The organism is Alkalicoccus luteus (assembly GCF_012034335.1).
GTDB classification, from domain to species: Bacteria; Bacillota; Bacilli; order Bacillales; family Salisediminibacteriaceae; genus Alkalicoccus; species Alkalicoccus luteus_A.
Map to the genome: position 1 here is coordinate 1 of NZ_JAATHJ010000003.1, position 115,343 is coordinate 115,343.

Consider the following 115,343-nt stretch of genomic DNA (forward strand, 5'->3'; position numbering starts at 1 on the left):
TCTTCTTCGTAATCATCTGCGTTCGATATGTCAGCAGCATCGCCGAGAAACCGGTGTCCGTAAGTAATACGTCCCGTCGGAATACCTGTAATTTCAAACGGAATTACATCCGTGCCAAATACAGCCGTCAGCCATTTAACCGGTCTCACATAGCGAAGCTGATAGGAACCCCACTTCATGTTTTTCGGGAAAGTTAAATCAAGCAGAACGCCGCGAAGCTCCGGCAGAAGCTCCATCGTACGCTTTCCTGTCGTTTTCTTTAACGCAAATACGTAGCGTTCACCTTTTACTTCCTGCAAATAAAGATCGTCTGTGTCGACCCCCTGCCCTTTTGCAAAGCCAAGTGCAGCCTTTGTCCATTCTCCATCATTTCGAGCAATTTTTTCGGAAGGTCCTCTTGCTTCTGTTTCCATATCCGGCTGCTGATCCGGAACCTGCTCTACCTTGACCGCAAGCCTTCTCGGTGTGGCAAAGCTTTTGACCGCCGTGTATTCGAGACGCTTTTCTTTCAGCCAGTCCTCCACTTTGCTCTGAAGCTCCTGTCTGGCTTTCGTAACAAACCTGGCCGGCATCTCTTCCAGGCCTATTTCAAGCAGCAGTGTCGATTTACTCATGGCTCAGTTCCTCCTTCAGCATTGGAAATCCTAATGACTCTCTCGCAGCATAATATGTTTTAGCGCACTCCCTTGCCAGATTCCGCACGCGGGTAATATAGCCTCCACGCTCTGTCACAGAGATGGCCCCTTGTGCATCAAGAAGGTTAAAGACGTGCGAGCATTTCAGAACGTAATCGTAGGCTGGTATCACTAGCTCTTCACGCAAGCAGGAAGCAGCCTCTTTTTCATAGGTGTTGAACAAGTCAAACAACATGCTCCGATCTGCCGTTTCAAATGCGTATTTAGATTGCTCATATTCGTTTTGCCTGAATACATCCCCATACGTAAACCCGTTTACCCACTCCAGATCATATACATTTTCTTTATCCTGAATATACGATGCCAGCCGCTCAAGGCCATACGTTATTTCAACTGAAACCGGACTTGCGTCCAGACCGCCTACCTGTTGGAAATAGGTGAATTGCGTAATTTCCATTCCGTCCAGCCACACTTCCCAGCCAAGTCCCCAGGCCGCCAGCGTCGGTGCTTCCCAGTTATCCTCTACGAAACGAATGTCATGTTTCAGTGGATCGATGCCGAGCTGACGGAGACTTTCCAGATACAGCTCCTGAATGTTGTCAGGTGAAGGCTTCATAATGACCTGAAACTGGTGATGCTGATAAAGCCGGTTCGGATTTTGACCGTACCGTCCATCAGCCGGTCTTCTTGAAGGCTCTACGTAGGCCACGTTCCACGGTTCAGGACCAATGCTTTTTAAAAAAGTCATTGGATTCATCGTACCTGCGCCTTTTTCGACGTCGTAAGGCTGAAGAAGCAGGCAATTTTGTTCTCCCCAGAATTTTTGCAGCGTCAGAATCATTTCTTGTACATTCATCACGCATTTCCTCCTTGTTATTCACTAGTCAGATCTCGTATCGGTGCAGGAACGAAAAAACTCCCGTCCCTATATCCGCACCAGTTACGGATATAGGGACGAGAGTTGTTGTCTCCCGCGGTTCCACCCTACTTGCGCCGGTTAAGCGCCTCTTTCATCAACAGCCTGCTCCGAAATGCCTTCACTGAGGAGTGTGTCCTCCGGCTTCCACTATCCCGGAATCGCTGTTTGACGTATCTCTCAGCTACTACTTTTCCTCTTTGCAGTATCGTTTCTAAAGCTTACGAAAGATCATCGTTTCTGTCAACATAAAGATCATCCATTTTTTCCAGCTGTTCCAGGAAGCGCTTTGATTTAATATAGACGCCAACATATTCCTCATAATAGGCATCAAGAAGAACTTTCAGCTGCTTTTTCGTTTCCGGTTTTACAGAAGTTTTACCAATCCTCGCTGGGCTGATCTGCTGAAACAGGCGCATGAGCCTCACTGCACCAGGGCCTGCCGGCAGCGAATAGCGGCGTAGATGGAGGCAGTCACTGCACAATACACCAGCGTGTTCAAGAGAAAACTGCAGCTGCTCTTCAACTGTACCGCAGTTCACACAGGCGTGAAGAGTCGGGGCAGCACCGGTAACATAGAGCATTTTTGTTTCAAACAGCCGAATGAGTACTTCCGGGTCCTCTGCTCCATTTATATGCTGTAAAATATGATAAAGCAGATCATACAAACCAGGATAAGCCTGATTATCTTCTGTCAGCTTGTCGAGAAGCTCTACGGCGTAGGAAGCATAAGCTGTTTTAATTAAATCGCTTCTGATGTGCCGGTGGGAGTCAATGATGTCAGCAGAAGATAAGCTCCCCATGCCTCTGCCTTTCGAATAGACAAATACAGCCTGGATAAACGGCTGTGCCGCAGAAGCAAAGCGGCTTTTCGTTTTTTTGGCCCCTCTGGCCATCAGCGCTGCTTTACCCGATTCTTCCGTAAATACCGTCAATATTTTATTCGTTTCTCCGTAGTCAGTAGTCCGGAGTACGATGCCTTCCAGTTTATGAAGCACTCAACCTGCCTCCTTCAGCGGTCAGTATTCGTCCTGATCGTAGCCGAATCCCCGCAGCTGTTTAGGCTTGTTGCGCCAGTCCTCTTCCACTTTGACCCAGATTTCGAGAAAAATCTTTGATCCGAGCATTGTTTCAATATCCTGCCGGGCCAGTTTGCCGATTTCTTTCAGCATCTTCCCCTGTTTGCCGATAATAATGCCTTTTTGTGAGCTTCGTTCCACGACTACAACTGCACCGACATAAATCGTTTCACTCGTCTCGCGCTTTTTAATTTGTTCAATTTCCACTGCTACAGAATGAGGAATTTCTTCATGCGTCAGATGAAGTACTTTTTCCCGGATCATTTCCGACATTAAAAATCGCTCCGGATGATCAGTCACCTGATCCTCGGGGTAAAACTGAGGCCCTGCTTCAAGACGTTCGAATACCTGAGTGACAAGTGCTTCCACGTTATTCCCGTCTTTCGCAGATACCGGTATAACTTCGGTAAAAGCATGCTTTTTCATGTAGGAATCAATGAGCGGCAGAAGCTTGTCCGGATGAACAAGATCAATTTTATTTATAATTAGGTATACAGGCGTTTCCACACCGGAAAGGCGGTCCATAATAAATTCGTCACCTTTACCCATACCGGCTTCTGCATCGACGAGAAATAGAATAATATCTACTTCACGGAGCGTCGTCACCGCCGTTTTGGACATGAAGTCACCCAGACGGTGTTTCGGTTTGTGGATTCCCGGAGTATCAATGAAAACGATTTGCCCCCGCTCTTCCGTATAGACACCCTGAATACGATTTCGCGTCGTTTGAGGCTTATCACTCATAATGGCAACCTTCTGGCCAAGAAGCTGATTTAACAGGGTTGATTTCCCTACGTTCGGCCTGCCGATCAAAGCTGCAAACCCAGATTTATAGTCATTATTTTCCATGCAAATCACCCTTCGAGAAAGCCCCGGGCAGAAGATCTGCAACCGTTGTTTCCTGTACATCCCCGTTCACATTCGTCAAAAAGACTTCTGTCTGCGGCTGAAGTAATTCTGCCATCACCTGTCTGCAGGCACCACACGGCGAGACAGGACCTTCTGTATTCGCTGCGACGGCGATAGCGCTGAACTCACGCTCTCCTTCCGAAACTGCTTTAAAAATGGCTGTGCGTTCTCCGCAGTTACACATGCTGTAAGCAGCATTCTCAATGTTGCATCCTGTGTAAACAGTGCCTTCTGTCGTCTGAAGTGCTGCGCCGACAGGAAAGTTGGAATACGGAACATACGCTCGTTCCATAGCTTTAACTGCTTGTTTCATTAATGATTCTTTACTCATAATATCCACCTCACTGCAAAACAAGTTCTGCTATTTTTGGTATAAATATAAGGCATCCGATTAAGGCAGCTGTACACGAAAATACGAGTACAGCGCCAGCTGCCGTATCTTTAATAATCTTTGCCCGTTCATCATAAGTCTGAACAATTAAATCCGTAATGTGCTCTATCGATGTATTAAGCAGCTCCAGACAGAGAACGGCGCCAATGGCTGCAGCTAAAACAGCCTGCTCTAACAATGGCACATCCAGCAGCTGTGCCGCTGTAAATACGATCGCTGCTGCAAGGCTGTGAATCCGGAAATTTTGTTCATGCCTCCACGTATAGCCAATCCCGGCTGCAGCATACCGGAAGCTTTGCTTCAGCCGTTTGATTGAAATGAACGAATTATTATTTTTGGATACCATGCTGATGAAGAATATCCTTCTGCTTTTCGATCATTTGCTGTTCTGCCTGCTCCGTATCATGCACATAGCCGTTTAAGTGAAGGAAGCCGTGCACGGCAAGAAAACAAATTTCTCTTTCCAGGCTGTGTCCGTACTCTTCTGCCTGGCGCACAGCAGTATCGACTGAAATAATGATGTCACCGAGCATCAGCGGCATCTCTTCCGGGAAAAATGCCGCTTCCTCTTCCATTGGAAAAGACAGAACGTCTGTAGCTGTATCCTTATTTCGAAACTCACGGTTCAATTTGCGAATTTGCGCATCCCCGGTAAAGGTTACCGACAATTCAGCCTCTTCCGGAACACTTTCACTGCTGCATGCTGTTTCCAGGACGTTTTCAAGCGTCTGTAAAAGCGCATCATCCAGCCTGTTTGTCTCATCATAAATATCAATTGTCCAGCTCATGCTTAATCCCCTCCTGCCTTTTTGAGTTCAGTCTCATCAGGATAATCGATTCGCGAATGGAACGTGCCTTTTAAGGTTTCACATATTGAGGCGTGCACGGTATGCAGTTCTTTCAGTGTTAAGTCACAGTCATCAAACTGACCGTCATTCAGCCGGTCTTTTATAATGGCTGACACCAGATTTTCCATTTTCTCATAAGTTGGTGCCTGCATGGAACGAACAGCAGCTTCCACGCTGTCTGCAATTCCGACAACAGCACTTTCTTTTGATGCAGCTTTTGGCCCCGGATATCGGAAAGCAAATTCAGAAACTGTACTGTCTTTTTCTTTAGCCTTTACATAAAAATATTTCAGAAGCGTCGTCCCGTGGTGCTGTTCGGCAATATCCACAATCTCTTTCGGAAGCCGCTCTTCACGAAGCATAGCCGCACCGTCATAAGGGTGCGCAATGATGATATCAGCGCTTTTATCAGGAGGAAGCTTGTCGTGCGGATTGGCGATTTTCATTTGATTTTCGATAAAAAACTGCGGACGCTTCGTTTTACCGACATCGTGATAATAAGCCCCTACTCTTGCCAGCAGTCCGTCTGCTCCAATGGATTCACAGGCGCTTTCAGCTAGGTTCGCCACAACGACACTGTGGTGATATGTCCCCGGTGTTTCAAGCAGTATCTTCCGAAGCAGCGGATTATTAGGGTTCGACAATTCAATCAGCTTTGCAGGAGTCAGCACACCAAAGCCAGTTTCAAAGAAAGGGAGCAGTCCTGCTGCCAGAACGACCGAAGCATAGCCTCCGAGCGCTGCCGCACCCGCATAAAGCGCATATTCACTCCAGAGAAAAGGCTGGTTCTTAATGAGGAGAATACCGATCACCACACCGGCATTTACAAGCGCAATCCACGATCCTGTTTTTAACAGTTTCTTCGTTCGCGATGTTTTATCCAGAAAAAAGACACCTGCCAGCGAACTAAAAAAGACAAACAGCCCGATTCCAAATTCAAATGTTTGCGTTGTATTCTGATTAAACATAATCGAAGCAGCCACGGCAAGAAAGAAACTCATAAAAACAGCTACCCGAGCCTGAATGAGAACCGCTGTAAGAATGGTACCTAATGCGGCCGGCACAAGATACGGCAAACCGGTCATTTCCAGCGGCTGAAGCAGGCTGACGCTTTTCATTACGGCAAGCGTCACCACTGTTAACAAAAGAAATAACAGTAAAAGCGTATTATTTTCCCGCAGCGGCGTCTTCGCCTCCCTTAAATAAATAGCAAGCATCCAGATCAGGAAAAAAATAATCAGACCAAGGCCGGCCAAAGGCGGCAGATCGGACGTTTCCTCTGTAAGACCTGCAAGCGACATCTGCTCGTATATTTCTGCAGTGATGACCTGTCCTTCTTCTGCAAGAAGCTGTCCTTCACGAATTAAGGAAGGCTCCACAAGATCCTCTGCTGAGCTTCTTGCTTCGAATGTTGCCTCTTCATCTATCATGTAGTTAGCTGTAATGCCGCTTCTGGACAGTTCAGTGAGTGCGTCTGCGAGATCAGACCGAAGTGCCGCAGCCCGGACCTTTTGCTCTGCCTGGTCCCGTGCTTCATTTACTTCATCAAGCGCCACCTCATCCGTCATGACGTCAAATACGGCGCTCGTCGTTGTTTCCTCTGCTGTCTGCAGGTCTTCCGCATCAGATTCCAGCAGTGTTATAAGTGCATCATCGCTCATTTGTTCTTCAATCTCAGGTGAAAGCCGTTCTCTAAGTTCAGAAGCCTGCTCTTCAAGCGTCCAGGGTTCCTGATCTTCGGGGACAGCTTCTTCATCGCCGGGATTATTCAGTTCTCCGGCCTGGCCGCGAACTTCGAGCTGAACCAGGCGGACGGATTGAAATACGTCCTGAACTCTCTCCATTTGATTATCTGCATATCTTGGCTTTAAAGAATAAACCGGTTCAACGCTGTCTGAAGCTTCCTGCTGCAGCCTTTCTGTCTCTTCTTTATTCTCAACCGTCACCGGTGAGCGGACATCCTGTCCGGATACACTTCCAGGCTCCAGATCGAGATCTTCGGTCAGCACATTCGGCACGAGCATGACGTATAAAATCAATCCAAGCAGCACAAACAGAGCAAAACGGATGTATCGATGCCGTTTTAATTTATTCCATATTGGATGCTGCTCAATCGAAGATCGTCCCATCACGTCTTTCCTCCTGTTCTGTCAGCCTCAAGCACGGTCCTCATCATCATAAGCTTCAATCATCCGCTGAACTAGCGAATGCCGGACCACATCGGCCGGCTGAAGGTAAATGAAAGAAAGTCCTTTTACACGATTTAAAATTCGCAGTGATTCTTTAAGACCTGAAAGTTTCCCTTTTGGAAGGTCTATTTGGGTAAGGTCACCGGTGACAACCATTTTTGAGCCGAATCCAAGTCTTGTCAGAAACATTTTCATCTGCTCTTTCGTCGTGTTCTGAGCTTCATCCAAAATCACAAAAGCATCATCCAGAGTTCTGCCTCGCATGTAGGCAAGCGGCGCTATTTCAATCGTCCCGCGCTCAAGCAGACGGGCCGTGTGTTCTGTTCCAAAGAGATCGTGGAGAGCGTCATATAAAGGTCTTAAATACGGATCTACCTTTTCTTTTAAATCTCCGGGCAAGAAGCCGAGATTTTCCCCGGCTTCTACAGCCGGTCTCGTCAGGACAATTTTTTTCACCTGACCTTCTTTTAACGCATGGACCGCAAGAACGACAGCGAGGTACGTTTTTCCGGTCCCCGCCGGACCAATTCCGAATACGATATCATTCTTTCTGATAGCTGATACGTAATGACGCTGCCCAAGAGTCTTTGCAAGGATTGGCTTTCCTTTTGCCGTCACGGTAATTTGATCATTATAAAGATCCAGCATTTCTCCGAGAAGATCCTTCTCTGAAAGCTGTGCAGCGTACACGACATCCCGTTCCGTGATACGGATGCCTCTGCGAATAAGCTGAAGCAGTGTCAGCAGAATTTTTTCGATTTTATCTGCATTTGCCTCACTCGTATCGACTGAAATTTCCTGCCCGCGCGTAACGAGCTCTGCCCGAAAGGCGTCTTCCAGCCTTTCTAAATGCTTATCATTAGGTCCAAACAGCGCCTGGACTTCATTTGCGTCCTGCGCCGGAATTGCGATTGTTCGATTCATATATGTCATCAGTCTCCCTGCTGCATACTGTGTTTGGCACATGAGGCTGCGCCTGATTTCACTTTACCACTACTGTAACCTGCTGCCAATACAATATGCCGCTTTTGACCAGAGTGTCTTTGGATTCCGCTTGCAACGGAGCACAGCTAGGTAAAGTATCCACATACGCTGACTTTCCTTGTCCTCATACTTGCCTGCGAATAGAAAAAGGCTGCCCCGTCCAGAGCATACACGCCTGGCGGAACAGCCTTTATTGCATTAACGGATCGTGCGTCTGCTGCGATTGCGGCCGGCAGCGGCTTTTGGTTTGCCGAGAACTTCTGACCAGACAATCCCTTTAACAACGTCCTGCTTTGTCATATTGTTAAAATCAATCGTCACTTTCTGCTCGGAAGGAGCAGTTAAATCTTTTTTGACAATTGGGGACTTCTCAAGTTTGGAAATTGACTTCTCTGCCTGCCTCTGCTTTTTACGCAGCTTTTCGTAATGCTTTTCCATTTCTGTTTGAGCCGGTGACTCTGCTTTTTCGTTTTCCTGCTTCTGCGGCTGCTTCTCCTCCTGCTTTTCTTCCGTTTCAAACAGGATATCGCGCCAGTCAAACTCCTTTTCAGCAGCTTCACTTTCCGGCTGCTCCTGCCTTTGCTCCGGAGAGCGGCGCGGCGGATTTTCTTCCTGCTTCTGCCCTGATCGGGACTGAATGAAACTGAAAATAGCAGCGAGAATGAAGAACAGCAGGAGCGGAGATTCAAACAGCAGATTGATAAAACTGAGCATCATCATCGCTCCTCCCTGCGGCATCAGCGCTTAGGATGGGTTTCAGTAGACTCCTCATCCTCTGGTCCATCGCCTGTCGCTTTGCCGATGGAGTCGCGCATGTCGGTATCTGCTTTTACGTTGTTAAAGTTGAGGTAGTCCATCACGCCGAGGTTGCCCTGACGCAGTGCTTCGGACATCGCAAGCGGTACTTCCGCTTCCGCTTCCACAACTTTCGCACGCATTTCTTCTACGCGGGCTTTCATTTCCTGTTCCTGCGCGACAGCCATAGCTCGGCGCTCTTCCGCCTTCGCCTGGGCAATCTTTTTATCTGCTTCAGCCTGATCAGTCTGAAGTCCGGCACCAATGTTTTTGCCGATGTCAATGTCAGCAATATCAATTGAGAGAATTTCAAAAGCAGTTCCGGCATCCAGTCCCTTTTTCAAAACAGTCTGGGAAATCATGTCCGGATTCTCAAGCACTTCTGCATGGTTCTTAGCAGAACCGATCGTCGAAACGATGCCTTCACCAACACGGGCGATAACCGTATCTTCACCAGCACCACCGACGAGGCGGTCAATGTTGGCACGAACTGTAATACGTGCTTTAGCCTTTACTTCAATACCATCCATTGCAACACCAGCAATAAACGGAGTTTCGATCACTTTCGGGTTAACACTCATCTGAACTGCTTCGAGAACGTCCCGGCCTGCCAGGTCAATAGCTGCACAACGTTCAAATGTGAGCTCAATGTTAGCACGCTGGGCTGCAATCAGAGCGTTTACCACACGGTCTACGTTACCACCTGCAAGATAGTGTCCCTCAAGTTTGTTCGTGCTGATATCAAGCCCGGCTTTTACGGCTTTGATCAGCGGATTAACGACTCGGTGCGGAATAACCCGACGGAGTCTCATACCTACGAGCTGGAAAATACCAACTTTTACTCCTGCTGCCCAAGCGGAAATCCATAGAGCAACCGGTACGAACGTAAACAGGATTACAACACCGACGAGTATGACCCCGATGACGATATAAATTCCTATCTGGTCTGCCATGTACATCTTCCTCCTTCAATTAATCAGTCTCATCACTGGTCATGTCACGGACAACTACCCGGGACCCGGACACAGCAATGACCTTTATTTTCCTTCCTTGTTCAATATAGCCTCCCTCGGAAACCACGTCAAGGCGTTCCTCGCCAATCATGGCACTTCCGGAAGGCCGGAGTACTGTGAGAGACGTGCCGGTCTGTCCTTCCAGTTCATTTCTCGTTTCATTCGAAATATATCCAAGTTCCGTCGTAGTAGCATCCTGAAGCACTACTCGCTTCATTGGTCCTGCGCGGTCAATATACTTCATCAGAATGAGCATTCCCGCGATTGTGACAATAATGGCGATGACGAACGAAATAATAATATATAAAGTGGAAAATGAGCTGAGAATCAAACTAGTGAGAATCGCTCCGAGGCCCAGAATTCCAAAAATTCCAAAACTCGGAGAAAAAAACTCGAGGACAAGCAGACCGGCCCCTACAATGAACAGGATCATTGCTTCCCATCCTGCAAATCCGGCCACGGTGTGGCCAAAAAAGAACAGGAATAAAGCGGAAGCCCCCATTATACCAGGAATCCCAAATCCAGGTGAATAAAGCTCCAGAATTAATCCGAGCGAACCAACGGATAACAAAATCGGAATAACGATCGGATGAGTCACGATTCGGGCTATCTGTTCTGCTGCGCTGAGCTCGAACTCTTCTACCTGCGCATTTTCCATGTTCAGGTATTCTAACAGCGCTTCCCGGTTGTTGACCACTGCTTCCGCATAGCCGACTGATTCAGCTTCAGATGCAGTAAGCGTCAACAGTTCTCCTTCATCAAGACCCAGTTCTTCAATTTCAATTGACGGGTCCGCCATTGCCAGCGCATATACAGGGTCACGCTCGTTCAGTTCTGCAGCTGACCGCATATTAGCGAGCCATGCAGACTGAGCCTTATCATCTGCTGCACTTCCGGTTCCATCGATTACCTGGGCTGAGCCCATCTCCGTTCCCGGCTGCATGACGATTTCATCAGCGTTAAGGGAAATATACGCTCCGGCTGACATTGCCTCTCTTACGACAAAGGCTGTAGTTGGGATCTCTGTCTCCCTGATCGTTCTGGCGATCTCCCCGGCAGCATCCACACGGCCTCCCGGAGTGTTCAATTCAAACACTATGTGATCGACGCCCTGTTCTTCTGCAGATTCAACAGCACGTTTCATAAAAGCCTGCAGCCCCCGCTCAACAGTTTCTTCAACTGGAACAAAGTAAACCGTTTCTCCACTGCCTTGTTCCTGGGCTGATGATACAGGGAAGATAAGCATCAGCACGCCAGCTGTCAGAAGGATTGAGTATAGGAGCAATCTCCAGTTTTTCACAGCACCGGCCTCCTTCCATGAGGTTCTACATACAGTATAGCTTACGTACAGGCACCCCGGAAAGTTTCACGACCTGGCAATTTTAAACGGGATTCTTATACGGTTCATGGTCCTCTTTCTTCTTCCGCTTAGCAGCTGAGTGCCGCATACCTGATAAAAGCAGGGCATTACGTTTTATCACGTAAGCCCTGCTCTCGTTAAAAAAGATTGTTAAATTTGATTGTACATTTCCTCAAGACGTTTTTTCGTCGTTTCAGAACCATATTTGTATATTTTGTGAAACAGATTGTCTTCGTCATCACCAAGTTCAATTTTATCTTTTTCATCCCTGGTTTCATCAAACGGCGAGACAAAAATATGTTCCGGCATAACGTCACCATCCTGCACTTCAGCCAGCTTCGATTCCAGCTCGGCTTTTGACTCGCGGTCGAGCAGAACTTCATAGTGAATCAGCTGTGTGTCCGGCAGTATCGGCGAAAGTTCGACATCGGTGCCGCTTCTCCAGATTACAAAGTATTGTTCCTTTGGCATACTATCCCTCCTCAGTCTGATTTTCTATACCCGTCCTCTGCCTGTCTTATTCCTGAAATTTGTCAGTAACCTGACCCGGTGCCTGCTTCATGCTTCTCGCGGCACCATCTTTCAAAGCAGAATTTCATAGCTTTAAGCGTATTCTCTGCTCACGATTCAGAGAAAACATATCAAAAAAGCACAGTCTCCATTGGAGACTGTGCTGCACGGCAAAAGGGTTATTGAAGCTGTTCCTGGACTATCTTACGAACGAGTGTACCGTCTGCACGGCCTTTTACCTTCGGCATCACTGCACCCATGACAGTTCCCATATCAGCTTTAGAAGACGCACCGGTCTCCTTAACAGTCTGGGCAACCATGTCTCTGACTTCCTGCTCGGAAAGTTGTTCCGGCAGATAGTCCTGCAGCACCAAAATTTCACCGTTCATTTTTTCAACCAGATCACTTCTGTCTGCCTTATCGAATTCCTGGAGGGATTCCCGCCGTTGTTTCAGCTCACGATTTAATACCGTGAGAGCTTCTTCTTCAGAGAGCTCGCGCCCAAGGCCGATCGCTTCATTCTGCATGGCTCCGCGCACGGAGCGGATGACAGAAAGACGTGTCTTATCCTTATTGCGCATCGCCTGCTTCATATCCTGCTGAAGCTGTTCAACTACTGGAGCAGTCATGAGGCTGTCTCTCCTTAGAATTTGCGTTTTCTAGCTTCTTCTGATTTCTTTTTACGGCGAATACTTGGCTTCTCGTAGTGCTTACGCTTACGCACCTCTGCCAGTGTCCCTTCTTTAGACATCGTTTTCTTGAAACGACGAAGAGCAGCATCGAGATTTTCATTCTTGCGAACTCGTGTTTCTGCCATTCTATATCCCTCCCTCCGGTCAACCAATAAGACATGCACACGGGCATGTATGGTTCGATTATATAGGATTAAGGATTCACGGTCAATGCCCGATTTCTTCCGCTTCGAGCGAAAGAGGTCCGGAACTGTCGGCGACTTTGACAAATGTTCCTTCATTATAAGGGTATCCTGCTTTATCCAGCTTTACTTTAATTATGCTGCCGATGTAAGATTCGTCCAGCTCTACTTTCACGCGCAAATAGTTATCCGTATATCCGACAAGCAGGTTCGGCTGCTCTTTGTCCGCCTCTTCCGGGATCATTTCCAATACTTCTCCTTCAAACTTCGAAGCATATTCTTTAGCCTGTTGGTCGGACAAATCAATCAGCTTCCTCACCCTGCCGTGCTTCACGTCATCGTCAACCTGATCGGACATACGTGCTGCCGGCGTGCCAGTGCGCTTGGAATATGGAAAAACGTGAAGCTCAGAGAAGCCGATGTCCCTGACAGAATCAAAGGTTTCCTGAAACTCAGCTTCCGTTTCGCCCGGAAATCCAACGATAACATCTGACGTCACTGCGAGACCAGGCAGAGCTTCTGTTAAACGATCTACGCGTTCTTTGTAAAACGCCATTGTATACTTTCTTCGCATCCGTTTTAAAACCGTATCCGAGCCGGATTGCATGGGAACATGCAGATGACGTACGATTTTTTCCGAACGGTTAATCACTGCGATCACATCATCTGTAATCTGGCTTGCCTCAATAGAGGAAATACGAATTCGTTTCAGACCCTCCACTTTCTCGAGCTCTTCAAGCAGACGGGCAAGACTGTAATCTTTCATATCTTCTCCATAACCGCCGGTGTGAATTCCGGTCAGGACAATTTCTTTATACCCTGCTTCCACAAGCTGGTTAGCTTGTTTCATGACATCTTCCGGCTGTCTGGAGCGCAGAAGCCCTCTGGCCCAGGGAATGATGCAGAAGGTGCAGAAATTATTACAGCCTTCCTGAATTTTCAGGGAAGCCCTCGTTCTGTCTGTAAAAGCAGGCACATCCAGCTCTTCATACACACGTGTCTTCATAATGTTTCCTACACCGTTGATCGGCTCCCGTTCTTTACGAAATTGGTCGATGTAGGGAATCATTTTATGCCGGTCCTGAGTACCGACGACAATATCAACACCTGGAATCGCCATGATTTCAGCCGGGGATGTCTGAGCATAGCAGCCGGTTACGCATATGACAGCTTCCGGATTCCGCCGCACCGCCCTGCGGATTACCTGTCTGCTTTTTTTATCTCCAGTGTTCGTTACTGTACACGTGTTAATGACATACACATCTGCACGGTCCTGAAAATCAACTTTTTTATAGTCTTTTTGTTTAAACAGCTGCCAGATGGCTTCTGTCTCGTAGTGATTCACTTTGCACCCTAGGGTGTGGAAAGCTACCTTACTCATGTTGTTCACCTCGATAGTTCAGTATGATAAGAAAGTGCTGAGAGCATATAAAGCGGTGCAGTTTCGGTCCGGAGAATTCTGGGTCCGAGACCGCACATCACTGCTCCGCTCCTGCTGAGCCTTTCTGCTTCCCCGGCTGATAAGCCACCTTCAGGACCGACGATAATCAGCACGGACTTTCCCTCGCCAAGCTCATTCACTGCTTCAAAAAATGCACGCTTGTCGCCAATCTTAGCCTGCTCCTCATAGGCTGCAAGAACAAGGTCAAATTCCCCGAAACGCCGGATCAGGTTATCTGTGCCAATCGGATTAAATACGGCCGGCACGAGCCTTCTTCCCGACTGTTCGGCAGCTTCCTTGACGATCTTTTTCCATCTGGGCAGCTTTTTATCCTGTTTCTTAGGGTCCGTTTTCACGATGGAACGCTCAGCTTGAAAAGGAATAAAGGCAGCTGCTCCAAGCTCCGTTCCTTTTTGAAGGACGAGCTCCAGTTTGTCTGCCTTTACCAAAGCCTGAGCAACGGTTACTTGAACAGGCATCTCTCTGTCAGCAGTTTCTTTTTCACGAATCACTGCCCGAAGCGGCTCTCCTTCTTCTAAAGTCACTATATGACAGCTTCCGCTCACACATACGATGACTTCATCTCCACGTTGCATGCGCATAACAGTCCGGATATGTCTTTCGCTATCCTTATCAAACTCGACCGTGTCGCCCTGAATCTGCTGCTCTTCAAGAAAATACCTCTGCATTACTCCGCCTCCGTTTTTTCTGCAATGAAAGATACCCAGTCTTCCATTTCAGTTGTCTCCAGAATACGGAATCCAGCTTCATGTAAAGCTTGTCTGACCAGCTCTTTTTTTGCCTGGATAATGCCGGAAGTGATAAATAAGCCTCCTGGCTGCAAAGCATTCCATGCATCCTTCGACATCGTCGTAATAACTTCTGCAAGTATGTTGGCTGCGATAAGATCATATGTACCATTGCTTTCAGCAAGGAGATCCGCCTGCCTCACAGATACAGTGTGCGCTACATTATTGTGGGTTACGTTTTCGGCAGCAGCTTTCACAGCTACTTCGTCAAGATCTACAGCATCCACGGAGCCCGCTCCAAGTTTTGCTGCGGTCACAGCAAGCACCCCTGAGCCTGTACCGACATCCAGAACTCTTCTTCCCTGCTTCATATGCTTCTCCAGCGCCTGAATACATAAAACAGTGGTCGGGTGTGTTCCTGTTCCGAATGCCATGCCCGGATCAAGTTCTACTACAATCTCATTTTCCTGCACAGCCCGGTAATTTTCCCAGCTTGGAGCAATCGTAATTGATGCCCCCACCTTAACAGGCTTGTAGTACTTTTTCCAAGCCGTAGCCCACTCTTCTTCGTCCACTTCATTCAAGGTGACGATACCGCTTCCTGTTTCGATGCCGAAATCGGCCAGCCTGATCACAGACTGGCGGATTTCTTCCACGGCATCTCCAAGAAAGCTGTTTACAGGCAAGTACGCCTTCAGCAGCACTCCCTGTTCCGGATAATCGGACTCGGAGAGCTCAAAAAGCTCTCCGAATACCGGCTTCCTTTCTTTAAAGAAGTCTGCCTTATCCTCGATCACTACTCCGCCTGCCCCGGCTTCGTGCAGAATATGACTGACAGGCTCTACTGCTTCCTGTGTCGTATGGACGCTGATCTCTGCCCATTTCATAGCTCCATCTCCCTGTTTCAGCGGCTTGTCAGCCGAAATTTTTGAAAGCGCGCTTCACTTTAGCAAAAAAGTTCTCACTTTGTTCATCCGGAGCGATGGTACCACTCTCTTCAGCAAATTCACGCAGAAGCTCCCGCTGTCTGTCGCTCAGCTTTTTAGGTGTAATTATCTTTACCTGAATGTGCTGATCGCCCTGTCCGGCTCCTCGCACGTTAGGCGCACCTTTACCCCTCAGCCTGAAATGGGTGCCTGTTTGCGTTCCTGCCGGCACTTTCAGCTTCACTTTTCCTTCAAGTGTCGGAACTTCAATTTCATCCCCAAGAGCTGACTGAACGAATGTAATTGGCATTTCACAGAAAATATCATCACCGTCACGCTGAAAGAATTCATGTTCCTTCACATTAAAGACGACGTACAAGTCACCGGCCGGTCCGCCGTTAACTCCGGGTTCTCCCTGACCAGCGACGCGAATCTGCTGGCCGGTATCTACTCCTGCGGGAATTTTGATGTGGATTTTTTTCCGCTTCTTTACCTTTCCGGCGCCGCCGCAAGTACGGCATTTGTCTTTGATTTGCTGGCCGGTGCCGCTGCAGTTGTCACAGACACGACGGTTCACCACACGCCCGAACGGGGTGTTCTGCTCCACGTTCAGCTGACCTGCACCACCACATTTTGTACACGTCTCCGGGCTTGTTCCCGGTTTTGCTCCCGAACCATCGCACGTTGTGCATGGCTCTTCACGAGGAATTTCAATATCCGTTTCCTTACCGAAAACAGCCTCTCTGAATTCCAGCGTCATCGTATACTGCAAATCGGAACCTTGACGAGGGGCGTTCGGATCTCTTCTTCTTCCGCCTCCGCCAAAGAACATATCGAAAATATCGCTGAATCCTCCAAAATCTCCTCCACCAGCTCCGCCAAAGCCCTGATTAGGATCTGTATGGCCAAACTGATCATAGTGAGCCCGTTTATTCGAGTCACTGAGCGTATCATACGCCTCTTTCACTTCTTTAAATTTCTCTTCTGCATCTGCTTCTTTGTTTACATCGGGATGATACTGACGGGCCAGTTTTCTGTAGGCTTTTTTAATATCTGCCTCTTCCGCGTTTTTGTCCACCCCTAAAACATCATAGAAATCACGCTTGCTCATAGTCTACCACTCCTGATTTTTATCCATAACGAATATGTTATCATCTGGCTTCTGGTCCGTAAAGAAGGGACGGCGTGAAAAAAGTCAAAGTCAGGTTTCCCTGACTTTGACTTATCATCTGCTGTTACTGATCTTTCTTGTTGTCGTCGTCTACTTCTTCATATTCGGCGTCGACGACATCATCGCTTTCCTGGGATGCTTCCTGCTCGCCGCCCTGCTCCTGCTGCTGAGCAGCCTGTTCATAGAGCTTTGTCGTAAGCTGTGTCACAATTTCCTGCAGCTCATCTTTAGAGGTGCGGATTGCGTCGAGATCTTCCCCTTCAAGCGCCTGTTTCAGTTTATCTTTTGCTGCTTCTGCTTTTTCTTTCTCAGAAGCGTCCACGTTATCGCCAAGATCCGTCAATGTTTTTTCCGTCGAAAATACAAGCTGATCAGCTTCGTTGCGGAGATCTACTTCTTCACGGCGCTTTTTGTCCGCTTCCGCATTCTCCTCTGCATCTTTCACCATTTGTTCGACTTCTTCATCTGACAATCCAGAGCTTGACGTAATCGTAATAGACTGCTCTTTATTTGTACCGAGATCTTTTGCGTTTACGTTTACGATCCCGTTGGCGTCGATATCAAACTTCACTTCGATCTGCGGAACTCCGCGTGGTGCCGGCGGGATATCTGTCAGCTGGAAGCGGCCAAGCGTTTTGTTATCTGCGGCCATTTCCCGCTCACCCTGCAACACGTGAATATCTACAGAAGGCTGGTTGTCTGCAGCAGTTGAGAATGTCTGCGCTTTGGAAGTAGGAATCGTCGTATTGCGCTCGATCAGCTTCGTAAATACGCCACCCATCGTTTCGATACCAAGAGAGAGCGGAGTTACGTCAAGCAGTACAACGTCCTTTACATCTCCTGTCAGAACACCGGCTTGGATTGCAGCACCAAGTGCAACAACTTCATCCGGATTTACGCCTTTATGCGGATCTTTTCCGGTGATCTGTTTAATAGCTTCCTGTACAGCCGGGATACGGGTTGATCCGCCTACAAGAACAACTTTATCGATTTCATTTGCAGACAGGTCCGCATCTTTCAGCGCCTGGCGGGTTGGGCCCATTGTGCGCTCAACCAGCTGTGAAGAGAGTTCTTCAAATTTCGCACGCGTCAGCGTCAGTTCAAGGTGCTTTGGTCCGGACTGATCCGCTGTAATAAACGGCAGGCTGATCTGTGTCTGAGACACGCCGGAAAGATCTTTTTTTGCTTTCTCCGCAGCATCCTTCAGTCTTTGCAGAGCCATTTTATCCTGTCCGAGATCAATACCATTTTCTTTTTTAAACTCATTCACAAGATGATCGATGATAACCTGGTCAAAGTCATCTCCGCCGAGTTTGTTGTCTCCGGAAGTTGATTTTACTTCAAAGAAACCGTCGCCTAGTTCGAGAATGGAGACGTCAAACGTTCCGCCGCCCAGGTCATAGACGAGAATCGTCTGATCTTCTTCTTTTTCGAGACCGTATGCAAGTGCAGCCGCTGTCGGCTCGTTAACAATACGCTCTACTTCCAGTCCAGCGATTTTACCGGCATCTTTTGTTGCCTGACGCTGAGAATCGTTGAAGTAGGCAGGGACCGTAATAACTGCTTTGGTCACCTTTTCACCCAGGTATGCTTCTGCATCTGCTTTTAGTTTTTGCAGTGTAATCGCGGAAATTTCCTGCGGTGTGAATTCTTTTCCTTCAGCCGTTACTTTATAATCTGTTCCCATGTGTCTCTTAATGGATGTTACGGTGTCCGGGTTTGTGATCATCTGGCGCTTCGCAACTTCCCCTACCTGACGCTCCCCGTCTTTAAATGACACGACAGATGGAGTCGTACGGGAACCTTCCGCGTTTGCAATGACCGTAGCTTCGCCACCTTCCATTACAGCTACACAGGAGTTTGTTGTACCTAAATCGATTCCGATTACTTTACTCATGTAAATTCCTCCTAAACAGGTTATCTTGTTATGCGTTCACTTTTACCATTGCAGGGCGTATCACTTTATCGTGCAGCATATAGCCTTTTTGCAGTTCTTCTACGATGATGTTTGAATCATATTCATCTGTTTCGACCTGCATAACAGCCTCATGCTTGTGAGGGTCGAATGGCTGCCCCACTGTCTCCATCACGTTGATATGTTCGGATTGGAGCGCTTCTTCTAGCTGGCGGTAAACCATCTGCATCCCCTGCAGTAAATTTTTCGCCTCTTCTGATTCCGGCTCCATCATCAGGGCACGCTCAAAATTATCGAGCGCCGGCAGAAGGCTGTCTGCGAGTTTTTGCGATTTATATTTCGCCGCCGCTTCTTTTTCCTGCTTCGTGCGGCGCCGGAAATTATCATAGTCGGCCTGGAGACGAAGCAGCTTATTCTGCATCTCTTCCATTTCCCGGCTATGTTCATCTTTTTCATCAAAAGCATCCTCTTCAGCAGGCGCTCCTTCAGCTTCTTCCGGTTCGGCCTGCTCTGAGGCTTCTGTTTCATTGTTCTCATTTCGCAGCTCTTCTTTTTCTTCGTTTGACACTGCGTTCACCTCCTTTTATAAATTGCAATCTTAATCACTGCTGCGGTTAAGCAGCTTACTCATGTCTTTAGAAAAATGATCGAGCAGGCTGATCACCCGCGGATATTCCATGCGTGTCGGCCCGAGAATGCCAAGCGTGCCGATATATTTTCCTCCAAGCGTATAAGTCGCCGTAACGAGGCTTAAGTCATCAAACGGCTTGAAATCATTTTCTTCGCCGATCCGGATTGTTAAGCCGGTGTTATCGGTTCGAATCTGCCTTGACATTAACGAGTCCTCTTCAAATAAATTTAAAATAGCCCGGACACGCTTGACGTCATGAAATTCCGGCTGGCTTAAAATATTTGTTTTTCCGCCGTAGTAAACTTTTTCCTGTTTTTGCTCCGCAAATACATCCCGAAGCACGGAATACATTGTTTCATAGCGGTTAACGTGCTGCTTTAACACCGATGCTATTTCCTGGGAAAGCCGGCTCTGAAGCTGATAGATCGGCACTCCCTGCAGTTTTTCGTTAAGGATGTTGACAACTTTTTCAACGTCAGCTGCTTCAACGCTCTCCGGGAACTGGACCGTCTGATTCTCTACGTGACCGGAATCTGTCACAACGATGCACACGGCCTTATCCTTCGAAATAGGAATCATCTGAATCTGCTTCAGCTTTGATTCGAAAACTTCCGGCCCTAACACTATGGACGTATAAGACGTCAGCTGGGAAAGGATTTTAGCTGAATGCTGAATAATTTGTTCTGACTCGTGAAATTTAACCGCAAGCTGTGAACGTATATCCTGCATATCATTAACCGAAAGCTGAGCCGGTGAAAGCAGGTGGTCTACATAATAGCGGTATCCTTTTTGAGAAGGAATTCTACCTGCTGAACTGTGCGGCTTTTCCAGAAAGCCCATTTCTTCTAAATCAGACATTTCATTACGAATCGTAGCGGGGCTGAACGACATGTCGCTCCGTTTTGAAATCGTCCGGGATCCGACAGGCTCTGCATTGGTCACATAGTCATCAACGATTGCCTTAAGTATTGACAGCTGGCGTTCCGTCAGCATACTGCATCCCTCCTGTTAGCACTCTGATATACCGAGTGCTAAATCTATACTATAAACTATCAGGATGCGTGCCATTTGTCAACGAGTCTGCCGTATTTCTGTCCTACGGAAGTAAAAAAGCCTCAAACACTTCATTTCCCAGAAGAAGCCCTTGTCTCGTCAGACGGTAATGGTTTTCTTCTTTCTGAAGCAGCCCACGTTCCTGAAGCTTGCTGACAGTACCGGGAAATGCGTCTTCCACAGTTAAGCCGTACCGCTTTTCAAACCGGTGCCCATTAACTCCTATCCGTTTCCGGAGCCCCATAAACATTTCTTCCTCCATTTGTTCATTCACCGGAACTTGATGAGACTCGATCCACGGCATTTCACCCGCTTCTATTGCTTTCAAATACTTAGGAAGGGGTCCATGATTTCGATGCCGGACGCCGTTAACATATCCGTGAGCACCCGCTCCAATTCCTACGTACCCGTCGTTGTTCCAATAGGCCTGGTTATGCAGGCTCTCATAGCCGGGCTTGGCAAAATTGCTGATCTCATAAGCTTGAAAATCATTCTCATGCAAGTATTCATAGAGCCAATCATACATTTCTGCTTCCATATCCTGATTGGGGAGCTTAAGTGCCCCTCTGTTCCACATCTGATAGAAAACAGTCTTTGGCTCGATTTTAAGCGAATAGGCGCTCACATGGCTGATCGGAAGCGACACGAGTTTTATCAGAGACTGCTGCCACTGTTCCATCGTCTGTCCCGGCAGTCCGAACATCATATCAACAGAAATATCTGTAATACCCGCATGACGAGCAAGCTGAATACTTGCTTCAACATCCCCCTCACCGTGATCACGGTTTATCGCCTTGAGCAGCCCCGTATCAAACGTTTGTGCACCGATGCTGAGACGATTGACCCCGTAGCGCTTCATCATGGTAAATGTCTCTTTCGATGCGCTGCCCGGATTTACTTCCACGGTAAATTCCGCACTCGGTTTGATTGTAAAATGTTTATGAATCAGCTCAAGCAGTCGTTCGAGTTGTTCATCCTCCAGCGCAGTCGGTGTTCCTCCGCCGATGTAGACTGTTTCAATTGGTGCCACGGACTCCGACATTCTCATTTCACTTCCGCACGCTTCTATATAATCTGCCACGGGCTGGTTTTTCAAAAAAAACTTATTGAAATCACAATAATGACAGATCTGCTCGCAGAACGGCACGTGCACATAAAGTGAAGATGGGTTTTTCATCGTTGCTCATCCTTTCCAGGCAAACAAAAAGGGCAGCGGAGCCGCCCTTTTTGCACTTCTTAATCCTCATCCATGCTGAGGACAGACATAAATGCTTCCTGCGGCACTTCTACACTGCCGACGCTTTTCATTCGTTTCTTACCTTCCTTCTGCTTTTCCAGAAGTTTTCTTTTACGCGAGATATCCCCGCCGTAACATTTGGCAAGCACGTTTTTCCTCATTGCTTTTATCGTGGAGCGGGCGATGATCTTCTGACCGATGCTTGCCTGTACCGGCACTTCAAACTGCTGCCTTGGGATCAGCTTTTTAAGCTTTTCCGCTATTATTTTTCCACGATCATAGGCAGAATCCCGATGGACGATAATTGACAGCGCATCTATTTTCTCTGCGTTAAGCAGAATGTCCATTTTGACAAGGTTCGATTCTTTATAGCCGATAAGCTCATAGTCAAAGGAGGCATATCCCTTCGTACTCGACTTTAGCGTATCAAAAAAGTCATAAACGATCTCTGAGAGCGGAAGCTCATAAATGATGTTAACACGGTTTTCATCCAGATATTTCATATCCACATAATCGCCGCGTTTACGCTGACAAAGTTCCATCACAGCACCGACGTAATCATTTGGAACCATCACTTCAGCCTTCACGTATGGCTCACGGATATGATCAATCTGCTGAGCATCCGGCATTTCAGACGGGTTGTCGATCAGCACCTGCTCGCCATCCGTTTTTGTCACCTCATAAATAACCGATGGTGCTGTCGTAATTAAATCGATATTATACTCGCGCTCAATCCGCTCCTGAATGATTTCCATGTGAAGCAGTCCCAGAAAACCGCACCGGAAACCAAAGCCCAGCGCCTGCGACGTTTCAGCTTCAAATTGAAGGGCTGAATCATTCAACTCCAGCTTCTCAAGTGCATCACGCAGATCATTATAGTCGTTTGTATCAACCGGATAGAGCCCGCAGAACACCATCGGGTTCAGCTTCCGATAGCCAGGCAGCGGCTCCGCAGTCGGTCTGGCTGCATGAGTAATCGTATCACCAACCTGACTGTCCCCCACATTTTTGATGGAGGCGATCATATAGCCGACGTCTCCCACACTCAGTTCCTGTTTCGAAACCGGCTTCGGAGTGAAAACGCCGATTTCCTGAACCTCAAACTCCTTTTGTCCCTGCATCATTCTGATTTTTTCACCGGGTTTAACTGTACCCTCGACGATCCGGATGTATACGATAACACCACGGTAAGGGTCATAGATGGAATCAAAAATCATTGCTTTCAGAGGCGCTTCAGGGTCACCGTCCGGAGCAGGCACTTTTTCAACTACTGCCTCAAGAATCTCATCAATCCCGATTCCTGATTTCGCAGAAGCGGGAATGCAATCCTCGCCAGGCAGACCGATGACATCTTCCACTTCGCCGCGTACCCGTTCCGGATCGGCGCTCGGCAGATCAATTTTATTAATGACCGGTATGATTTCCAATTCGTTATCCAGAGCCAGGTACACGTTTGCCAGCGTTTGCGCCTCAATTCCCTGGGCAGCATCAACGATCAGCAATGCTCCTTCACAGGCAGCGAGACTCCTTGATACCTCATAGGCAAAATCGACGTGGCCCGGGGTATCAATTAAATGAAAGATGTATTCTTCCCCGTCAGCTGCCGTATATGTAAGCTGGACAGCATTCAGTTTAATCGTGATCCCGCGCTCACGCTCCAGATCCATGGCATCAAGCATCTGATCCTGCATTTCACGCTGCGTAAGAGCACTTGTTTTCTCTAAAATTCTGTCAGCAAGCGTAGACTTGCCGTGGTCGATATGGGCGATGATTGAAAAGTTTCTGATTTTGTCTCGCCGTTTTATTCGGTCTTCGGGCTTCATGATATAATCACTCCTGTATACTGCTTCCGTTCTTCATACCGTTCTTCATTATAACAGTTTCCGTGCCGGCTGTTCAATCGTTGTCGCTGTTTATTTCGTGTTCCGTAAACAGGATGATGATGCTTTCAGCCTGAGAACGATTCCTCCTTACTATGACAGGCTCCGATCCTTGACATAAAATCATATTGCTTTTTAAACGCCGGTTTGATAAAATCTCTATTGTTGCAGAGACAGACTGGCGTACTGATCATCATGCCGTCTGGAACCGCCGTATGCTATAGGAGGTGAACGAATTGGCTAATATTAAATCCGCTAAAAAGCGCGTACAGGTAAACGAACTTTCCCGTCAGCGCAACTATGCTTTTAAATCCGACCTTCGTACAGCTGTGAAAGCATTTTATGCAAAAGCAGAAGAGAAGGATGTTGAACTTGCAAAAGAATATTTTGTAAAGGCAACCAGCAAAATCGATAAAGCAGTGAACAAAGGTCTTTATCACCGTAATGCTGCAAACCGACGTAAAGCACGTCTTCAAAAGCGTCTTGACGAAGTGACAGCATAAAAAGATTCCCGGAAGTCATTGTGACTTGCCGGGATTTTTTGTGTCGTTATGGGATTCGCCGGTCTACAGGTACAGAACGGCTGAGTAAATACAGCTCAACACCGAGCACATCTTCCACTGCGCCGGATTTAATCCGGAAATCAAGCTCTGCAAGCTCGTCGATTTGCTCTAACAGAACATCCGAGCTGAAGTGACGCACTTGCTTGCCTGCCAGCTTCACAGCAAAGGGGTGAAGCTTTAGCCTCGAGGAAATCATTTTTTCCCCGTACCCCTGCTGCATCAGCTGCTTCACCTGATACAGAATACGGAACTGCCTTACCATCAGCGATGCAATTTTAATCGGAGCTTCCTTTTGTTTAATTAAATCTCTGTATATTCGCACAGCCTGCGCTGTCCGTTTCTGAACCACATGGTCAACGAGCGCAAATATATCATGCTCCAGCGATCTTGCTGTCAGCGCTTCAACCTGGGCAGCTGTGATCGTACCGTCATCCGAATGAACGGACAGCTTATTGAGCTCGGAAGTAAGCATAAGCAGATTGTCGCCTGTCAATGAAAGCAGCTTCTCCTTTGCTGCATCATCGATGACGGCTCCCAGACTGCGGGCCCGTGTATCCAGCCAGCTTCTTAACTCGCGGTCCGTTAAAGGCGCAGCTTCCATAACGGCAGCATGTTTTCGAAGCTGTTTGACTGCTTTTTTCCGTTCATCCAGTTTCTCGTAAGGAGCCTGAACGATGAAAATCGTTTCTTCCGGCTTGCGCTCCGTATAATCGGTCAGCTGCTGCAAATCATGCTCTATTTTTTCCTTAGGCTTTTGACCAGTCAGAAAGTAGGGGTGCTGAATGATAACTACTTTTGTTCCTCCCATAAACGGAAAGGTGTATGCTTCTTCAATGGCGGCTTCAACCGGGGTATCGCGCATGTCAAATCGCATGAGCTTCATGTCGCGTTCATCCGGATCAAGCACCCGGCTGATAATCGCCTGAACAATGTCTTCGATCAGGTACGTTTCTGACCCATAGCAGAGATACAGACTGCTGATTTCTCCTTTTTTAATTTGTTTCCACGTTTCTATGTAAGACATCATTCGGCTCCTTTCCTTTCTGCTACTATCCTACCTTAAGAGCTTGTGAAACTCAATATAGCGGAAAGCCCGCTGCAGGTTGATCAGAAAGAACCTCTGCTGTTTTGATCTTTTTATAATATGTCTGCTCAAGAGAGCAATCGATGATAGATTTTTTGTAAAAAATAATTTATACTTTTTATGACAGGAGGGATAGATATGAACGAGTTCGAAAAAGATGTTCAGTCGAATCGGAATGACGCGATCGACAGTGCTATTGGATTTATTGTCTCGTTTGTCTTCTTTATGGGGATATTCTCGATCGGGCATATCGTCGATCTCTTTTTCTAAACCGTTTCCCTTGGAAGCATCTGTTTAGAAACTGCGGGCGATCAGCTTGGAGGCTTCCGAGAGACGGAAGCCTTTTTTCTTTTGCTTAGAAGCACTTGCTTCTCCCCTGCACTTCCTCACAATCATTCCTCTGCATTAGTTTCCTGTTAAAAAAGGCTTCGTGACATACCCGTGTTCATCGACTATCACACGAACGCTACCGTGATGATCTGTTCTGTATACAGCAGATTCTATATCATCCAGTCTTTCCAGCACGTCATGATGGGGATGCCCATGACTGTTTCCGCTCCCAACCTGAATGATCGTTGTTTGCGGTTTTACCTTTGCAAGAAATGCGGCATCTGTTGATGTAGAACTGCCATGGTGAGCCCCTTTCAAAACATCTGCGTTAGAAAGGGTCCCTCCGGCTAATAGCTCGCTTTCCGCTTCTTCTTCAATATCACCTGTGAATAAGAACGTTGTTCCGTAAATACCAGCTTCAATGACAATGGAACGATCATTCTCAGTTGCTGACTTTAGCCTTGCAGGATGCAGCACCTTAAAAACGTGATTGTTCTTTTCCCAAAAGTACCCTGCAGAAATAAAATGGATCTCGGACCCAAGCTCCTCCAGGCAGTCGAGTTCTTTCAATATACCTTCTTCAAGCTCCTGATGAATCGGATAATAGACGTGGCGAATGTTTATTTCTTCCGCTATTCGGCATGCTTCTCCATAATGATCAAAGTGGCCATGTGTAATGATCAGTTTTTCGAGCGTTTGTATCCCTTCTCCATGCAGATAAGGAAGCACAGTTCGAAAGGCAGGTCCTCTCTCCTTTCGTACGGCACCTTCATCTGAAAACGACAATTCCCCACCTGTATCGATAAGATAATGTTCGTTATGCTCCTGCATCCGGATCAGAATTGAATCCCCCTGCCCCACATCAAGGAAGGTGACTACAGTCTCTGACCGGTTATCTGCATAATAAACACTGCCAATGAAAACAGCTGCTGTTAAACCTGCGGCAAAACGCTTCTTTTTTGTGAGGAGCATCAGGATCACAGCACAGACAATCGTACCCGCCGTCAGCAATTCAAGTGTTAATGCTCCTGTAACCAGCAAATGACCCTCAACACTATCGAGAAGCATCAATGCTTTCAATGATGGTCTGAAAAGCATATCCATACAAGCTGTAACCGCATGATCCAGGCCCACCCCAGTGCCTGCAGCAGCTGCAAAAGACAGCGGCAGTAAAAACAACGCAGTGAGCGGAATAAAAAAGGCATTTGCAGCCATCGACAGAAGCGATACTTCAAAAAAATGATAAAGGACTGCAGGGAGAGAAATGAGCTGCGCTGTAAACGTCAGCTTCCACCAGATCCCTTTTCCCGACAAAAAAGATTTGGACAGCAGAATGGCAAAGCTAGTCATAAATGAAAGCTGATAGCCTACATGAAACAATAAATAAGGGTTCCACACTAGCAAACCGGTACCAACCAGCGCGCAAAGTTCAACGAGCGGCACACGTTTAAGCCAGGCCGCCAATACCGCAGCGGCAGCAGCGGTTGACACTGCCCGCAGAACAGACGGGGCTCCTCCCGCCGCAGCTGCATAGGCAGGTAAAAAAATCAGCAGCAGAAAGAGCGCCGATTTTCTCGAAAGCCCTGCCCGAAGAAGCAACAGCCAGATCACTCCAGATACTAAACCAACGTGCATACCGGACACCGCCAGTAAATGGATGACCCCCATCCGCTGAAACAGCTGAAGCTGTTCTTCTGGAATAAGAGAACGATCTCCAAACACCAAGGCCGCAGCTAACGGACCCGATTGTGTCTCCGACCCTCCAAGAGAAGTAATTGCAGCATCCCTTCTGTTCCAGTAGGCAGGTACGTCGCGCGTGCACTCTGCTTCCTGCTCGTATAAGATCGATGTCATTCGATTTTTTTGTATCATGCCTGTGCGGTCAAACTGATGCCATGAGGTCACTGGTTCTTCCTCAAACACGAATCCGCTCACCGTGCAAAAGCCGTGCCCTGCATGTTCGCCATAAACTCGTATTTCGCCGTATTCTCTCGTTTTTACATGATAGTAACTTCCATGAACCCCGGATTCGAGCACGCTTCTTTTACCGGTGACAGTAACATCAGATCCAGCTGGCAGGAGGTCGTAATCCGGCTCCAGTGCAATCATTATCATACTTGCAGCTAAGCCAATTACAGCTGCTGCCGGTTTTAACCATACAGAAACAACAAACATAGCAGCTGCCGGCAGTGCGAGCTTCGGATCCACTGCTGCTGCGACGCCCGCAGCAAATGCCAGAAATAAACTTAAAAACGGATACAATGCAGTCTCCCTCTCTCCGGCTGACCGCACTGTATCCGTTCTGTCATCTCTAGGTGCGCTTTACGTCTGTGTAAATAAAGCGTCGGCTTTGTTTCTCATTTCTTTCAGCTCTGCTTCAGAGGCCCCGGATCTTTCTAGTTTATCTAGTAACTCTGCTGTAAAAGCCAGCTTTTCCGTGTTGTGCCGGTCTAAAATCATTTCTTCCAGTTCAACCTGGCGGGTGTTCACTCCGGCTTCCTCAAAAAGCTGAGCTGCGAACGGGTGATTTTTGTAATTTGCAGCGTAGTAGAGCCGTTTAATCCCCGCTTGAATCAGTGCTTTACAGCAGTTCAAACACGGGAAATGCGTAACGTATATGTCCGACCCTTCAGTTGCGACGCCGAATTTAGCACACTGAATGATTGCATTCACTTCTGCATGAACGGTTCGCACACAATGATTGTCGACCACATAACACCCATCCTCCGAACAATGACTGCCTCCGGAAATGGACCCATTATATCCGCCCGCAATAATTCTGTTATCTCTGACGATCGTTGCGCCTACCATGAGTCTTGTACACGTGCTTCTTAATGCCAGCAGGTGGCTTTGTGCCATAAAATACTGATGCCATGAAATTCGCTCCATTTAAAGCTCCCCCTTATCTGCCGCTGAGGTCATTGTAGCCGGTGGTCAATGGAGCGTCAATAGCGGAGCGATGGACTCAAGTGTTTTTTCACCTATGCCTGGCACCTCAGTAAGGCGGTCAAGCGATGTGAACGAACCGTTTTCATCCCGGTACTGAATAATTGCTTCTGCTTTTGCAGGTCCTATCCCGGGCAGTGTCTGGAGCATTGCCGAGTCGGCCAGATTTAAACTGATCGTGCCTCCAGCTTCCTCATGCGTCTCCTCGCGCTGATGCTCTTCTGCTATGTCTTCACCGAGCTGAGCAGGCACATAGATGCTCATCTCATCCATCAGAACAGCTGCAAGATTAACAGCGAGAAGGTCGGCTTCCTCCGTTTGACCTCCTGCCATTTCCACAGCATCAACTGTCCTGCTTCCGAACGGGAGCGTGTAAACACCCGGAGCAGCGACTTCCCCTTTAATCTCAATCACGACCGGTCCTTCTTCTGCAACAACAGCCTCGTCCGGATCATTGTCGCCGGCTGCAGAATGAATGGGCGTATCCTCGTGATTTCCGTCTGAAAAAAGTAAAAAGCCTGCTGCCACAACAGCAGCACAGACTGCAGCTGCTTTAATAAGAATCGGGCGGTCAAGCTCTTTCAACCGCTCAATCATATGCATTCCTCCTCTGTACAGCATAAAAAAGCCGACTGATCTGCTCTCAGTCGGCTGCTCAATTCATCTGCACATCTCCATAAACGGAGAAAAAATCCGGAATCACATTACTTTATCGATTATCATAACATAAGCTTTGTAAAACGGCGACTATTTTTTTACAGCCGCTATGAAGCAGCGGTCATCACTTTCTGCCAGCGGACGGCTCCCAAACTCTGCAGAAAGGTTAACTTGTGCAAACCCCGCTTCCTCAAGCCATTGCTTATAAACTTCGGGAGCATACGTGCGCTGGTAGAGCTCTTCATCCATCCGTTCGTATAAACCGGTCCCGGTTCGCACAAAAAACGTGAGCAGGTGAGTCACACTGAGCGGCTCATCTGCAGGTTCACAGAACCACAAGTACGAGATTGCTTCACTGTTTTCGCCGTACAGCTGATTGTCGAAGACGTGCTCCATTTTATAAGGGGTATGCACATCAAAAAGAAAGACGCCGTCCTGCTTTAACGCGCTGTGAACTGAAGCAAACGTTCTCTTTACATCCTGTTCATGCGGCAGATAATTAAGACCGTCACAGAAAAGCGTGACAGCGTCCAGATTAGAAAATCCATTCAGGGTGCGCATGTCCTGCTTAAAAAAGCTCGTGTTATTCCCTTCTTGTCTGACTTTCCGTTCTGCTGCTGCCAGCATCTCCTCTGAAATGTCCGCTCCGGAAACGTGATAACCGGCCTCTGCCAGCATCAATGTAAATGTTCCCGTACCGCATGCGAGATCCAGAACGTCTCCGCCTCTCTTCAAACGCCTGACAGCATAAGTCATCCAGTCTTCATAAGGGGCGTCTTCCATCAGCATATCGTAGAGCCCCGCGAAATGTGTATCGCTCATCAGCTACCCCTCCATCATAAAAGCTGCTGAAGGCGTCATCAGCAGCTGTTGTGAACATTCAATTTTTGTGACGGCCACAGTTTATCCTAGCAGCTTTTCGATATCTACTGATGGAGCATCTCCCCACAGTTTTTCAAGCTGGTAATAATCCCGGTCCTCTTTATGAAACACGTGTACAACTATATCACCTAAATCGATCAGGACCCATCTGGCTTCCTTCATACCCTCGATTCTCTTAACTTCGAAGCCTGCTTCCTCGGCTTTATTCTTAATCTCACGTGCAATGGCCTCTACCTGTGTTTCCGAATTGCCATGACAAATAATAAAATAATCTGCAATCGTGGAAACTCCGCTCATATTAAGGGACCGGATCAGTTGGGCGTTCTTTTCATCTGCTGCTTTTACGGCTACATCCAGCAGCTGGTTGTCCGTCGTCATGCTTAATCACTCCTTCAGTCCGCCATATAGGCGGTCTATTCTTATTATACCTTTTTGCAGGATGATTCGTCCTGCTACCGGCTTTCAGCGATTAGAAAGCCGGCCCAGTGCGAATTCATTGTATGCTTCAAATGTGTCAGGGAAAATCGGCAGCCTTCTGTCTGACAGAAATTGAATTGTTTCGGCGCAGGCTTCCATACATCCTGCCTCCAGACTGTGCTTTGCAGCATCCCGCGCTTTTGCTGCACCGGAAAAAGTACGGCCCGGTTCTATATAATCAGCCAGAAACACAATTTTTTCTTCCACAGACATTCCTGCTCTTCCGGTCGTATGAGAGGCAATCGCCTGCAGCACAGCCGGGGAATCCACGTGTAATTCTTTTTCCACGAATAATGCACCCGCAAACGCATGCAGGATTTCTGTTCCGTAGCCGGCTATATCTTCGGTAAACATTCCGGAGCGCCTTATTGCCAGCAGCATATCCTCCGGATCCCTGTATTTTGCATAATCATGAAGCACAGCAGCGATCTGAATCGCATCAGCATCTCCGCCGTATTGGCGCGCTAGCTGCTCCGCAGTTTCCACAACACGCATCGTATGCTCAAATCTGCGCAGCGGCAGAGCTTCTCTGACGGCTTCAATTGCTTCAGTCCGTTTCATAAAGCCCGTACTCCTTTATCACCGAATCGACACCTTCCGGAACTAGAAATGCATTCCATGCTCCGGATTTTCGTTTACTGCGAATGGAAGTGGATGATATCGTCATTTCGACCCCTTCAATAAACGACAATTTTGTAAACTCCTGAAGATTTACTCTTGGATCAGGCCCGCCAGGCCGGTTCATCACGATAAAGGACAGGTTTTTCTGCAGTTTCTCGAAATCGTTCCATTTGTGAAAGCCAGCTAACGAATCTCCGCCCATAATAAAGGAAAAATTGTATGCCGGAAAGTCATCGATTAAACGGGTCACCGTTTCAGACGTATAGGATGGGCCTTCGCGTTCCATCTCTTTCAGGCATAACCGATAGGAGTCTGAGAGCTGCACGACCGATTTTACCATCTTGATTCGAAGCTGCTCGGGCGTGCTGGTCATCTTTTTGTGAGGCGGAATCCGGTTTGGCATCCACCAGATTTCGTCCAGATCAAATTGAATCCGGGCTTCTTCAGCCATTATCACGTGCCCAATATGAGGCGGATCAAACGTTCCCCCAAGAATGCCGATATGCTTCATCCACTGTCAGCTCCTTATTCAGGCAGCGTTATCTGTTTGGATTCCTTCGATTCCTTGTACAAAATAATGGTATTTCCAATGATCTGCACGATATCTGCGCCCGCGCCATCAGCAATCTGACGAGCTGTATCTTCTTTGTCTACAGCATTATTCTGCAGAATATTAAGTTTAATTAACTCTCTTGCTTCCAGTGCTTCTTCAGTCTGCTTAATTAAATTCGCACTTACGCCGCCTTTTCCTACTTGAAAAACAGGCTTCAAATGATGTGCTTCTTTTCGTAAAAAACGCTTTTGCTTTCCTGTCAGCATAGTATCAGCTTCCTCCCTTCAATTTAGATAGGACAGCACGCAGCATTGCCTCGCGCGGAGCTTCGATGCCTGTCCAGCGTTCGAATGCGAGTGCACCTTGTTCAACAAACATTCCGGTCCCGTTGACAACTGCTGCACCCTGTTTTGCTGCGGCTTTCAAAAAAGCCGTTTCAAGAGGCGTGTAAATCATATCGCTTACAACCGTGTTTCGGGACAGTTTATCGAGCGGAAGCGCCATGCTTGCGTGATCAGGCGTCATTCCGATTGAGGTTGAGTTCACAATCACATCAAATGAGGTGAGCTGTGCCTGCGCTTCCTGCATTGAACAAGCTTTTACCTGAGGGCCGCATGCCTCAGCAAGAGAAGCGGCCCGGTCCAATGTACGATTGGCGATTGTAATTGCGGCTCCCCGGTCGTAAAGCGTAATTGCTGCAGCCCGGGCCGCACCGCCCGCTCCGATAATCAAAAAGCGGCAGGACTCCAGTTCTCTGCGCAAATGAGGTACGAGCGACCGGACATATCCTTCACCATCGGTGTTACTTCCTATCAGCTGCTCCCCTTCCCGGACGATGGTATTAACCGCGCCAATTCGTTCAGCTGTAGGATCCAGTCCATCGAGAAACGGAATGACTGCTTCTTTATGCGGGATCGTTACATTGAGCCCGGCAATGCCGAGACCGCGCACGCCTTGTACAGCATCTTTCAGCCTTTCGGGAGGTGTGTGAAATGGCAGGTAGGAAGCCTCCAGCCCGGTTTCTTTATAAGCAGCATCGTGCATGACTGGCGAAAGAGTATGGCTGATTGGATCTCCGATTACACCGAAAATCTTCATGGAATGATGACCTCCTAGTATATCGATTCTCTCATTGAAACCTGAACGCCTTCCGGTACGTGCAGCATCACTTCTGCTCCAGGTGCGTGAACGGTAATCCAGCCAAGTCCGGAAATGACCAGATCGGTTTTCACAGCAGGAAGCTTCCATGATGATTTTTTAAAAGCAGGAAAAGCTGTTTCTTTACCAGTTGGCGGTGCGAGCATACCTCCTGCATGCTTTTCGTAAAGCTGGTCAGCATTTTCAAGCTTCGTACGGTGCACGGGAAGCTCGTTGGACATGTTCACGACGAAGGAGCCGGGATTGCCTTTCACGAAATCCATGCGTGCTAGCCCCCCAAAATACAGCGTCTGACCTGGATTAAGCTGATGAATGAGCTGCTTTATTTCTTTTTTAGGGGAAATCGTCTTTAAGTCTTCTTTATTTAAAAGGTGTGCAATTTGATGACGGTTAATGATTCCAGGCGTATCGTAAAGCGTACTCGTTTCATCAAGCGGAATATCAATCCGATCCAGCGTCGTTCCCGGGATGTTCGACGTTGTAATGTCGACTGGGCTCTCCCCGTCAGAGAAACGGCGGATCAGCTGGTTTATAAATGACGATTTGCCGGTATTCGTTGCACCGACTACATAAACATCTTTGCCTTTTCTAAGTTTATCGATCCAGGCCGCTGTCTCTTCGACTCCGTCTCCCGTCTGAGCACTCATCAGCAAGGTTTCTGCAGGCTTCAGACCGAACTCTTTTGCCTGCCGCTTCATCCAGTTGACCACTTTTGATTTGCGCACGGACTTTGGCAGCAGATCTGATTTATTACCGACAAGCAGGACATCATTGCTGCCGGAAAAGCGCTGAATGCCATCCAGCCAGCTCCCGCTGAAATCAAAGATATCCACTATCTTTACGATCAGCGCGTCACGAGATGACAGTTCGTTTAAAATCTTCAAAAAGTCATCATCAGTGAGGTGAACATCCTGCACTTCATTATAGTGCTTCAGGCGAAAGCAGCGTCTGCAGATCACGGTTTCCTTCTCCAGCGCCTGCGCCGGAGCATAGCCTGCTCTGCTGCTGTTCTCTGTCTGCAGTTCAATCCCGCAGCCCGCACATGTTATTCCCGATCCCATTCTATCAATCCCTTCTTCTTCATCGCCCGGAACACGCGCCGCTCGACCTGCCGGTTAAACTTGGTTAAAATGCCGTCTGTCTGTGCCACAGGGACGACAAGAATGGTTCTGAAGCCGGCACGGTTTCCGCCAAGTATATCTGTAAGCAGCTGATCGCCGATCACGACTGTTTCTTCATGCTTTAATTTCATTAATTTACAGGCAGCACGAAAAGCCCGGCTGAACGGTTTTTTTGCACTATGAATAAACGTCAGGCCGTGAGGTGCCGCAAATGTATGAACTCTTTTCTCATTATTATTGGAAACAATAACAACTTCAAATCCTTCATTGCGAAGCATTTCGAGCCAGTTAAGCAATTCGTCCGTCGCATCTTTCCGATCCCACTCCACTAACGTATTGTCGAGGTCTGTTATGATTCCGCGAATTCCCAATTCCTTCAAATTTGCTGTATCAATATCATAAATAGACTGAACATATTCATTCGGGATAAATTTTTTCAGCAAACCGGTTCCCCCTTCTGTTCGATGGCTGTCGCGTTTTTCAGGCTTCAACTAGGATACACTATTTTTCACACACCGTAAATGCTGGTTCAGGTAAACAGGACGCTATTGCTGAAGAGCTTTTTAAATCCATTAAATTCCATAAATATGAAAAAATTAGTCTGCTATTCGTTTCGTCAGTAAAGTTAACAAAAAAAATTTTAGTCAATTCCTACATATTACTATCACTTTTACGATCCTTAAAGGTAGACTTGAATTAATGCACCAGCGTTTATTTTATATTATAATCGATAAGGATTGTGAGCTGGTATACACATTTTAGTATGAATATTATTTTTATAAGGGAGGTACCTCACTTGTCATTGTTACATTTCGTTGTACTTGCGCCATTTGTTATGGCAATCTTCCTGCCATTTCTTTATTACAAATTCCGCAGTATACACACAGGATGGTTCCTTCTGCCGCTGCCGCTGATTCTGTTTATTTACGTGGCTACATACATTCCCTTCGGTGGAGGAGGAATGGAGGCAGTCGAGCATACCGTTCAGTGGGTTCCCTCTCTGGGGATTAATTTTACTGTATATTTAGACGGATTGAGCATGCTGTTTGCGCTGCTGATCACTGGGATCGGTACGCTTGTCGTCCTCTATTCTATTTTCTATATTGCAAATAAGCCTGATGAACCTCTCAATAATTTTTACGTTTATCTGCTAATGTTCATGGGGGCTATGCTTGGTGTCGTTCTCTCCGACAATCTGATTGTGCTATACGTATTCTGGGAGCTCACGAGCCTGTCTTCTTCCTTATTAATTGCCTACTGGTTCCATAAGGAGAAATCACGCTACGGTGCGCAGAAGTCTATGCTGATTACGGTGAGCGGCGGATTTGCTATGCTGGCAGGTTTCGCATTGCTGTACATCATCGCAGGAAACACATTCAGCATTCAGGAAATCATCAGCCAGGCTGACGCGATTGTGCAGGATCCGCTCATCCTGCCTGCCATGCTGTTAATACTGCTCGGAGCATTTACAAAGTCTGCCCAGTTTCCATTCCACATCTGGCTTCCTGATGCGATGGAAGCTCCGACTCCAGTCAGTGCCTATTTGCACTCAGCCACAATGGTGAAGGCAGGTATTTATCTTGTAGCCAGACTCACTCCTGTGTTCGGCCTGACGGCTGAATGGTTCTGGATTTTAGTTATATTCGGTCTGACGACTTTATTGTGGGGCTCTATCTCTGCAGTACGTCAAACTGATTTGAAAGGCATTCTCGCTTTTTCAACCGTCAGTCAACTCGGTTTGATTATGGCACTGCTGGGCATGGGAGCTGCAGCACTGCATTACGATTTCATTGAAACAGAAACGATGTATTATACAGCAACGATGGCTGCTGTCTTTCACTTAATTAATCACGCTACATTCAAAGGCGCCCTCTTTATGGCAGTCGGGATCATCGATCATGAAACAGGCACGAGAGATGTAAAGCGTCTCGGAGGCCTGATGGCAATCATGCCGGTAACCTTCACCGTCTCGCTTGTTGGTTTGGCCGCGATGGCCGGGCTGCCGCCATTTAACGGTTTTCTAAGTAAGGAAATGTTCTTTACGGCTACGCTGAACGTCGCCTCCCTGGACATTTTCAACCTGGAAACACTCGGTGTTTTCATTCCTATTGTGGCATGGATTGCCAGCGTCTTTACCTTTGTTTACAGCATGATGATGTTTACAAGAACTTTTACTGGCGAGTTCAAACCGGAAAATTATGAGAAAGAAGTACACGAAGCGCCTGCCGGACTGCTTATTTCTCCGATCATTTTAGGATCGCTCGTCATTTTGTTCGGACTTTTCCCGAACTTACTTGGCTATACGCTGATTGAACCGGCAATGCAGGCTATCCTGCCTGGTATTACACCGGTAGGCGAACAGTTTTATGTGAATATTTATCACTGGCACGGTATTAACACAGAGCTGCTGATGACCGTTGCTGTTGTGCTGTTCGGTCTGGCTATCGCTTTAAACTTGAAAAAGTGGGCGGAAGCTGCCTTCTTCCAGCGTGAGCGTGATCCGTTGAATCGTGCATATGATTTCGGTCTTGATCAGCTTGTCGTTCAGTCTCAGAACGTCACAAACTTTCATATGACCGGTCGTCTACGAGACTACATGCTCTATATGAGTGTTTTCATTGTAGGTCTCGGTATGTACACATTCTTCCGCTACAATTCTCTGGATATTAACCTGGAAGGTCAAGGCGGAATTCCAGGCTACGCTATTCTTGTAATCGGCGGTCTTATTGCTTCTACACTGGTACTGCCGTTTGTGCATAAGCGAATAACGAACTTAGTGCTTCTTGGCGTAATCGGGTTTTTAGTAGCACTGCTGTTTGTCATTTTCCGCGCACCGGATCTGGCACTCACTCAGCTTCTCGTAGAAACTGTAATGGTTGTACTGTTCCTGCTCGTGTTCAGACACATGCCGGAAATAACGAAAGAAAAGAAGGCTCCGCTCACAACAACAGTAAAAGCGTTGGTTTCCGGTGCAGTTGGTATCTTCGTTATACTGACAGGTTTGTCCGTACACGCACTGCGCGCTGAGAGTGATATTACACCAATTTCAGATTTCTTTATTGAAAATTCTGTGCCTCTCGCAGGCGGCTATAACATGGTAAACGTTATACTTGTCGATTTCCGGGGGCTGGATACGCTGCTTGAAGTTCTTGTACTTGGAATCGCCGCTTTAGGTATCGTCACCTTGATTAAGCATCGCCTGAAAGGAGATGAAGACGTATGAAAACGAACTTTTTAATGCTCCATACGATAACTAGGATCGTCTCCTTCATCGTCCTCTCCTTTTCTGTCTATTTGTTTTTTGCCGGACACAATGCTCCCGGTGGAGGTTTTATAGGCGGATTGATGATGGCCGGAGCGTTGATCCTGCTGTATGTCACATTTGATGCCGAACGGATCAACCGGGTTCTCCCTTTCGACTACACAGCTATTATCGCAATCGGGCTTCTTCTGGCCATTGTTACGGGGCTGAACAGTTATCTGTTTGGAGATCCGTTTTTAACGCAGTATTTTGAATATTATCAGATTCCGTTTGTTGGGGAAGTGGAGCTGACAACCGCCCTTCCTTTTGATTTGGGGATTCTGCTCGTTGTTGTAGCAGTTGCCCTGTTAACGATTATTTCGATTGCAGAGGATGTTTCGTAATGGAAATACTAATGATCTTTACATCTGGAATAATCATTGCCGTCGCTACGTATTTATTTATGACACGCAGCCTTCTGAGGGTTGCGTTCGGGGTTGTCATGCTGTCACACGGTGTTCACCTGCTGATCCTGACTCTTTCAGGTCTGGAAACAGGTGCCCCGCCGCTGCTAACAGAAAATGCGGAAGCTTATACAGATCCGCTTCCGCAGGCTGTCATACTGACAGCGATCGTTATCAGCTTTGGAGTGACCGCATTTTTACTCGTTCTCGCATATCGTACGTATAAAGAGCACGGCACAGAGGATTTAGAAGAATTGAGAGGTAATGCCGATGAATAATATCGTCCTGCTCCCGGTTCTTATTCCATTTATTGCCGGAGCCGTACTCATTTTGTTTCGCCACTTCCCTAAGCTCCAGCGTATATCCAGTGCTGTAGTGATGCTCGTTATGCTCGCAGCATCTGTGCTGCTCGTATATTCCGTCTATCAGGACGGCATACTGACCGTAGAGCTTGGTAATTGGCCAGCACCTTTCGGAATCGTGCTGGTCGGGGATTTATTTGCATCGCTGATGGTCCTGTTAAGCAGTATAACGGGTGTTACCTGCTTGTTTTTCGCTTTTCAGACCATTACCAAAGAACGTGAGAAATACTTTTTCTATCCGTTCTATTTTTTCCTTTTAACGGGCGTAAACGGTTCCTTTCTAACCGGTGACCTGTTTAACCTGTTCGTGTTTTTCGAAGTTATGCTAATTTCCTCTTTTATACTCATCGTTACAGGAGGAACGAAGTTTCAGCTGCGGGAATCTTACAAGTATGTTGTCATTAACATCTTTGCATCGATGATGTTTCTGGCAGCTCTTGCATATATATACGGGTTGACAGGCACGCTCAATTTGGCGCACATTGCCCAGCAAATTGAAGAGATTGGTCAGACCGGCGTCGTTAACACAGCCGCCATTATGCTCTTGATTGTTTTCGGTATAAAAGGCGCACTGTTTCCGCTCTATTTCTGGCTGCCTCAATCGTATTACGGCCCGCCCGCTGCGATTGCAGCCCTTTTTGGAGGACTGCTTACGAAGGTCGGTGTCTATGCTATTTTCCGGACATTTACGCTGATTTTTGTACACGATATCTCATTTACGCATACAGTTCTGCTGGTGCTTGCCGCCCTGACGATGGTGCTGGGGGTACTTGCAGCCGTCGCTCAGTTTAACTTTAAGATGATTTTGACCTATCACATTATCAGTCAGATCGGCTATATGATTATGGGTCTTGCCATTTTTACGCCGCTTGCAGTGGCAGGTGCGATTTACCATATCGCACACAACGTGGTCGTTAAATCAGCATTGTTTATGTTTGCGGGTGCTACGCAGAAAATAACCGGCACCAATAACTTAAAAGAAATGAGCGGTCTTTTAAAAACGCATCCTGCTCTCGCCTGGCTGTTCTTTATTTCAGCCGTCTCCATCGCCGGCATTCCGCCGCTCAGCGGATTTTTCAGTAAATTCGCGCTGGTGCTTTCCGGCCTTGAAGCTGAAATGTATGTCATTGTTGCTGTAGCTCTGATTGTCGGAGTGTTCACCCTCTTTTCTATGATGAAAATTTTCATTTATGTATTTTGGGGGTCTCCATCATTGCAGCGTTCCGACTACAGCCATATTAAACTTGCTCCGCTTCTGATGCCGATTGTTCCATTTATCGTGCTTACGATTGCCATGGGACTTTTCGCAGAACCGGTGTTCACATTCATACAACTTACGGCCGACCAGATCCTCGATCCGTCAATCTATATTGACGCCGTACTGGGGGAATAGACTATGCAATTTCAAATTTTATTAAACATTGTCATTGCGTTTATCTGGATGCTGCTTCAGAACTCCTTTACGATCGTTCATTTCGTATTTGGGTACATTGTTGGTCTTGGAATGCTCTTCTTTTTAAGACGCTTCCTCCGCTTTGACTTTTACTTCAGGAGAGTGTACGCATTTATAAAGCTTCTGCTTCTGTTTGCTTATAAGCTAATCGAAGCTAACTGGGATTTGATCAAAATTATTCTCAGACCTAAAATGGATATAACTCCGGGAATCATTGCAGTCCCTACTGAATTAAAAACAGATTGGGAAAAAACGCTTTTAGCGAATTTGATCTCCCTTACTCCAGGTACGTTAACAATGGATTTTTCGGAGGACGGGGATATCCTTTACATTCATGCCATTAACGTGCCTGACAAAGAAAAGGCCATCCGGGAAATTCACGAATCATTCGAAAAAGCGATTCTGGAGGTGACGCAGTAATGATACAGATCACCGCGCAGATTACGCTTGTGCTTCTGGCAGTTTCTATCCTTCTCTGCGTCATCCGTCTTGTCAAAGGTCCTTGTATGGCAGACAGGGTCGTAGCGCTTGATACGATCGGGCTGAACTTAATTGGCTTTATTGGTCTGATCATGATGGTCCAGCAGACGATTCTATATGCGGAGGCACTGCTGATTATCGCGATCCTCGCATTTATCAGTACCGTTTCCTTCGCTAAATTCCTGGAAGGAGGGGTTGTCGTTGATCGTAATGGAAGTTCTCGTTAGTATTCTCCTCCTGACAGGTGGTCTGCTGAGCTTTCTTGGCTCAATCGGGATTCTTCGTTTCCCTGATGTATACGGCCGGCTGCATGCCGCAACAAAAAGTGCAACGCTTGGTGTAATCGGGATCCTGACCGGCACCTTCCTTTACTTTCTCGTCATGCACGACATCTTCGTCGGGAAAGTGCTGCTGGGAATTATATTCGTATTCCTGACAGCTCCTGTAGGCGCATTTATGATTTCAAGAGCTGCTTATTTAACAGGGGTGCCGCTGTCAAAACAGACAGAACAGGATGATCTTAAGAAAGCCCGCAGCGAAGCAGAAAAAGCAGAATAACCTTATCGTAAACAAGGGGCAGCCGCAACGAATGCGGCTGCCCCTTTCAGGCTGTTGAAAAAGTCTTTCAACTTACATATTTATTCGTTTGATTGTATTTCCCCTCTGCTTACCAGCGGAAGCTTGCCGTGGGCTGGCCTTCAGCTATTTCTCAGGGTGACCCTGTATGAAGGGAAGAAAGGCACGGCTTCACTCGGACACAGGCTTCTCGCGAGAAGCCTTCAAGACCCAGTCCGGCTCCGCTCGTGCGTTGATGCCGTTCGCAGATCTGAACGGCACTGGATCTTCAGACTGCGCTGATCCCACGGGCGTCCCCGCCGGACACATCGGGGAAACGGCTCTGATTCATGGAGAACAACGTCACGACAGGCAGGTGCGACCGCTTTTTTTACCTTTTATACTGAATTGTAGGAAGAATTGGCATCCCTATTCAACATCGAAACGTCGCATAGGGAAGGTTCAATCTGTGTGGAAGCCGATCGTGCAGGCCTAACCACACATATGAACCGTACTGCCAGCTGCCGACGTCGAAGGAACTCGACTCCGGGAGGATCAGAACGAGGCGAAGATCCAGCGATTCCGACAGCAGGAGGAATCGGTTAGCTGAGGCCGTTCCCTCCGGAAAGCGAGTGTCCGCAGATACAGGCAGATGCAACATTATTCACTTAAAATGACTTTATCAACACTCTGCAAGGGGCAGCCGCAACGAATGCGGCTGCCCCTTTTTCTTTTATGACGCGGACAAATTAAGATTGCCCTTCCACGGCTATTGCCTCTCCCTGCCGCACGAAGGTGCCGGCTTCCTTTTTCCACCTGACATCCGGCCGGTCGTAAAGAAGAACGACGCTTGATCCAAAGCCGAAGGCGGCCATCTCCTCCCCTTTCTCGAACGAGTCCTGAAGGCTGGATGGCATTACGCTGTTAACGTTCAGAGCTCCTACTTTGGCGGTGATAAAGCGCCCGGCCTCTCCCTCCATTTCCGTCATCAGCCTGTAGTTGTCAGCCAGCGGCGTCCTTCCGAGCAGAAACGCCATATCGTTTACAGGTTCGGAGTATTCACCTGCAGCCCAGCGTTTCAGTACACGCCCTGAAGAGGGTGCATGTATGCGGTGATACTCTTTTGGTGAAAGATAGAAGACGGCAAAACTGCCGTTTTGATAGCGCTCTCCGGCTCCTGTAACAGCAAGCATTGTCTCAAGGCTGTGACGGACCCCTTTCACGTAGAAATGTCCATCCCCTCTCAAACTTCCGCTTGCAGTAAGCACGCCGTCTACGGGGCTTGCAATCGTTTTTTCAAGCATTGTCACCGGCCGGGTTCCTTCCAGCGTATGACGTGTAAAAAACTCCTGCAGTGACCGGTATGAACCAGGGTCTTCTAAGTAATCAGCCATGTCGACCTGAAACGTCTTAATAAAACCAGGAATCAGCAGGCTGCTGGCACGCGATCGTACAAATGACTGAAGCACCTTCGCATAAAGCGGATTATGTGTCAGCTCCAGCATTGCTGTATAAAGTTGTTTATTCATCATCATCACTCCAGAGGGTTCGTATGCTATTCTTATTGTAGCAGAGAATGATCAGACACGCTTCTGAAGAAAGGAGTTCCTCATGCAGTTAATCATGTCGCACAACAATCTTGATTTTGATGCGCTCGCCTCACTCATTGCTGCCAAAAAGCTTTACCCGGAGGCTGAGCCCGTTCTCCCTTCCAGACTGACCTCCGAGGTAGAGCATTTTATTACCATCTACAAAGACATTTTTCCATTTACGAAAATTCACGAAGTAGACTGGAGCCGTGCAGAAGAGCTGATTCTGGTCGATGCATCTTATCTGGACCGCCAGGCAGAGGAAGAGGCCGCTTCTCTTCCTATAACCATCATCGATCACCATACAAACGAAACGGCAGCATTTCAACATATACGCTCGTTGCAGAACGAATCCGTCGGTGCCTGTGTGACCCTTCTGGCTGAACATATCCATGCAAGGTCGATTCCTATATCCCCTTTGGAGGCGACTGTGTTTGCACTTGGACTCTATTCGGATACAGACTCGTTTACTATTCCGGGAACCACCGCCCGCGACTTGGAAGCTGGCGCCTACTTCATTCGTGCGGGAGCTAATTTGAAGGTCGTGGACCAGTTTCGAGAAACACCGCTCTCACACGATCAGCAGCGTCTGTTTCAGGAGCTCCTTGAGAATGGCGAGCAGCACACAATTGACGGAATCGATATTATGATCAGCGCCTCCGACCAGGATTATTATACCGGCCACCTCGCTCATATTTGCAAAAAGCTCCTGCAGGTGACCGGCCTTGACGGCGTCGTGGTAGTTTGCGGAATGGGGAACAAAACGTTTATTACGACCAGAGGCCAGTCCGAACAGGTCGATTTTCGCGCGCTTGTCGACCATTTTGGCGGCGGCGGTCATGCACAGGCCGCCTCTGCATCGATTAAAGGGGTGTCAGCTGCAGAAGCAGCTGAAAAAATAAAGAGTAAGCTTCCGGATGCAGTCGTTCCTGCATTGACGGCGGCTGATTTAATGTCATCACCGGTTAGAGTTATCGCCCCTGAAACGACAGTTGAGACAGCGGTGAAAATGATTTACCGGTACGGACACAGCGGGTTTCCTATCGTCGAAGATGACCGGCTCACCGGCATTATTTCGCGCCGGGATCTCGATAAAGCCCTCCATCACAAACTAGGTCATGCACCAGTAAAAGGATTTATGCAGCGAAACCCGGTCTGGATTGATAAAACCGTCCGGCTTGATCAAATCCGGACAACGATGATGGAAAAACAAATCGGAAGACTTCCTGTACTGGAAGATGGACGCCCTGTGGGGATTGTATCCCGCTCGGATATTATTCAGGCAATGCACGGAAGGCAGCCTTCTGCATCCAGCATCCGCAGCAGCGGCCCTGTAAAGCGGCAGGTTGCAAAAACGATGGAGAAGCAGTTTCCGCCTGAGCTGCTAACCCTCATTACAAGCATTCAGCAGGTGGCTGATGAGCAGAACATTCCCGTATTTATCATTGGAGGAATCGTGCGCGATTTGTTTCTCAATATTGCAAATGAGGACCTTGACATTGTTCTGGAAGGCGATGCGCCCTCCTTCGGCGAATCACTTACAGAAGCTTACGGAGGCCGTCTGAAAGTTCACCAGGCATTCCGTACGGCTACCTGGACGACAGATTCAGGCAGTAAAGTCGATTTGACGAGTGCCCGCACCGAGTACTATGACTTTCCAGCAGCACTGCCGCGTGTTGAGCTTTCTACAATACGGGAGGATTTGTACCGCCGGGACTTTACGATTAACACCCTTGCCGTTCAAATCAATCACGCTCGCTATGGAGAACTGACCGACTATTTTAACGGCCTTGACGATTTATCCAACCGCAAGCTCCGGATTTTATATAATCTCAGTTTTGTCGAAGACCCGACGAGAATTTTGCGAGCCGTCCGTTTTGAAACCCGCTTCAGCTTTCAGATGGAAGCACAGACGAAGTATCTTGCTGAGGAGAACAAGCAGCTTCTTTCTTCCGTCAGCCGCTTTCGACTGTCTGAAGAGCTGTACCGGCTGTTTACGCAGAGCGACCCTTTAAAAGGTCTGGAGCGCTTATTTTCCTTCCAGCTTCAGGACATTCTTCTTGCCAGCCCGGATGAACCTGCAGATGTCCGTCGCAGGCAGCGGCGGATGAACCGGTACAGATACATCTTTGAAAGCCGTGGAGTTGTCTTTCCTGAAGCTGCGTGGGTCGCTGTCATGCTTTTCATGTCAGCACCGGACTCGGCAGCAATAGCCGGCATTCGTTCATATGCGATGAACAGACAGGAGGAGAAGGCCTGTGATGCCTGGCTGACATTATGGACCCACACAGAGGGAAACCATCTTCCATTTCGAGATGCTCACGCAGCTGCTTCCCACATTCCTGACTGGGCCGCTGTCGCCTTTGCTGCATTCAGTGAAGAGGCATCGCTCGCCCGCTACGTGTGGCGCCGGCTTGATGCCCGGCATGCGCTAAAAGGTAAAGATTTGATTGAAGCGGGATTTCGACCTGGCCCTGTTTTTTCAGATATGCTGTTTGAAGCGGAAATGCGCAAGCTGGAAAACCCGTCTCTTACAAAGGACGAGCTGCTGGCTCCATTTATAAAAGCCGGCCATACCGGCATATGAGGTTTACCGCTGCTTACTCTATCTGATAAGATAGTTTAGTAAACCATATTTTTCTCGAAAGGGCTGAACTCAATGAGTGTACACATAGGGGCACAAAAAGGAGAAATTGCAGAAGCCATCCTGCTTCCTGGAGATCCTCTGCGCGCCAAGTATATCGCAGAAAATTTTTTAGAGGATGTTAAGCAGTATAATGATGTCCGCGGCATGTACGGCTATACAGGTACCTATAAAGGAGAGCGGGTATCTGTTCAGGGAACTGGCATGGGCGTTCCTTCCATTTCCATCTATGCGCACGAGCTGATCAACAGCTACGATGTTAAAAAACTGATCCGCGTAGGTACGTGCGGAGCTATTCAAAAGGACGTTAACGTTCGTGACGTTATTATTGCGATGAGCGCAGCGACTAACTCCGGCGTGAACCAGCATCATTTCAAAGGAGTCGATTTCGCTCCGACAGCTGATTTCGACCTTTTGAAAAAGGCATATGACGGAGCTCAGGCTCAGGGTCTTAATGTGAAAGTCGGCAGCGTCTTCACGAGCGACGTTTTCTATAACGAAGATGAAACACTGATTCCGAACCTGGCCAAGCATCAGGTGCTTGCTGTAGAAATGGAGAGCTCAGCTCTGTACACCATTGCTGCACGGTTCCAGGTACAGGCACTGTCTGTCCTTACAGTAAGCGATCATATTATCACCGGCGAAGAAACGTCGTCCCAGGAACGCCAGGAAACATTCAATGAAATGGTTCACGTAGCTCTTGCAGCAGCTGTTTCCGACAACTGAGCTGTTTTATGCGAATAGTAAAAAGCATCCGCTCAGAATTAGTTTCTGACCGGATGCTTTTTCGTTTCTCCTCTTAAGCTTATCAATAAATGAGTTCAATAAAGCCTTCCCGCGGAACTGGCCCGAAATAGTAGGACATATCCGCATCTCCTACTGCCTCAAGGATAGCATTTTTTTCATATTTAACGCCTTTCAGTTTATCTTCCAGGTCAGATACTTCCCCAATTCCGAAAAAATCCCCGAATATTTTAATGTCCTGAATCGTACCTTTTGATACATTCAGCCGGACATCGACTGTACCGGCTCCTTCAAAACGCCTGGAGCGCTCCAGATCGAACTTAGGGGATGTTCCATAGTTCCAGTCCCAGTTTTTATACCGCTTGTCAGCAAGGGCTTTAATTGCTTCCCAGTCTTCTTCAGAAAACCGGTGCGTAGGAATGTCTTCTCCCTCAAATATATGGTTAAGAATAAGCTGCTTCAGCTTCTCCACATCGATCTCCTGCTCTGTTAGCTCATTAATGTTTGCAACCCTGGCACGAACGGATTTAATGCCTTTTGACCTCATTTTTTCTTCACTGACCTGTAAAGAGTCCACGATATTCTCCATCTGCACATCCACGAGCAGCGTTCCGTGGCTGAACATCTTTCCTTTTGTTGAATACTGGGCGTTGCCCGATATTTTTTTTCCGTTGGCGTGAATATCATTTCGTCCGCTGAGCTCGGCGTTAATTCCTAAACTTTTTAAAGCTTGAATCACCGGCTCTGTAAATTTTGCGTAGTTGGAAAAGCTGTCACCGTCGTCTTTGGTAAGAAAGCTGAAGCTTAAGTTGCCCAGATCCTGATAAACGGCTCCTCCGCCTGAAAGCCTGCGGACCACTTTAATGTTATTCTCATCTACAAAAGCTTTATTGATCTCCTGGTGCGTGTTCTGGTTTTTCCCAATAATGATACACGGTTCGTTCACATAAAAAAGCAGGTACGTTTCATCGGATGGAAGCGTCTGCAGCGCATATTCCTCAAGCGCAAGATTTAAACCTGGATCATGGATGTTCTCATTATCGATAAAGATCATGTGATCAACCTCCTGTTCAGTCTGTATCTATCGTACCATATCCCGGAAGCATTCGTGCTTATTAGACCGGTTATGAATACGGTTTATGCTATACTGAAAACATTCTGCTCGAGGAGGGAATTGAGTTATGGAATTTGTCACTCTCAACAATGGAACACGCATGCCGCAGCTCGGATTTGGTGTCTGGCAGGTACCGGATGATGAAGCAGAGGCAGCCGTAACCAACGCACTGAAAGCCGGTTATCGATCGATCGATACGGCTATGATCTACCAGAATGAAACAGGTGTCGGAAAAGCTCTGGCTAAAACATCGATCCCCCGTGAAGAATTATTTATCACGACAAAAGTGTGGAATGCCGATCAAGGCTACGAAAACACGATGAACGCATTCGAAGCAAGTCTTGACCGGCTCGGTCTTGATTACGTGGATTTATATCTGATTCACTGGCCTACGCCGGAGTTTGATGAATACGTTGATACGTACAAAGCTTTGGAAGCCTTATATGAAAGCGGAAAAGTAAAAGCCATCGGTGTTTGTAATTTTGACATTGATCATTTAGAACGTCTTAAACAGGAATGTTCTGTCACTCCTGTATTAAATCAGGTAGAGTGCCATCCGTTCCTCGCCCAGGAGGAGCTGCGCAATTACTGTGATACAAATGATATTTATGTAGAAGCATGGAGTCCGCTTATGCAGGGCGGTGAGGTATTAAATCATCCTGTCGTGCAGAATATCGCGGAGGATCATCAGAAGACGGGCGCTCAGGTTATTCTGCGCTGGCATTTGCAGCGGGGAAATATCGTGATACCTAAATCAGTGACTCCTTCCCGGATTAAGGAAAATATTGACGTTTTCGACTTCGAATTAACAGACGATGAACTAGAAATAATTAATAACCTGGACAGAGGGATCCGTAAAGGTCCTAAGCCAGCGGAAATGAACAAACGCTGACTTGTATGACTCCGGGCCGGCACCGAAAAGAGGACACGCTCCCTTTTCGGTGTTTTTTTAATCGTGGACACATAAGCAATAAAAAACGGAAAGTTTGTCATAGAAAACGAAAAGGCTTCTTCCTGCCCCGTTTGATTAGACTTCAGCCAGTCTGCCTTCATTCTCCCTGTGCTCTTTGATTGTAATCACAATTACTTACTCTGTATTCTCCCTACCAATTCTGGTTGATTCTTGTCATGACATCACCTAACGAAAAAAAGCAGGCTCTCTTTTCAGAGTCACCTGCTTATATGTTTAACGGTACTGCTTTACACATATGCTGCTCACAAGGAGCCGGATTTGTCACGTGCATATGCTTCCATCCGTTCATATGCTTTTATCTCATCTGAAAAAACAGTATGAACCTCCAGGTGGAACTGTCGGAAATCACCTTCTTCCACCTTTAACGTGCCTTCCCATTCGTATGTGGCATTCCCGATCAGCCGCATTTCGTAAGCTTCACCGTGCTGTTCCGGGATAACATGCACCAACCCGCCCGGATTATAGACAGTGAGTTTCGAGCCGATTGTCTGACCGCCGTCCAGACAGCTGACTAAGGCCGATGCAGACATAGCCGTGCCGCAGGCGTTAGTAAGACCGACTCCCCTTTCGTACGTCCGAACGAAAATACTTCCGTCTGCCAGCTCTTTTACAAAGCTGACGTTGGTTCCATTCGGAAGCAGTTCTTTCAATTCATTAGCGCGCTTTCCGCAAGCTTCCACTTCCTCGTCATTGATATGATCAACAATCGCTACTAGGTGCGGATTTGGGACAGATAAGGCTGTAAAGCGAGCTGTCGGATGAAGCTCGGGTATTGACGCAAGACGCAGCTCAGACTCCGCTGTCACCGGCACCTCTTCCGGCTGAAAAGATACCGGCTTTATTGCCACCTCATATGTTGGAATTTGCTCAAACACAGGATCCTGCACCCCTGTAGCAAGCGGCGCTTTCATTGTTTCTATAGTAATTTGCTGCAAACCGGTATGTTCCAGAACATAGCGTGCCGCACAGCGAAGTCCGTTTCCGCACATTTCTGCTTCGGTTCCGTCACTGTTCAGCATTCGCATACGCGCTTCCGTTCCGGTACCGGGAAGGATGAACAACACGCCGTCCGAGCCGATTTTCCCTTCCCTGTCGCTTACAGCAATTGCCAACTGCTCCCGCATATCATCTGTTAATTCCGGATCTTCCGTCCATTCGTCGACGATAACAAAATCATTTTTCGATCCGTGACATTTCACTGCTTTTAACTTCATCGGTTTTATTCCTCCTGCATCTGTAAACTGATTATTAAAGCTGAACGTCCCATGAAGCTTTGGAAATCTGTTCTGCTTCATTATCAGACAACCTTACGTTCAATGCTCCAGCATGCTCAGCTGCGTGTTTTTCAGACGAAGCACCCGGGATCGCAAAAACCAGGTCCCCGTGATAATGAACCATCCAGCTTAAGACAACCTGGCTGACTGTGGCCTCATGATGTTCAGCTGTTGCTTCAAGCAGGTTCATTAAAGGCTTTGTTTTTTCCAGGTATCCGCTGCGGAAGCGACCCATCCATTTTCTTGGTCCTCGTTTTTTCTTGATTGCATCCGGATCCTGATGATACTTGCCTGTTAACAACCCTTGCTCCAATGGGGAGTAAGCGATCACCGAAATACCGAGCTCTCTGCACGTGTCGAACAGACCGTTTTGCTCAGCTCTTCTGTCCAGAAGGCTGTACTTAATCTGATTGGATGCGAGCGGTACGCCTTCCGCATGAAGTGTATCATACGCTTCGAGCATTCGTTTTTCATTAAAATTTGATACGCCTATTTCTCCAATCTCACCACGGTGTTTAAGCGCCAGCATTGCTTCCATCTCTTTACCGGCTGACGAAAAAGAAAACGGCTGATGGATCTGATACAGTGCAATAGGGCGCTGATTCAGCGCATCGCGCCGCGCCCCAATCGTTTTTTCTATGGAACTGGCTTTTCGTCCTGCAGGCCACCACTTGTCAGCGATATAAACTGTCTCAAGAGAGGCCTCTTCACGGTCGAGTGCATCTGCAAGCGCACGTTCAGATGCACCGTTCCCATAGACCTCAGCGGTATCAAACCAGTTGATGCCTCCGGCCAGTGACGCGCGGACGATAGCCTGCATGTCCTCCTCGCCGACGTCGTCCCAGTATCGTCCTACTGCATTCGCTCCGCGGCTAAACTGCCAGCAGCCAATTCCAATCGGGGAAAGCTGCGGCCCTTCTTTTCCAAGCGTTCTGTATGCATGATTCATGACGGCACCTCCTGCTTTTCTAGCACTACTTTATCACGATTTATGCTGCTGATGCACTCGTCATCATCTTCAGGAATTGAAAATGCAGGCGGTCGCAAAATAAAACGCCCCGGAATGAATCCGGGACGCTTCTTATCAACAGCAGTCGCTTGCACCATTGTTCATAACCAGACCGCCGCCATCCTGCGTTTCTTTATACGCAAGCTCCAGCGCGCGTGTATGCTCATGCACCATTTTTTCAAATGCAACCTGAATGCCGTTTACTTCTTCAATAATATCGTCTTCTGCCGGCGCATCCAGCGCCAGTCCAAGCTGCGGGCCTCCTCAGCCCATGCCTGAAGCAAAGATTTTGATATTATCTGCTTGATGTTCGTTCATCAGTTCCTCAATATACGTTTTCGCTTCGTTTGTGATTTGCACAATCGTTCACCTCGTTTACTATATTATTCTTTACGCATTTTAACAGGTAATCACTCATCTGACAAACACTCAGCTTCTGTGCGAGAGAACAACGACTGCTTCGTATGGCTGCAGAGTGATCCGTCCGCCGGCATCCCGTTTATAGTTGGAGATGAGTATGGTTCCTTCCCCGGTATCGACCGGCTCTGATTCCTGGTCGGAAAAGCTGCAGAAAACAGTAAGCTGATGATCGTCAAGACAACGTTTGTAAGCGAAAATCGTGTCACTTTCTTTATGGATTAGTTCAAAATCCCCGTAAACGATCACGTCATACTCTTTTCGAAGCTGGATCAGCTTCTGGTAAACGTAAAACAAGGAATCGGGATCCGCAAGTGCCTTTGCGGCATTGATACGTGAATAATTTGGATTTACAGCAAGCCAAGGTGTTCCTTCAGTGAATCCTGCATTCGTTGTATCATCCCACTGCATAGGAGTCCGGGCGTTGTCCCGTCCTTTCACATATATTTTTTCCATTAGAGCTTCATGTGAGACACCGGCTGCTCGTTTTTCCTGATACATATTCAGCGTTTCAATATCTTCGTATGCTTCAATGGAATCAAAGCGCACATTGGTCATCCCGAGCTCTTCACCCTGATAAATATATGGCGTTCCCCGCATCATATGCAGCATGATCGCAAGCATGGATGCAGACTGGAACCAGTAAGTCTGATCATCTCCAAATCTGGAAACGAGACGCGGCTGGTCGTGATTATTTAAATACAGGCTGTTCCAGCCCTTGTCCATTAGCGCATACTGCCATTTGGAAAGATTCTCACGCAGTGTTGGCATGTTGAAGGGCAGCAGATCCCATTTCCCTTCAGGTCCGGAATCAAGATCCACGTGCTCAAACTGGAAAACCATATTCAGTTCCCTTCGCTCTTCTGCTGTGTAATCGACAGCCTGTACTTCATCGACGCCAGGCATTTCACCTACTGTCATGATGTCACGTCCGGCCATGACCTCTTCATGCATTTCCTGCAAGAATTCATGCATGCGCGGGCCGTTCATAAAGAATTCGGCGCCTGAAGCGAGCTGACCAGGAGCAGCATCCGGGTTGTCGGGAAGGCCAGGTTCCTTGGACAGGAAATTAATGACGTCCATGCGGAATCCGTCTACTCCTTTATCAAGCCACATGTTCATCATGCTGTATACGTCTTTTCGCAACGATTCATTTTCCCAATTTAAATCCGGCTGTTTTTTAGAGAAAAGATGCAGGTAGTATTCTCCTGTTTTCTCATCATACTCCCACGCAGAACCGCTGAAGTTGGATTCCCAGTTGTTTGGAGGAGCGTCTTGCTTTCCCTCACGCCAAATATAGTAATCACGGTACGGATTATCGTCAGAAGATCGCGATTCTGCAAACCAGGCATGTTCGTCCGACGTATGATTGACGACAAGATCCATCACGAGCTTTAACCCTCGCTTGTGCATCTCTTGCAGAAGCATCTCCCAGTCTTCCATCGTTCCAAATTCATCCATGATTTTACTGTAACTGCGAATATCATATCCATTATCATCATTTGGCGAGTCGTACACCGGGCTGAGCCAGATAACATCAACACCAAGCTTTTTCAGATAATCGAGCTTTTCCGTTATGCCGGGAATATCTCCAATACCGTCCTGATTTGAATCGTTGAAGCTTCTAGGGTAAATTTGATAAACGACGCTTTCCTTCCACCAACGGCGTGTATTTCCGGACATGTGATCAGCACTCCCTTTATATGTTCGTCCGTTTTAATTTGCAAACGGTTGCACTAAAACTTTAGCACATCTGTCTGCATGGTGGCAATGCCCTAAATATTTCGCAATTCGAATCACTTTTTGATAAAGTGAACGTAGCTTATACGTTTAGGAGTGGTAGGATGAAGCAACCCGCAGGCATTCAGGATTTATTCCGACTATCAATTTTAGAGAATCCGCAGCTTTCCCCCGATGGTGCAAGTGTGTTATTCGTCAGAAGGCAGCTGGTGGAAGACCGCTACACGTCACAGCTTTTTGTACAGCGGCTTGAAGAACCGGAAGCCGTTCAGTGGACATTCGGATCCGGAACCGTATCCTTTCCGGTATGGTCTCAGGACGGGAAACAGGTCGCCTTTATTTATCGTTATCCGGATGAAAAACAAGCTCGCATCTGTAAAATAGCGGCTGACGGCGGAGGTATTCAGGAAATCCAGACTCTCTCCGCCGGTGCCGGTTCACTGCGCTGGACCGCTTCTGACAGCGAACTGATACTGACGGTAACGCAACTAGCAGATGAACCGGACGAAAAGCCGAACGCTCTGCAGGTCGATACGCTTGATTATAAATCAGATAAAGCAGGTCTCCATGATGGAAGTTATACTCAGCTAGCGGCCATGGATCCTCTCACTGGAAAATGGACAGCACTAACAGACTCTGCTGTCGATAAGACCCTACTTGACGTGTCCTCAGACGGTTCACAAATGCTGTTTGTGGCAAATGAACGAGGAGACGGAACTCAGGGCTCAGACGTTCACCTTCTGGACCGAAAATCCGGTCGCACTCGTGTCATCGTTCAAGGATCATACAACAGCGCCTCCTTCTCTCCGGACGAAGTGCATGCAGCGCTCATAGGCCATGATCAAACTCACCGCGGAGCCGGGCAGAGTCATGTATCGTTTTACAACATGAAGGAAGAGAAGCTGATTACGACCGTCTCTTCTATGGACCGGTCTTTCACCGATACAATGATCGGAGATATACGAGGACCTGCTGCTGATCAGCGGCCTGTCTGGACCTCTCAGAACGCAGTGTGTGTACCGGTATCTTCCTGGGGAAATGTGAATCTCGTAAACGTTTCCTTCTCAGGCAGAATCGATTATGTGACAACAGGTAATCACCACGTTTTTGATGCCGCTTTTCACAAGGATTCAGGAGTGATGGTCGCTGGCATCAGTACTCCAGTCTGTCCCGGTGAACTGTTTATTGTCAATGAGCAGCGACTCAGCCAGCTCACATCGTTTCAGGAAGGCTGGAAAGAGCAGACAGCGCTGCTCTCCCCCGAAGAACTCACATTTGAACGTGACGGATTCCAGCTTCAAGGGTGGGTACTTATTCCCGAACAGGCTGACGGCCGGGGACTTCTCCATATCCACGGCGGACCGCATGCCATGTATGGCAATACATTCTTTCATGAAATGCAGGTGCTTGCTGCAGAAGGTACGTCCGTTCTTTTTATGAATCCCCGCGGCAGCCACGGATACGGACAGAGTTTTGTCAATGCTGTAAGAGGGAACTATGGAGGAGGAGATTTTGATGATCTGATGATGTTCACAGATGAGACCTTGTCTAAATTCCCTCATATTGAGACTGGCAGGCTTGGCGTTACCGGAGGAAGCTACGGGGGCTTTATGACGAACTGGATCGTCTCTCATACCAACCGGTTTCGCGCAGCCGCAACTTTGCGATGTATATCAAATTGGATCAGCTTTTATGGTGTGAGCGACATCGGCTATTTTTTTACAGACTGGGAACACGGAACGGTGCCGCCGGAAGGAATTGACGAACTCTGGAGAATTTCTCCGCTGAAATATGCTGAACATATTGAGACTCCGCTGCTGATTATGCACGGAGAAGAAGATTTGAGATGCCCTATGGAACAGGCGGAACAGCTTTACATTCATTTGAAACGGAGAAATCATCCTGTATCATTCATCCGTTTTCCGCAATCTAATCACGAGCTGTCGAGAAGCGGTCATCCCCGTCTCCGTCGTCAGCGGCTTACTTATCTGCGGGACTGGTTTCAGGAGCAGCTTTAAAAACTTGCATGCACACGGGGGAATAGTTTTTTAATGCCGGCTTCTGAACCCGATTACGAAGGATCCCTGTAAACACGTTGGACACAAAAGAAACGAACTGTCGTGAACCTCTGATAAGAGATTCAACAGACAGTTCGTTTTTTCACGTAATCAGTCGTCTTTGGTTGACACTCTCAATCCGTCCCGTCGAAGACAGTAGAGTCAACTGTAAAGTAAGCTCAAAAAACACTTTATAAAAAGCCTGTGGACCGTTCAGGATACGTTTGAACGGTTTTTACCTACTGTCGAATTATTCAAAGATACCTTGGTCTTTGAACTGCTGAACTGCCTGCTGATCCGGTTCACCGGAAAAATCCAGTTCGATTTCATCACCAGGCTGCAGGGATACCGCCAACACGCCGAGAAGACTTTTAGCATCAATCACCCAATGATCTTTGCGGATCAGAACCGTATCCTCATATTCCCCTAAACGATTTACAAATGTGCTTGCTGTTTCTCCAAATACCGGTTTTTTTACAGTCAGTTTCACGAATGCACGCCTCCTTACGTATTTTTTATAGTATAGCTTACTCAAACGAGTGTTCCAAGTTTTTCTTTCATTTACCCGGCATGGTAAACTTATAGCAGGAAAGGGAGTGAATCCGTTGGACAGACTGCAGCAGTATTTTCAAGAGCGCAAAGCAGATATTCTGCACGCTGAGCAATACCGTGAATATGCCGTATTCGTTCCTGTCATCCGCCGGGCCGGAGAAGATCACTTTTTATTCGAGGTTCGCTCTTCGCACGTTCCTCAGCCGGGAGAGATCTGTTTTCCCGGTGGCAAAGTAGACAGCACCGATCCCTCTCCTGCCGCAGCCGGGATAAGGGAGCTTGCTGAAGAAACGGGAGTACTCCCTTCTCAGATCACCTACTATGGAGAGCTCGACTATATGATTACACCGATGCGGTCTATCATCTATCCTTTTTTTGGACGCATTGACGAGGAGGCGGCCATTCAGCCGAATGAACAGGAAGTGGCGGAAGTGTTTACAGTTCCAGTGAGCCACCTGCTGGCGACTGCTCCGGAAACTCACCCCGTTCATATTGCGGTAGAGCCATCGGAAGATTTTCCTTACCACCTGATACCGAAGGGGAGGCAGTATCCTTGGGGAAAAGGAAGCGTGCAGGAACATTTTTATCAGTACCGGCAGTATACGATCTGGGGCCTTACAGCCCGTATTTTGACGCATACGCTCGATGAATTGAAAAAAGCGGATCCTCTCAAAAAGATGATATAAAAGGTAGAAGAAGCTGATATGTGGAAGTGCTTCGCATACGACAACGTGAGCCGGCGATGGATTGATCGTCGGCTCACGTTGTGTTTGTTTCACTTATTTATAACGATGCACTGTCTTTTCGTCGAAGATCCTCCAGCATTAAAAGCACCATGTTTGCCGAGTTTACTGAAGCTGTTTCTAGAAACTGATCATAGGACACTCGTGCATCCTGTCCTGCGATGTCTGATAACGCACGGATAATGACGAATGGGATTTCAAATTGATGGCATACGTGCGAAATAGCTCCAGCTTCCATTTCAGATGCATAAGGGTCCGCAAAACGACTGCGGATTAGTGTCGTCTGATCGTCACTGCTTATAAAGGAATCCCCTGAAACGATTAGCCCTTCCACCGCATGAGAACCAGCCTCCTCGACGCACTCTTTCGCCGTTTCGACGAGCATTGTATCCGGCATATAGAAAGCGGGCATGCGCGGAACCTGACCGAATTCGTATCCAAAGACGGTTGCATCCACATCGTTGTAGCGCACTTCTGTCGATACAACGACATCGCCGACCTTCAGTTCTTTATGAAAGCCGCCAGCTGAACCCGTGTTAATAATGTAATCTGGAAAGAACAGCTGAATCATCAGCGTGGTACTGATCGCAGCATTCACTTTTCCGATACCGGATTTCCCGATAATCGCATCAACGCCGCGCAGCTTTCCCTCAAAAAATTCACATCCTGCGATGAGCGTTTCACTGTAGTCGCCCATTTCTTCCTTTAGAAGCTCTACTTCTTCCTCCATCGCACCAATTACACCTATTCGCATCCCGATCTCTCCTTCAGTTTCTCTTTGCAACTTTTTCTATCTTAACGCACCGCCGGCTGCGGAGCAACTGCATCTTGGCAGGCATCCGCATATAAACACGTTTCACCTCTGTCTGTTTTCGATTATAATGACGTAGGATACACTCTAGAGAGGAGAAGTCGATCATGTTCATTACACCTGAATCGATCCATGATAAAATTGAATTTTTTCAGGAGGCGGATTTTAACGCGCTTGAATCGGCTATTCAACAAAAAATTGATGCTAACAGCACGCTTATGCTGGAGGTTCATCACGTTTCCTATGAGACCGTGCAGCTGCAGGACAGAAGACCTTACGTTACAGCGATGGTACATTTTAAACAAAAGAAACGAAAGACCTGATCCGCAGCTTTCCGACTCTGTTTCGGCAACCGCAAGCGAACGCTTAAAAGGCCGGGCGGCATACGAATGCCGCCCGGCCTTAATGCATCTCCGGTTCAGATGTTAGTTGTACGGATTGGAAGACAGTCTTGAGACATCGACCGGCATCCAGCCTTCATTTTCCACCCATTCAAGTTCAACTTGATAAGGGCTACTGTAATCTGTACCCCGTTCGCTTACCGTACCGACTGCAGACTGAGGGCTTCCCCCATTTTCCAGTCTCCAGATAATCAAATCATCTTCGTCATTTGGCAGGTCAGCTGCATACACAATGGCGCGAACCATTTCATCCCAGTTCACATGACTGCGGTCGAAAACAGGTTCAAACGGCTCCTCCTGCACGGTCCCGATCGGACCCCAGTCGCCTTCCTGATCCGTATTATACGCATCATCATTTTCCGTTAGATCCGCTTCGTTTCCGCCGCGGTCATTGTTTTCGTTGCTGCTGTTATTCTCATTGTTATCATCGTTCACATTCGCTTCATTGTTATTGCCGGCTTCATTTTCGTCAGCGTTGTTATTGCCGGCTTCGTTCGTATCGCCGTCGTTGTCATTTTCATCGTTGTTGAGATCGATGTTAATGGACTCGTTCTCCTCATTATTTCCGTTTTCACTGCCACCATTAAGATTAATATCCCCGTTGTCAGCCGAGTCGGCTACTTCCTGGGACGCTCCATCTTGTTCGGCTGCTTCATCAGTCCCGCCTGTAAACAGGCTGACGCTTACGACGACGATCAGCAGTGCTACAAGTCCAATGGATATATTTAATATCGAGTTCATTCGCTGTTTCTTTTTCACGTTTTGACGCTGCGGAATTTGACTGCTCACGTTGAAACACTCCTCCTTCGCCCACTCTTTTCCTTTTATTATAGATGATCCGTGCAGATAATTCGATAACCTTTCTTCCTATTCGGCGGTTTTTTTCTATATTTAGGACTTTTACGGCTCTCTTACGGTATTTTTACATAGTTTCGCTTTACAGACGAAAACCGGCCGCCTTAACAGGCAGACCGGTCTGTGAGTCAGTAAATCTTGATTATCTCGACTTTCATATCTCCGCCGGGCGTAGAAACAACAACCTGCTCGCCAATCTCACGACCAAAAAGACTTCTCGCCATTGGAGAATCGTTAGAAATTTTGCCTTCCAGCGGGTCTGCTTCCGCACGGCCTACAATCGTATACTCCTCTTCGTCACCGTCAGGAAGTTCTTTAAACTTTACGGTTTTACCAACTTGAACGGAAGACGTATTTGTATCTTCTTCGATGATTTCAGCGTTACGGATCATGGATTCCAACTGCTGAATGCGGCCTTCAACAAACGCCTGCTCTTCTTTAGCGGAATCGTACTCCGAGTTCTCAGAAAGGTCGCCGAAGCTTCTTGCGACTTTAATGCGCTCAACGACTTCTTTTCTTCTTTCTGTCTTCAAAAGCTCCAGTTCCTTCTCAAGCTTCTCTTTGCCTTCCTCCGTCATATAATGCTTTTCTTCTGTCATAGGTGTTCCTCTCCTTCGCACAAATCTGGCAGGCAGCGTTTTCAAAAATCAGTCACCGTATATACAGGGAAGCGCCCGGCGCATTCAGCACCGGGACGCCGGAAATACGTTACAAAAATGAAAATTCTATCCTGCGTTACAATTGTCATTATATAGAAAAAAGTCCTTTCTGCCAATAGGCTTTATAACATGGACTTTTCCTCCAGAATGGTTTTAATTTTCGTTACCATTAAGTCAATCGCCACGTGATTATGCCCGCCTTCAGGGACTATAATATCTGCATACCGTTTTGTAGGCTCAATAAACTGAAGATGCATCGGCCTTACAACGGATGTGTACTGATCAATGACGCTGTCAATTGTCCGGCCGCGTTCATTTATATCCCGCAGCAATCTCCGGATAATCCGCATATCAGAATCCGTATCGACAAACAGCTTTATGTCCATTAAGTCACGCAGCCTGCTGTCTTCCAGGATCATGATGCCTTCCAGAATAATAACATCTCTCGGCTGAACCGGGATCACACGTTCAGCACGTGTATGATTGGCATAATCATAAACCGGCTTATCAACTGCCTTGCCTTCCATCAGCTGATGAAGATGTTCGATCAGCAAATCGTTGTCGAATGCCAGCGGATGATCATAGTTCGTTTTTAAGCGCTCTTCCATCGGCAGATGCGTTTGATCTTTATAATACGCATCCTGTTCAATCATCAGAATGGAATGCTTCGGAAACTGATTGTATACTTCATTAGCCACCGTCGTCTTGCCGGAACCGGAGCCCCCTGTGACTCCAATAATAATGGGTTTATTATGCATATTGGCGATTCCTTTCACGTCATAGTACAAGAGTATAATTTACATGTCAACTGATGTGTTTTTTTCCTTCTTGCGTGCGGCAAGCAACCCGTCCCCGACCGGGAGGATCATCGTTTGAAATTGATCAGACGACATCAGACTTTCATTAAAAGACCGCAGTTTGTCTGACATATTTATGAACCTGCGGGACTCGGGCTCAGCAGTTCCCGGCACGTAGCCTCTGAAAAGCACGTTATCGGCTGTAATCAGGCCGCCTGGCTTTACCATCGGCTCAAACGTCCGAAAGAAAACATCGTAGCTTCCTTTTGCTGCGTCAATAAACAGCGCATCAAACGGGCCATATTGCGCTGCTTGCTGAGCTGATTCAACGGCATCTCCTCTGATCAGCTGAAACCGCTCTGTCAATCCTGCCTTTTTTACGTTCACTTCTGCTTCATAAGCACGAGCCTTGTCTCGTTCAATCGAAATGACCTCGAGCTCCGGAATTTCTTCTAGCAGACGGATAGCAGAATAGCCGACCGCTGTTCCAATCTCCAGAATGCGGGAAGTTCCGTTTATATGCAGCAGTGTAATAAGCGTATGCAGCGCTTCCCGGTCAATGACCGGGATATGACGACGGAGCGCGTCCTGCTCCAGTTCCGCAGAATAGCCGCTGTTTTGCGGAATAAGCTTTGTCAAATAGCCTCTGAGTGCATCCTGCTGCATAAATAAACTCTCCTTCGTTACAACCCGGGATATTCTATCACGGGTTTTTTCGAGTGTCAAAACTACTTTTCTCTATTGATACTGTCCAACCGTCTCCTGGTGCTGCTCATAGGTTTCGTTAAAGTAAATATCTCCCTCAGGTGAATGATAAAAATAGAGATAGCTGTGTTCTTCCGGATTTTCCACTGATTGTATGGAAGCAACTCCCGGATTATTAATCGGTCCTACCGGCAGTCCTGTCTGGTTGTACGTGTTATATGGAGATTCGATTTCCGTATCTTCATTGAAGGTCCGCGACAGTCTTTCTCCGTGCGCATAAGAAACCGTCGGATCCATCTGGAGCGGCATCGGTACGCGCATCCGGTTTTCAATCACACCAGAGATCATCGGGCGCTCCTCATCATTCTGTGCTTCACCTTCGATAATCGAAGCGGCGGTAAGAAGTTCGTGAACTGTATAATCGCTCTCACCGGTCAGGGCTGCGTTCAGCTCAGCCTGCATCCGGTCCAGCATCGCTTCGATGATTTCTTCCGGATCAGGATTTTCTTCGATAAAATCGTATCGTGCCGGGAAAAGATACCCTTCGAGAGGCTCCCGAATATCCTCGTCCAAAATTTCGTCTGTCAACATGTCATAACGGTCAATCAGCTCATTTAAATAGTTCTCGTCTCTTGCTGTACCGATGAGCTCCTCTGTTTCCAGACCTGATTCCTCAGCAGCGCGGGCAAAGATCTCTTCCGCCCAGAATCCCTCAGGAATTGTAAATGAGAGGGCATACTCTTCCTGCACAGAGCCTTCTTTTAATTCCTGTATAATATCATCGACACTCATTTCAGTGGAAAGCTGATAGGTGCCTGCCTGAAACCCGCTCTCATTTTGAAACCGAACATAGTAACGGAACATGGTGGAACTGGAGATAACGCCGTTATCTTCCAGCACTTCGGCAATTGTGTCGGTCCCTGAACCTATCGGAATTTCAACCTCAACTTCTTCCGGTTCTTCTTCATCAACCGGGCCGAGGGAAGCCATTACATATTGATAGGAGCCAAAAGCAACTGCAGCTGCAACAAGAATCATGAGCACCAGCAGTGAAAACACAATTTTTCGCACCAGTCCGGCTTCTTTTCGTCTTTCGTTTAGCAGCTTTTGATGCTGTTCGCGACGCTGTTGTTTCTTTTCTTCTTTTGATAGTTCTGTCATCCCAATCTCTCCCTCCGAGCCCGGCTGATGTCTGAATCGAACGCCGCTCTTACTGCTCCGGACAGCTGTCACACAAAACAGAGCGGCCCCCCTGAAGCATGCCGCTTCCGGAACCGCCCTGCTTCATCCTGCAGGCTGTTTTTATTTTACTGCTCTTCGTCCAGATCCTGAATCGTATTAAAAACTTCCTGGACCATATCCCACTCTTCTTCTGTTTCAATCGGGAACAACGAAAGGTCCTCGCCCCCGGTATCTTCATAGCGGAACGCGTGCACTTCTACCTCATCTTCGTCTGACTCTCCGGTTCCTTCCGGTGCAATAAGCACATAAGAGTGACCTGTCTGCGGATTATCGAATTCCAGCACCTTTTCAAACAGATGCTCGTCACCTGTTTCCTGATCCGGAATAATGATCCGGTTGTCATCTTCAGCAGGTTTTCTGATTTTCAGATCGGAATCTGCCATTGTATCATTCGCTCCTTTACGGTCTGCTGTCCAGATAATTTTGCAAAATCATAACAGCAGCCATTTTATCGATTACTTTCTTCCGCTTCTTGCGGCTGACATCCGCCCCGACCAGCATTTTTTCAGCTGCTGATGTCGACAGACGCTCATCCCACATTTCTACGGGTAACTCCAATTCCCTTCTAATCATTTCTGCAAACGCCATACAAAGCTCGGCGCTCGGACCGAGCGTGCCGTTCATGTTTTTTGGAAGTCCGACAACGACTGCAGACACCTCATGTTCTGAAAACAGCTGCTTCAGCTCATGCAGATCTGTCTCTTCATCGGTGCGGCGGACTGTTTTTACGCCTTGCGCTGTCCAGCCGAAGGCGTCACTAACTGCGACGCCGATCGTTTTCGTGCCGACATCCAGTCCAGCTGTTCTCATGCTTTGTTTCCATCTTTCAAATAAGAACGGACCAGTGCTTCAATCATTTCATCGCGCTCAAGACGACGAATCATCGTGCGTGCTTCGTTATGGCGCGGAATGTAAGCAGGATCTCCGGAAAGAAGATAGCCGACGATCTGATTGATCGGATTATAGCCTTTTTCTTCAAGTGACCCGTATACACTCTCAAGCACTTCACGTACTTGTCTGTCCATCGAGTCGTCGTTAAAGTTAAATTTCATTGTTTTATCCATGGAACTCATAGCTTCCCCGCCTTTCTATCGTGCCGGATGGTTTTCCATGCCCGGCTCAGCCCGCAGATAATTATATGCGGGCATACCGGCTTTGTTTCTATTCTAGTACGAATCCGGAGAGAAGTACATGCTTCTTCCCTATGCTGTCACAATTTCTGACACTTTATTCAGTGCTTCCGGTATTTTTGAGGCATCTTTAGCACCGGCCTGAGCCATGTCAGGACGTCCGCCGCCACCACCGCCGCATACTGCCGCGACTTCCTTAATCAATTTTCCGGCATGATACCCTTCTTTTACAAGATCTGGAGAAACCGCTGCAACAAAGCTGACTTTTCCACCATGAGCCGCACCCAGCACCAAAATGCCGGAATCCATTTTTTCTTTCAATGAATCTGCGAGACTTCTCAGCGCATTCATATCCGGTGCCTCCACTTGTTCTGCAAGCACAGAGACGCCGTTTACAGTTTCTGCCCGGTCCAGAATAGATGCTGCTTCCATTCGGCTGATGCGTGACGTGAGCGATTCGTTTTCTCTTTCTGATTCACGCAGCTGCTGCTGAAGGAGAGAAATACGCTGCGGAACTTCTTCCGCATTCGTTTTAAGGGCAGCGGCGGCCTGCAGCAGGACGTTTTCCCGTTCTTTCATATACTCGTACGCTTTTTGACCAGTTACGGCTTCAATTCGTCTGATGCCGGCACCTATGCCGCCCTCAGACACTATTTTAAATAAGCCGATTTCAGCCGTTGATTCTACGTGACAGCCACCGCAAAGCTCCAGACTGTAGTCTTCCATCTGCACTACACGCACATTGCTGGAGTATTTTTCACCAAACAGCGCCATTGCGCCCATCTCTTTCGCCTGATCGAGGCTTGTTTCAAAGATCTGCACCGGGATGCCGTTCCAGATTTTTTCGTTTACAATTGCTTCTATCTTCTCTTTTTCATCGGTGCTCATCGGGCCGAAGTGAGAAAAATCAAATCGGAGTCTGCCCGGCTCGACTAATGACCCGGCCTGATTCACATGCTCACCCAGTACATCTTTTAATGCCTGGTGCATCAGATGTGTAGCTGAATGGTTTTTAACGATATCGCGCCGGCGTTTTCCAGCTACTTCTGCTGTGACCTCTGAACCGGTTGAAACGGTACCGGATACAACAGTTGCTTCATGCAAATGCTGTCCATTCGGTGCTTTCTGAACGTCGGTGACATCAAGTTCACCACGGTTGCTGACAATGCGGCCTGTATCTGCTGTTTGTCCGCCGCTCTCTGCATAAAACGGCGTTTCACTCAGCATCACGTGCACGCGGTCGCCTTCCTGCACCATATCGGTACGGGCGCCGTCTTTAATAATGGCTGTAACAGTCCCGGCTGCTGTTAATGTGTTATAGCCGGTAAATAGAGATGGCTCTGTAATAGCTCCGAGTACTTCATCCTGCTGCTGCATCGACCCGGACTCCTGGCGTGCTGCACGTGCCCGGTCACGCTGTTTTTTCATCTCAGCTTCAAAGCCGTCACGGTCCGCTTTCAAGCCTGCTTCTTCCGCATATTCTTCCGTCAGATCAACCGGGAAACCATACGTATCGTAAAGCTTAAACATACCCGGTCCGTCGAGCGTTTCACTGCCGGATGCTTTTGCGTCTGCGATCATTTGCTGCAGCATCGACAGCCCTTCATGGAGGGTTTCATGGAATCGCTCTTCCTCGTTTTTAATGACCTTTTGTATAAACTCGGATTTTTGCAGCACTTCAGGATAAAAGTCCTGCATGATGTCTCCGACTACCGGAACGAGCCGGTACATAAACGGCTCATTAATCCCAAGTGCTTTCGCATACCGGACCGCACGGCGCAGCAGTCTTCTGAGAACATAGCCGCGTCCTTCATTGGAAGGCAGCGCACCGTCACCGACAGCAAACGTTACTGTTCGGATGTGGTCGGCCACTACTTTGAATGCCGTATCCATCTCGCTGTTCTCGCCGTAGGATTTACCTGAAATAGATGCTGTTTCACGGATGATCGGTACAAACAAATCGGTATCGAAGTTTGTTTTTGCATCCTGAATGACAGATACCATTCTCTCCAGACCCATTCCTGTATCGATGTTTTTCTTCGGAAGCGGCGTGTAGCTGCCGTCGCTGTTATGATTAAACTGAGAAAAAACAAGGTTCCAAATTTCCAAATGACGTTCATTTTCTCCGCCCGGAAACATTTCCGGATCAGTTGGATCATCACCGTAAGCAGGACCGCGGTCGTAAAAAATTTCCGTGTTTGGTCCGCACGGGCCTTCCCCGATATCCCAAAAATTTTCTTCCAGTCTGATAATCCGCTCTTCGGGAAGTCCGACTTCTTCGTGCCAGATTTGGAACGCTTCATCGTCTTCCGGATAAATTGTAACCGCGAGTTTCTCTGGATCAAATCCGATCCATTTCTCATCCGTCAGAAACTCCCAGGCCCAGTGAATCGCTTCTTTTTTAAAGTATTCCCCGATTGAAAAATTACCGAGCATTTCAAAAAATGTATGATGCCTAGCTGTTTTTCCTACGTTCTCAATGTCGTTCGTCCGTATTGATTTTTGTGCATTGACGATACGCGGATTGTCAGGAATAACCCTTCCGTCAAAGTATTTCTTTAACGTGGCAACCCCGCTGTTAATCCAAAGCAGGGACGGATCTTCGTGCGGGACGAGTGAAGCACTTGGCTCCACCGCGTGCTGCTTTTCCTTAAAGAAATCGAGATACATTTGTCTTACCTGTGCAGATGTCAATTGTTTCATCGTTCATCTCCTCCTCGCTGTATGCATAAAAAAATCCCGTCTCCCGGCTGCTTGCCAGGGACGAGATGCTCGCGGTACCACCCTTGTTACAGACGTGTGTCTGTCGCTCAAAAGTGCATAACGGGCACGTGCCGGCAGGTTTTTCCTGCACTCGGGAGCAGCAGCTGCAGTTCTTCTCCGAAGACTTCTTCCAGCCTTGGAAGTCTTTCTCTGGCAGAGGGCTTCTGCAGCATTCTCCTTCATCGTCTTAGCTTATATCCGATTCATATTATAGAGATAGTTTCTATCAGCTGTCAAACGAATTTTCTTTTTTGGCGTCGTCCAGCCGCTCCTGAAGCGAGGTAAAGCGGAGCAGCTCCTGCTCAGCCTGGACGGCTCTGTTCAGTGCATCCCACTCCCCGCAGAGCAGCAGAAATTCACGTGCTCTCGTAATACCGGTATAGATCAGCTTTCTGCGGAGCATCCGGCTGTAGCTTCGTACGACTGGCATCACGACGATCGGGAACTCGCTTCCCTGTGACTTATGAATTGAGCAGCAATAAGCGTGGGTAATCTGCGACAGCTCAGACCTTCCGTACGTTACTTCCGTTCCGTCAAACGAAATGACAATCTGCATTTTTTTATCCGTCGTTTCTTTCTCAGTCAGAATAGCCACGATTTCGCCGCGGTCGCCGTTAAACACATTTTCTTCCGGGTTATTGACGAGCTGGAGCACAACATCTCCTTTGCGGTAAACGACTTCCCCGTACTGCACTTCTCTCACCTTTCCGGTTTTCGGATTAAACAGCTCCTGCAGCATCGTGTTGAGCTTTGTGATGCCGGCCGGTCCTTTATACATTGGAGCGAGCACCTGAACATCCTTTGCGGTATACCCTTTCGCCTTAGCTCCGCTGCATATTTTCTTCACTGCATCTTCGACGGAATCGGTCCGGCACGGGAAAAAGCGAAGGTCTCTGCTGGACGTATCGATCCGCTCAGGCAATACGCCTGCTTTCACTTCGTGTGAGAACGTGATGATATGAGAGTCTTCAGACTGCCGGTAAATGTCCGTTAGTCTCACAACCGGAATCAGCTCTGAAGCCAGCAAATCCGTCATTACTTGACCAGGTCCGACGGAAGGAAGCTGATCTTCATCTCCAACGATCAGAACCTGCATACCTGAAGGAACCGCTTTGAACAGCTGATTTGCAAGCCACGTGTCGACCATCGACATTTCATCCAAGATCAGCAAACGGCCCTCAAGCTGGTTTTCTTCATCCTTGTCAAATCCTTCTTCTTCGCTCCCTTTATACCCGAGCAGCCGGTGAATGGTCGATGCCTGCAGACCGGTGGATTCTGTCATCCGCTTTGCAGCTCTTCCCGTTGGTGCAGCAAGCATAAAGGGAAAAGCTTCTTTATTGCCCCTGTAATCATCACGGTTCAAAGAGAGACCATGCAGCTCAGCGAATACTTCCAGCACGCCTTTAATAACGGTCGTTTTTCCTGTACCGGGTCCGCCCGTCAGCATCATCAGCGACGCTGAAACAGCCGTTTCCACGGCAAGCTTTTGCGAAGGTGCGTACGTAATATTGTGGGTGTCCTCCACTTTCCCGAGTGCTTTGTCGAGCTCGGCGTCCGGAAAATCATCGGGTTTTTCCTGACGCAGCAGCCTGTTCAGATTTGTGGCAATGCCCTGCTCCGCATAAAACAGCGATGGAATATACAAGCGCCCCCCGGCTTCATCAAGAACCACTTTCTCTTCTTCGTTCAATTCGACGGTTACGTTTCCAAGATTCTCAGCGTCAATCGTCTCACCATCACGCGTCAGCAGCTCCAGTGCCCCTTCCAACACGTGTTCCAGCTTCACAAACACATGTCCTTCGTTCAGGCTTTGTTCATATAATACGTATAAAACGGCAGCCTTCAGCCGGTCCGGGTGATCTCCGGTGACTCCCTGCTTCTGTCCGAGCTGATCGGCTTTTATGAATCCGACCCCTTCCACGTCTCCAACCATCTGATACGGATTTTCTTCGATGATGCGCAGCGCATCCGTCTGGTAGGTTTGATAAATTTTAACCGACAGCTTCAAACCGAAACCGTACTCATAAAGCCGCATCAGCACTTCTTCGATGCCTTGATCCTCCTGCAGCTGCTTGTAAATCAAATCTGCTTTTTCACTGTCCAGTTTTGGAATCTCAGCAAGTCTGGATGGCTTCTCAAGAATCATCGAGATCGCGTTCGTGCCGAAAGCCTCCACGATTGCTGAAGCGGTTTTTTTGCCGATTCCGGGGAAACGGTCGCTTGAAAAATACAGCATCAGCCCGTTATGCGTATCCGGCATTTCCTTTTTGTATGTATCAAACGCAAACTGCTTGCCGAAACGTGGATGCTCTTTCATAAAACCGGAAAACGTATACACCGTCTCCCGGTCCGGTTTTGCCATCAGCCCGACGACGACCGTTTCTTTTTCTGTCAGTTCTTCGGAGGACTGGATGATTTTTAATTTTGCGACCGTGTAAAGAGAATCCTCCTGGTGATAAATGACGTGAGAGATTTCTCCTTTCACAAACTCCTTTTCCTCCATACAGGGACCTCCCTATTCGCGGCCGAGAATTTTCAGCATCTGCTTTTGTCCGTTTGCAGCTAATGCATGCTCAGGCTGGACGTCAAGCGCTTTTCCAAACAGCTCCAGCGCTTTTTCCGCATCGTCACGGTAAGCCCACGAGACGCCGAGGTTAAACATAGCGTCGGCATGCTCAGGTTCAAGCTCAAGAACAGCTTCGAACTCGTTAAACGCCAGCTCCACCTGCTCAGTTTGCGCCAGTGCAAGTCCATATTGAAAACGTGCCTCAGCGTCGGCCGGATTCAGCTCACATGCTCTTGATAACGGAGCAAGCGATCTGAGAGTTTCTCCTGCCTGAAAAAAACTCATGCCGAGCATGTAATACACATCGGCCTGCTCCAGGCCTGCCTGTACAGCCTTCTGATAAACCAGTATGGCATCCTGAAATTTATCCTGATTGTAGTAAAGGTTTCCAAGCCCGTAGTACGCCGTTCCTGCTTCACTGTTTAGCTCGATCGCTTTTTCGTAAAAGACTGCTGCGCGCTCTTCTTCATTTACCGCAGCAAGCAGATTGCCAAAGTTAATAAACGCCGTGTCATCGTCAGGATTTTCTTCAATTGCTTCATTCAACAGTTTCGCTGCCTCTTCGATATTTCCTTCCTGCATTTCCTGTACTGCCTTTGCGTTTTTATCCATGAGAAGTACCTGCCTTCCTGAATCTGTCCTTCATGTTTGTTATCATGTCACTTAGTCTTTTTGCCCGGCATTCATACCGGCAGAATGTGACGCTGCTCCTTAAAAAGGGCAACAGGTTCATGACCCGGGCCATGAACCTGATGCCGCTCTGTTATAAAGAAAGGGCAGCTGCTTTATAAACCTGGTCAATCGTGCCGCCGCCGAGGCAGACATCCCCATCATAAAATACGACATACTGGCCCGGCGTTACAGCGCGCTCCGGCTCTGCGAATGTTACATCCGCTGATCCGTCTTCGTTTACGGTCACGGTAACCGGCTTATCTTCCTGACGGTAGCGGAATTTCGCCGTACAGCTGAACGACTCTGAAGGTGCCGCTCCGGAAATCCAGTTGACGCTCTCTGCTTTAAGGGCTTCGGAATAAAGCAGGGGATGATGATACCCCTGCCCAACGATTAAGACGTTGCGCTCCAGATCTTTATCGACAACGAACCAAGGTTCACCTGCGCCGCCGATACCAAGCCCTTGACGTTGCCCGAGCGTATAGTACATGAGTCCTTCATGCGTTCCTTTGACTTCTCCCTCCAGCGTTTCCATCGTTCCGCTTTTAGCCGGTAGAAACTGCATGAGAAATTCCTTGAAGTTTCTCTCGCCGATAAAGCAGATGCCGGTGCTGTCTTTTTTCGCAGCTGTTGCAAGCTCTGCCTTTTTCGCAATATCGCGAACCTCCGGCTTTGGAAGGTTCCCAAGCGGAAACATCACTCTGCTCAGCTGCTCCTGGCTTAGAGCATTCAGAAAGTACGTCTGATCCTTATTGCTGTCGACTCCTTTCAGAAGCTTCACCTCTCCGTTCTCAACCGTTTTACGGGCATAGTGACCGGTAGCAACGTAATCTGCTCCAAGTGCCATCGCATGATCCAGAAATGCCTTGAATTTAATTTCCTTGTTGCACATGACGTCCGGATTCGGCGTCCTGCCTGCTTTATATTCATCAAGAAAATATGAAAACACGTTGTCCCAGTATTCTTTTTCAAAATTAACCGTGTAATACGGTATACCAAGCTGATCAGCTACCGCAGCCACATCCTCGTAATCTTCTGTAGCGGAGCAAAATCCGCTTTCGTCGCTGTCGTCCCAGTTTTTCATAAAAATACCGACGACATCATAGCCTTCTTCTTTTAGAAGGTGGGCTGTAACCGAGGAGTCAACGCCGCCCGACATGCCGACAACTACTCTGATTTCTGCGTTGTCTGCCAAAGCAGACACCTCCTTGTTTCATTAATTAAGCATCTTCATACGCTGGAGAACACGTAAAAGCGTCTCCGCTGTTCTGTTGATCTGCTCGTCTGTCGTTCCAAGTCCGAAGCTGAAACGGACTGCTGATCGTCCGCGTTCGCTGTCCCCGTGCATCGCTGTCAGAACATGCGAGGCTTCAATTGATCCTGCTGTACAAGCCGAACCGCTCGAGACCGCAATTCCTTCTAAATCCAGATTCATAAGCAGCTGCTCCACATTCGCGCCGGGAAAGCTGATGTTCAGCACGTTTGAAAGCCGCTCCTCCGGATGACCATTCACTACTGCTTCCGCTCCGCCGTGTTCAAGCTGAGTAAGCAGCAGTCTTCTGAAACGCTCCTGCTCCGTCTGCTTTAGTTCCATCTCCTCAAGCGTGAGCCTGAGAGCCTCTGCCATCCCTGCCGCAAGGGCTGTGCTTTCCGTGCCAGCGCGGCGTTTTCGTTCCTGTGATCCCCCGTGAAGAAGAGGTGAGAGCTGAATACCCTTTCGAACATATAAAAAGCCCGTTCCATTCGGACCGTTAAATTTATGGGCAGAAGCAGCCAGCATATCTACCCCGAGGTCGCTGACATGAATCTCTCGTTTTCCTACAGCCTGAACGGCATCTGTATGGAAAACAGCTTGATGCTCTTTTAGACGGTCACCTATGGCCTGGATAGGCTGAACTACGCCTGTCTCATTGTTTGCAGTCATCAGGCTTACGAGAATGGTGTCGTCACGCAATGCCTCCTCCAGCTCTTCCATCCGAATCAGCCCTGAGCTGTCCACGTTTAAATACGTCACAGAAAAGCCTTCTTTTTCTAACGCTTGACACGCGTGCAGAACGCCGTGATGCTCCGTTACAGCTGTAATAATGTGACGTCCGAGATGATGATGGTTTCTGGCGTATCCCATAATTGCCAGATTGTCTGCCTCGGTACCTCCAGCAGTCAGCACAATCTCCTCTGCAGAGGCTCCAACGGCATCCGCAAGTATTCTTCTGGCACGCTGCAGCGCTGCTTTTGATTCACGGCCATAATGATGCGTGCTCGACGGGTTGCCGAAGACGCTCGTGAAATACGGCATCATCGCCTCAGCTGCCTTTGGATGCACCGGAGTGGTTGCTGCATGATCCAGGTAAATCCGTTCCATTTGTGGTTCTTCCTTTCTGTTCATAAATAAAGCTAGATATAGAACATATAGTTATCCTGGCTGCCTTCATCTTTAAAATTAGCCAGGTCGTCAAGTGTCGTAGAATCGAGAACATCTTTTACTGCGTCTCTGATTTTAATCCATAAATCCCGCTTGGCCGGTTCCTCATCGTCAATGATCTCGACGGGCGTAATCGGCCCTTCAAGCACACGGATAATATCTCCTGCCGTAATCGTTTCCGGATCTTTAGCGAGCATATATCCCCCGTAAGCCCCTCTGACACTTTTTACGAGCATCGCATTGCGAAGCGGTGCGATCAGCTGTTCCAGGTAATGTTCAGATAACGAATGTTCCTTTGCAATAGACTTTAGTGAGATCGGTCCTTCACCGTGTTTTTTGGAAAGTGCAATCATAATGGTAAGTCCATAGCGTCCTTTAGTTGATATTTTCAACGGTCATCCCTCTTTCCCTCAGTCTGTTCATCCATTTAGCACAATAGTTCAGCGAGAAGCCGGTGATGTGACCGATCGTCAGGCTGAATAAGATCGTTCCGACAAACACCGGTCCGCCGAGCATCCATCCGGCAATCAATACGATTACTTCCATATAAATACGGACTCGTGCGACCGTGGCCCCGGTTTTTTCAGAGAGTGCAAGCATGACGCTGTCTCTCGGGCCGGCTCCGCACTGCGGAGAAATATAGAGTCCGATTCCAAATCCCATAATGACGATACCTGCTGCGAGCATAATCAGCTGGGCTCCAAACATAGCAGGGGTTCCAAGCAAAAATAAAAAGATATCCACGAAAATACCGACGAGCAGCATATTAGCATAAGCTCCGGCTTTCGGGAGTTCTTTTAGCATAACAGACGCTGCAGCCAGCAGCAGAAAGCCCATGATGATTGTCCACGTTCCGACGGTCAGTCCAAACTGGTTCATCAGGCCGATATGAAGTACATCCCACGGGGCGCTCCCCAATTCAGCCCGTATCATAAGAGCGATTCCGAAGCTCATGACAATCAGGCCTGCCGTAAAGACGCTCCAGCGGAAAAAGGAGCTGTCAGCCAGCGGACGATTTCTCAATAGTATCTCCTTCTTCCTCTGATTCTGCAGTCTATTATAGCATGAATCTAAATACCTTTATATGACGCCATTTGCATTTTATCTGTGTTTCGATAGAATTGCAATGAGACTGCACCCAGGCGTGCGGAAAAGAGGGATGAACATGGATCTGTTTGATCAGCAAGCCGGAAAACCGCCAAAAGGCCCGCTTGCATCCAGAATGAGACCGGCAGCACTCAACGAAATCCGCGGTCAGGAACACATTATCGGCGAAGGCAGGCTGCTTCGGCGTGCGGTCGAAGCAGACCGGCTGTCAGCTATGATTTTTCACGGTCCTCCGGGAACAGGTAAAACGACGATGGCACGAGTGATTGCTAATACAACATCTGCTGCTTTCGTACAGCTGAATGCTGTCACTGCCGGTGTCAAGGATATAAAAGATGTCACTTCTGCAGCTAAAGACAGACTGAAGTTTGACGAACGCCAGACCGTATTATTCATTGATGAAATTCACCGCTTTAATAAAAGCCAGCAGGACGCTCTGCTTCCACACGTTGAGGATGGAACCGTGATCTTAATAGGCGCTACTACTGAAAATCCTATGTTTGAAGTAAACGATGCCCTGCTGTCAAGATCCAGGCTGTTCCGTCTGGAGAGGCTTTCTGATGAGGCTGTAAAGCAGGTGCTGGACGAGGCGCTGACCGATAAAGAACGGGGATTTGGAGCATACGATATTACAATCGAAGAAGAAGCTATGGAGCACCTTATCCAGACCGCCCAGGGAGATGCCCGCACGGCTTTAAACGCGCTCGAGCTTGCTGTGCTTACGACTAATCCGGATGATCAAGGCGTCATAGTGATCAACTTGGAAGCTGCTGAGGAATCGATTCAAAAGCGGACCGTTCAATACGATAAAAAAGGAGACAATCATTACGATACTGTCTCTGCATTTATTAAAAGCATTCGCGGATCAGATCCCGATGCCACGCTTTACTGGCTAGCGAAAATGATTTATGCAGGAGAGGATCCCCGATTTATCGCCCGGAGACTTTACGTTCACGCAGCTGAAGATATCGGACTCGCTGATCCGAACGCGCTTTTAATTGCAGAAGCAGCTTTTCAGGCAGTGGAATTTATCGGCATGCCGGAAGCACGCATTCCGCTGGCAGAAGCGGCACTTTACCTCGCGACTGCACCTAAAAGCAATGCTGTCATCAAAGGCATCGATGACGCCCTGAAAGCAGTCGAAAAGGAGAAAACTGGCGAGGTGCCCGTTCACCTGAGAGATGCTCATTATAAAGGAGCTTCTCGCCTTGGCCATGGCGAAGGTTATTTATACCCGCATCACTATGAGCACCATTACGTCGTGCAGCAATATCTGCCCGATCATATGAAGAAGCGCCGTTTTTACACACCGTCGATTAATGGCTATGAAAAAACCGTACAAAAACGTCTTGATTATTTTGACTCTCGTAGAAATAGCTGAAAACAATAAAAAGCTGATTTACTAAAGGCACACAAACCTTAGTAAATCAGCTTTTTTGGAACATAAGAGTCCCATTATGCCGCAGCGTTAACTCGCTTTGAACCTGCCCTGGCAGGTGGGTGCCCTGTCCACAGGGCCGGACGTCCCGGCATTGCGGGCATGTCCATTCCGGCGGAACCCTCAGGCTCCCAATGTAAAAATGTTGGCTCAAAACCGTCTATTTACGCGTACATCTCAGGACTCTTACAGTTGATAACGCTGAGTACGGTTTCATCATAGCGCACGTAAATGGAAAATGCAAGCTATATAACAAAAAATTCTGTCAATTTATTTCACAAAATAATGACGTTGTTGACATTATTTAGAACCCCTATAAAAGACATGCTTAAGCGCTTATCCGGCTCACGGTTCTCAATCTGCTGTAAAAGCCCGTCTGCTTGTGCGAGTGCTGGAGCTGCAGAAAGGCGAATGCTTTTCTGGCTGTTGACAAAGTCAATCTGCTTACATGTTTATTCGTTTGGTTGTATTCCCCTCCGCTTACCGATCCTGCCGTGGGCTTGCCAGCTACTTCTCAGGGTAACCCCTGTACGCGTTCATTCCGTTCAAGATCGAACGGAATTGAATCTTCAGGCTGCTTGTTGCGTCCCCGCCGGACACGCCGGTGAAACGGATCTGTTTGTCAGCGAAAGACGACACGATCGGTTGGCACGTCTTCCCTTCTGCTCTCATCGTGAAGACGTTGAAGCAATGGTATCTCTATTGTTCATAGAAACGTCCCATAGGTAAGATTCCATCCGTATGGAGCAAGCTCGTGCTAATCATAAACAGATGGTTGAAACGTACTGCCAGCTGCCGGCATCGAAGGGCCTCGACTCCGAGAGGATCAGAACGAGGCGAAGATCCAGCGCTTCCGACGCAAGGAAGAAGCGATTAGCTGAGCCCGTTCCCTCCGGAAAGCGAGTGCCCGTAGATACAGGCAGATGCAACATGATTCACCTATACCGACTTTGTCTAATCGAGTAGAAGGGGGTGGCTAACCCCCGTCCTCTCACACCACCGTGCGTACGGATCTCGTACACGGCGGTTCGATGGCATCTTCCTTCCTTGTCGCTTCCCCGCAAAGGTTGCTACACGCTCTCCCAGTACGTTCGATTTCCACTCTATCCTTCCGGGAGCAGCCGGAAATTCAATTCCGTTGTCTGTGATCATCACAACTTCACACGTCTGCGGACATGGAGATACCAACCGTCAAGTCCTTCCCTCGTTTCCCTTTTCAGGGATCGTCCCCGGTACTATGACTTGAACTGACTTCTGTATGTTCAGGATTGCCTCACGGTAATCGTTACTCGTTAGAGCATTCCATACAGATCTCCCCGGGTAAGTCTGACCGCTTTCCACTCGTCGGCACAGAATTTACTGAACGGGATTCGGGCAATGTGGGATTTCGTCTTGGCTGGCAGACTCATCCCTCCCTATTCAGCCTTGTATCCTGTTTCTGTTCGTTACCGCGTGTGTTTGCGTCCGGCTTCCTTCAGATTCCGGGTCGCCCCGGACACCCTTGCCATTCGCTAACGGTTCCCATTGCCAAGCCCGTAGTGGACTTTCACCACCAAGCTGCCAGACATGCCGGGCACACCAGTCTGAAGCCGGCAATCATTCGATTGCCGGCTCTTCATTCTGATTCTTTTTTAGTGTAGTGCCTGAATTAGCCCTGCTTCGATTCGGCTGACTGTTTTTCTTTAACAGAAAGATTCAGCTCATCCAGCTTGGCTTGTTCCACCGGTGATGGTGCATTGGTCAGCAAACAGCCTGCACTCGCTGTTTTTGGAAACGCAATTGTGTCCCGCAGGTTGGTGCGGTCTGCAAGAATCATCACCAGCCGGTCGAGGCCGAGCGCGATTCCGCCATGAGGCGGCGTACCGTATTCGAATGCATCGAGTAAAAATCCGAATTGCTCATACGCTTCTTCTTTTGAAAATCCAAGTGCCGCGAACATATCTTCCTGAAGCCCGCGTTCGAATATACGCTGAGATCCTCCGCCAAGCTCATATCCGTTTAAGACGAGGTCATACGCCTCTGCGCGAACTTTTTCAGGCGCTTCTGTAAGCAGGTGCTCATCTTCCCTTACAGGTCTTGTAAACGGATGGTGTTCTGCCGCATAGCGGCCTTCTTCTTCATCGTAGGAAAGCAGCGGAAATTCTGTCACCCAGAGAAAGTCAAACGTTCCAGGTTCAACGAGCTTCAGGTCTTTTGCAAATTTCGTACGCAGGGCGCCAAGCACGTCCCAGACGACCTGAAGCTTATCAGCTGCAAACAAGAGGATGTCCTGCGGCTCAGCCTGAAAAGCATCCTTTATCGCCTGCGCTTTGTCTTCATCAAAAAATTTCGCAATCGGGCCTTTCAATGCTCCTGCCTCATCCACTTTCAGCCAGGCCAGACCTTTTGCTCCGTAAATTGCTGCAAACGAGCTCAGCTCATCCAGGTCTTTACGGGAGTAGTTCGGAGCTTCTGCTTTTACACAAATACCTTTTACTGCTCCGCCTGACTTGACTGCACCTGAAAACACTTTAAAGTCTGTGTCTTTTACGATGTCTGAAACATCTGTCAGCTCCATGCCGAAGCGGGTGTCCGGCTTGTCAGAACCGTAGCGGTTCATTGCTTCACGATGCGTCAGCCGCTTAAATGGCGCTTTCACTTCCACTCCCCTAAGTTCACTTACAAGTTTCTGCATCATTTTCTCTGTCATTCCGAGCAGCTCTTCTTTCGGCATGAAGGATGCTTCGATGTCCACCTGCGTAAATTCCGGCTGGCGGTCCGCACGAAGGTCCTCATCACGGAAGCACCGGGCAATCTGGAAGTACCGCTCAAATCCCGAAACCATCAGCAGCTGCTTAAACAGCTGCGGAGACTGCGGCAGGGCGTAAAACTCACCGTGATGCACACGGGAAGGCACCAGATAATCACGAGCCCCTTCAGGCGTGCTCTTCGTCAGCATCGGAGTTTCCATTTCCATAAAGCTTTGTTCATCGAGGAAATCACGAATCAGCTTCGTCGTTCTGCTTCTCAGCTTCATCGTTTCCTGCATAGCAGGTCGTCTCAAGTCCAGATAGCGGTACTTCAACCGCACGTCTTCATTCAGCTCAGCCGTATCTTCTACAACGAAAGGAAGTCCTTTTGCTGCGTTAAGGACACGGATCGCAGATATCATGACTTCAATCCGGCCGGTCGAAATTTTCGGATTAACGTTTGCTTCATCCCGCTCCAAAACGGTGCCTTCCACTTCAATAACATATTCGCTTCTGACATCTTCAGCTATTCTGAGTGCTTCCGGATTTTCTTCTCCGTTGAAAACAATCTGTACCTGGCCGCTCCGATCGCGTAGATCAATAAAAATGACTTGTCCCAGGTCGCGCCGTTTTTTCACCCATCCCTGCAGGACGACGCTGCTTCCTGTTAATGCTTCAGACAATTCTCCGCATACGTGTGTTCGCTGTCCCATTATGCTTATTCCCCTTTCAGCCATGCTGACGTTTTTGCCGGTGCCTGGTCGAGGCTGACCAGCTGCTGGTCTCCGGTTTTCATATCTTTTAGCGTTACCTGATTATCTTTTAATTCTTCATCGCCGATCAGAAGCACGATTTTCGCTCCCTGGCGGTTTGCCGCTTTCATCTGGGCTTTCATTTTTTTACCAGTATAGTCGGTATCTGCTGCAACGCCTGATGCACGCAGTTCATGCAGCAGCTTCGGCACTACGGCTTTCGCCTCGTCGCCAATGGCAGTGATATACGCGTCAAGCGGCGCTTCATCGGATAACTGGATACCTTGAACGTCAAGTGCCATGAGAAGTCGCTCGAAGCTCATGGCAAATCCGATACCCGGCGTTTCCGGACCGCCGATATCTTCAACAAGTCCATTGTAGCGGCCTCCGCCCGCAAGCGTCGTAATCGCTCCAAATCCTTCTCCTTCCAGCATGATTTCAAAAGCGGTATTGTTGTAATAATCCAGTCCCCTGACGAGCGATGAGTCGACCGTATAATCGATAGCCATATCATCCAGGTAGCGCTTCACCTCGTCAAAGTAGGCAACAGATTCGTCATTTAAGTAATCCAGAATCGAAGGGGCTGTCGAAATCAGCTCGTGATCCCGGTCCTTTTTGCAGTCAAGAATACGCAGCGGATTTTTGTGCAGCCGCGTTTGACAATCCTCGCAAAATTCGTCAATACGAGGAGAAAAGTGAGCAGTTAATGCTTCTCTGTGAGCATTTCTGCTTGCAGTGTCTCCCAGGCTGTTGATGACAAGACAAACCTGCTTCAAGCCAAGCTCTTTGTATATGTCCATCGCAAGCGCCATCACTTCTGCATCCACCGCCGGGTCGGCGCTTCCGAGCGCCTCAACTCCGAATTGAACAAACTGCCTCATTCTTCCGGACTGGGGACGCTCGTAGCGGAACATCGGACCGGTATAGTAAAGTTTTACCGGCTGCTCGACCCAGCCGTGCATTTTTTCAGCCACGTACGAGCGGACAACCGGGGCCGTTCCCTCTGGTCGAAGCGTTAAGCTTCTGCCTCCTCTGTCTTTAAATTCGTACATCTCTTTTTGTACGATATCAGTAGTATCTCCGACGCCTCTTGCAAAAAGTTCCGTCTGCTCAAAGATAGGTGTTCGGATTTCCTTGTAATTGTACCGACGGCAGATGTCACGAGCTTTCGCTTCGATCAACTGCCATTTTTCCGCTTCACCGGGGAGAATATCCTGCGTTCCCCGAGGTATTTGAAAAGCCATATCGTTTCCTCCATTCATCTGTCTTCATGTATTGTTCTGCGGGCACAAAAAAGACCCCCGTCTCTGACAAAGTCAGGGACGGGAGCCTGTAAGCCCGTGGTACCACCCTAGTTGAAGCATACTGCTCCCACTCATACCGGTTAACGCCCGGAAACGTCTCTGCCTACTGGTCGTTCAGCAGAACACCTACGAAGTGTTCGTTCACGGGCACCGGCAGCTGTACTTGCAGCCCAGGGTACAGCTTCTCTGAAGCACGGTGTTCTCCCGCTACTTTTCTTCATCACTGGCGTTTTCATCATGTTTTTTTATCATACGAACTACACGCAATAATGTCAAGTTCATTTCTCTATGCTGTCGACAATCAGCGTAACAGGTCCGTCATTAGTCAGTTTCACATCCATCATCGCGCCAAACACACCAGTTTCAACGGGAAGTCCGTGCACCGATCGAAGCCGGTCGTTAAAAGCGTCAAACAGCCGCTCTGCTTCCTCAGGCGGTGCGGCCTGCATGAAGTTTGGTCTCCGGCCTTTTCTGACGTCACCGTAAAGGGTAAATTGCGAAACAGAGAGAATGCTGCCTCCGGTGTTACTAACAGACAAATTCATTTTGCCGTTACTGTCTTCAAAAATGCGGAGACCGGCAATTTTATCGGCTGTATACTGCACATCTTTTTCTTGATCCGAGTGCGTCACACCAACTAGCAGCATCAGCCCGTGGTCAATTTCACCGCTGATCTCTCCATTCGCTGTAACAGAAGCGTTTTTTACCCGCTGAACAATCACTTTCATGTTCCAAGTCCTCCAATCAATGCATCACGCGGCGTACCGTATAAATGTCCGGAATTTGTTTGATCCGATCCACCACTTTTTGCAGGTGAGCCGTATGCTGAATCGATACGGTCATATCAATTCTCGCCATTTTGTTCTTGTCTGCCTTCCCGGTTACAGCATGAATGTTCGTTTTCGTTTCGGCTACCGCCTGCAGCACATCGTTTAAAAGTGAACGCCGGTCATAGCCGGAAATTTCAATGTCCACGTCGTAGTTTTTAGACTGGTTCGGCTGCTGTTCCCAGTCAACCTCCAAAAGCCTTGCATCTTCTTCCTGCTGTATGTTCGGACAGTCCGCACGGTGAATCGAGACACCGCGGCCTTTAGTAATGTATCCGACGATGCTGTCTCCCGGCACTGGGTTGCAGCATCGGGAAAGGCGAATCATTAAATTATCGATTCCTTTCACTTTTACACCGGTCTTATCCTTTTTCTGAACGGTACGCTGATTTGGCTTTAAATCGCCGACGGCCTCCGTGAGTGTTTTTCCTTCAGCAGCAGCTTCTTCCTGCCGTAGCGTATCTGTCAGCCGTGTGACGACCTGGGCGGCGGTAATGCCGTGATAGCCGACAGCAGCGTACATGTCCTCTTCCGTCGTAAAGCTGAATTTATCCATTACCCTGGCCAGGTTGTCTGTAGTAAGCACCTGTTTTGTCGTAAAACCTTTTTTCTCAATTTCTTTTTCAATAAGGTCCCGGCCTTTTTCAACGTTCTCATCCCGCTTTTCCTTTTTAAACCATTGCCTGATTTTATTTTTGGCATGAGAACTCTGCGTGATCTTGAGCCAGTCCTGGCTTGGACCGTAAGAGTGCTTGGACGTGAGAATTTCGACGATATCGCCCGTTTTGAGCTGATGGTCAAGCGGTACCATTTTTCCGTTTACCTTGGCACCAATGCATCGGTTGCCGACCTCTGTATGAATCCGGTAGGCAAAGTCGAGCGGAACAGAGCCTTTTGGAAGCTCCATAACGTCTCCTTTAGGAGAGAAAACAAATACCATATCGGAAAACAAGTCGATTTTCAGAGACTCCATAAATTCCTGAGCATCACTCGTATTGTTCTGCCATTCAAGAATTTCACGGAACCACGACATCTTCGTTTCCAGTGATTCGGCATCATCCACCGTTTTGCCTTCTTTGTATGCCCAGTGTGCCGCAACACCGAATTCAGCCACTTTATGCATGTCCTCCGAGCGGATCTGAACTTCAAGCGGATCTCCTTTAGGACCGATCACAGTCGTGTGCAGCGACTGATACATGTTGGCTTTAGGCATTGCAATGTAATCTTTAAAACGGCCGGGCATCGGCTTCCACTGCGTGTGGATCGTTCCAAGCACGGCGTAGCAGTCTTTAATGCTTTTTACAACGATGCGAATGGCGAGCAGATCGTAAATTTCATTAAACTGCTTGTTCTGCAGCACCATTTTCCGGTATATGCTGTAAATATGCTTGGCGCGTCCGTGAATATCCGCTTCGATCTGCATCCCTGCAAGCCGGTCCTTTAACAGCTCCTGCACTTCTTCAATATAGCTTTCGCGCTCTACGCGCTTCTTTTTCATTAAATTCACGATCCGGTAATACTGCTGTGGATTTAAATAGCGGAGAGATGTATCCTCAAGCTCCCACTTGATCTTGGAAATACCAAGGCGATGGGCAAGCGGCGCAAAAATCTCAAGCGTTTCGTTCGAGATCCTTCGCTGCTTTTCCGGCGGCAGATGCTTAAGCGTCCGCATATTATGAAGCCGGTCCGCGAGCTTTATAAGGATGACGCGGATGTCTTTCGCCATTGCGACGAACATTTTCCGGTGATTTTCCGCCTGCTGTTCTTCTTTGGATTTATATTTAATTTTTCCGAGCTTAGTCACTCCGTCGACGAGCATCGCGACCTGCTCCCCGAACTTCTGCTCGATTTCTTCGAGGCCAATATCTGTGTCCTCAACGACGTCATGTAGAAACGCCGCCGCAACTGTATCCGGATCCATCCCAAGGTCGACCAGAATGCCGGCTACCTGGACGGGGTGCCAGATATACGGTTCCCCCGAACGTCTGTACTGTTCCCGGTGGGCATACCTTGCCAGTTCATAGGCCTCCCGCAGAAACGCTGTATCATCTGCGGATAAATATTCTGCAGCTTTTTCAAGTACTTGTTCACTGGTCATGGAATCACCCTGCATTTTCTTTAGAGATTTCCGGGAAGTTCCTGCTGGGAGCGGCGTCACTCCGGCATATACCGGTTTGTCGAATTAACTCGATTATATACTAAAACGGCACGTTTTTATACGTCCCTGCATAGAGATTATGTAACAAGAAAGCGACAAGGTTCTGTTGAAAAAGAACCTGCCGCTCGAATGCTCATTAATATGTCATAAGCGTAAATACGTCGTAATCTTGCAGACGGTCTGCCCCGTCAAGATAGCTCAGCTCAATCATGAAGGCTATGCCGACTACGATCCCGCCCATTTTTTCGACCATTTTAATCGTTGCTTCTATCGTTCCGCCGGTCGCGAGCAAATCATCCGTTATCAGAACACGCTGGCCAGGTTTGATCGATCCTTTATGAATATTCAGAGAGTCTTTCCCGTATTCGAGTCCGTAATCGACCTCCAGAACTTCACGAGGCAGTTTGCCAGCCTTACGAACAGGCACAAATCCCTTTCCTAATGCTACGGCAATCGGGCATCCGACAACAAAGCCGCGTGCTTCAGGGCCTACAATAACGTCGATTTCCCTGCCATGAGCAAATTCTGTCATTGCTTCAATTGCTTTTTTATATGCTTCCCCGTTTTCCATCAGCGTTGTAATATCTTTGAATCGGATCCCTTCTTTAGGAAAATCTTCTACTACCGTTACGTACTGCTTGAAATCCATTCGTTTTTCCTCCTAACGGCTGTGTGTCTCCACACTTGCCGTAATCGTCATTTCGTCCAGCTGTTTTTTAAGGGAGCGGTACGTTGAATAGCAAAGCTCCTGCTGGATACTTGTTTTTTCTAATCGTGTTGTGTACAGTTCTGACTCCGATAAGTCCCGTTTCTCAGGACGCTCGTTAACAGAAACGACACCACCGTTTATTTTAACAAATCCGAGCTCAAAAAACACGTTTGACATAAAAGAAATCATCGATTCACTCCACCCTTTATGAGCAGCAAGCTTTTTTATGTTCTCATTCATGTCGAATGAACCCCGTTTTTGCAAAAACGCATAGTACCACTTAAACTGATCCCTCGAAGGTGCCGGGGAAAAAAAGTAATCTTGCTCATCATGAAACACGGCGTCCAGTTGTTCAAGTGATGTCAGATGCTGCATCACAGCACGCAGCTGATCCATTGAATCCGGAGTGTCATACAGCGTAACGTATGCTGCTTGAGACAGTTCCGGTGCTGCTTGATCCGGATCCTTGCAGCAGACGGTTTTCCACGCTTGCGGCGTGTCTGCCGGTGCTGATTCACTGAAGTGCAGCAGGACACGCGGCTCCTTCTGCTTCGATAAATACTGCCGGCTTCCCCGGTGATCAAACAGCTGCCAGTCATCGATTCTGAGATCTTCCACGATCATTTGTGGTTTTACCCGCCCGTTCCATTCGTTAATCGAAAGCTTTCCGACAGCTGACAGCTCTGCAAGCGGAGAAATTGATTTCTCTGCAGCTCCCATGCGAAAAGCAATCAGATCGAGCGAGGAACTGTGATCTTTATTAGTAAGCGTCAGCTTCAAATGATCTTTTGCAGAACCGATCACCTTCGCCTGCTCCACGACTGCTCGTCTGATTAAAATTTTCGGTGCCGGGTTACCCATCCCGAACGGAGCCATCGCAGCCAGGTCCTGAATGGTTTTCACGCTGATTTCATCGACCGACACTTCAAGATCGACGTGTATTTTTTTAAGATAATCGTCAGCTTTCAACGTTTCTTCCGCTGTCTGTATAAGGCCGCTACGCAGCTGATCAATGTCAGCACGCTGCATCGTTAATCCGGCCGCCATCGGATGACCGCCGAAGTGGGGCAGAATCTCGCGAAATTTTGAAAGCGACTGAAACATATCAAAGCCTTCAATGCTTCTGGCAGATCCTTTCGCTGTTGTACCATCCTCGAGCAGGCTGAGCACGATCGCCGGACGGTAAAACCGCTCCACGAGCCTGCTTGCCACGATTCCAATAACGCCCGGATTCCATCCCTCTCCCGCTACGACAATAACGGGCGGAACTCCCTGCTCTTCTACTTTCTTCTCAGCTTCTGACGCAATTTCTTTTACGAGCTCCTGCCGTTCACGATTCAATGCATCGATCATCCCGGCAGTCTCTTCTGCCTCTCCCGGATCCTGCGTGAGCAGGAGCTCAACAGCCGGATCAGCAGAATCAAGTCTGCCTGCAGCATTAAGGCGGGGGCCGATCACAAATCCGATCGTTTCTTCGTCCAACTCGTCGCGGCTGGTCCCCGCTGCCTGCAGCAATGCTTTGAGTCCCGGCCTGAGACGGTCCTGCATCGACTGCAGCCCCTTAGAAGCTAAAATACGATTTTCATCCTCCAATGGAACGAGGTCAGCTATTGTGCCAACTGCTGTGAGATCAAAAAATTCTTCGGGCAGCCGGCCGAGCAGAGCATTGGCTAACTTAAAGGCCACGCCGACGCCGGCAAGTTCTTTAAACGGGTACCCGCAGTCTTCCTGCTTCGGATTAATAACAGCAAACCCGTCCGGGATCACCGGCGGCGGCTCATGATGATCCGTTATAATTAAATCGACGCCGAGTGACTTGGCAGCTTCTGCTTCGTTGACGCCGGATATACCGGTATCGACGGTGATAATGAGTGTTACCCCTTCTTCAGCTGCCTGTCTGAATGCAGGTTCGTTAGGCCCGTAGCCCTCTGTAAACCGGTTCGGAACGTACCAGGCTGCCTCTGCCCCAATCGTCGTTAACGCTGAATATAATAGAGAGGTACTCGTTACCCCATCTGCGTCATAGTCTCCGAAAACGAGAATGCGCTCCTTCTTGCTGACGGCTGTATGTATACGGTCCACTGCTTTATGCATATCTTTCATAAGAAACGGATCATGCAGGTGCTCCGTTGATCCTTTTAAAAACGTACGGATTTGATCGTCTGTTTCAAATCCCCGCTGTACGAGAAATTTTGCCGCAATGGACGTCAGTCCTGTCCGCTGCTGAACATCCTGGACCGGTCCGTCTGCGGGATTTTGAATAATCCATCTGGATTGTGAATGAAGCATCTGTATTCCCCCTGACCTGTACATTATACATAAGCTGCTCCCCGTAAACAAACCTGTCAGGAGTCCCGGATGGTCGAGTAAACGAGACTCCTTTCGATGTGACTGCAAGCAGATCATGCTGCACAGATTCTATACTTAAAACGTGATCGGTTACGCAAAAAGCTGCTTCGACCCTGTCGTCGAAACAGCTTCATTCAAAACATTAAAAGGAGTTACACCATGAAAGCCAGCAGTTATTTACCTGCTTCCGGGGAAGCCGGAGGAGTCTCCTTCTTTCGGTCTTTTCTGCGCTTTTGATTATCTTCTCCGTGATCGTTTTTCTCCTGCTTCAGCTGCTTAATTTCCTGTTGGAGCTGATAAATTTTGTACATTCCCACCAGTCCTGCTGTGACAGCACCCATCAGCACCGAAGCAAGTATGACAAGAACAAGCGGCCAGTCTCCCTGACCGAACAGAAAGTTCACTTGCACGGGATCGACGTTAATGACCGCGAAGACCGCAATGATCAAGATAACTACCAGACCTGCAATTAAACCCCACTGCCCTCTCATAGCTTTTCCTCCTCTGAACTTGGATTAATATGAACACGTACATCGTGTACATATCCGGCTTCAATCAGTTTCCGTTTTACCTGCTTTCCTATCGCATGGCCATCCTCGACTGTGATATAAGGAGCAACAGACACTTTGATATCAATAATAACATAGTAGCCATGCTCTCTTGCCAGGAGCTCATCGACGTTTACAACGCCTTTTACAGAAGCTGCCGCCTCAAACATCCATTCCGTGTCTTCATCATGGAGCACGTGATCCATTGATTGATGTACTGCTTCGGAACCGAGGCTCCAACCCATTTTCATGATAAGCAGTGCCACTACAATTGTAGCCGCCGGATCGGCGTAAACCGCCGCTTCTATTCCTGCGGCCGAACCGAATACTGCAGCTCCGGCTCCGATTAAAACAGCAGCTGAGGACAGTACGTCACTGCGGTGATGCCAGGCATCGGTAATTAAAGCATCGCTTTTATACTTTTTACCCAATCTTACTTTGTATTGAAACATCGCTTCTTTTACGAAAATCGAAAATAGAGCCGCGTATACGGCTGCCTGCCCTGGAACAGGCACTTCCTGAAAGAAAGCCTGCACAGCGCTGACCGCTACTTCTATTCCAACGACAAACAAAAGAACAGAAACGATGATTGCAGTAACCGTTTCCGCCTTGCCATGACCGTAAGGGTGGTCCTGATCGGGAGGCTGCTGAGCTGCCCGTACACCGATCAGTACCGCGATCGAGCTGACGACATCCGCCGCGGAATGGAGCGCGTCTGCAGTGAGGGCTCTGCTGTCTGCGGCCGTACCGACAATGCCTTTAACAGCAGCCAAGACAGCATTCCCTGCAATACCGATCCAGGCTCCAAGCTGAACTTTTTTGTAGCGCTCGTCTCCACGTTCTGGCATATTTGATCCTCCCGTTCAAGCGACAACACCCCCGGATGCAGTTTCCGGGGGCATGCTTTCCTTTATGTGGTGCCGTTTTCCTGCAAAGCGAGCTTCCGCTCTTCATCTGCCTGCTTGGCAAGCTTGCGCTTTATGCTGCGGTACTTCATGATGCACCACAGCTGAGCTGCAATAAACAGGGAGGAGTAAGTTCCTGCGGCAAGACCAACGACTAGTGCCAGCGAGAACACTCTCAGACCATCTCCGCCGAATACGAGCAGCGCTCCGGCCGCAAACACGACCGTCAGCACCGTGTTAATCGAACGAGCCAGCGTCTGCACAAGGCTCTTATTGACAACCTGAGCAAGCTTCTCAAATGTTTCAACCTTTTCTTCACGCTCCAAGTTTTCCCTTATCCTGTCAAAGGTGACGATTGTATCGTTGATCGAATAACCGATGATGGTAAGCACCGCAGCAATAAACGGAATGTTCACTTCCATTTGCAAAATCGCAAATACGGTGAGGATAAACAAAGCATCGTGAAACAGGGCAACGATTGCAGCTATTCCATATAAAAGCTCAAAGCGGATTGTTACGTAAATAATAATTCCGACTGTCGCAATTAATACAGAAATAATCGCGTTCTGTGCGAGCTCCTGACCTACAATAGGTGAAACCGTGCTCACGTTCGGCACCGCACCGTATTCTTCTTCAAAGTGAGATTGAATCTGCAGCGACTCCTGCTGATCAAGCCCGCCGATAAACGAGGCCCGGCCAATCTCATTGTTGTCCCCGGCCAGGACAACATCGTCCGGCTCAAACCCTATTGATTGAAACTCGTTTTCTATTTCTTCGGCAGTAACTGCTTCCTCCGTCAGGACATCAACCGTTGTTCCGCTTTCGAAGTCAATGCCTAAGTTTAATCCCATCGTCGCCAGCAGAATGATACCTGTCAGTAAAAAAGCAATGGAGATTCCGAAGAACGTTTTCCGATGACGGACGAAGTCCAGCTTCGACGTTTCATGATCAAAGTTCACGAATCTCACGCTCCTTTACTCCAAAAAGCTTTTGCTTGCGGTTTAATGCCCTGCTGTTTACCCAAAGACCCAGCAGGAGCCGCGCTCCGAAGACAGCCGTAACGAAGCTCGTCAATATACTTACAATCAGCATGACGGCAAAGCCCTGTACAGCGCTGGTACCGAAATAAAACAGTACGCCTGCTGCAAGAATGGTCGTGATGTTCGCATCGAGAATCGTCGACAGCGACCTTCTGCTCCCTGCTTTAAAGGCGCTCATCACCGATCGTCCATAGCGGAGCTCATCCTTTATACGTTCAAACGTAATGATATTCGCATCGACGGCCATACCGACACCGAGGATTAAGGCCGCGATACCCGGAAGCGTGAGAACTGCATTCAGCCAGTTAAAGATGACGAGCACCAGATAAATGTACGCACTGAGTGTCAGCACAGCTATCATACCCATAAACCGGTAATAAAGCAGCATGTATCCGAAGATTAGTGCAATGCCGATAAAACCTGCATAAACGGCCAGTTCCATCGACTGCTCCCCAAGCTGCGCACCTACCGAATTAAGCTGAAGCTCCTCCAGTTCCACCGGCAGAGCCCCTGCATTTAAAATACCTGCAAGATCAGCTGCGGATTCCTGGGTGAAATCACCGGTGATCATGACGTCGCGTGATTGGATCCGCTCATCCACACTTGGAGCTGAAACAATCTTGGAGTCTTCCCGCTGCATTTCCTCTTCGTACGAATCGCCTTCCTCATAGTCCAGCCAGATGACGAGACGGTTGTCCGGAAACGGGCGCTGTGAGATTTCTTCTGTTATTTCACCGAACAAATTGGCGTCGTCCACGGTAACGGTTACGATCGGTTCGTTCGTCTGTTCTCTGAAGTTCTGACGTGCTCCGCCTTCTACCAGGTCAGAGCCGTCCATCTTCAATTCATCGTCAGTATCACGGAATTCAAGCCGTGCCTGCGTGGAAAGAAGATCACGAGCCTGCTCCTGATCTTCTACTCCGGCGAGCTGCACGCGGATCCGGTCGTCCCCTTCAATATTGATACTCGGTTCAGATACCCCGAGCACGTCAATTCGTGCATTCAGTGCACTGACCGTATCTGTCAGCAGTTCACGATTTATTTCTGTTCCTTCTTCCCCATCGAGAGGCTGCACTTCATACAGCACTTCGAAACCACCTTGGAGATCCAGACCAAGACTGATATCATCAACGTGATCCATAACGTTGGAGGCAATTAAAATTCCAAGCGCTGTGATGATCACGAAAAAGAGCGCGATCAGACTGCTGCGGACTCCCTTTCTTCTCTTAGCCAATGCAATGTCCTCCTTCTGTCCATCCCGCACAAGCCTCATCTGCGGCAGAGCGGAACATCTGCCTCATTATAGCCAGTCGTTTTCCAGACTGTCAATGAAGCATGTCCTAAAGATCCTTTAGTGAAAAACTGCCTTTTGAAGTAAACCAGTCATCTGCTTTATAAGCACCGACAGTCAGCTGCGTCATGTAATCAGAGGCAGAGGTTTTAAACAGCTCCGCCGTGATCCAGTGCAGCCGGATGCTGTCCGGAATATCACTTTTTCGCTTCATCTTTTCCTTAAACGTATTCCACACTTCTTCTTCTGTCACCTGATCATGACCATATATCCGCCATTCTTCTGCTTTACTCACAAGCACAGGTCCGAGCTTTTCTTTCCACACATCCCATTGTTCTTCCATCGCATGTATCCTCCTGTCAGGGTTGTTTTAAACTCAGTATATATGCTGCAGAAGCGCCGGCAGCAAACGCTGCGAGGCTTATGAAATCGTGCCCGGCTCCAAATCCGGGATAAATCGTAAAAACAGATCCGGTTATTAACCCGATGATCGCGGCATAGACCGCAGCAGGATAGTGCTGAAACAAATATTTAATTGCTTTACTGCTGAGAATAAACCCTGTCATCACACCGGCTCCAACGACGGCAATAACCGCAAAGTCCGGATTTGTGACAGACAGTGCATTAGTCGCCGTATGGTAAACACCAAAAAGCAGCAGAACAAACGCACCGCTTACGCCGGGAAGAAGCATCGCCATACTGGCAGCCCAGCCGGCTATAAAAAAGAGCCAGGCGTTGCCGGCGGTGACTTCCAAAATGCCTGTTTCCGCGGCACGCTGAGCTGTATCCCCAATATACATTGCCGCCGCTGCCATACCGAGCATCAAAGCAAAGTGAAACGGACGAAAAGCACGGGATGCTTCCGACTGTTTAATAAGCAGCGGGATCACGCCGACCAGCAGTCCCGTGAACAGAAAGTTTGTTTCCTGAAAATAGTTGCTTAAGAAATAGTTCATAACGCCTGCCAGCAGAACGATTGCCGTTCCCATTCCTGCTGCCAGCGGGATGAGAAAGCCGAGATACCGGCTCCAGTCCCTGCTGAAAAATCCGCTGACTGCGCTGATAAATTCGCGGTAAATGCCGAGTATCAAAGCCATCGTTCCGCCGCTTACGCCGGGTATAATATCACAAATCCCCATCAAAGCACCGCGGTATAAGTTTTTCCAATGCAAGATACATAACTCCTTTATGTGCTACCAGAATCGACCGGTCAAAGCCGTATGTATGGATCGGCGGATGTCGTTCCCGGATGATGAAGCGGTCCCCGGGAACAGCATCCGCAAGCCGGACTATAAAAAAGGGAGCCCGCTCTGATACTTCAAGCAGGCGCCCTAACTCATCAATCCTGATTTGTCACTTCACGGACTGCCTGACGGTCAAACGTCAGCTTGTTCGCCCCGTCTACGTCCACAACGATGCGATCTTCATCAATCGCATCGATCGTGCCGTGCATACCGCCGATTGTAATAATCTTATCTCCCTTTTGCAGAGAAGCGTGCATCTGCTGCACTTTCTTCTGACGCTTCTGCTGTGGTCGGATCAACAGGAAATAAAAAATAGCGAACATTAAAATTAATGGAATTAACGCCCCAAGTACATCCAAGTTCTTCACTCCCTTCTCCCATAAACGGCAGAAACCGTTGTTTCTGCTTCGAAAAACGACAGGACAGTATCCCAAAGTCTATTGTGCCCGAGTAGCCGTGTAAAATCAATAAATAATCTTTGCCTAAAAGTTTTTAGCATCCGCCTTATTAAAGCCGTAGCTTTCGAAAAATTCTTCACGGAAATCAAGCAGCCGGTCTTCCCGAATCGCCTGACGCACGTTTTCCATCAGCGTCAGCAGGAAATGCAGGTTGTGATAGGAACAGAGTCGCAGGCCGAGCGTTTCATTTGATTTGATTAAATGGCGGATATACGCCCGCGAATAAGAGGCGCACACTTTACAGCTGCAGTTTTCATCAAGCGGTCTGAAATCACGTGCGAACTTGGCATTTCGTACGACGAGCCGGCCGCTGCTCGTCATAAGCGTGCCGTTTCTTGCAATTCTCGTCGGCAGCACACAATCGAACATGTCAATGCCCCGGATGGCGCCATCAATAAGAGAATCTGCAGAGCCGACACCCATCAGATACCGCGGTTTATTATGCGGGAGGAACGGCGTCGTTTCTTCCAAAACGCGGTTCATGATATCCTTTGGCTCTCCTACAGACAGCCCGCCGATTGCATAGCCTGGAAAATCGAGCGAGGTAAGATCCTCTGCACTCTGCTTGCGAAGATCTTCGTATTCTCCGCCCTGAATGATTCCGAAAAGACCTTGATCATCACGTCCATGAGCCTCGAGACAGCGCTCAGCCCATCGGCTGGTCCTTTCGACCGAAGCTTTCATATAAGCATGCTCGGCCGGATATGGCGGACATTCATCAAAGGCCATCATGATGTCGGGCCCGAGCGCATTCTGAATCTGCATCGATTTTTCGGGGGTTAAAAATAGTTTCTCGCCGCTCAGGTGATTACGGAACTGCACGCCTTCTTCGGTAATATTACGAAGGTCGCTCAGGCTGAATACTTGAAATCCGCCGGAGTCGGTTAGGATCGGACGATCCCAGTTCATAAACGTATGCAGCCCGCCTGCTTCTTCAATGATATCTTCTCCAGGCCGGAGCCAGAGATGATACGTATTGCTTAAAATAATCTGAGCATTCATTTCCACCAGTTCGTCCGGACTCATCGTCTTAACAGTGGCCAGCGTTCCTACAGGCATAAAGATTGGTGTTTCAAATGCCCCGTGGGGAGTGTGTACTTTTCCGAGCCTGGCTCCTGATTGTTTACACGTTTTAATATGTTCATATGTCACAGCTGGCATAATTATCGGTTCCTTTCCGTATCTGTCAGAAGCATCGCATCCCCAAAGCTGAAAAAGCGATATTGGTGCCTTACCGCAGTTTCATAGGCATTCAGAATGTGTTCTCTGCCTGCAAAAGCGCTGACGAGCATAACCAGCGTCGATTTGGGCAAATGAAAATTTGTGAGCAGCGCATCAACCGCCCGGAACGTAAAACCGGGATAAATAAAAATATCAGTCCATCCAGAAGCTTCACAAAATTCCCCATTTGTATCTCTTGCAACTGTTTCCAGCGTTCTCGCAGAAGTCGTACCGACAGCAATAATGCGTCTGCCTTCCTGCTTTGCCCGGTTCAGCTTTTCTGCTGCGGATTCGGAAAGCTCATAATATTCCGCATGCATGCTGTGCTCCTCAACAGAATCAACGGCGACAGGCCGAAAGGTGCCGAGTCCGACGTGGAGCGTCAATGTTACAACATCCACTCCGGCTTCACGGACTCTGTTCAGCATAGCAGGAGTAAAGTGAAGTCCCGCGGTCGGGGCCGCTGCAGACCCGCTGTTTTCTGCGTAAACAGTCTGGTAGCGCTCCTTTTCTTTCAGCTGCTCCTGAATGTAAGGGGGTAGCGGCATTTCACCCAGCTGGTCCAGTATTTCAGGAAAAATGCCACTGAACTCAAGCTTCATTTTTCGTCGTCCCTCAGGCAGTTCTTCGAGACAGACAGCTTCGAGCAGACCATCACCAAAAGTGAGAACGGCCCCTTCCCTTATTCTGCGGGCGGGTTTTACGAGCACTTCCCAGATAAAATCTTCTTTTTCATGCAGCAGCAGCATTTCTACTTTGCCGCCTGTATCCTTACGCGAGCCCAGCAGCCGTGCCGGAATCACTTTGGTATCGTTCAGCACGAGTGTGTCGCCGGCTTCAAGCCATTCCGGCAAATCATAAAAGTGCCTGTGCACAATCGTTCCATTATCTTTATCCATCACGAGCATCCGGGATTGTTCTCTGTCTTTAAGCGGTGTCTGTGCGATCAAATCTTCCGGCAGTTCGTAGTCAAATTGATTTACATCCATTCTTGTTCCTGTCTCCTTCTTCATATGTCAGCGTCTAAAAAGCAAAAAGATCAGCGATAGCAGTACGCTGATAATAATAGATGTCATGAGGGGGAAGTAGAAAGTCGAATTTCCCCTTTCAATGACAATATCTCCAGGCAGTCTTCCAAAAGGAAGCAGTCTGCCCCCTACCTGCCAGAGAACGCCGGCAATAATTAAAACAACTCCGGCTGTGATGAGCATTTTGGGAATTGTCATTCTTCCGGCACCTCCAGATCGAAGTGGCGGTAAACGTCATGCGTGACGATACGGCCTCGCGGTGTTCGCTGCAAAAAACCAATTTGCAGCAAGTACGGTTCGTAGACGTCTTCTATCGTATGAGATTCTTCGCCGATCGTAGCAGCGATCGTGTCAATTCCGACTGGTCCACCCCTGTACTTTTCGATCATACCGCGCAGCAGTTTATGGTCTACCTCATCCAGTCCAAGCCTGTCCACCTGCAGCAGATTCAACGCTTCTTCCGTAATTGATTCCGATATCACGCCGTCTCCTCTGACCTGAGCAAAATCGCGGATTCGTCTCAAAAGCCGGTTCGCAATTCGGGGGGTTCCGCGCGATCTGCGTGCGACTTCGCCGGAAGCAGGATCCTCCATATCCACTTTCAGCACATCGGCTGTACGCCTGACAATCTCCTGTAATTCCGGTTCTTTGTAGTATTCCAGCCGGCTGATGACTCCAAACCTATCCCTGAGAGGCGCCGACAGCATTCCTGCACGTGTCGTGGCGCCCACAAGAGTGAAAGGCGGCAGATCAAGCTTGACCGATCGAGCTGAAGGTCCCTTACCGACGACAATATCCAGAAAGAAATCCTCCATTGCCGGATACAGAACTTCTTCAACTGCACGAGGAAGACGATGAATTTCATCGATAAACAGAACGTCACCTGGTTCCAATGCTGTTAAGATGGCGGCAAGATCTCCCGGCCTCTCTACAGCAGGTCCGGAGGTTGTCCGAAGCTGGACTCCCATCTCATTGGCAATTATAGCTGCCAGCGTCGTTTTTCCAAGTCCCGGAGGACCATAAAGCAGAACATGATCGAGTGATTCCTCACGCATGCCGGCGGCTTCGATAAACACTTTAAGATTGTTCTTCACCTGTTCCTGGCCGATGTACTGTGCGAGCGTCTGAGGCCGCAGAACAGCGTCTTCTGATAAATCAAACGACTGGGCATCTCCGCTCATCATCCGTTCTTCCATCCGGGATCCAGCTCCTTTCTACGCATTCAGCATCAGCCTGAGCGCTTTTTTAATATAAGCGTCTGTCGATTCCAAGTTCTCTTCTTTCAGCTTCGGACGGATTCGTTTAACTTCCCGGTCCGTATAGCCAAGTGCTGCCAGCGCTTCACAAGCTTCTGTCAATGCGTCCGGCTCATCGCTCTCGGATGGGGCAGGTGCAAAAAGGCCTTCTGCAAGTGTCGGCACAATCTCTCCAACTTTCCCTTTCAGATCCAAAATAATCTGGCCCGCCGTTTTCTTACCAACACCAGGAAACTTGGTTAAGAAGGAGGCATCCTCTTGCTCAATTGCCTCAACGACCAGCTTCGGCTGCTCACTTCCAACAATTGCGAGCGCTCCCTTCGGTCCAATGCCCGATACTTGCAGCAGCTTCTCGAAGAGCCGCCGCTCCTCCCGATGCGCGAACCCGAACAGCTTTATATCATCTTCACGTACATGCTGATAAGTGTAGATAGTGATATTCTCCGCCCCGGGCGTATACCGGTATGGATTACCGCAGTGGATCAGATATCCGATACCGCCGTTTTCCACGACGACCGTATCTGCTTCTGTATGTACAATTTTTCCCGTGATATGTTCAATCATGTTTATGCCCCTTTATTCTGTGATTACGAACACACATTCCATTTTAGCACAATTTACTGCCTTGGGGCAGAGGCAGCGAGGCAAGGCTAATATGGGAAAGAACCATTATGGAACACATGCTGCACATCATCACTGTCTTCAAGTGCATCAATCAGATCTGCAGCCTGCTCTGCCGCTGCTTCATCAAGGATTACCGATACGTCCGGAACCATCGCTAATTCTGCTTCCGTAATGACCATGCCTTCGAGGTTTTCAAGTTGTTCACGAACTGCATCAAGCGACGACGGATCCGTTTCAATGTAAACCATTTGTTCAACCACCTGCATGTCGTCACCGCCTGCTTCCAGAACGCTTAGCAGCATTTCTTCTTCATCTACCTGCCTTTCTGACTTTAAAATTAATCTTCCGCGCCTTTGAAACATAAACGATACACATCCATTCTCACCAAGACTTCCACCGTTTTTGTTAAACGCGAGCCTCACTTCGGCAGCCGTTCTGTTTCTGTTTTCCGTCAGAGCTTCCACATAAACAGCGGTTCCTGCAGGTCCGTATCCTTCATAGACAACATGTTCATAATCGACGCCGTCCAATCCTCCGGCAGCCTTTTTCATCGTCCGGTCGATATTATCCTTCGGCATGTTGACCTGCTTAGCCTTATCCAGAGCACTGCGCAGAGCAAGATTCGTTACCGGATTCTCTCCCCCGGTCCGCACCGCCTGATAAATTTCCTTTGAGATTTTTGTGAAGAGTTTTCCTCGCTTCTCATCCTGCCTGCCTTTTCGATGCTTTATATTATTCCATTTCGAATGTCCTGCCACTGTTAACCCCCCCTCTCCGGTTTATCATCTTCAGGACTTCATCCATCAGAACAGCCCGGAAAATGAATCTTCTCCGGGCATGACATACATTCAGCGCTGCTTCACTTGCGGAACGGCCCTGGCACCATTCAATTCTTCCCATGTAAAGCAGGGGAAGCTGCCCAGTACGTGAACACCGCATCCGAGCGCTCTAAGTTCCTCAACGACTGAAGGAATTAAAACATCATCCTGCTTCATTGCTGCATCCACAATGAAGAAATAATTTCCTAAACCAGTTTTCGTCGGTCTGGATTCGATTCGCACGAGATTAATTTTCCTCCAGGCAAAAGCCGCAAGCACTTGGTGCAGTGCTCCGGCAAAGTCGGACGAAAGACTGATCATCATCGACGTCTTATAAAGAGTATCTTTTGTAATCGCCGGATGACCGAAATCAACGGCCCCTTTCGTTAACAGCACGAATCTGGTTCTGTTGTGGTCATAATCGTTTATTTTTTGTTCTGCCACCTTCAGCCCGTAAGCCTCAGCAGCAATTTCGTTCGCAATCGCTGCTGCCGGTTCATTCGGATTTTCCATAATATAGCGGGCAGCTGACGCAGTGGAATTTGTATAGGCAATTTCCGCCTCAGGCAGCCATTCACGAATAAACTGATGACACTGCGCCACCGCCTGCGGATGGGAATAAATTTTCTTCACCTTTGCCCAGTCCGCGCTGTTCTCGGCAGATGTAAGCAGATGCTGCTCGATCGGCGCTTCGATTTCAGCCGCCATATTCATGCGCTGATGATGGATAAAATAATCCAGCGTGATATTGACAGAGCCTTCAATGGCGTTCTCCATCGGAACGACCGCATACTCCACTTTTTCTTCTGCCACCGCATCCATCGTATCAGGAATTGTTGTAAACGGAACACGCTTGTCGTCGGGCACCAATGTAGCTGCAGCCGCTTCGGTGAAAGACCCGGCGGGCCCCAGATAACCAACCTGTTTCACAGTCGTCTCTCCTTCGTCCTTTATTGTAGCGGAACCATCCGGTTATGCACCGGAGCCTACTACCTCGACTTTATATACAGCATCAAGACCCTGCATCTGTTCAAGCAGGTTCGTGACGTCCATCGTCATTGCCGCTGTTTCAATCGTTAACGTGATCGTAGCCTTCCCCTGAAGCGGGATCGTCTGATTGATTGTCAGCACGTTTGCTCCGGTCGTAGCAACCATTGCTAAAAGACGCGAGAGCGAACCAGACTGATCCTGCAGGTGAATGGAAAGTGTAATAATCTTTTCCTTCACCATCGTATGAAATGGGAAAATCCCGTCTTTATATTTGTAAAAGGCACTGCGGCTCAGCTCGACCTGATTGACCGCATCATTGATGGTACGCACTGATTCCTCTTCCAGCAGGCGCTTTGCTTCCACTGTTTTCAGCATTGCTTCTGAAAGCATGTCCTCCCGAACGAGATAAAACTGATCTGAACGTTTGTGTATCATTTTGTTCCTCCTCCCGGGACCTTCCCGTACAGAACTTTATTGTAAACGAGGAAGGAACGGATGTCCACTCCGGGAAGACACGAACTGCTGCAGCTAGTCAATGAATTCAAACTCATATTCGAGAATCCGAACCGTATCGCCGTCTTCAGCACCGAGATTTCGAAGCGCATCATCAATTCCCATCCGGCGCATTTTTTTAGAAAAGCGCTGAACTGAATCGTGGCGGTCAAAGTTCGTCATTTTAAACAGTGTCTCAATTTCGTGCCCAGTGATCGTAAAGGTGCCGTCGTCCTCTTTTTCAATGATAAACGGCTCGTCTTTTTTCGTATATTTATATACGACGCGCTGGTCCTGATCTTCTTCGTGAAGCGGGAATTCCGGCGTCGATTCGATTTTATCAACCGCAGCTCTGAGGAGCGGCTCCAGACCTTGTTTCGTGACGGCTGAGATCGGAAAAATTGCTACGTCTTCCCCAACTTGCTCCCTGAAAAGCTCCAGGTGTTCTTCTGCATCAGGCAGATCCATTTTATTTGCCACAATCAGCTGCGGGCGCTCCATCAGCCGCAGGTTATACTGCTCAAGTTCTGCATTGATTGTCAAGTAATCTTCGTAAGGATCGCGCCCTTCAATACCGCTCATATCAATAACATGAATCAGAACTCTCGTACGTTCAATGTGACGCAGAAACTGATGCCCGAGGCCGACTCCGCTGTGCGCACCTTCAATCAAACCTGGTAAATCTGCCATCACGAAGCTGCGTCCGTCTCCGGATTCCACTACGCCGAGATTCGGAACGAGCGTGGTAAAGTGATAGTCAGCAATTTTCGGCTTTGCTGCAGAAACAACGGAAAGAAGCGTTGATTTCCCTACACTCGGAAACCCTACAAGGCCTGCATCTGCCAGGAGCTTCAGTTCAAGAGTCAGTTCCTTTTCCTGGCCGGGTTCCCCGTTTTCTGCGATTTCCGGTGCCGGGTTGGCCGGTGTTGCAAACCGGGCGTTTCCGCGTCCGCCTCTTCCCCCTCTGGCAATAATGGCACGCTGACCGTGTTCGGTCAGATCAGCCGTTACTTCTCCAGTAGCTTTATCAATGATGCTTGTACCAGGCGGAACCCTCACAAGCATTGCCTGACGGCTTTTGCCGTGCATGCTTTTCGGCATGCCGTTCTCACCACGGTGAGCTTTAAAATGGCGCTGATAGCGGAAGTCCATAAGCGTGCGCAGCCCTTCATCTACTTCAAATACGACGTCGGCACCTCTGCCTCCGTCTCCGCCGGCAGGACCGCCGTTCGGAACGTACTTTTCTCTTCGGTATGCGACGAGGCCATTTCCCCCGTCACCTGCTTTAACATATATATCAACCTTATCTACAAACATGCACTGGTCCCCTCTTTCTTCAATATCTGTCAATTGTTCTTACGGTTTAACGATAAATACAGCTCCATATCCGGATTCCTCTATAGTCAGACTTCCGCCGGCTGCTTCCACTCTGTTTGTCAGCTCTTCCAGTACTTCCTGCTCCAGCTTGATGCCATCATAGCTGAACAGAATATGCCGGTCCTGCGGGCCCCGCAGTTCGCCAAACAGTTCGTGCTCTGGTCCGAGCGGAATACGGGCTTCCAGTCCTTCCAGCAGAGCGGCGGCACAGGAGAGCATCACAGATTCAATGTCCGACCAGGATGCCTCAATTGATTCCACGCTCCAGACGACCGGCGCTTTTGGTGAAGCCCAGTTGTAGGTAAGTGCCCACTCGACAAAGTCAGGAATGACTAAAGCGGTCATCCGCGATTCCTGTGCTGCTCTTTGTATATACTGATCAATTTTAGGTTTTATCCGCTCATAATGGCCAAGATCTGCATAAGCTTTTATAATTTGCAGTTCGTTCATGTGATCATGCCGGCTGTATTTCAACACATCCGCCGGACGATAATTCGGCATTTACTAACTCCTCCTGCTCGTTATAGCTCGATAAACAGTACTCCTAATCATAGCACATTTACTGACTGTTTTCTATTTCAATATTCGAGCCTCTGCCTGTTTGACTGCCGGAGATGCAAAAAGCTTTAAAGTGCTGCAAGAGAACCTTTGCTTTCGTTACTGCTTATGCTCGCTAAACGCATGGTCTCTGTTTCATATCTGCAGATAAAATGATTATCCTTTTTAGGCGGCGAACGTTTATGATAGAGAGGTAGCAAATTTCAAAGGAGGCATTATCATGGCTGAAGACTTTATTTATGGCAACACCCCGTGCTTTCTTCATTCAGAAAACCTTGTCAAGCACCCGGATAAAAAAGACGCGATGGATGTCATCGTTTACGGGGTTCCGTGGGAGGGCGCCGTTACGTGGGGTGACTACACCGGCTGCGAACTGGGGCCAAAAGTAATCCGGCTTGCTTCAGGCCGATACAGCGGCTATCTTCCCGAGCTGGACCATCTCAATGTATTCGAGCATCTGAAGATGGGCGATTTGGGGGACGTTGCAGTTACGCCGGCGGAGCCCGAGCAAACGATGGAAACGATCAGAAATTTCTCGAAAGAAGTATGGCAATCCGGTTCTTATCCGATCGCTTTCGGCGGCGATCACGGTATAACGTATCCAATCGTCGAAGGTTTCGTCGAGGCAACCGGGAAAAAGATTGGCATCATTCATCTTGATGCTCATTATGACAACAATGAGCACTCTAACGGTGACCCTTACGGAAGAGGCGCTCCTTTCGCCCGTCTGTATGAGACTGACGGAGTCGTTAACGAATCGCTCGTTCACATGGGCATTCACGGACCGCGGAACAAACCGGAAAACGGTCGTCACGCTGCTGCAAACGGAACGACAACGATGACGATTCATGACATCCGCCGTCTAAACAATCCTCGTGAAGCAGCTCGCCGGGCTTATGAAATTGCTTCTGCGAATACGGATGCCGTATACTTAAGCATTTGCAGCGACGTGCTTGATCACGCGTTTAATCCTGGAGGCCCCGTCGACGGAAACGGCCTCAATTCATTTGAGCTGCTGGAGATCGTTCATGAAATTACTTCTCTCGGAACAGTGGGAATGGATTTTGTGGAGGTATATCCACAGCAGGACGCAACAGATTTCAGCTCTCATTTCGCCAGTTTTATTGCTCTATACGCTCTTGCTGGTGATATTCAGCACCGTACCAATAAAAAATAAGAGAAAAAGGGGAATTTCATGTTTAATATTCTGCTCACGTGGAATACTACAAACAACTCCCCCCACTTTCTCAAATTTTCCTCTCAACAATGTGGAAAACCGCCCGTACATACCGTACAGGCGGTCTATTTTTTTGCCTATTTTTCCTGAAGCAGCTTTGAAACCGCTTTTTCAGCCTGTGTTACGCAGTCCGGAAGACCAATTCCGCGAAAGCTTGCTCCTAAGAGAAGTACACCAGGATATCGTTTGGAAAGCCCTTCTTCAAGCTTCGTTAATGCTTCGCTGTGACCGACATTATATTGCGGCATCGCCCGCTTCCATCTTGTTATGACCGAAAATTCAGGGTCCCCTTCAATCGTCATAATCTGCTTTAAATCGCGCAAAACCGTATCTGAAATGTTTTGATCATCTTGAGAGACGATAGCTTCATCACCGGCTCTGCCTACATAAGCTCGAAGCAGCGCCTTTCCTTTTGGAGCGGTATGCTCCCATTTTTGATGCGTCCACGTACAGGCAGTCATCGTAAATGACTGGCTTCTCGGGACTAAAAAACCTGTGCCATCCAGCTTATCTTTAATCTGGCTCTCATCAAACGCGAGAGCACATGTCGCAACACTTGTAGCAGACTGCTCAGGCATACTGTCCATAAATGGTTCATCTTGAAAGAGCGCTGCCGCATCGTCATGCCTGATGGTAAGCAGCACTCTGTCTGCATGATCAACTGTACCGTCTGAAAAAAACAAGCTGTAGCCGCTCTCAGACCGCTCCAGCTTTTCAAGCCGTTTTTTGAGATGAATCGATTCCGGAGGCAGTGCAGACTGCAGGTTATCTACCAGAGAAGACAGTCCGCTCCGGAACGTCAAAAACATGTTTGCCGGACTGCGGGATTCGCCAATCAACACCGGATCTTCCGGGACCGTTTTCTGCAGGCTTTGCTTCATACCCAGAATCAGACTACGCCGTTTATTTTCCAGTTCGAGAAACTGCGGAAATGTTGCTTTTAAACTAAGCTCATTCAGCCGTCCGGCATAAATGCCTGATAAGAGCGGCTCAATCATGTGGTCCACCACTTCAGAGCCAAGCCTTCGGCGAAAAAATGCGTCAACAGAAATGTCGTCGCTGCTTTTACGCCTCGGGATAAACAGGTCCATGGCAGCCCGGAGTTTGCCGATCGGGCTGAAGAGACCTGTCGTTAAAAATGGCTTCCATTCAGTCGGAATGCCCATCACTGCACCCTGAGGAATCCGATGAAGCTTCCCGCCATGATAAATATAAGAACCTGATTTATTAGTCGTTAAATCTTCTTCCATGCCTAAATCCACTGCCAGCCGGTGCAGACTTCGTTTACGTGTCAGGAAAGAATCAGGTCCCCGCTCTATCACATAGCCGTCACGGTGTTCCGTCTGAATTGTTCCGCCGAGACGATCTCCTGCTTCATAAAGCGCAAAGCTTCCGGCTTCTTTCTTTTCGATATGTTTTTGCAGAAAATAGGCGGCGGATAACCCAGTTATCCCACCGCCTACCACTGCTGTTTTCAGCTCTTTCATGTGCTTATGCTTCTTTCCCGGCAGCTGAAAGCGTGCGCTCTACAACATCTGCCAGAGCTTCTATAAAGAATGGTTCTGCGTTCGGCATCTGTGGACGGTAATATCCTGCCCCGATCTCATCTGTAACAACCTTACACTCATAATCATTATCGAAAAGCACCTCAAGATGGTCTGCAACGAATCCGACCGGACAATATACGTATGCCGCATAATTTTTTTCGTTGTGCAGATCTCTTGTCAGGTCCTGAACATCCGGACCGATCCACGGATCCGGCGTATTGCCTTCACTCTGCCAGCCGATTTCATAATTCTCGACACCGGCTTCTTTGGCAATCAGATCAGCTGTTTCCTGCAGCTGTTTCGGATACGGATCTCCGTCTGCCAGAATTTTTTCCGGAAGGGAATGTGCTGAGAAAATAACGCAGTGATTCTGCTTCTCTTCTTCTGACATTTGTTCGCGCACTTTTTTAATGCCGTCTGCCCAGAATGATACGAATTTCGGATCATTGTACCAGGACTCAACGCTCGTGATCGATGGACCCTGAATCATTTCAGATTCTTCTGCAGCACGTCCATTATAAGATTTCACACTAAACGTTGAATAGTGCGGAGCAAGTACGATGCTGACTGCTTCTTCGATTCCGTCTTTTTTCATTTGCAGCACCGCATCCTCGATAAATGGATCAATGTGCTTCAAGCCTTCATACACAACAAATTCCACGTCTTTTGAACGACGATTCAGCTCATTTTTAAGCTCGTGAGCCTGCTCTGTTGTAATGCGGGCTAAAGGAGAAATACCGCCAATTTGTCTGTAACGATCGATCAGATCGTCCAGCGCTTCTTTTGAAGGACGGCGTCCTTTACGAATGTGCGTGTAGTAAGGTTCAATTTCTTCTACAGAACGCGGTGTTCCGTAAGCCATTACGAGAAGACCCATTTTCTTTTTCATGCCAAATCACCCTTTTGTTTTGATGAAGTTACTGATTAGCGAGCTTTTCAGAGGAATACTCATGCACAAAGGCTGTGAGCCGCTTTAATACAGCCGGATCCACTTCAGGAAATACGCCGTGGCCGAGGTTGAAAATAAAGCCGGGCTGCTGCATCCCCTGATCAAGGATCTCACGTGCTTTTTCTTCAATGACATTCCACGGTGCGAGAAGCACGCTTGGATCGAGGTTTCCCTGCACCGCTTTTTGAATGCCGTCTGCACGGGCCTCTGCAATCGGATAGCGCCAGTCAAGGCCCACCACATCAAGCGGAAGATCTGCCCAGTCGGCGGCAAGATGCCTTGCTCCGACGCCGTGCATGATAAGCGGGACGTTTTCCTTCGAGAGCTCAGAGAAAATCCGCTGCATCACCGGTTTTACATAGCGCTGGTAATCAGCGCGGCTAAGTGCTCCGATCCATGAGTCGAAAATCTGAAAAGCCTGGGCTCCAGCGTTGATCTGAGCCCTTCCATAAGTGATAACCATGTCTGCCAGCTTCTGCATAAGCAGCTCCCAAGCTTCCGGTTGGCTGTACATCATGGCTTTCGTATTATTGTAATTCTTTGAAGGGCCTCCTTCAATCATATAGCTCGCAAGCGTAAAAGGTGCGCCGCTGAACGTGATAAGCGGCACTTTAAGCTGCGTGCGGAGAATACGGATCGTTTCCAGAACATAATCCACGTCTGTCTCAGGCTGAAGTTCTGTCAGAGCCTTCACATCCGCCATGCTTTTTACCGGATTTGCGATGACTGGTCCGATGCCGGCTTTTATCTCCACGTCTACACCCATCGCCGGAAGCGGCGTCATGATATCTTTGTACAATATAGCAGCATCGTTTTGATACTGATCTACCGGAAGCTTCGTCACCCAGGCACATGTTTCAGGCTGCTTCGTGATTTCTTCCAGACTGAATTTCCGCTTCAATTCACGATATTCCGGCTGGGATCTTCCCGCCTGCCGCATATACCAAACCGGAATATGCTCTACCGGCTCTCGTCTCGCTGCCCGCAGCAGCGTATCTTGTTGTTCCATGCTGTCAAACACCTCATCCATTCTCATAGTACGTTCTTTACTGAGCTTCTAGTCCGCTTCACATTTTAACGCTTTTTCATACTTAAAGAAAGAAATTATGTTTTAAGTTCACAAAAACACCGCATTTTCTTCAGAGCTCAAATGGAAAAACCGCAGATACGCTTCACAAAAAAATCGTCCGCTTTATAAAACGGACGATTAGAGTATCGACAAAGTCGGTTTAGGTGAATCACGGTGCATCTGCCTCTATCTTCGAGCACTCGCTTTCCGGAGGGAACGGGCTCGGCTTTCGCCTCGTTCTGACCCTCCTGTAGTCGAGGTCCGCCGATTTTGGCAGCTGCAAGGTGAGCGTTGAAAAGCCTGATTTTTTAGGCAGGATCCTGCTGGAAACCGGTTGAACCTTTCCCCATACGATGTTTTTTAATGATTCGTGATGCCTGGGCTTCGCAGCATTTATCAGGGATGCAACAGCCAGTCTGAGTCATCCCGCGAGACCATCGCCTCCGTGGTTTTTGGCGACTGTTCGAATTCCCCCGCGTTATGTTACTTTTGCGAAGGCTTAAGTTGTTTTATTCGTTATAACGGTCTGTTAAGTTGCGTAAGTCATTTTTGACCGCTGTTAAGTTAGTTTCACGGAGCGTTCTGTTACAATTTCCGTGGTTTGTTGCTTTTGCCATCTGCAATGTTGTTTTTGCCGTCAACACGTTCCGCCAGACCAGCGCTTAAAGCGATAAGCAGCATACGTCTGTACAAAAAAACGCTTAATCGGCTGAAAGCACACGGCAGGCTCGTTAAGCGGAGGGGAATACAACCAAACGAAGAAACGTGTAAGCAGATTGACTTTGTCAACAGCCAGAATCGTCCGCTTAAACAAACGGACGATCTGATGATTTTTTGTTTTATGAACCGTTCCTGGAAAAGATATTCCATGAGGCTTCGACGATGTCCGAGGCTTCCCCTTCTGAACGAGTCTGAGGGTTATACGGCACTACCTGGAAGGCGTGGGAGCTGAACAAATTCTGGCGGCTCAGCGTATAGCTTGAGCCTCCTTCTATTTCTTCGAGGAGTTCACGCTCGCCATCCTCTATGCGATATACGTGAAACACGACCCGGTCATCTTCAGGCTCCTGCCAGCTCAGTTCAATTTCAGCCCCTAGAAACCCTGCCCGCATGTCCACTTCAAGCGGTCCTGTTCCAGCCAGCTGAATCGGCTCGTCAAGTTCGGTGACATTATCCGGTTTTTCAAATGCTGTTTCAACAGCATGTTCACCGATGACTTCTTTAAACAGGGAGGCGGCCGTACCGCTGGAAGACTCCCCGTTTGAACCTCCGCCCATCCACAGCGCCCCGCTTAGTTCCGGCGTCCATCCGGCAAACCAGATATCACGTGCGTTCTGGGACGTCCCGGTTTTTCCTGCTAAATCGCCGCTGTAATCTCCTGCAGAAGCAGTTCCATCTGTCACAGCGGCTTCGAGCATTCTTGTCATATACCATGCTGTCTGCTCGCTGAAAACCCGTTTCTCCTCGACCTGTTCTCCTTCTAAATCCTCACCGTCTCTTCCGACCGCATTTGTAATCAAATACGGCTCCGTGTACATTCCTCCGTCCGCAAAAGAACGGTAGACAGCAGCCGCCTGGAGAGGCGAAATCCCTTCCTGCATTCCGCCGAGCGCTATCGATAATCCCTCATCGCCGCTTTCGATATTAAAGTCGGCCAGTACTTGACGGGCCTGCTCTATGCCTATTTCATTTAACAGCCAGACTGCTGGAGCATTAAGCGAGTCCTTTACCGCTTCATACATCGTTACTTCGCCGCTGTAAGTATCACTGAAATTTCTCGGCTCATAGCCGTCATAAGAAAGCAGTTCATCAGTCAGCAGGCTGTATGGCTCGTAATCACCTGATTCCATAGCAGGTGCATAAACCGCAGGCGGCTTCATAAGCGATCCCGGCTGTTGAGCTGATGCAGCATAGTTGAATCCTTTTCTCGTGTATTCTTTCCCCCCCTGCACGGCGGTAACAGCTCCTGTTTCGTTATCAAGAAGCACCCCAGCACCCTGCATGCCTTGCTCCGGATACCGATCATCATCGGTCAGTCTTTCATATAAATCAGCTTGAAGGTCTGCGTCCAGGGAAGTCGTAATCGTATATCCCCCTGTAAGGACGCCTTCCTCACTGATGCCGTAGCGGGTTTCCATCTCACGCAGCAGCATATCGACAAATGTATCATACGCTGGATCTGATGCTATACTGTGCTGTTCCTCGGGAAGTGTTCTGCTTTGCATACTCACCGTTTCCTCCGCCGTTAAATAGTCCTGACGGTGCATCAGGCCGAGTACGAGGTTACGCCGCTCTCTCGCCTGGTCCATATCTGCAAATGGAGAATACAGCGCCGGCCCTTTAGGAAGAGCCGCGAGAAGTGCGCCTTCGTGAGGCTCCAGTTCGTCGATCGATTTATCAAAGTAGAGCCTTGATGCTGCCTGCACTCCATGAGCCCCGTGGCCGAAATAAATACGGTTCAAATACATCTCTAATATTTCTTCTTTTTCGTAGCGATGCTCTAAATTTAACGCGATCAATGCTTCTTCTGTTTTCCGAAGCAACGATTTTTCCGGAGACAAAAATGCATTTTTTGCAAGCTGCTGGGTGATTGTACTGCCTCCTTCAGCCGCTGATCTCGTTACGATATCACGGTAAAGCGCTCTGCCAATCGAGCGGAAATCAAGCCCGGTATGCTCAAAAAAACGTTGATCCTCCACTGCGATAAAAGCATGCTGCACATGTTCAGGTATTTCTTCTATCGACACGGTTTCCCTGTTTTCTTCAAACAGCCGTACCAGTTCATTGCCTTCCTGATCGACCACCGTTGTCGTTTCCGCCGGAATAAGCTCTGTTTCATCTAATGTATAGGTGCCAAATAAAATGATTCCTAAATAACCTGTCACTGCCAGAATTGCAGTCGACAATAGAACAATAATCGTATAGGCAATCCTTCTGCCCCACATTGCGCTCACCTCATTCTGCATTGTATCACCTGAAAGACCTTGCTGATACACTTGTTAATACGCTGAACAGACAGGGAAGGTTGCACATTTTGTGAAACTTGCGTGACAAGGATGTTATCGGCGCACTCTCTCGTGTATGATTAATTTGAGAAAGCGGGTGGAAACATGTACAGCCTAAGCATATTTATGATTAATGAATTAACGTTTTTATCCATATGGATTGCTCTTTTCGCGGGAATCGTTTCCTTTTTATCTCCATGCGTCTTCCCGCTCGTGCCGGCATACTTAGCACAGCTTACCGGCTCCGAAATTACGCAGAATCGTGTATCTGCTGATCGCCGGCTGATTTTATCGCGTTCGCTCGGTTTTATTCTTGGATTCACGTCGATCTTTTTGGCGCTCGGAGCATCGACCTCCATGCTCGGGGGATTGTTTTTGCAGCATCAAGGGTTAATGGAGCAGCTCGGCGGTATTATCATCGTCTTATTCGGACTCCATCTGGCCGGATTTTTCCAGCTTGATTTTCTCATGAGTGAGAAACGTATGAAAAATCCCGGCCGCTCGACGAGCTTTGGAAGATCCGTGCTGTTCGGCCTTGTCTTTGCAGCAGGATGGTCACCTTGTATCGGACTGGTGCTGGGCTCTATTCTTGCGCTGGCTTCACAGCAGGATCCTGCCGGCGGCATGCTTTTGCTGCTTGTTTATTCCGCAGGACTCGGAATCCCGTTCCTGCTGGTAGGTCTTTTATTTGCAAGGTCGCTCGATAAAATGCGCAGTTTAAATAAATTTCTACCCGTCTTTCAAAAGATCAGCGGCGGCGTTATGATTATTTTAGGGATCATGCTATTCACCGGATTGTTTGCCAGAATAGCAGGTTACCTGTCGCAGTATTACATTATCTAATTCAACACGCTGAATGCCGGCAGACAAAAGCAGAACAACAGCAGCCTTTTTAGAGGCTGCTGTTTTCAGGCTGTTGATAAAGTCAACTTATTTACATGGTTATTCGATTGATTGTATTTCCTCTCTGTTTACCGGCGGAAGCTTGCCGTGGGCTGGCCTTCAGCTATTTCTCAGGGTGACCCCTGAGAAAGGATCTTCAGACTGCGCGGCTTCCACTGGCGTCTCCGCCGGACACATCGGGGAAACGGCTCTGCTTCGTGGAAAACAACGTCACGACAGACGCGACTGCTTTTTGTACTTTCATAATGAATTCTACGAAGTACGGACACCCCTGTTCAACATTGAAACGTCTCATCGGGAAAGTTCTATCCGTATGGAAGCCGATCGTGCATTCATAACCAGGCACTTGAAACGCACTGACAGCTGCCGACATCGGAGGACCTCGACTCCAGGAGGATCAGAACGAGGCGAAGATCCAGCGCTTCCGGCAGCAGGAGGAAGCGGTTAGCTGAGCCCGTTCCCTCCGGAAAGCGAGTGTCCGCAGATACAGGCAGATGCAACGTTATTCACTTAAAATGACTTTATCCACACTCTGACAACAGCAGCCTTTTTAGAGGCTGCTGTTTTTTTGCGACTTTGAACAAAGACCTGCTCCTTCATATCTTTTTTCCAGTTCAATTCACCAATTAGAAACGAAAGCGGTTTTCCGGAGCCGGTTATTTCTTCTGATTCGCTGCAAAAGTCCTTTCTAATCGATCATCCAGCCCGGTCCGCCCTGCAAAACAAGCATGTTCAAATAATCCCGTGTATAGGTAAAGAATCGGACAATTCTTTTCATTTACCGTTGAAAAACGTATGATAGAACCACTACATAGGAATGGAGGCTGAATGATGTACAACGATATACAAAAACAGCTCAAGGAGCATTTCCAGGAAATGGTGGAAATCCGACGGCATTTGCATCAATACCCGGAGCTTTCGTTTCAGGAAGTCGAAACGCCTGCTTACATCGCTGACTATCACCGACAGCTGGGGCATGAAGTAAAAGAAGGCGTTGGGGAGCGCGGCGTCACAGCCGTGCTTAAAGGAGGAAAGCCTGGTCCCGTGGTGGCGCTGCGTGCCGACTTCGACGCACTTCCGATTCACGAGGAAACAGAACTTGAGTTCCGCTCCAAGCGCGATGGTGCTATGCACGCTTGCGGGCACGACGGGCATACCGCTGAACTTTTAGTGCTCGCCAAAGTACTCAATAAGTGGCAGCAGCAGCTGGCTGGCACAATCGTGTTTATTCACCAGCATGCAGAGGAATATGCACCGGGCGGCGCCCAGGCAATGATTGCTGATGGGTGTCTGGAAGGTGTCGACGTTATATACGGCACACACCTGTGGGCTACCCTGGAGCTTGGCACGATAGATTACTCGAAGCACCGGCTCATGGCAGCTGCCGATAAATTCACGATTGATGTACAGGGAAAAGGCGGACACGGTGCCCAGCCGCATTTAACAAAGGACGCGATTTTAATCGGCTCGCAGATCATACAGTCTCTTCAGCATATCGTCAGCCGCTATGTGGATCCGATGGAAAGTGCTGTTGTCAGCGTCGGCCATTTCGAATCTAAAAACGCCTACAATGTTATCGCCGACAGAGCAAAAATTATCGGTACAGCCAGAAGCTTTGATGAAGGAGTCCGCGATATTCTGGAAGAGCGGATAAAAGGAATTGCCGAAGGTACCGGTAAGCATCACGGCGCCGAAGTAAGCGCCGTCTATGAGCGAGGGTATCCGGCAGTCGTTAACCACGAGGAGCAGGCGGAAGTCATTGCCGAAACAGCAGAACTGGCCTCTCAGACGCAGCTAGTAAATGAATGTGTTCCACAAATGGGCGGAGAAGATTTCGCCTACTACCTCCAGGAAGTAAAAGGAGCGTTTTTCTTTACAGGTGCAAAAAATCCGAATTGGGAAACCGCCTATCCGCATCATCATCCTAAATTTGATATCGATGAGCGCGCCATGCTCCATGCAGCAGAAGTGCTCACCGGACTTGTGCTTTACGAGTTCGGCCAGCTTTATGAACTGTATGATGAAGAAGATGAAAGTGCATAGACCTGCATTAAGCAAAAGCCGCTGATCACAATGATCAGCGGCTCTTTTACTGGCATTATCAGGCTGCATCGGCCTGTTTTTTTAAACGGACTCGTGCTGAGTATACAGAGACAGCCGCAGCAGCTGCGAAAGCCGGCAGCGCTGCTGCAGCATCCGGAAGAGCCGCCAGACCGAATACAACAGCCTGCATCCCCCCGGCTCGCATTATCCACCATCCTGCTGCGTGATATCGATCTTTATGATCAATCGGATAGAGCGGCAGCATTTGATTCGTATCAAAATGATATGTCATCGTTTCCAGCTGCCGAACTGTCATATAGCTGAATAAAGCAGCTACGAGCCAGACTCCCCAAGTGATGTGCACAGCTAAGATAAACACCACGCCTACAGCAGTCAGCCTGATCCAGATGCCACTGTAATCGCCTGAACGGATGAGCGCTCTGCCTAGCAAATAGCGATAGGTAAACTGTTTGCCGTACGAAATGTTTCGCAGGAGATAAGAGAGCAGCTTCCGTTCTTTAACATCCTTCCTGAGCTGTGGAACATCTGTAAAGTTATCCGCCATTCGGAAAAAGGTGCGCACCATGTTTTCTTCAAGCCGGATTACTCTTTCCCAATTTAACAGCCCTGTGCGATTTCTTAGTATGACATACAAAACAAGCAGCACAGCGAGGGACACGAAAACCGCTGCCGTATATCCTGCAAAAGCAGCATACAGCAGTGCAAATGTCGCCGAAGCCCGGACAACAACTCCTGCACGATAAAACCGAACGTCCTGCAGTTTCTGTTCTTCAAATGAAAATGCAAGATTCCATGCCTTTGCTGCAGCAAGTACGCCGACCGTCCAGAGAAACGGTTCCCATCCGAAAGCAATCCGGTCGAGAAAAAGCGGTGTAAGTAAAAACAAAAGCGTCATCATCCAGAAAATTTCCATTGCAAAACTATAGATATAAGAGGCTCTGAAATAAGCATTCAGCCGCTTTTCCATCGGCAGAATAAATACGAGATCAGCAGGCTTAAGGAAAGTACGGACCCGTCCTCTTACCGCCATCAGAGTGAATACCCCTGCAAAGAAAAGCGCTGCCGGAAAGGTTTCGGGAAGCCATTCCAAAAACGGCCCGTAGTAGTAGGAGCCAAACAGCATCAGAATATAAAGTGTAAATACAAAACCGCTGTTGCCGATCAGCCTGAGGTATTTCATTGCCAGTATCCAGTAATCTCGGCGGCGGACATGCCACAGCTCCATCGGATCATTATGCATCGTTAGTTCCTGCCTCTGCTGCATAAATGTCATCCAGAGCCGCTTCCGGCATACCGGCTTGTTCCCGTAGTTCATCCAGCGTCCCTTTCATAATCACTCTTCCCTCATCGAGGAACACGAAGCGGTCACAGTAACGTTCAGCTGTGGCAAGAATATGCGTGGACATCAGTATTCCGCAGCCGTCCGATTTCATCTGCTCCATCGTTTCAAGAAACGATTTAATTCCGACTGGATCAAGTCCGACGAATGGTTCGTCTGCGATATACAAGTCCGGTCTCAGCAGAAAAGCACTCATGATCATCACTTTCTGACGCATTCCTTTTGAAAAATGATCCGGAAACCAGTTTCTCATCTTCTTCATCCGGAATTGCTTCAGCAGTTTTTCCGCACGCTCCTGAAATACCGCCTCCTCAATGCCGTAAGCCATGGCAGTTACCTCAAGATGCTCCCAGAGCGTCAGCTCCTCATATAAAATGGGTGTTTCAGGTATGTACGCAATTCGCGAACGATAGGCATCCGGATCGTTTGCAAGTGTGCTGCCACCCACTGTTATCGCTCCTTTGTGCGGCTGCAGCAGTCCTAGAATGTGCTTGATCGTGGTGCTTTTACCAGCTCCATTCAGTCCGATCAGGCCAACGATTTCTCCTCTGTTTACTGTCATATCCAGATCGTGCAGCACAGGTCTTGTTCTGCTGTAGCCGCCTGTCACATCTGATACGTTAAGCAATTGATTGCTCACCTGGCATTCCTCCTCTTTCATCATCTTAGCCGATCAACAGGCTGTTGAAAAGAATCCTCCTTCGAAACTCGCAGCCTGTAAGAAAATATGATAAGCTGTTTTTTATTATATGAATATTCCTACTACTACAAAAAAAAGAGGTGTATACCGATGACGGATGAATCTTGTATTTTCTGCAAAATTATCAGCGGAGAGATTCCTTCTGCGAAAGTGTATGAGAATGAACACGTCTATGCATTCCTTGATATCAGTCAGGTGACGAAGGGACATACGCTCATTATCCCGAAGAGTCACGAAAAGGATGTGTTCGAGCTAAATGAGGAAACGGCGGCGGAACTTTTCAAAGCAGTGCCGGCCGTAGCAACTGCTATTAACGATACGTTTCAGCCGGAAGGCCTGAATGTATTGAATAACAATAAAGAGCCCGCCGGCCAGTCGGTGTTTCATTATCACCTGCATCTGATCCCCCGCTACGGAGCTCAAGACGGATTCAAAGCAATCTGGGAAGAACACAGCAGTGATTACGATACCGAAACGCTTCAGAAAATGGCGCAGGATATCGCAAGCGCAATCAACTGACAGAGCGGCCGGAGCTGCAATACTCCGGCCGGCTTTGATTCATAATGCCAGGAGGATGAATACGTATGAAACGAGCTTACAATTTTAATGCAGGACCGGGACCAGTTCCGGAGCCGGTTCTCATTCGCGCACGGGATGAAATGTTCAACTTTGAACAAAGTGGAGCGGCAGTGATGGAATTAAGCCATCGAAGCAAGCTGTATGAGTCCATTCACTTTCAGGCAATGGAGCAGATCCGGCAAATTTTGGACGTACCGGATCATATGGAAATCCTGTTTCTGCAGGGCGGAGCGACGCTGCAGTTTTCGATGGCACCGCGAAACTTTCTGCGTAAAGGCCAGACCGGTACTTATGTGCTCAGCGGTTCCTGGTCTGAAAAAGCGGAAAAAGAAGCGGCGTACTTTGGTGACACGTCCATCCTTTCCAGCTCCAAAGAGGCCAACTATGCTCACATACCGGATACCGATTACAGCCAGGCACCGGACAACAGCGCATATATCCATCTCACGACTAATAACACGATATTCGGGACGCAATGGCAGGACATTCCGGTCAACACAACTGAAATTCCGGTTTTCGCTGATATGTCGAGTGATATTCTCAGCCGGCGCATCGACTGGACTAATGTCGATCTTGCTTACGCCGGCGCTCAGAAAAATGCAGGAATAGCAGGAGTGACGATCGTTATTATTTCCAAAGATCTTTTAGCAAAAGCTGAGGACGGCCCTCCTTCCACTTCCTACCCGGTGCATGCTGATAAACAGTCGCTTTATCATACTCCGCCTACAGGTGCCATCTACATAACGAAACTTGTGACAGACTGGATTCTTGAAAATGGCGGTATTGACGGCATGGAGCAGCGCGCTAAAGCGAAATCTGACATGCTGTACAGGCTTATTGACAACTCCGACGGTTTCTTTCGAGGGCACGCCGATACACACTCGCGCTCCAGTATGAACGTTACGTTCAGGCTTGAAAATGAGCGACTGGAGAAGCAGTTTCTCGATGAAGCGGCTGATAAAGGGTTTATGGGTTTAAACGGCCACCGCAGTGTCGGTGGATGCCGTGCTTCGATTTACAACGCGGTTCCGCCTGAACATGTCGAAGCACTATGCAGCTTTATGGAAGATTTCCGATCACGCTCATAAGCCTATCCTGTTTTTTAAAATAGTATCTGATGAAAATGATGCCACGGTATTTAAATGTTCTTTATCCAGGATGCTGCGACCGTTCTCTTTCAAGGGAGAACGGTCGTAAAGCCTTGAAAATTTTCAGAAAATACAGAAATGATATTGAGCCCCACTCTTTTCCTGTGTTATTATATGAATAACATTTTCTCAGTAAAGTAATTGTTTCTCAATTTGAAACGAACCTGTTTCCAGTCCGGTTGCCCCGGCTGGCCGGGGCTTCTATGATTATGTATCCAGCAGAGGAGGAGTTGTTTATGGAGCAGGATCCAAACCAGTCGATGAAACAGTCGATTATGTTCAGTCACAAAATTGCCCAGCTGAGCAAAGCGCTTTGGAAATCCATTGAAAAGGACTGGCAGGCGTGGATAAAACCATTTGATCTGAACATCAACGAACATCATATTTTATGGATCGCTTATCACTTAGAAGGTGCGTCTATTTCCGATATAGCCAAATTCGGCGTCATGCACGTTTCTACAGCCTTTAACTTTTCCAAAAAGCTGGAGGAACGTGGCCTGCTCACGTTTTCTAAGCGGGCGAACGACAAACGGAATACGTATGTCTATTTGACGGAAAAAGGGGAAGAACTGCTTAAAGAAACGTTTGAGAGCTACAATCCTGATACGTACAGTGTGTATACCGGCTCGCTGCCGATTAAACAGCTGTACGGAAAGTTCCCCGAATTTTCCGAATTAATCAGCATTGTAAAACACGTTTACGGACCAGATTTCATTCAGATATTTGAAAAATCCATGTCGAAATTTGAAGAAGATTTCAATGAAGAAGATGGACGACTCGTTCCGGCTCCGAAAACACGCACCAGAAACAACACGGATCTTCTCGAAGAACTTCCCGGAAAATAAAGTTTCCGGGTTTTTTTTCGGAAAGGTATTGATTTTTCCTTTCTGCGGGAGTACATTAGCTAAGTATTGCCGTGAGTTATTCGTGAAAAGGAGGTGTGCACAGTGAATTGCATCAAAACTGTGTCCCTTGCTAAAGAGATCGGTCAATCCCGCATGTGGGTGCTGTCTATTTTAGTGATGTTATTATTTTTCCTCGTGTTTTATACGATGTTTCAAACGTTTGGAAGTCAGGCTGCCCTTCAGGAGGCCGGCTTTGTGTATACAGTTGTTCTGCTCCTCTTAATTTTACCGCTGCACTTATTTTTACACTGCCTGCCTGTATGGGCTGCCGGCAAAAGAGCAGTATTCGGGTTCCGTCGTTCTCAGTGGCCATTTCTGTTTTACTCCGTAAAAGAGCCGGTCTCAAGAACACTCAGCCTTGTCTCGACGTTGTTTCCGGCGGTAGTGATAACCCTGTTTGCGCTTACAGCAGCGGCCCTGCTGCCAGCATACACACATGTGATCGCCATCGTTTCTGCATTTCATTTCGGTCTGTGCACGTATGATTTTTTTACAGCTCGTCAAATGTTTTCTGCTCCAAAAGAATGTTTAATTGAAGACAATCGTTCGGGATTTCATATCGTCCAGCCGATCCGTGAAGTGGAGTCAACCGCTACCGAGTAAACATAAGCCAGTCAATGACGGCGATCCGTCATTGACTGGCTTTTCTGCCACTGCGCGTCTCCCTGACATTTCGAACAGCTGCTAATCTGAAGGCGTAATACGGAAACGGAGCTCGTCATTAGGTAAATCAATAGCTTCCGCATAAATGGATGTATCGCCGGTGTCGAGCTGTGCAAAATCCATGTAAAGCGCAGCTTCTTCCGGAACCGGCTCGATCCATTCCGGCAAATCAAGTGAATCACCTATCAGCTGAAACACCTGAGCCGCCGGCAAATCAACTCCGCCCGCTCGAAAGCCATCTTCATAAAGCCAGATGTTTCCATTTTCGTCGACCTCAGGCTGAAACTGAACTTCAACCGGAATATTAATTCCAAAGAGACTGAATTCAGAGGTGAAATATACGGCATCCTCTAAATACAGATCAAATTCTTCCGTTTCTTCTTCATCCAGTTCGCGCTGAAGCCAGCTGTTTGCATCTTCTCTTGTCGTAGTAACCGTAAGAGAAGGCGATTCAGCAATTTCCCTGTCCGGTACGCTGAAGGTCTCTTCAGGCTCTGCAGTTAAAATATGATTAAGCCAGAGCCAGCCGCCCACTGTCATAATTAATACTGCCGCTAGCAGCACATTAAAAGCAATTTTCCATCGGTTCATTTTTCTCCCCCTGACGTCACTGTTCATTTCAATTAAGCCGTATCTCTGGTACACTAATAGTGTCTTTATCCTATTCCCTGTACAGCAAAAACGTAACGTTGATTTACAGGCGCCGGTTTAACCGGACAGTCCAGGAGGCTTGTATATGTATATTCCTTATATCTTGTTTGCACTCTTTTATTTGTTCGTCATTAATACGATGACCAATACGCTATGTGTTACAAAAGAAATTCCTGACGAAAAACAGCCTAAAATTTTCCGAACTGTAAATGTGCTGATCACCATCCTGATTACGACGTCTTTCGTTCGTATCTATCTGGTATAGCTCTGCTCGGATTGTGCCGCCGGTCTTTTCATGGGACCAGCGGCATTTTTAATAGCTTATGCCTTAGCCAGCCTGTTCACGGAACCAGTTCCCGAGCTGACAGGATTATGCTACGATGATGACAGAAAATGTAAAGGAGTGACCTGAATGAGAACGATTCTCCTGATCGGAATCCTTTTGCTGGCTGCCTGTTCTGAGCCGGAATCCAACTCGACTGAACCTGATCAGAATCAAAACGATCCGGAAGAAACGGTCGATAACGAATCAGCTGAGGACTTAAGTGAGGAAAAGGCCAGCGAAGAGGAGGCTGAACCGGCTTTAGTCGCAGAAGTGAATGGCGAACCGATTGATGAACAGACGTTTCATGAGGCGCTTCGCGAGCAATACGGTGAAACTGTACTCCAAGTGCTGATACAAGAAAAAGTATTCGAGAATGAAGCAGAGGAACTCGGCATTGCAGAAGAAGATGTTCAGGCTGAAATCTCTTACTTAATGGATACAATGGGCATTGAAGAGGAAGAGGAATTCTACGGAATGATGGAAATGCAGGGCATTCAATCAGAAACAGAGCTTCGCAAGCGTGTTCTCCAGCACTTGGTCATGCAGGAAATAACCGGCCACGACGGGGAGTTTAGCGAAGAAGAGCTTCAGGAGGAGTATGATCGAGGCGCAGAACTGACAGCCCGGCATATATTAACTGGTGACAGTGAAACAGCTGAAGACGTGCTTGCCCGTCTGGAAGATGGCGAATCGTTTGCTGAGCT

Annotated in this window: 116 protein-coding genes, 1 other RNA gene and 1 other annotated feature (1 of these 118 running past the window's edge); of the genes, 27 read left to right on the forward strand and 90 right to left on the reverse strand. The window is 48.2% G+C overall.

Annotated features, from left to right (window positions below):
* The 24 genes from HCN83_RS02660 to lepA all read right to left on the reverse strand — a co-directional run.
* A partial coding sequence (locus HCN83_RS02660; RefSeq protein WP_168004781.1) for a glycine--tRNA ligase subunit beta occupies positions 1-614 on the reverse strand: 614 nt, incomplete at its 3' end.
* The gene (gene glyQ / locus HCN83_RS02665; protein ID WP_168004782.1) at positions 607-1,491 is read right to left on the reverse strand and encodes a glycine--tRNA ligase subunit alpha; all 885 of its coding nucleotides are present in this window, start codon (positions 1,489-1,491) and stop codon (positions 607-609) included. The genes glyQ and HCN83_RS02660, both read right to left, overlap by 8 nt.
* 281 nt (positions 1,492-1,772) lie before the next feature.
* Positions 1,773-2,549: a DNA repair protein RecO gene (gene recO / locus HCN83_RS02670; protein ID WP_168004783.1), complete on the reverse strand. Its 777-nt coding sequence runs from the start codon at positions 2,547-2,549 to the stop codon at positions 1,773-1,775.
* Positions 2,550-2,570: 21 nt separating this feature from the next.
* Positions 2,571-3,479 carry a GTPase Era gene (gene era, locus HCN83_RS02675; protein WP_168004784.1) on the reverse strand — a complete coding sequence of 303 codons (909 nt, stop codon included), beginning with the start codon at positions 3,477-3,479 and terminating at the stop codon, positions 2,571-2,573.
* A complete protein-coding gene (locus HCN83_RS02680) occupies positions 3,469-3,870 on the reverse strand; it encodes a cytidine deaminase (RefSeq protein WP_168004785.1) in 402 nt (133 codons plus the stop codon). The genes era and HCN83_RS02680 overlap by 11 nt, the downstream gene beginning before the upstream one ends.
* A 10-nt stretch (positions 3,871-3,880) precedes the next feature.
* Positions 3,881-4,276: a diacylglycerol kinase family protein gene (locus HCN83_RS02685; RefSeq protein WP_168004786.1), complete on the reverse strand. Its 396-nt coding sequence runs from the start codon at positions 4,274-4,276 to the stop codon at positions 3,881-3,883.
* The gene (gene ybeY, locus HCN83_RS02690; protein WP_168004787.1) at positions 4,260-4,718 is read right to left on the reverse strand and encodes an rRNA maturation RNase YbeY; all 459 of its coding nucleotides are present in this window, start codon (positions 4,716-4,718) and stop codon (positions 4,260-4,262) included. Before ybeY ends, HCN83_RS02685 begins: the two co-directional genes overlap by 17 nt.
* A gap of 2 nt (positions 4,719-4,720) precedes the next feature.
* Positions 4,721-6,907, reverse strand: coding sequence for an HD family phosphohydrolase (locus HCN83_RS02695; protein ID WP_168004788.1), 2,187 nt, complete (start codon positions 6,905-6,907; stop codon positions 4,721-4,723).
* Positions 6,908-6,934: 27 nt separating this feature from the next.
* A complete protein-coding gene (locus tag HCN83_RS02700; protein WP_425483580.1) occupies positions 6,935-7,900 on the reverse strand; it encodes a PhoH family protein in 966 nt (321 codons plus the stop codon).
* A gap of 249 nt (positions 7,901-8,149) precedes the next feature.
* Entirely contained in the window at positions 8,150-8,668 is a 519-nt protein-coding gene (locus tag HCN83_RS02705; protein ID WP_168004789.1) for a hypothetical protein, read from the reverse strand.
* Between the two features lie 20 nt (positions 8,669-8,688).
* Complete coding sequence (gene floA / locus HCN83_RS02710; RefSeq protein ID WP_168004790.1) at positions 8,689-9,699, reverse strand: flotillin-like protein FloA; 1,011 nt, start codon at positions 9,697-9,699, stop codon at positions 8,689-8,691.
* A 19-nt stretch (positions 9,700-9,718) separates the two neighbouring features.
* On the reverse strand, positions 9,719-11,059 hold the full coding sequence (locus HCN83_RS02715; RefSeq protein WP_343033639.1) for a nodulation protein NfeD: 1,341 nt from the start codon (positions 11,057-11,059) through the stop codon (positions 9,719-9,721).
* A 210-nt stretch (positions 11,060-11,269) separates the two neighbouring features.
* On the reverse strand, positions 11,270-11,590 hold the full coding sequence (locus tag HCN83_RS02720; RefSeq protein ID WP_168004791.1) for a hypothetical protein: 321 nt from the start codon (positions 11,588-11,590) through the stop codon (positions 11,270-11,272).
* 218 nt (positions 11,591-11,808) lie between these two features.
* Positions 11,809-12,258, reverse strand: a complete 450-nt coding sequence (locus HCN83_RS02725) for a GatB/YqeY domain-containing protein (protein ID WP_168004792.1) — start codon at positions 12,256-12,258, stop codon at positions 11,809-11,811.
* Positions 12,259-12,272: 14 nt separating this feature from the next.
* The gene (rpsU, locus tag HCN83_RS02730; RefSeq protein WP_105959654.1) at positions 12,273-12,446 is read right to left on the reverse strand and encodes a 30S ribosomal protein S21; all 174 of its coding nucleotides are present in this window, start codon (positions 12,444-12,446) and stop codon (positions 12,273-12,275) included.
* 82 nt (positions 12,447-12,528) lie between these two features.
* Positions 12,529-13,884, reverse strand: coding sequence for a tRNA (N(6)-L-threonylcarbamoyladenosine(37)-C(2))-methylthiotransferase MtaB (gene mtaB, locus HCN83_RS02735; RefSeq protein WP_168004793.1), 1,356 nt, complete (start codon positions 13,882-13,884; stop codon positions 12,529-12,531).
* Positions 13,885-13,889: 5 nt separating this feature from the next.
* Positions 13,890-14,633: a 16S rRNA (uracil(1498)-N(3))-methyltransferase gene (locus HCN83_RS02740; RefSeq protein WP_168004794.1), complete on the reverse strand. Its 744-nt coding sequence runs from the start codon at positions 14,631-14,633 to the stop codon at positions 13,890-13,892.
* The gene (gene prmA / locus HCN83_RS02745) at positions 14,633-15,580 is read right to left on the reverse strand and encodes a 50S ribosomal protein L11 methyltransferase (RefSeq protein ID WP_168004795.1); all 948 of its coding nucleotides are present in this window, start codon (positions 15,578-15,580) and stop codon (positions 14,633-14,635) included. The genes HCN83_RS02740 and prmA overlap by 1 nt, the downstream gene beginning before the upstream one ends.
* Positions 15,581-15,608: 28 nt before the next feature.
* On the reverse strand, positions 15,609-16,730 hold the full coding sequence (gene dnaJ, locus HCN83_RS02750) for a molecular chaperone DnaJ (RefSeq protein ID WP_168004796.1): 1,122 nt from the start codon (positions 16,728-16,730) through the stop codon (positions 15,609-15,611).
* A gap of 124 nt (positions 16,731-16,854) precedes the next feature.
* On the reverse strand, positions 16,855-18,687 hold the full coding sequence (gene dnaK, locus HCN83_RS02755; protein WP_168004797.1) for a molecular chaperone DnaK: 1,833 nt from the start codon (positions 18,685-18,687) through the stop codon (positions 16,855-16,857).
* Positions 18,688-18,715: 28 nt separating this feature from the next.
* Entirely contained in the window at positions 18,716-19,273 is a 558-nt protein-coding gene (gene grpE / locus HCN83_RS02760; protein WP_168004798.1) for a nucleotide exchange factor GrpE, read from the reverse strand.
* A 30-nt stretch (positions 19,274-19,303) separates the two neighbouring features.
* Positions 19,304-20,329, reverse strand: a complete 1,026-nt coding sequence (hrcA, locus tag HCN83_RS02765; protein ID WP_168004799.1) for a heat-inducible transcriptional repressor HrcA — start codon at positions 20,327-20,329, stop codon at positions 19,304-19,306.
* A 103-nt stretch (positions 20,330-20,432) separates the two neighbouring features.
* Complete coding sequence (gene hemW, locus HCN83_RS02770) at positions 20,433-21,566, reverse strand: radical SAM family heme chaperone HemW (RefSeq protein WP_168004800.1); 1,134 nt, start codon at positions 21,564-21,566, stop codon at positions 20,433-20,435.
* A 59-nt stretch (positions 21,567-21,625) separates the two neighbouring features.
* Positions 21,626-23,449, reverse strand: coding sequence for a translation elongation factor 4 (gene lepA, locus HCN83_RS02775; RefSeq protein WP_168004801.1), 1,824 nt, complete (start codon positions 23,447-23,449; stop codon positions 21,626-21,628).
* 284 nt (positions 23,450-23,733) lie between these two features.
* Here lepA and rpsT point away from each other — a divergent pair, with 284 nt between their 5' ends.
* Positions 23,734-24,009: a 30S ribosomal protein S20 gene (rpsT, locus tag HCN83_RS02780; RefSeq protein WP_425483581.1), complete on the forward strand. Its 276-nt coding sequence runs from the start codon at positions 23,734-23,736 to the stop codon at positions 24,007-24,009.
* 46 nt (positions 24,010-24,055) lie between these two features.
* Here rpsT and holA read toward each other — a convergent pair whose 3' ends face one another.
* Positions 24,056-25,093, reverse strand: a complete 1,038-nt coding sequence (gene holA / locus HCN83_RS02785; protein WP_168004803.1) for a DNA polymerase III subunit delta — start codon at positions 25,091-25,093, stop codon at positions 24,056-24,058.
* 198 nt (positions 25,094-25,291) lie between these two features.
* Between holA and HCN83_RS02790 the strand changes: the two genes are divergently transcribed.
* Complete coding sequence (locus HCN83_RS02790) at positions 25,292-25,423, forward strand: YqzM family protein (RefSeq protein ID WP_168004804.1); 132 nt, start codon at positions 25,292-25,294, stop codon at positions 25,421-25,423.
* 135 nt (positions 25,424-25,558) lie between these two features.
* On the opposite strand, the gene HCN83_RS02795 is transcribed toward HCN83_RS02790, so the two are convergent.
* The 11 genes from HCN83_RS02795 to HCN83_RS02845 form a co-directional block, all read right to left on the reverse strand.
* On the reverse strand, positions 25,559-27,745 hold the full coding sequence (locus HCN83_RS02795; protein WP_168004805.1) for a DNA internalization-related competence protein ComEC/Rec2: 2,187 nt from the start codon (positions 27,743-27,745) through the stop codon (positions 25,559-25,561).
* 60 nt (positions 27,746-27,805) lie between these two features.
* Complete coding sequence (locus tag HCN83_RS02800; protein ID WP_168004806.1) at positions 27,806-28,372, reverse strand: ComE operon protein 2; 567 nt, start codon at positions 28,370-28,372, stop codon at positions 27,806-27,808.
* Between the two features lie 45 nt (positions 28,373-28,417).
* A complete protein-coding gene (locus HCN83_RS02805; protein ID WP_168004807.1) occupies positions 28,418-29,026 on the reverse strand; it encodes a helix-hairpin-helix domain-containing protein in 609 nt (202 codons plus the stop codon).
* Positions 29,027-29,176: 150 nt separating this feature from the next.
* Positions 29,177-29,908, reverse strand: a complete 732-nt coding sequence (locus tag HCN83_RS02810; protein WP_168004808.1) for a class I SAM-dependent DNA methyltransferase — start codon at positions 29,906-29,908, stop codon at positions 29,177-29,179.
* 81 nt (positions 29,909-29,989) lie between these two features.
* Positions 29,990-30,346: a ribosome silencing factor gene (gene rsfS / locus HCN83_RS02815; RefSeq protein ID WP_168004809.1), complete on the reverse strand. Its 357-nt coding sequence runs from the start codon at positions 30,344-30,346 to the stop codon at positions 29,990-29,992.
* 84 nt (positions 30,347-30,430) lie between these two features.
* Positions 30,431-31,006 carry a bis(5'-nucleosyl)-tetraphosphatase (symmetrical) YqeK gene (yqeK, locus tag HCN83_RS02820; protein ID WP_168004810.1) on the reverse strand — a complete coding sequence of 192 codons (576 nt, stop codon included), beginning with the start codon at positions 31,004-31,006 and terminating at the stop codon, positions 30,431-30,433.
* A complete protein-coding gene (nadD, locus tag HCN83_RS02825) occupies positions 30,993-31,577 on the reverse strand; it encodes a nicotinate-nucleotide adenylyltransferase (RefSeq protein WP_168004811.1) in 585 nt (194 codons plus the stop codon). Before nadD ends, yqeK begins: the two co-directional genes overlap by 14 nt.
* Positions 31,578-31,591: 14 nt before the next feature.
* Positions 31,592-31,885, reverse strand: a complete 294-nt coding sequence (gene yhbY, locus HCN83_RS02830; protein ID WP_168004812.1) for a ribosome assembly RNA-binding protein YhbY — start codon at positions 31,883-31,885, stop codon at positions 31,592-31,594.
* Positions 31,886-31,889: 4 nt separating this feature from the next.
* Positions 31,890-32,717 (reverse strand): shikimate dehydrogenase, encoded by an 828-nt coding sequence (gene aroE, locus HCN83_RS02835; RefSeq protein ID WP_168004813.1) that lies wholly within the window; start codon positions 32,715-32,717, stop codon positions 31,890-31,892.
* A 14-nt stretch (positions 32,718-32,731) separates the two neighbouring features.
* A complete protein-coding gene (yqeH, locus tag HCN83_RS02840; protein WP_168004814.1) occupies positions 32,732-33,838 on the reverse strand; it encodes a ribosome biogenesis GTPase YqeH in 1,107 nt (368 codons plus the stop codon).
* A complete protein-coding gene (locus HCN83_RS02845) occupies positions 33,823-34,338 on the reverse strand; it encodes a YqeG family HAD IIIA-type phosphatase (RefSeq protein ID WP_168004975.1) in 516 nt (171 codons plus the stop codon). Before HCN83_RS02845 ends, yqeH begins: the two co-directional genes overlap by 16 nt.
* Positions 34,339-34,694: 356 nt before the next feature.
* On the opposite strand from HCN83_RS02845, the gene HCN83_RS02850 reads away from it, so the two are divergent.
* The 8 genes from HCN83_RS02850 to HCN83_RS02885 all read left to right on the forward strand — a co-directional run bounded on the left by HCN83_RS02850 (position 34,695) and on the right by HCN83_RS02885 (position 40,949).
* Positions 34,695-37,121 carry a Na+/H+ antiporter subunit A gene (locus HCN83_RS02850; protein WP_168004815.1) on the forward strand — a complete coding sequence of 809 codons (2,427 nt, stop codon included), beginning with the start codon at positions 34,695-34,697 and terminating at the stop codon, positions 37,119-37,121.
* Positions 37,118-37,543 (forward strand): Na(+)/H(+) antiporter subunit B, encoded by a 426-nt coding sequence (locus HCN83_RS02855; RefSeq protein WP_168004816.1) that lies wholly within the window; start codon positions 37,118-37,120, stop codon positions 37,541-37,543. Before HCN83_RS02850 ends, HCN83_RS02855 begins: the two co-directional genes overlap by 4 nt.
* Complete coding sequence (locus tag HCN83_RS02860; RefSeq protein WP_168004817.1) at positions 37,543-37,881, forward strand: Na(+)/H(+) antiporter subunit C; 339 nt, start codon at positions 37,543-37,545, stop codon at positions 37,879-37,881. Before HCN83_RS02855 ends, HCN83_RS02860 begins: the two co-directional genes overlap by 1 nt.
* Positions 37,874-39,358 (forward strand): Na+/H+ antiporter subunit D, encoded by a 1,485-nt coding sequence (locus tag HCN83_RS02865; RefSeq protein ID WP_168004818.1) that lies wholly within the window; start codon positions 37,874-37,876, stop codon positions 39,356-39,358. Before HCN83_RS02860 ends, HCN83_RS02865 begins: the two co-directional genes overlap by 8 nt.
* A 3-nt stretch (positions 39,359-39,361) precedes the next feature.
* Positions 39,362-39,838, forward strand: coding sequence for a Na+/H+ antiporter subunit E (locus tag HCN83_RS02870; RefSeq protein ID WP_168004819.1), 477 nt, complete (start codon positions 39,362-39,364; stop codon positions 39,836-39,838).
* The gene (locus HCN83_RS02875; RefSeq protein ID WP_168004820.1) at positions 39,838-40,125 is read left to right on the forward strand and encodes a Na(+)/H(+) antiporter subunit F1; all 288 of its coding nucleotides are present in this window, start codon (positions 39,838-39,840) and stop codon (positions 40,123-40,125) included. The genes HCN83_RS02870 and HCN83_RS02875 overlap by 1 nt, the downstream gene beginning before the upstream one ends.
* Positions 40,100-40,456 carry a monovalent cation/H(+) antiporter subunit G gene (gene mnhG, locus HCN83_RS02880; RefSeq protein WP_246238075.1) on the forward strand — a complete coding sequence of 119 codons (357 nt, stop codon included), beginning with the start codon at positions 40,100-40,102 and terminating at the stop codon, positions 40,454-40,456. The genes HCN83_RS02875 and mnhG overlap by 26 nt, the downstream gene beginning before the upstream one ends.
* Before the next feature lie 253 nt (positions 40,457-40,709).
* Positions 40,710-40,949 carry a hypothetical protein gene (locus tag HCN83_RS02885; RefSeq protein ID WP_168004821.1) on the forward strand — a complete coding sequence of 80 codons (240 nt, stop codon included), beginning with the start codon at positions 40,710-40,712 and terminating at the stop codon, positions 40,947-40,949.
* 253 nt (positions 40,950-41,202) lie between these two features.
* Here the strand turns inward: HCN83_RS02885 and HCN83_RS02890 are convergent, their stop codons facing one another.
* Positions 41,203-41,982 carry a phosphatidylserine decarboxylase gene (locus tag HCN83_RS02890; protein WP_168004822.1) on the reverse strand — a complete coding sequence of 260 codons (780 nt, stop codon included), beginning with the start codon at positions 41,980-41,982 and terminating at the stop codon, positions 41,203-41,205.
* Positions 41,983-42,064: 82 nt separating this feature from the next.
* On the opposite strand from HCN83_RS02890, the gene HCN83_RS02895 reads away from it, so the two are divergent.
* Both HCN83_RS02895 and deoD read left to right on the forward strand, forming a co-directional pair.
* Positions 42,065-44,629 carry a CBS domain-containing protein gene (locus HCN83_RS02895; protein ID WP_168004823.1) on the forward strand — a complete coding sequence of 855 codons (2,565 nt, stop codon included), beginning with the start codon at positions 42,065-42,067 and terminating at the stop codon, positions 44,627-44,629.
* Between the two features lie 72 nt (positions 44,630-44,701).
* Positions 44,702-45,412, forward strand: coding sequence for a purine-nucleoside phosphorylase (deoD, locus tag HCN83_RS02900; protein ID WP_168004824.1), 711 nt, complete (start codon positions 44,702-44,704; stop codon positions 45,410-45,412).
* An 82-nt stretch (positions 45,413-45,494) separates the two neighbouring features.
* Here the strand turns inward: deoD and HCN83_RS02905 are convergent, their stop codons facing one another.
* Positions 45,495-46,484, reverse strand: coding sequence for a lipoate--protein ligase (locus HCN83_RS02905; protein WP_168004825.1), 990 nt, complete (start codon positions 46,482-46,484; stop codon positions 45,495-45,497).
* 127 nt (positions 46,485-46,611) lie between these two features.
* Between HCN83_RS02905 and HCN83_RS02910 the strand changes: the two genes are divergently transcribed.
* Positions 46,612-47,436, forward strand: coding sequence for an aldo/keto reductase (locus HCN83_RS02910; protein WP_168004826.1), 825 nt, complete (start codon positions 46,612-46,614; stop codon positions 47,434-47,436).
* A gap of 323 nt (positions 47,437-47,759) precedes the next feature.
* Here HCN83_RS02910 and dapF read toward each other — a convergent pair whose 3' ends face one another.
* Together dapF and HCN83_RS02920 are read right to left on the reverse strand one after the other, a co-directional pair.
* Positions 47,760-48,731: a diaminopimelate epimerase gene (gene dapF / locus HCN83_RS02915; protein ID WP_168004827.1), complete on the reverse strand. Its 972-nt coding sequence runs from the start codon at positions 48,729-48,731 to the stop codon at positions 47,760-47,762.
* Positions 48,732-48,765: 34 nt separating this feature from the next.
* A complete protein-coding gene (locus HCN83_RS02920) occupies positions 48,766-49,740 on the reverse strand; it encodes an aldo/keto reductase (RefSeq protein WP_168004828.1) in 975 nt (324 codons plus the stop codon).
* Here HCN83_RS02920 and HCN83_RS02925 point away from each other — a divergent pair.
* The gene (locus tag HCN83_RS02925) at positions 49,732-50,079 is read left to right on the forward strand and encodes a hypothetical protein (protein ID WP_168004829.1); all 348 of its coding nucleotides are present in this window, start codon (positions 49,732-49,734) and stop codon (positions 50,077-50,079) included. The genes HCN83_RS02920 and HCN83_RS02925 overlap by 9 nt on opposite strands.
* 150 nt (positions 50,080-50,229) lie before the next feature.
* On the opposite strand, the gene HCN83_RS02930 is transcribed toward HCN83_RS02925, so the two are convergent.
* Positions 50,230-51,900 carry a glycoside hydrolase family 13 protein gene (locus HCN83_RS02930; protein ID WP_168004830.1) on the reverse strand — a complete coding sequence of 557 codons (1,671 nt, stop codon included), beginning with the start codon at positions 51,898-51,900 and terminating at the stop codon, positions 50,230-50,232.
* Positions 51,901-52,061: 161 nt separating this feature from the next.
* Here HCN83_RS02930 and HCN83_RS02935 point away from each other — a divergent pair, with 161 nt between their 5' ends.
* The gene (locus tag HCN83_RS02935; protein ID WP_168004831.1) at positions 52,062-53,975 is read left to right on the forward strand and encodes a S9 family peptidase; all 1,914 of its coding nucleotides are present in this window, start codon (positions 52,062-52,064) and stop codon (positions 53,973-53,975) included.
* 289 nt (positions 53,976-54,264) lie between these two features.
* Here HCN83_RS02935 and HCN83_RS02940 read toward each other — a convergent pair whose 3' ends face one another.
* A complete protein-coding gene (locus HCN83_RS02940) occupies positions 54,265-54,504 on the reverse strand; it encodes an HPr family phosphocarrier protein (RefSeq protein WP_168004832.1) in 240 nt (79 codons plus the stop codon).
* A gap of 106 nt (positions 54,505-54,610) precedes the next feature.
* On the opposite strand from HCN83_RS02940, the gene HCN83_RS02945 reads away from it, so the two are divergent.
* A complete protein-coding gene (locus HCN83_RS02945; protein WP_168004833.1) occupies positions 54,611-55,252 on the forward strand; it encodes an NUDIX domain-containing protein in 642 nt (213 codons plus the stop codon).
* Positions 55,253-55,349: 97 nt separating this feature from the next.
* Here HCN83_RS02945 and mtnN read toward each other — a convergent pair whose 3' ends face one another.
* Positions 55,350-56,063 carry a 5'-methylthioadenosine/S-adenosylhomocysteine nucleosidase gene (gene mtnN, locus HCN83_RS02950; RefSeq protein WP_168004834.1) on the reverse strand — a complete coding sequence of 238 codons (714 nt, stop codon included), beginning with the start codon at positions 56,061-56,063 and terminating at the stop codon, positions 55,350-55,352.
* 164 nt (positions 56,064-56,227) lie between these two features.
* Between mtnN and HCN83_RS02955 the strand changes: the two genes are divergently transcribed.
* Positions 56,228-56,443 carry a DUF2536 family protein gene (locus tag HCN83_RS02955; RefSeq protein ID WP_168004835.1) on the forward strand — a complete coding sequence of 72 codons (216 nt, stop codon included), beginning with the start codon at positions 56,228-56,230 and terminating at the stop codon, positions 56,441-56,443.
* A gap of 102 nt (positions 56,444-56,545) precedes the next feature.
* On the opposite strand, the gene HCN83_RS02960 is transcribed toward HCN83_RS02955, so the two are convergent.
* The 15 genes from HCN83_RS02960 to HCN83_RS03030 form a co-directional block, all read right to left on the reverse strand.
* Positions 56,546-57,310, reverse strand: coding sequence for a YrrS family protein (locus HCN83_RS02960; protein WP_343033641.1), 765 nt, complete (start codon positions 57,308-57,310; stop codon positions 56,546-56,548).
* Between the two features lie 194 nt (positions 57,311-57,504).
* The gene (greA, locus tag HCN83_RS02965) at positions 57,505-57,975 is read right to left on the reverse strand and encodes a transcription elongation factor GreA (protein ID WP_168004836.1); all 471 of its coding nucleotides are present in this window, start codon (positions 57,973-57,975) and stop codon (positions 57,505-57,507) included.
* Between the two features lie 182 nt (positions 57,976-58,157).
* Positions 58,158-58,793 carry a uridine kinase gene (gene udk / locus HCN83_RS02970; RefSeq protein ID WP_168004837.1) on the reverse strand — a complete coding sequence of 212 codons (636 nt, stop codon included), beginning with the start codon at positions 58,791-58,793 and terminating at the stop codon, positions 58,158-58,160.
* Between the two features lie 39 nt (positions 58,794-58,832).
* Positions 58,833-59,498: an O-methyltransferase gene (locus tag HCN83_RS02975; RefSeq protein ID WP_168004838.1), complete on the reverse strand. Its 666-nt coding sequence runs from the start codon at positions 59,496-59,498 to the stop codon at positions 58,833-58,835.
* A 72-nt stretch (positions 59,499-59,570) separates the two neighbouring features.
* Positions 59,571-60,698 (reverse strand): endolytic transglycosylase MltG, encoded by a 1,128-nt coding sequence (gene mltG, locus HCN83_RS02980; RefSeq protein ID WP_168004839.1) that lies wholly within the window; start codon positions 60,696-60,698, stop codon positions 59,571-59,573.
* A gap of 146 nt (positions 60,699-60,844) precedes the next feature.
* Positions 60,845-61,162: a DUF1292 domain-containing protein gene (locus HCN83_RS02985; RefSeq protein ID WP_168004840.1), complete on the reverse strand. Its 318-nt coding sequence runs from the start codon at positions 61,160-61,162 to the stop codon at positions 60,845-60,847.
* Between the two features lie 16 nt (positions 61,163-61,178).
* A complete protein-coding gene (gene ruvX, locus HCN83_RS02990; protein WP_168004841.1) occupies positions 61,179-61,589 on the reverse strand; it encodes a Holliday junction resolvase RuvX in 411 nt (136 codons plus the stop codon).
* Positions 61,586-61,852, reverse strand: coding sequence for an IreB family regulatory phosphoprotein (locus HCN83_RS02995; RefSeq protein WP_168004842.1), 267 nt, complete (start codon positions 61,850-61,852; stop codon positions 61,586-61,588). The genes ruvX and HCN83_RS02995 overlap by 4 nt, the downstream gene beginning before the upstream one ends.
* Positions 61,853-61,981: 129 nt before the next feature.
* Positions 61,982-64,612, reverse strand: coding sequence for an alanine--tRNA ligase (alaS, locus tag HCN83_RS03000; RefSeq protein ID WP_168004843.1), 2,631 nt, complete (start codon positions 64,610-64,612; stop codon positions 61,982-61,984).
* A 286-nt stretch (positions 64,613-64,898) separates the two neighbouring features.
* A complete protein-coding gene (recD2, locus tag HCN83_RS03005; RefSeq protein WP_168004844.1) occupies positions 64,899-67,175 on the reverse strand; it encodes an SF1B family DNA helicase RecD2 in 2,277 nt (758 codons plus the stop codon).
* Between the two features lie 12 nt (positions 67,176-67,187).
* Entirely contained in the window at positions 67,188-67,850 is a 663-nt protein-coding gene (locus HCN83_RS03010) for a tetratricopeptide repeat protein (RefSeq protein WP_168004845.1), read from the reverse strand.
* A 151-nt stretch (positions 67,851-68,001) separates the two neighbouring features.
* The gene (mnmA, locus tag HCN83_RS03015; protein WP_281351672.1) at positions 68,002-69,105 is read right to left on the reverse strand and encodes a tRNA 2-thiouridine(34) synthase MnmA; all 1,104 of its coding nucleotides are present in this window, start codon (positions 69,103-69,105) and stop codon (positions 68,002-68,004) included.
* 21 nt (positions 69,106-69,126) lie between these two features.
* A complete protein-coding gene (locus HCN83_RS03020) occupies positions 69,127-70,272 on the reverse strand; it encodes a cysteine desulfurase family protein (RefSeq protein ID WP_168004846.1) in 1,146 nt (381 codons plus the stop codon).
* Positions 70,273-70,304: 32 nt separating this feature from the next.
* Positions 70,305-70,724, reverse strand: coding sequence for a cysteine metabolism transcriptional regulator CymR (cymR, locus tag HCN83_RS03025; protein ID WP_168004847.1), 420 nt, complete (start codon positions 70,722-70,724; stop codon positions 70,305-70,307).
* Entirely contained in the window at positions 70,708-71,286 is a 579-nt protein-coding gene (locus tag HCN83_RS03030; protein ID WP_168004979.1) for a YitT family protein, read from the reverse strand. The genes cymR and HCN83_RS03030 overlap by 17 nt, the downstream gene beginning before the upstream one ends.
* A gap of 211 nt (positions 71,287-71,497) precedes the next feature.
* On the opposite strand from HCN83_RS03030, the gene HCN83_RS03035 reads away from it, so the two are divergent.
* Positions 71,498-72,820 carry an AAA family ATPase gene (locus tag HCN83_RS03035; RefSeq protein ID WP_168004848.1) on the forward strand — a complete coding sequence of 441 codons (1,323 nt, stop codon included), beginning with the start codon at positions 71,498-71,500 and terminating at the stop codon, positions 72,818-72,820.
* Positions 72,821-72,884: 64 nt separating this feature from the next.
* Here the strand turns inward: HCN83_RS03035 and ssrS are convergent.
* The 24 genes from ssrS to HCN83_RS03155 form a co-directional block, all read right to left on the reverse strand.
* Positions 72,885-73,064, reverse strand: a non-coding RNA gene (gene ssrS / locus HCN83_RS03040) — 6S RNA.
* A 1,461-nt stretch (positions 73,065-74,525) separates the two neighbouring features.
* Positions 74,526-76,319 (reverse strand): aspartate--tRNA ligase, encoded by a 1,794-nt coding sequence (aspS, locus tag HCN83_RS03045; RefSeq protein ID WP_168004849.1) that lies wholly within the window; start codon positions 76,317-76,319, stop codon positions 74,526-74,528.
* Between the two features lie 5 nt (positions 76,320-76,324).
* Positions 76,325-77,602, reverse strand: a complete 1,278-nt coding sequence (gene hisS / locus HCN83_RS03050; protein WP_168004850.1) for a histidine--tRNA ligase — start codon at positions 77,600-77,602, stop codon at positions 76,325-76,327.
* A gap of 71 nt (positions 77,603-77,673) precedes the next feature.
* Positions 77,674-77,895 (reverse strand) — a binding site (T-box leader).
* Positions 77,896-77,940: 45 nt separating this feature from the next.
* Entirely contained in the window at positions 77,941-78,390 is a 450-nt protein-coding gene (dtd, locus tag HCN83_RS03055) for a D-aminoacyl-tRNA deacylase (protein WP_168004851.1), read from the reverse strand.
* A 16-nt stretch (positions 78,391-78,406) separates the two neighbouring features.
* The gene (locus tag HCN83_RS03060; RefSeq protein ID WP_168004852.1) at positions 78,407-80,602 is read right to left on the reverse strand and encodes a RelA/SpoT family protein; all 2,196 of its coding nucleotides are present in this window, start codon (positions 80,600-80,602) and stop codon (positions 78,407-78,409) included.
* Positions 80,603-80,783: 181 nt separating this feature from the next.
* Positions 80,784-81,296 (reverse strand): adenine phosphoribosyltransferase, encoded by a 513-nt coding sequence (locus HCN83_RS03065; protein ID WP_168004853.1) that lies wholly within the window; start codon positions 81,294-81,296, stop codon positions 80,784-80,786.
* A 12-nt stretch (positions 81,297-81,308) separates the two neighbouring features.
* Positions 81,309-83,645 carry a single-stranded-DNA-specific exonuclease RecJ gene (gene recJ / locus HCN83_RS03070; protein ID WP_168004854.1) on the reverse strand — a complete coding sequence of 779 codons (2,337 nt, stop codon included), beginning with the start codon at positions 83,643-83,645 and terminating at the stop codon, positions 81,309-81,311.
* A gap of 233 nt (positions 83,646-83,878) precedes the next feature.
* On the reverse strand, positions 83,879-84,196 hold the full coding sequence (locus tag HCN83_RS03075) for a LapA family protein (protein WP_168004855.1): 318 nt from the start codon (positions 84,194-84,196) through the stop codon (positions 83,879-83,881).
* Positions 84,193-85,101: a cation diffusion facilitator family transporter gene (locus HCN83_RS03080; RefSeq protein ID WP_168004856.1), complete on the reverse strand. Its 909-nt coding sequence runs from the start codon at positions 85,099-85,101 to the stop codon at positions 84,193-84,195. The genes HCN83_RS03075 and HCN83_RS03080 overlap by 4 nt, the downstream gene beginning before the upstream one ends.
* Positions 85,102-85,163: 62 nt before the next feature.
* Positions 85,164-86,126, reverse strand: a complete 963-nt coding sequence (gene secF, locus HCN83_RS03085) for a protein translocase subunit SecF (protein WP_343033642.1) — start codon at positions 86,124-86,126, stop codon at positions 85,164-85,166.
* A complete protein-coding gene (gene secD / locus HCN83_RS03090) occupies positions 86,107-87,432 on the reverse strand; it encodes a protein translocase subunit SecD (RefSeq protein ID WP_246238076.1) in 1,326 nt (441 codons plus the stop codon). The genes secF and secD overlap by 20 nt, the downstream gene beginning before the upstream one ends.
* Positions 87,433-87,538: 106 nt before the next feature.
* Complete coding sequence (locus tag HCN83_RS03095) at positions 87,539-87,832, reverse strand: post-transcriptional regulator (RefSeq protein WP_168004857.1); 294 nt, start codon at positions 87,830-87,832, stop codon at positions 87,539-87,541.
* 16 nt (positions 87,833-87,848) lie between these two features.
* The gene (locus HCN83_RS03100) at positions 87,849-88,661 is read right to left on the reverse strand and encodes a DUF368 domain-containing protein (protein ID WP_168004858.1); all 813 of its coding nucleotides are present in this window, start codon (positions 88,659-88,661) and stop codon (positions 87,849-87,851) included.
* Positions 88,662-88,828: 167 nt separating this feature from the next.
* Positions 88,829-89,092, reverse strand: a complete 264-nt coding sequence (yajC, locus tag HCN83_RS03105) for a preprotein translocase subunit YajC (RefSeq protein ID WP_168004982.1) — start codon at positions 89,090-89,092, stop codon at positions 88,829-88,831.
* A gap of 123 nt (positions 89,093-89,215) precedes the next feature.
* Entirely contained in the window at positions 89,216-90,352 is a 1,137-nt protein-coding gene (tgt, locus tag HCN83_RS03110; RefSeq protein WP_168004859.1) for a tRNA guanosine(34) transglycosylase Tgt, read from the reverse strand.
* A gap of 2 nt (positions 90,353-90,354) precedes the next feature.
* Complete coding sequence (gene queA, locus HCN83_RS03115) at positions 90,355-91,401, reverse strand: tRNA preQ1(34) S-adenosylmethionine ribosyltransferase-isomerase QueA (protein WP_168004860.1); 1,047 nt, start codon at positions 91,399-91,401, stop codon at positions 90,355-90,357.
* 27 nt (positions 91,402-91,428) lie between these two features.
* Positions 91,429-91,638 carry a DUF2905 domain-containing protein gene (locus HCN83_RS03120; protein WP_168004861.1) on the reverse strand — a complete coding sequence of 70 codons (210 nt, stop codon included), beginning with the start codon at positions 91,636-91,638 and terminating at the stop codon, positions 91,429-91,431.
* Entirely contained in the window at positions 91,635-92,636 is a 1,002-nt protein-coding gene (ruvB, locus tag HCN83_RS03125; protein ID WP_168004862.1) for a Holliday junction branch migration DNA helicase RuvB, read from the reverse strand. Before ruvB ends, HCN83_RS03120 begins: the two co-directional genes overlap by 4 nt.
* An 18-nt stretch (positions 92,637-92,654) precedes the next feature.
* Entirely contained in the window at positions 92,655-93,260 is a 606-nt protein-coding gene (ruvA, locus tag HCN83_RS03130) for a Holliday junction branch migration protein RuvA (RefSeq protein ID WP_168004863.1), read from the reverse strand.
* A gap of 86 nt (positions 93,261-93,346) precedes the next feature.
* Positions 93,347-94,078 (reverse strand): YebC/PmpR family DNA-binding transcriptional regulator, encoded by a 732-nt coding sequence (locus HCN83_RS03135; protein WP_168004864.1) that lies wholly within the window; start codon positions 94,076-94,078, stop codon positions 93,347-93,349.
* Between the two features lie 90 nt (positions 94,079-94,168).
* Positions 94,169-95,068, reverse strand: a complete 900-nt coding sequence (gene pheA / locus HCN83_RS03140) for a prephenate dehydratase (RefSeq protein WP_168004865.1) — start codon at positions 95,066-95,068, stop codon at positions 94,169-94,171.
* 42 nt (positions 95,069-95,110) lie between these two features.
* Positions 95,111-95,563: an ACT domain-containing protein gene (locus tag HCN83_RS03145; protein ID WP_168004866.1), complete on the reverse strand. Its 453-nt coding sequence runs from the start codon at positions 95,561-95,563 to the stop codon at positions 95,111-95,113.
* A gap of 93 nt (positions 95,564-95,656) precedes the next feature.
* Entirely contained in the window at positions 95,657-96,937 is a 1,281-nt protein-coding gene (gene obgE / locus HCN83_RS03150; protein WP_168004867.1) for a GTPase ObgE, read from the reverse strand.
* Between the two features lie 39 nt (positions 96,938-96,976).
* A complete protein-coding gene (locus HCN83_RS03155; RefSeq protein ID WP_168004868.1) occupies positions 96,977-97,498 on the reverse strand; it encodes a Spo0B domain-containing protein in 522 nt (173 codons plus the stop codon).
* A 277-nt stretch (positions 97,499-97,775) separates the two neighbouring features.
* Here HCN83_RS03155 and HCN83_RS03160 point away from each other — a divergent pair, with 277 nt between their 5' ends.
* Positions 97,776-98,732: an agmatinase family protein gene (locus HCN83_RS03160; protein WP_168004869.1), complete on the forward strand. Its 957-nt coding sequence runs from the start codon at positions 97,776-97,778 to the stop codon at positions 98,730-98,732.
* A 137-nt stretch (positions 98,733-98,869) separates the two neighbouring features.
* Here the strand turns inward: HCN83_RS03160 and hemY are convergent, their stop codons facing one another.
* The 4 genes from hemY to HCN83_RS03180 form a co-directional block, all read right to left on the reverse strand.
* A complete protein-coding gene (gene hemY, locus HCN83_RS03165; protein WP_168004870.1) occupies positions 98,870-100,279 on the reverse strand; it encodes a protoporphyrinogen oxidase in 1,410 nt (469 codons plus the stop codon).
* Positions 100,280-100,283: 4 nt separating this feature from the next.
* Positions 100,284-101,228: a ferrochelatase gene (hemH, locus tag HCN83_RS03170; RefSeq protein ID WP_168004871.1), complete on the reverse strand. Its 945-nt coding sequence runs from the start codon at positions 101,226-101,228 to the stop codon at positions 100,284-100,286.
* 28 nt (positions 101,229-101,256) lie between these two features.
* On the reverse strand, positions 101,257-102,318 hold the full coding sequence (hemE, locus tag HCN83_RS03175; protein WP_246238077.1) for a uroporphyrinogen decarboxylase: 1,062 nt from the start codon (positions 102,316-102,318) through the stop codon (positions 101,257-101,259).
* Between the two features lie 878 nt (positions 102,319-103,196).
* On the reverse strand, positions 103,197-105,353 hold the full coding sequence (locus tag HCN83_RS03180; protein WP_343033643.1) for a PBP1A family penicillin-binding protein: 2,157 nt from the start codon (positions 105,351-105,353) through the stop codon (positions 103,197-103,199).
* A gap of 135 nt (positions 105,354-105,488) precedes the next feature.
* Here HCN83_RS03180 and HCN83_RS03185 point away from each other — a divergent pair, with 135 nt between their 5' ends.
* A complete protein-coding gene (locus HCN83_RS03185; protein WP_246238078.1) occupies positions 105,489-106,205 on the forward strand; it encodes a cytochrome c biogenesis CcdA family protein in 717 nt (238 codons plus the stop codon).
* Between the two features lie 196 nt (positions 106,206-106,401).
* Here the strand turns inward: HCN83_RS03185 and HCN83_RS03190 are convergent, their stop codons facing one another.
* Positions 106,402-106,560: a hypothetical protein gene (locus HCN83_RS03190; protein WP_168004873.1), complete on the reverse strand. Its 159-nt coding sequence runs from the start codon at positions 106,558-106,560 to the stop codon at positions 106,402-106,404.
* Positions 106,561-107,096: 536 nt separating this feature from the next.
* Here HCN83_RS03190 and HCN83_RS03195 point away from each other — a divergent pair.
* Positions 107,097-108,308: a M20 family metallopeptidase gene (locus HCN83_RS03195; protein ID WP_168004874.1), complete on the forward strand. Its 1,212-nt coding sequence runs from the start codon at positions 107,097-107,099 to the stop codon at positions 108,306-108,308.
* A 58-nt stretch (positions 108,309-108,366) separates the two neighbouring features.
* Here the strand turns inward: HCN83_RS03195 and HCN83_RS03200 are convergent, their stop codons facing one another.
* Together HCN83_RS03200 and HCN83_RS03205 are read right to left on the reverse strand one after the other, a co-directional pair.
* Positions 108,367-109,593 (reverse strand): ABC transporter permease, encoded by a 1,227-nt coding sequence (locus HCN83_RS03200; RefSeq protein WP_168004875.1) that lies wholly within the window; start codon positions 109,591-109,593, stop codon positions 108,367-108,369.
* Entirely contained in the window at positions 109,562-110,308 is a 747-nt protein-coding gene (locus HCN83_RS03205; RefSeq protein WP_343033644.1) for an ABC transporter ATP-binding protein, read from the reverse strand. The genes HCN83_RS03200 and HCN83_RS03205 overlap by 32 nt, the downstream gene beginning before the upstream one ends.
* A 150-nt stretch (positions 110,309-110,458) precedes the next feature.
* Here HCN83_RS03205 and HCN83_RS03210 point away from each other — a divergent pair, with 150 nt between their 5' ends.
* The 4 genes from HCN83_RS03210 to HCN83_RS03225 all read left to right on the forward strand — a co-directional run bounded on the left by HCN83_RS03210 (position 110,459) and on the right by HCN83_RS03225 (position 113,603).
* Positions 110,459-110,887, forward strand: coding sequence for an HIT family protein (locus HCN83_RS03210; RefSeq protein WP_168004877.1), 429 nt, complete (start codon positions 110,459-110,461; stop codon positions 110,885-110,887).
* Positions 110,888-110,952: 65 nt separating this feature from the next.
* A complete protein-coding gene (gene serC / locus HCN83_RS03215) occupies positions 110,953-112,035 on the forward strand; it encodes a 3-phosphoserine/phosphohydroxythreonine transaminase (protein ID WP_168004878.1) in 1,083 nt (360 codons plus the stop codon).
* A 296-nt stretch (positions 112,036-112,331) separates the two neighbouring features.
* Positions 112,332-112,940 (forward strand): HTH-type transcriptional regulator Hpr, encoded by a 609-nt coding sequence (locus tag HCN83_RS03220; protein ID WP_168004879.1) that lies wholly within the window; start codon positions 112,332-112,334, stop codon positions 112,938-112,940.
* A 102-nt stretch (positions 112,941-113,042) separates the two neighbouring features.
* Positions 113,043-113,603, forward strand: a complete 561-nt coding sequence (locus HCN83_RS03225) for a metalloprotease family protein (RefSeq protein WP_168004880.1) — start codon at positions 113,043-113,045, stop codon at positions 113,601-113,603.
* 81 nt (positions 113,604-113,684) lie between these two features.
* On the opposite strand, the gene HCN83_RS03230 is transcribed toward HCN83_RS03225, so the two are convergent.
* Complete coding sequence (locus tag HCN83_RS03230; RefSeq protein ID WP_168004881.1) at positions 113,685-114,254, reverse strand: YpmS family protein; 570 nt, start codon at positions 114,252-114,254, stop codon at positions 113,685-113,687.
* Between the two features lie 145 nt (positions 114,255-114,399).
* Here HCN83_RS03230 and HCN83_RS03235 point away from each other — a divergent pair, with 145 nt between their 5' ends.
* Both HCN83_RS03235 and HCN83_RS03240 read left to right on the forward strand, forming a co-directional pair.
* Positions 114,400-114,579 (forward strand): hypothetical protein, encoded by a 180-nt coding sequence (locus tag HCN83_RS03235; RefSeq protein ID WP_168004882.1) that lies wholly within the window; start codon positions 114,400-114,402, stop codon positions 114,577-114,579.
* 147 nt (positions 114,580-114,726) lie between these two features.
* On the forward strand, positions 114,727-115,343 hold the 5' portion of the coding sequence (locus HCN83_RS03240; RefSeq protein WP_168004883.1) for a peptidylprolyl isomerase. The gene runs 343 nt beyond the window's last position; the window shows 617 of its 960 coding nt (coding positions 1-617); the start codon lies at positions 114,727-114,729; the stop codon falls past the right edge of the window.

Coding starts and splice junctions, on each gene's coding strand:
- HCN83_RS02860 (WP_168004817.1), top strand. CDS start 37,543: ATGGAAATACTAATGATCTTTACATCTGGAATAATCATTGCCGTCGCT.
- HCN83_RS03060 (WP_168004852.1), bottom strand. CDS start 80,602: ATGCAGGGTGATTCCATGACCAGTGAACAAGTACTTGAAAAAGCTGCA.
- rpsU (WP_105959654.1), bottom strand. CDS start 12,446: ATGGCAGAAACACGAGTTCGCAAGAATGAAAATCTCGATGCTGCTCTT.
- dnaK (WP_168004797.1), bottom strand. CDS start 18,687: ATGAGTAAAGTAATCGGAATCGATTTAGGTACAACAAACTCCTGTGTA.
- HCN83_RS02800 (WP_168004806.1), bottom strand. CDS start 28,372: ATGGAGCGAATTTCATGGCATCAGTATTTTATGGCACAAAGCCACCTG.
- HCN83_RS02925 (WP_168004829.1), top strand. CDS start 49,732: ATGATTCATGACGGCACCTCCTGCTTTTCTAGCACTACTTTATCACGA.
- mtnN (WP_168004834.1), bottom strand. CDS start 56,063: ATGCGAATAGGTGTAATTGGTGCGATGGAGGAAGAAGTAGAGCTTCTA.
- aroE (WP_168004813.1), bottom strand. CDS start 32,717: ATGAAGATTTTCGGTGTAATCGGAGATCCAATCAGCCATACTCTTTCG.
- aspS (WP_168004849.1), bottom strand. CDS start 76,319: ATGGGACAGCGAACACACGTATGCGGAGAATTGTCTGAAGCATTAACA.
- HCN83_RS02975 (WP_168004838.1), bottom strand. CDS start 59,498: ATGCAGCAGGATGCACTCAGAGGCTATTTGACAAAGCTTATTCCGCAA.
- HCN83_RS02870 (WP_168004819.1), top strand. CDS start 39,362: ATGCAATTTCAAATTTTATTAAACATTGTCATTGCGTTTATCTGGATG.
- HCN83_RS02805 (WP_168004807.1), bottom strand. CDS start 29,026: ATGATTGAGCGGTTGAAAGAGCTTGACCGCCCGATTCTTATTAAAGCA.
- HCN83_RS03230 (WP_168004881.1), bottom strand. CDS start 114,254: ATGAACCGATGGAAAATTGCTTTTAATGTGCTGCTAGCGGCAGTATTA.
- HCN83_RS03155 (WP_168004868.1), bottom strand. CDS start 97,498: ATGCCGAATTATCGTCCGGCGGATGTGTTGAAATACAGCCGGCATGAT.
- HCN83_RS03035 (WP_168004848.1), top strand. CDS start 71,498: ATGGATCTGTTTGATCAGCAAGCCGGAAAACCGCCAAAAGGCCCGCTT.
- HCN83_RS02910 (WP_168004826.1), top strand. CDS start 46,612: ATGGAATTTGTCACTCTCAACAATGGAACACGCATGCCGCAGCTCGGA.
- HCN83_RS02740 (WP_168004794.1), bottom strand. CDS start 14,633: ATGCAGAGGTATTTTCTTGAAGAGCAGCAGATTCAGGGCGACACGGTC.
- HCN83_RS02875 (WP_168004820.1), top strand. CDS start 39,838: ATGATACAGATCACCGCGCAGATTACGCTTGTGCTTCTGGCAGTTTCT.
- HCN83_RS02995 (WP_168004842.1), bottom strand. CDS start 61,852: ATGAGTTCCATGGATAAAACAATGAAATTTAACTTTAACGACGACTCG.
- ruvX (WP_168004841.1), bottom strand. CDS start 61,589: ATGAGAACAGCTGGACTGGATGTCGGCACGAAAACGATCGGCGTCGCA.
- dapF (WP_168004827.1), bottom strand. CDS start 48,731: ATGAAGTTAAAAGCAGTGAAATGTCACGGATCGAAAAATGATTTTGTT.
- HCN83_RS02685 (WP_168004786.1), bottom strand. CDS start 4,276: ATGGTATCCAAAAATAATAATTCGTTCATTTCAATCAAACGGCTGAAG.
- serC (WP_168004878.1), top strand. CDS start 110,953: ATGAAACGAGCTTACAATTTTAATGCAGGACCGGGACCAGTTCCGGAG.
- HCN83_RS02905 (WP_168004825.1), bottom strand. CDS start 46,484: ATGATCTTTATCGATAATGAGAACATCCATGATCCAGGTTTAAATCTT.
- hemW (WP_168004800.1), bottom strand. CDS start 21,566: ATGAAAAACCCATCTTCACTTTATGTGCACGTGCCGTTCTGCGAGCAG.
- HCN83_RS02790 (WP_168004804.1), top strand. CDS start 25,292: ATGAACGAGTTCGAAAAAGATGTTCAGTCGAATCGGAATGACGCGATC.
- hemH (WP_168004871.1), bottom strand. CDS start 101,228: ATGAAAAAGAAAATGGGTCTTCTCGTAATGGCTTACGGAACACCGCGT.
- alaS (WP_168004843.1), bottom strand. CDS start 64,612: ATGAAACAATTGACATCTGCACAGGTAAGACAAATGTATCTCGATTTC.
- floA (WP_168004790.1), bottom strand. CDS start 9,699: ATGGCAGACCAGATAGGAATTTATATCGTCATCGGGGTCATACTCGTC.
- tgt (WP_168004859.1), bottom strand. CDS start 90,352: ATGCCAGCTGTGACATATGAACATATTAAAACGTGTAAACAATCAGGA.
- yqeK (WP_168004810.1), bottom strand. CDS start 31,006: ATGAAACGGACTGAAGCAATTGAAGCCGTCAGAGAAGCTCTGCCGCTG.
- HCN83_RS02895 (WP_168004823.1), top strand. CDS start 42,065: ATGCAGTTAATCATGTCGCACAACAATCTTGATTTTGATGCGCTCGCC.
- mltG (WP_168004839.1), bottom strand. CDS start 60,698: ATGACAGAACTATCAAAAGAAGAAAAGAAACAACAGCGTCGCGAACAG.
- HCN83_RS02890 (WP_168004822.1), bottom strand. CDS start 41,982: ATGAATAAACAACTTTATACAGCAATGCTGGAGCTGACACATAATCCG.
- HCN83_RS03200 (WP_168004875.1), bottom strand. CDS start 109,593: ATGCAGCAGAGGCAGGAACTAACGATGCATAATGATCCGATGGAGCTG.
- recD2 (WP_168004844.1), bottom strand. CDS start 67,175: ATGGAGGAAAAGGAGTTTGTGAAAGGAGAAATCTCTCACGTCATTTAT.
- HCN83_RS02705 (WP_168004789.1), bottom strand. CDS start 8,668: ATGATGCTCAGTTTTATCAATCTGCTGTTTGAATCTCCGCTCCTGCTG.
- HCN83_RS02885 (WP_168004821.1), top strand. CDS start 40,710: ATGCCGTTCGCAGATCTGAACGGCACTGGATCTTCAGACTGCGCTGAT.
- lepA (WP_168004801.1), bottom strand. CDS start 23,449: ATGAAGCCCGAAGACCGAATAAAACGGCGAGACAAAATCAGAAACTTT.
- HCN83_RS02700 (WP_425483580.1), bottom strand. CDS start 7,900: ATGACATATATGAATCGAACAATCGCAATTCCGGCGCAGGACGCAAAT.
- HCN83_RS03010 (WP_168004845.1), bottom strand. CDS start 67,850: ATGGATAAAAACGCAAAGGCAGTACAGGAAATGCAGGAAGGAAATATC.
- nadD (WP_168004811.1), bottom strand. CDS start 31,577: ATGAAGCATATCGGCATTCTTGGGGGAACGTTTGATCCGCCTCATATT.
- mtaB (WP_168004793.1), bottom strand. CDS start 13,884: ATGAGTAAGGTAGCTTTCCACACCCTAGGGTGCAAAGTGAATCACTAC.
- HCN83_RS02920 (WP_168004828.1), bottom strand. CDS start 49,740: ATGAATCATGCATACAGAACGCTTGGAAAAGAAGGGCCGCAGCTTTCC.
- glyQ (WP_168004782.1), bottom strand. CDS start 1,491: ATGAATGTACAAGAAATGATTCTGACGCTGCAAAAATTCTGGGGAGAA.
- hrcA (WP_168004799.1), bottom strand. CDS start 20,329: ATGCTGACGGAACGCCAGCTGTCAATACTTAAGGCAATCGTTGATGAC.
- HCN83_RS03145 (WP_168004866.1), bottom strand. CDS start 95,563: ATGATACACAAACGTTCAGATCAGTTTTATCTCGTTCGGGAGGACATG.
- udk (WP_168004837.1), bottom strand. CDS start 58,793: ATGCATAATAAACCCATTATTATTGGAGTCACAGGGGGCTCCGGTTCC.
- HCN83_RS03190 (WP_168004873.1), bottom strand. CDS start 106,560: ATGAGACGTTTCAATGTTGAACAGGGGTGTCCGTACTTCGTAGAATTC.
- HCN83_RS02865 (WP_168004818.1), top strand. CDS start 37,874: ATGAATAATATCGTCCTGCTCCCGGTTCTTATTCCATTTATTGCCGGA.
- era (WP_168004784.1), bottom strand. CDS start 3,479: ATGGAAAATAATGACTATAAATCTGGGTTTGCAGCTTTGATCGGCAGG.
- HCN83_RS03075 (WP_168004855.1), bottom strand. CDS start 84,196: ATGAGAGGGCAGTGGGGTTTAATTGCAGGTCTGGTAGTTATCTTGATC.
- HCN83_RS02855 (WP_168004816.1), top strand. CDS start 37,118: ATGAAAACGAACTTTTTAATGCTCCATACGATAACTAGGATCGTCTCC.
- HCN83_RS03030 (WP_168004979.1), bottom strand. CDS start 71,286: ATGAGCTTCGGAATCGCTCTTATGATACGGGCTGAATTGGGGAGCGCC.
- ruvB (WP_168004862.1), bottom strand. CDS start 92,636: ATGGAAGAACGGATGATGAGCGGAGATGCCCAGTCGTTTGATTTATCA.
- hisS (WP_168004850.1), bottom strand. CDS start 77,602: ATGGCTTTTCAAATACCTCGGGGAACGCAGGATATTCTCCCCGGTGAA.
- deoD (WP_168004824.1), top strand. CDS start 44,702: ATGAGTGTACACATAGGGGCACAAAAAGGAGAAATTGCAGAAGCCATC.
- HCN83_RS03095 (WP_168004857.1), bottom strand. CDS start 87,832: ATGGAAGAACAATGGGATGTGTGGAAAGAAAAGCTCGGACCTGTGCTT.
- HCN83_RS03195 (WP_168004874.1), top strand. CDS start 107,097: ATGTACAACGATATACAAAAACAGCTCAAGGAGCATTTCCAGGAAATG.
- HCN83_RS03185 (WP_246238078.1), top strand. CDS start 105,489: ATGATTAATGAATTAACGTTTTTATCCATATGGATTGCTCTTTTCGCG.
- HCN83_RS02810 (WP_168004808.1), bottom strand. CDS start 29,908: ATGAGCGATACACATTTCGCGGGGCTCTACGATATGCTGATGGAAGAC.
- greA (WP_168004836.1), bottom strand. CDS start 57,975: ATGACAGAAGAAAAGCATTATATGACGGAGGAAGGCAAAGAGAAGCTT.
- recJ (WP_168004854.1), bottom strand. CDS start 83,645: ATGCTTCATTCACAATCCAGATGGATTATTCAAAATCCCGCAGACGGA.
- HCN83_RS02680 (WP_168004785.1), bottom strand. CDS start 3,870: ATGAGTAAAGAATCATTAATGAAACAAGCAGTTAAAGCTATGGAACGA.
- obgE (WP_168004867.1), bottom strand. CDS start 96,937: ATGTTTGTAGATAAGGTTGATATATATGTTAAAGCAGGTGACGGGGGA.
- HCN83_RS02985 (WP_168004840.1), bottom strand. CDS start 61,162: ATGGCAGATTCCGATCTGAAAATCAGAAAACCTGCTGAAGATGACAAC.
- HCN83_RS02725 (WP_168004792.1), bottom strand. CDS start 12,258: ATGACTGCTCCAGTAGTTGAACAGCTTCAGCAGGATATGAAGCAGGCG.
- ybeY (WP_168004787.1), bottom strand. CDS start 4,718: ATGAGCTGGACAATTGATATTTATGATGAGACAAACAGGCTGGATGAT.
- holA (WP_168004803.1), bottom strand. CDS start 25,093: ATGTCTTACATAGAAACGTGGAAACAAATTAAAAAAGGAGAAATCAGC.
- prmA (WP_168004795.1), bottom strand. CDS start 15,580: ATGAAATGGGCAGAGATCAGCGTCCATACGACACAGGAAGCAGTAGAG.
- HCN83_RS02930 (WP_168004830.1), bottom strand. CDS start 51,900: ATGTCCGGAAATACACGCCGTTGGTGGAAGGAAAGCGTCGTTTATCAA.
- HCN83_RS03235 (WP_168004882.1), top strand. CDS start 114,400: ATGTATATTCCTTATATCTTGTTTGCACTCTTTTATTTGTTCGTCATT.
- dtd (WP_168004851.1), bottom strand. CDS start 78,390: ATGAAAGTGATTGTTCAGCGGGTAAAAAACGCTTCTGTTACAGCGAAT.
- yqeH (WP_168004814.1), bottom strand. CDS start 33,838: ATGGGATCGGGAATAACATGTGCGGGCTGCGGGATTGAACTGCAGACA.
- yhbY (WP_168004812.1), bottom strand. CDS start 31,885: ATGCTGACAGGAAAGCAAAAGCGTTTTTTACGAAAAGAAGCACATCAT.
- hemY (WP_168004870.1), bottom strand. CDS start 100,279: ATGAAAGAGCTGAAAACAGCAGTGGTAGGCGGTGGGATAACTGGGTTA.
- HCN83_RS02955 (WP_168004835.1), top strand. CDS start 56,228: ATGTTCATTACACCTGAATCGATCCATGATAAAATTGAATTTTTTCAG.
- HCN83_RS03080 (WP_168004856.1), bottom strand. CDS start 85,101: ATGCCAGAACGTGGAGACGAGCGCTACAAAAAAGTTCAGCTTGGAGCC.
- HCN83_RS03120 (WP_168004861.1), bottom strand. CDS start 91,638: ATGACAATTCCCAAAATGCTCATCACAGCCGGAGTTGTTTTAATTATT.
- hemE (WP_246238077.1), bottom strand. CDS start 102,318: ATGGATGAGGTGTTTGACAGCATGGAACAACAAGATACGCTGCTGCGG.
- dnaJ (WP_168004796.1), bottom strand. CDS start 16,730: ATGAGCAAGCGTGATTTCTATGATGTTTTAGGGGTGGACAAAAACGCG.
- HCN83_RS02935 (WP_168004831.1), top strand. CDS start 52,062: ATGAAGCAACCCGCAGGCATTCAGGATTTATTCCGACTATCAATTTTA.
- HCN83_RS02720 (WP_168004791.1), bottom strand. CDS start 11,590: ATGCCAAAGGAACAATACTTTGTAATCTGGAGAAGCGGCACCGATGTC.
- queA (WP_168004860.1), bottom strand. CDS start 91,401: ATGGATGTAAATCAATTTGACTACGAACTGCCGGAAGATTTGATCGCA.
- HCN83_RS03020 (WP_168004846.1), bottom strand. CDS start 70,272: ATGGAACGGATTTACCTGGATCATGCAGCAACCACTCCGGTGCATCCA.
- rsfS (WP_168004809.1), bottom strand. CDS start 30,346: ATGACGACGGACAACCAGCTGCTGGATGTAGCCGTAAAAGCAGCAGAT.
- HCN83_RS03065 (WP_168004853.1), bottom strand. CDS start 81,296: ATGGATTTCAAGCAGTACGTAACGGTAGTAGAAGATTTTCCTAAAGAA.
- HCN83_RS03220 (WP_168004879.1), top strand. CDS start 112,332: ATGGAGCAGGATCCAAACCAGTCGATGAAACAGTCGATTATGTTCAGT.
- HCN83_RS02695 (WP_168004788.1), bottom strand. CDS start 6,907: ATGGGACGATCTTCGATTGAGCAGCATCCAATATGGAATAAATTAAAA.
- HCN83_RS03210 (WP_168004877.1), top strand. CDS start 110,459: ATGACGGATGAATCTTGTATTTTCTGCAAAATTATCAGCGGAGAGATT.
- HCN83_RS03160 (WP_168004869.1), top strand. CDS start 97,776: ATGGCTGAAGACTTTATTTATGGCAACACCCCGTGCTTTCTTCATTCA.
- ruvA (WP_168004863.1), bottom strand. CDS start 93,260: ATGATTGAACATATCACGGGAAAAATTGTACATACAGAAGCAGATACG.